Here is a 114,527-nt window from a genome sequence, read left to right on the forward strand (position 1 = left end):
GGTGAATCAAATATTACGGATACGAGATGCTGTAACCGCTTGTCTTCAGCGCTTGACTTTCTAGGCACGACAACGGAAGGGAATAAATCAGGGACATTGATAATCGCACACCAACCCATTGTCGCAGGATTAAGTTTACTATAAAACAATACACTTTATACAGTTTTCGAGTACATTTATTTTATTTGCTTAATTGTTGAGCATCCCAATGCGACATCAATAATGATCATTCATTACTGATGTTGTACACTGAATTATCCACAGAAATAGGGGATAAGTCATCGATGTAGATCCTTGGCCTTTAACTGAACATATCGGAAAAGCTGTTTGGGATCCCGATGTCCAGAAACCAGCATAACCTGTTCTATGGTATAACCTTGTTCGAACAAACGGGATATTCCCTCATGTCGGAGGTCGTGAAAACGGAGATCATCAATCTGAAGAAATTTGCATGCCCTCGTAAACAAGGTGCTGATTGTATGAGGTTGGTGAGAAAAAATACGCTCACTTGTGCGTGGTTGTCTCATGACAATATCAAATGCCTTGCCCAATAATGGGACTTCCTGATCGTTGCCATCTTTTTCCTTGGGATGTTTTCTGTCCCTGATAATAATGGTTTTGTCATGAATATTAAGGTCAGACCAGGTGATGCGTGTTATTTCGGAATCACGCATAGCGGAAATAATAGCAAACTGGATGATATCGGCCATTGGTGTTTTCATGAAAGGGCGGCTTCTGAAGTATTGGTCAAGTAAATTCAGCTCTTCAACAGTTGGGCGCCTTTCTCGTTCTTTTGACCGGGTTTTAATTCCCATGTATTTCAGATTTGCCCGAACGGATAACAGGACATCGATAGATACAGGAATTTTCCAGAGTTGTTTGGCCGCTCTGAAAATAGATGACATATAACTCAGATCGATAGAAATAGTGACGCCACCGGCGCCGTTACCCATTCGAATCTTCACGAAATCCATTATCTGACTTTCGGTCAGTTCATCCATGTAAACATGCCCGAGCATTTTGCGTAATCGACTGATGACATCGACTTTATTCCTTCCGAAAGGCTTGATGCTTCCGATCTCGTTATTGTATCGGTCTATCAGTTCAGCAAATTTATAATCAGACAGGGTTCTGGTATCCTCGTATTTTCTCGCATCAATTTCGGACTCAATATTTCTTGCCCAGATTTGTGCCTGTGTCTTTTTTTTAAAAGAACGTGAGATAGACTTGTGGCCCTTACGTCGTATTTGAACGAACCATGAATCCCCGCGCTTTGTAATCGATGCCATGATGAAATTTGATGTAATTTTGATGCACTGAGAGATCAAAATAGCATAAAACAGCACAAAATAAAACAAAATCTACTATATTTTTATACAGTATATAAAAATAGAATTATTAATTTAATCAATGACTTATAAAAAACGAACAATTTCAATTGCCCCGATGCTCGACTGGACAGACCGGCATTGCCGCTATTTCCACCGGCTGATCAGCCGGAATACCTGGCTTTACACGGAAATGGTCACGACCGGCGCGCTGCTCTACGGCGATGTGGCGCGCCATCTGGACTTCAGCGAAGAAGAACACCCGGTTGCCCTGCAACTGGGCGGCAGCGAACCGGCCGAACTGGCGCAGTGCGCGAAACTGGGCGAGAAGTGGGGCTACGACGAAATCAACCTGAACTGCGGCTGTCCGTCCGAACGGGTGCAAAAAGGCGCGTTCGGCGCCTGCCTGATGAAAGAATCGAAGCTCGTTGCCGATTGCGTCCGCGCCATGAAAGACGCCGTCTCCATTGACGTGACCGTCAAACACCGGATCGGCATCGACGACATGCATACCTACGATTTCGTCCGGGATTTCATCGGCGAAATCGCCGGAGCCGGGTGCCAGACCTTCATCGTCCATGCCCGAAACGCTATCCTGAAGGGCCTGTCTCCCAAAGAGAACCGCGAAATTCCGCCCTTGCGTTACGACGTCGTCTATCAGCTGAAAAAAGACTTTCCCGGACTGGAAATCCTCCTGAACGGCGGCGTCGAAACGGCCGGTCAGGTCGAGGAACACCTGAAACACGTCGATGGCGTCATGATCGGGCGCGCGGCCTACCATTATCCCTGGCGAATGGCCGAATTCGACGCCCGTTTTTACGGGGACGGCACCGTGCCGGAAAACCCGTCCGCCGTCGTGGCCGCCATGATCCCCTATATCGAAAAACAGCTTGCCCTCTACGGCGAAAAAGGGCTCAGGATGCACGGCATCACGCGCCACATGCTGGGCCTTGTGACCGGCATGCCCGGCGCGCGGCGGTTCCGGCAAATCCTGTCCGACCCGGCCAGACTCGCTTCCGGCAATCCGGCGGCAATACTGATGGAAGCGCTGGCCGCCGTCCGGTTTTAAGAGAGACTGGCAAACAGGGGAAACCTGCAAAACCGGCCATTACGGCGACCGTAGCGCTCACGCCTTCAAGTCGTTTTCGCGGGCTCGTCCCGTGAGCCCGCTTCAGGAAACAGTGTATTTGCGGGCAGCCCGGTTCGGGCCTTTCCTCCGGAAAAACAGGGGCGGCCACCGGAAAAACCGGATGGCCCCATTCGCTGCCCGCGTTCCATACAGCCGCCAGCCGTTTCCTGCCCGTTTTTCCGCCGGGAACCAGGCAAATGGCCTTCCGGCCGTCGGCATGGCGGTTTCCCCGTTCCGGTCGCCAGGCCATCAACCCGTTTCCGGCAATCCGGACAAGCATTGCCCCCTGCCTTCCGGTTCGCCTTTATGGCGTGGAAGGAAAGCGGAAAAACCATGTGGCCACCGGCAAAAAACAGCCGAAAGAAAACGGGCAGGGGCAGGCCGGCGTCCGGAAAAACCGCCCCTCCAATACCCGGGCAAGGCGTGCCAAACGACTGGCCGGACGTCCTTTTGCAGAGTCTGTTAAGATAAACGGCAAGGGGATCGCGGCATAAAGCCTCTCCCAAACCTTGACGGACAACCGTCGCTTTCACCGGGTTCATTGTGGCGAATCAACGCCATCGAACCGTTCGGCTTTATGCTGGATATCCAATAAGGGGAACCCCTTGCCGGCTTTCCTTTTCATCCGGCAAACCAGACAGGAGGGAAAACATGAACGACGACAACTCCCGGCGGAACCAGTGGCTGCTCTGGTACATCGCTTTCGCCGTCCTCGGCGTTTTGCTGGCCCGCGGTTTCTGGGCGGGCTACCATCCGGCCGAACCCTTGCCGTACAGTACGTTCCTGCAACAGCTCGATGCCGGAAACGTCAAACAGGTCGATATCGTCGGCGACCAGATCACGGGCGTTCTGAAAGAACCGGTCAACGGAAAAACCGATTTCACCACCACCCGCGTGGACAATACGCTGGCTGAACAACTGGCATCGCATGACGTCGAATTCACCGGCATCATCCAGAGCACCTTCCTTTCCGACATTTTGGGCTGGATCATTCCGACCGCCATCTTTTTCGGGGTCTGGATGTTTCTGATGCGCCGCATGGCAAACCAGTCCGGCATGGGCGGCAGCGGCGGGTTTTTGTCCATCGGCAAAAGCCGCGCCAAAGTCTATGTCGAAAAAGACATCAAGGTCACCTTCGACGACGTGGCCGGCGTGGACGAAGCCAAGGAAGAATTGCAGGAAGTTGTCGGTTTCCTGAAAGACCCGGAAAAATACGGGCGGCTGGGCGGCCGCATCCCGCACGGCATTTTGCTCGTCGGGCCGCCGGGAACCGGCAAGACCCTGCTGGCCCGTGCCGTGGCCGGTGAAGCGGGCGTGCCGTTCTTTTCCATCAACGGGTCCGAATTCGTCGAAATGTTCGTCGGCGTCGGCGCGGCCCGTGTGCGCGACCTGTTCGAACAGGCCCGGAAACAGGCCCCGGCCATCATCTTCATCGACGAAATCGACGCGCTGGGCAAGGCCCGCGGGGCCTACGGCGTCGGCGGCCATGACGAGAAAGAACAGACCCTGAACCAGCTTTTAGCCGAACTCGACGGATTCGATTCCAAATCCGGCCTCGTCCTTTTGGGGGCGACCAACCGGCCTGAAATCCTCGATCCGGCGCTGTTGAGAGCGGGCCGTTTCGACCGGCAAATACTCGTGGATCGGCCCGACAAGGCCGGACGCGTCCAGATATTGCGCGTGCACCTGAAAAAAATCCGGCTGGGCGACGATATCAACGTCGATCAGATCGCGGCTTTGACGCCCGGCTTTTCCGGGGCCGACCTGGCCAATCTGGTCAATGAAGCCGCCATTCTCGCCACCCGGCGCAAACACGAGGCCGTCATGCTGGAAGACTTTACCGGCGCGATCGAGAGGATGATTGCCGGACTGGAAAAGAAAAACCGGCTTATCAATCCGAAAGAACGCGAAATCGTCGCTTACCACGAAATGGGCCACGCGCTGGTATCGCTGGCCCTGCCGGGATCGGAAACCGTCCACAAGGTTTCCATCATCCCGCGCGGCATCGGTTCGCTTGGCTACACCATCAACCGGCCGACCGAAGACCGCTACCTGATGACGAAACAGGAACTCGAAAACAAGATGGCCGTTCTGCTCGGGGGGCGGGCGGCGGAATCGCTCCATTTCAACGAAGTGACGACCGGCGCGGCAGACGATCTGGTGAAAGCGACCGAAATCGCCCGCAGCATGGTCACGCGCTACGGCATGAGCGAAAAACTGGGACAGATCGCCTATGAATCGACCCGGAACGTCTTTCTGGCTCAGGCAGGCGAAATCCAGCAGGAAAACCGGAACTATTCCGACGAGACCGCACGCGATATCGACAATGAAGTCCGGCAACTCCTCCAGCAGGCTTTCGAGCGGGCAAGCGGCATTTTAAAGGAACATGCCGGAGCGCTCCAGACCGGGGCAAAAGCGCTGCTCGAACAGGAAACGCTGACCGAAGAGGAAGTGTTCGCCGTCTTTGAGGGCCGCAGCTGGCGGCTTCTGGCCTACGATCCGGCAGCCGAAAAAAGGCCGGCGGAAACGGACTTTGGAAAAGACCCTGAGGCCGCCGCTGAACTGCCGTCTGAAAAGAAAGAAAACGGTACCGGAAACGAAGAGGACGCCCGCTCCTGAGCCGGATTTCCTCCGGTCTGCGGGCAAAGGGCATAGCGCACACATCCCCGGCATGCCGCTTCGGCAAAAGGCGGCCTTTTTACGGAGACGATTCCGCAAAAGACAGTACATTGAACGAAGAAGCGGAATTGCAAACGCGGCAGGCGCTCTTTCCCCGGCCGTATTGGCAGGAGCCGCTGCGCCGCAGAAAGCGGCTTGCCGGAAAAGAAAACCGGAAACCGGACGAGACCCGATACAAAAACAGGAAGGGCAGGGGATTGCCGAAACGGCGGGACAGGCCGCGCCATGAACCGGACGTAAAGCGCAGGCATGGCCGTCGCCGTTTTAGCCCGCCTCATACCGGCCGTCCTGAGGTCTGCCGGGCTTTTTTGCCGGGGTTTTTCCGGAAAGCATTTGCCAGACCGGAAAACCCCGCTCTTTCATCCGTTTTCACGTTTTTCCGGCCTGTTGGCAAGGGTCGCTCTTTCTTTTGGCCCTTTCCTCTTTTCCCGATAATCCGTTGAAAAATTCCCCCTTCCGCGAGGGCAGGAAACGGAATAGCGGAAAATCCGGCGCTTTTTCGCGGCTTCATCCGCGATTTCTCCAGACCGGCCAGCTTTCTTTTTTCCTTACCGCCTCTGCCGAAGGAAAGACTTTTTCCGCGTTTTAAACGGGAACGGCCGAATGCCGGGCGATCGTTTCCCGCCCCCTAATAACCGGATCCATCGCGCGCCCTTTTGCCGGTCATGGGCGGATAACGGCATTTCCCGCACTCCGGGCTATCGCCCTCCGGAACCGGAAATCGGCCGGTTCGCCCGGGAAAGATACCCGCCGCGTCTCCCGGCCGGGCAAGCGTGCCCGGCAAACCCGGCAGGGCGGCAAACCGGCGCTGTCGTCAAGACGCGCGGCCGGGCTTCCCGTGAATCCGGATGAAAAAGAGGGCAGCGGCAGCCGGAAACATCCAGACCGCTTCCAGAGACAGCCCGGAAAAAAACCGATACGCCGATACCCTGCCGAAAAGTACGGGAAACCGGATAAAAAAGGAGAAAACGGCCCGCAAGCGGCCTGCGTGCCCGGCTTGAGCGTTTTTGAAAAATGCCTGATTTCCGGATGATTCCGGTAAAAAACCGGGGAAATACGGAACAATCCCCTTTGAAAGGGAAAAAACCGCTCTTAAACAACCGGAAAACAGCCTTCAGGGCGTTTTCAAAACCGTCACGTTCTTTCCCAAAACCCTTATCCGGAGCGCGCGATTATCCCATAGCCGCACCGGCCTCACCCTCCGGAAAAACCTGAAACGCCGGGCAGGCAATCCGGTGCGCCGGAGTGTCCCGCTTTTTGCTTGTGATGAGATCGCCTTGCCTTGAAAAGGAAAGGCGGCATGGCTATTTCGGGGCGATTTATGGCGCAGCTTGTCCCGCCTGTCCCCTTTTCAGGCCGTATTTTCCTTCTCTTTTTCCGGAAAGGGCATTGGCCGGCAAGGGATAAAGGGAAGGGCAAACCCTGCGGTTCAGCCCCTTTGCCGCGCCAGTCACGGTTCCGGTTCAACCGCCATTCCCCGCTGCTTCCTGAACCGGCTGCGGCCAGACGGTAACCGCCGGACAGATGAAAAAGCGGGCCAAACCCCGTCGGCCCGAAGCACAAGCCTTGGCAAGAACCCGCCTCATGGCGCCGGGCTTATTCCCGATTTGTCCGGAACGCGTCTTTCTTTCCAGCAAAACGCCGCCCTCAAACGGCCCGTTTTTTCCTGCAAGGCAGACGCCGGATTTCCGGCCCGGTTTATTGAATCCCGATCTTTTCCATCCGTCCGGGAAGCGGGAATCGGCGCGGTGGCTCCTGTCCCTCCCGATAAGCCGCCTTAAAGAACGGCAGGGCCGTATCGGTTTTTATCCGGACACAGCCCTTCCGGCAGGGTTTCCCAAACCGCCTCCATGCCGGGGAGCGTCTCCCGAGACGTATAAACGCCAGCGCCGGAAAACGCTCCGCCTGCCGCCGGCCAAACTGCCGGAAAAGCGGTTCTGTCCGTTTTATGGGGCCTGCAACACCGCTCCGCGTAAAAGCCCGTTTTCCCGCAAAAAGAAGGCCGGAATACCGTCCTCCTTTCCAGAAGGAAACCGGCCTTTATTGCGCCACTTCGATGCTAGAATATAAAAATACCTGTTGACAGCAGACTGTTACGATATGGAAAAGGAGGGCGCGATGCTGATCAATCTGTTGAAAAAACTGGCTGCCTTTATCTCGCTTCTGCTGTTTTCCGCCTTTTCCTGGGCCATGAGTTTTGAATCGGATATCGAGTTTTCCTTCAATGACGAACGGTTTTCCGGACGTTTCCGTTACGATAGAGACAAAGTCCGCATGGATGTGAAAGACCGCCACGGCAACGAAGAAACCATCATCCTGCGCGAGGACACCCACACCTACTGGTTCATCGGCCAAAACAAAACCTACAACGAAATTGCCATGAAACATACGATTGCGGCCAGTACCGGCATCGTCGGCCAGCACATCGACCCCGCAAAAGTCCAGCGTCATTTCATGGGGGTGGCCACACTCGATGGCCGGACCGTGAACAAATACCGTGTCATCATTGATTCTTATGGAACGCCGGTCGAATTCATCGAATGGCAATGGCCGGGACAGCCGGTACCGCTGAAAGTCGCCACGCCGGAAGGCAACAGCGTCATCGAATACAAAAACGTCCTGTTCCGCCCGCAGGAATATTACCGTTTCCAGTTGCCGAAGGGCTTGAAAAAAACGACATTCCGCATGCCGAAAAAAAGAACCGGAAAAGCGTAAGCTGCAAGCCCGGCATGCCCGGCAGTACCGGGCATTTTTTCCGCATTTTCGACCGGACTGGCGCGATTCCGGCTGGCGCTGCCGTTCAGGCCGTTGCCGCTTTCCTGTCATGGCTGTCCGGTGCGGCAGAAAAAACGCACAGCAAGGCCGGGTAGCGGCCTGTCAGGCGGGCAACAAACGCTTCTTGCGCCGTCACGCGAAAAGAGACGACAGGTGGCGCTGCGTTTATGGCACAAGCCCGGTTTGGGATCGCTTTTTCCCCGGGAAGCTTTCCCGGCCTGCCGTGCCGCTTGCCTTCCCGGCCTCCGGCCTGCCTTGACAGGGTAAAAACAGAAACCACACGGCTGCCGAATGAATGGGCCCGGTCGGCAACCGCGCAAGAGGAGAGAAATACCGCTGTTGACCCGGAAAGAATGGCCGCCCTGACAAGCGGGCGGCACACCGGTTGTTGCCGCAGGCGGCATTTCCGTTACCGGCGGGACACCGCCAGAAAACCGGCTGGCCGGAACCGGACTGCCCATCCACGACATCCGGATACCGGCAGTATACGGACCGGAACAGGAAAGCCTGTCCGCCTCTTCCGGCCGGACAGGCCAGTCCGGCGCAAATACCCCGAATCCGGCAAGCGCTGGCCGAAAAGCCGGCAAGCCGGGCTGCCTGACGGATCGGCCCGGCCGCCGGCGCGCGGCCTGAAGGGCAAAGCGTCCCTTTGCCCTTCAGACCGCGTGGGGAATGGTTTTTTGTTTGCCGTTTTCCAGTCCTTGCCGGTATGCCCGGATATCGGCAATCGTAACGACCGGAAAGCCGTGTTTTTCCGAAAAGGCGGCAATTTCCGGCATCCGCGCCATCGTCCCGTCTTCATTCATCAGCTCGCACAATACGGCAAAAGCGGAAAGCTTAGCCAGCTTCATCAGATCGACACTGCCTTCCGTATGGCCCGCCCGGGCAAAAACGCCGTTTTCCCGCGCAACCAGCGGAAAAACATGGCCGGGCCGGGTCAGATCCTCTGGCGCCGCGCCGGGCGAGATGGCGGTTTGGATCGTGGCGATCCTGTCTGCTGCCGAAACCCCGGTCGTTATGCCCCTTGCCGCCTCGATGGAAACCGTAAAAGCCGTCCCGTAGCGACTGGTATTGTGTCGTGTCATGGGAGGCAGGCCGAGCCTTTTAGCCGCCTCTTTTTCCATGCACAGACAGACGATCCCGCTGCATTCCCGTATCATGAGGGCCATTTGGGAAACCGTCATTTTTTCAGCCGCAAAAACCAGATCGCCCTCATTTTCCCGGTTTTCGTCATCGGCCAGCAACACGCCTTTTCCCGCAACAAGCGCCCTGATCGCCCCGGCAATCCGGTATTCCGGAGCGGACACTTCACCGTTCTTCGCCTTTTTTCCCATCGTTTTTCCCCCGCCGAAAAAAACCTTACTATACGGCGTGCCGCGGGAATGAAACGGCAGGAAATTTGCCAAATCCGGTACTGGATTGGCAGCAAACCGGAAAAGGAGAGCCAAGAGCGCGGCTGACCGGCGGATACCGGAAAACGGAGTAACGCGCCGCCGCAAGAAAAAGCCGGCACACCGGTTGCCAAAAACCCTTTAAACAGGGACACGACGGCAAACCGGACTTTTGTCTTCACGGCCACCCCGCTTTCCGCCGCAATGCGGGGCACATGCGGAAAATCCCGGCCGGTCTCATGGCAAAACGCCGCCCACCCCGGGCCGTCTGGGCCGGCCGCGGCGCTTCTTTACCAAGCCGCCTGAAATAAAATGCAATTACACTTCATTTTTTACCGTTTTTTTTCTCTTTTTTCTTCACTGGAAATGTTGTTTTTTTCATGAACAGACAAAGGAGAACCGCAAAGCAGGGTCATCATCATTTCGGAAAACTGATGCGCGGACACCGGAATCCCCACAGACAAGACCATTTGATAAGCCGTTTCCGCAGCAGACCGGATTTTCTCGATCTCCGGCAACTCCGGGGTCTTCCGCATTCCCTTCAGAATATAATCGACATCGAACTGGTGATCGCACAAAGCAGCCAGAAAAACGGCGGTAGGCGACCGTTCTCCCGTTTCATAGCCGAAAAGGGTCTTGCGTGAAATACCCATCAGTTCACACAGCCGTGCCTGCGACAGACCCAGCCGTTTCCTTTCCTCCTTCAGTCGTTCACCGATTGAATGCATAGAAAATTACTCAATTTGTTGACAATGCGTAAATAATTACTCAAAATAAACTCATCCGTAGCATTATTGTTGAAGTTGAATAATACGCAAATTTAACTATGACAGGCGAAGAAGCAAAGCGCAAGTTGAGGGAACAGGGCATCACTTTGAAGGAATGGGCCAGTGCCAGAGGTTATCCGTATTATCTGGTTTCAAGAGTGATCTGCGGCACGATCAAGGGCAATTTCGGCTTGTCCCATCAGGTAGCGGTTGAACTGGGCATGAAACCTTCCCTGAAAAAAAAGGAAGAAGCCAGCCTCGACATGCAGGAATAAGTATAAAAGTGATGATCGTTCGCGTGTTCCTTTGTTCGCGTGTTCCTTCATGTGAAGAGCAGGCGCGTTTTTATGAGATGAACGGAACCGGGCCCCTGCCGCGGATGCCGGCTCCCAAAAAGAGATTCCATGAAGAAAGAAAAAACCGCTCGGATCGCCGGCCTGCGTCCGGAAACCCGACAGAAAAATCCCCACCGCTTTGCTTTGGCCGTTTTCCGTTTTTGCGCCATGCTGTCAGCCAGTCCTTTTCAGGTAAGCGTCAATGAATAAGGCTTACTGGGGAAGTGTCCGTTTTTTCAGGCATCTTTATACGGCGGGATTTATTGTCCTGCTCAGTCTTCCTGTTTGCGCCGCGTTTTATTTCTGGCAGGTCGGTTTCGCCGCTACCCGGGACATGAACCGGATCCCGACCGAATCGCTGGCCCGCGATAGCCTGGAATTCATGGGCCGGGATGTTTTTTCCTACCAGAAAAAGTATCCGGACATGATGGTCGCGCCCGCCGGAAACCGGATCGTATCCGCCAATACCGTTTACCTGACCTTCGACGACGGCCCGTCTCCGGTGACGGAAAAAGTGCTTGACGTCCTGAAACACTACCGCATCCAGGGCACTTTCTTTGTCATCGGGGAACACCTTGACTCTCCGGCGGCCCGCGAAACCGTCAGACGCATTCTTCGTGAAGGCCACAGTCTCGGCATCCACAGCGAAACCCACCGTTACCGGAAAATCTATGCGTCCGTGGAAGCCTGGCTGGACGATTTCGCCGCCGTCGAGAAAAGACTCACCGACATAACCGGCGTCAGGCCGACCCTGTTCCGTTTCCCCGGAGGCAGCATCAACGTCTATAACAGCGCCATCTATCAGGAACTGATCGCCGAAATGACGCGGCGGGGATACGTCTATTTCGACTGGAACGTATCGGCCGGCGACATTTCGAATGTGCCAGTCAGACCGGAAACCCTCTTTGCCAACGTCGTCTCACGCACGCCTGTCGAGAAGTGCGCTGTCGTGCTGATGCACGACAGCGCCGGCAAAACCGGAACGCTCAAAGCCCTGCCCAAAATCATCGAACACTACCGGGCGAAAGGCCTCCGGTTCGACCGGCTGCAACACGACACCTGGCCAGTCGCCTTTGGTTATCGGAACTAAAAAATGGAGAACAACATGCAAGGTAAAAAATCGAATGCCCGGGTCGCGTGGGATGAATTCATCAGCAAGTTCAATCTGGGCAATGAAAGTCCCGGAGTCGCTCCCGCATTGTCTCCCTTGCCGGCGAACCAGATCGCATGCTGTCCTGCCGAACCTGAAGAACCCGTATGGGAAACCGCGGGAAACGACCGGGAAGGGCCGCCTGACGAAGTGGCCGTTGTCCCGTCCAGAACGACGGTCATCGGGGAAAACGTCAAAATCGACGGCAACTGCACCCTCCAGGGCGATATCGAGGTATATGGCGTCATCAATGGCGATATCAGCGCCGGCGGGAAAATCAGCGTATTCGGAAAAATCACCGGCAACCTGACCGGCGCGAACATCTACCTGAATGCGGCGGAAGTAACGGGAAACCTCACAAGCGAGGGAACCGTCGAACTGGACAGTCTTTCGGTACTGGCCGATGGGAAAGTCCTCGCAAAAAACATCGTATCCAACGGCAATACCCATTGCGACATGGAAATATCGGGCATTGCCCGTTTCCAGTCCGCCGCCAGAGTCACCGGCCATATCCGGACGGCCCGCATCAGTATCGACGAAGGGGCCATCATCAAAGGAACCATCATCAGCGAATAAGCGTTCCCGGCCGTTTCACTCCGCGGTGTCGTCATGACCGGCAATACCGTGTATGCCCGAAACGGCCGCCATCTTCCAAACAGCCTTTTTCCCTCCAGCCCGGAAAGCGCCTGCCGCTTTGGAAAAAAGGACGGGTTTTCACATCCGCTCCTTTCGTCTTCGCTTTTGCCGCCTGAACGCGGCCCCGGAAAACCCGTCCTTTGCCGGAAAGCGTGAACGGGCAGGACGCGTCGGGACAGGAGCGTGCCTGCCGGACAGGGAATTCCCGCATAAGCCGGAAGCGGCATTTTCCGGCAAACTGATGTATCATCGGTGAGCTGTTTTGCCCAATAAGACAAGCGAATCGCCCATGAAAGTCGTCCAGCGAAAAATCATCCACGATGCCGGCCAGTCGCTGTCGCTCGCCCATTTCCCCCACCTTTCTTATCCCTTGCACTGCCATGAGGAATACGAACTCGTCATCGTGACGGCGGGAACCGGCAGGGAATACATCGGACATGCCGTCGAAAACTACCGGGCCGGGGACATGACCCTGATCGGCCCGGACATTCCGCACCTGCACCTGTGCGATTCCCTGACCGGAAAAAACGGCAGCGAAGAAAGCGCCTGCGAAATCCTCTACTTTTCCCCCAGCCTCTTTCCGGACAACATGGACGGCATAGCCGAATACCGCGCCATTGCCGCCGTCCTTGAAAAAAGCAGGCGGGGCGTCCGGTACAGCGACCCGGCCCTGACCCGCCAGATACGGAAACAGGTGCAGAGACTGGACAAAGGGCAGGGAATCGGCCGCATCCGGTGGCTGCTGGCGCTCCTCGATACGCTCGCCCGTTCGCAGGAAACGTCCCTGATCGCCTCCGGCCCCGTCAGAAACGGAACCGCTCTCAGACGGCAGGAAACCGTCGATACCGTCTGCCGCTATCTCCGGGAACACTTCCGCGAAAACCTCTGCCTGCAAGCCATCGCCCGCGAAGCGTGCATGAACCCCAGCGCCCTGTGCCGCCATTTCAGGCAGAGAACGGGCAAAACCCTGTTTGCCTTCCTTGCCGGAATCCGCATCGAAAACGCCTGCCGCCTCCTTCTTGAAACGCGGCTTTCTATTTCCGCCATCGCCTGGGAAACCGGCTTTGCCAACCTTTCCCATTTCAACCGGCAATTCAAGTCGCTGACCGGCCAGACGCCGGGGGAATACCGGAAAAACATCCGGAGCGGGGTGGGGTAGAACAGACTAAACAGAAAAAGAATTCCTGTTACTTTAGAGAAAACAAAAATTATAGTGCATGTTTAGTCTGCTATAAAGGATGAGTTTTAACATTTACCGATAAACAACGGCACAGTTATGAAGGAGGGAAAATCGTTTTAGATGCCGGAAGTTGCTGATACACTTGTTCAGGCATAGCCGGGTCTGCTTCAGGCTATTTGCCTGCCCAGCTTTTCAGCAGGTAAAAGAGAGCGTTCAAAACCGACAATCGCTGTATGAAAGCCCTCAGGAGAAAAACGTTTGAACGAGAAGGCATTGGCTCATATCCGTCGGCATGACGGGAAAAAACAGACACTGAAAGACCATTTGCTGTCCGTTTGCAGGTTGACCGGGGCATTTGCGAGAAAAATAGGACTACCCCTAAGCGGGGAACTGGCGGGCATAAGTCACGATTTCGGAAAATATGCGGAAACTTTCCAGCTGTATCTTCTTTCCGCAAACGGGGTCATCGATCCGGATAGCGATGAATACATTGATCCGGTTTCCCAAAAAGGAAAAATAGATCATTCCACAGCCGGCGCCAAATATGTCTGGAAACGACTCGAACGGGAAAAATACCCGCTTTATGCTCAGCTGATGTTTTTGAGCGTGTGTTCGCACCATAGCGGATTGATTGATTGTCTTTTGCCAGATGGCAGAAACGGTTTCGGCAACCGGCTCAACAAAAAAGAAGAAAACACCCATCTTGCCGAATGTGAATCGAAAGTCGATTTCGCCATAAAAGACTGGCTCGACAGTATATCGGAAGAAAACATCCTGAAAGAATGGTATCGAAAATGCCAGAACATACGCAGAACGGAAAAAAAGTTCCTTGCACAGGAAGAAAATCCGGCAACTGTTTTCGCCCAATATGAAAACACCGTTTTTTTCAAAAAAGGCTTGCTGTTGCGCTGTTTTTTCAGCTGCCTTCTGGACGCCGACCGTATCGACAGCGCCTGTTTCGAGGATGAACAGTACGCGGCCTTGCGCAAGCGGCTGGGCAATCCCGACTGGCCCAAACTGGCGGGCCGCCTCGAAACGGCACTGTCCGCCTTTTCAAAGGAAAACATGATCGGCCGCCTCCGGCGCGATATCGCCGACGCCTGTTATGCCCGGTCCCGTTCCCCTCGCGGCATCTATACCCTGACCGTTCCGACCGGTGGCGGCAAAACGCTCTCAAGCCTTCGTTTCGCGATACATCACGTCATGGAGCACCAGCTGGAACGTATCGTTTACATCATTCCCTATACCTCGATCATCGAACAGAATGCCAAAGTCGTCCGCGACATTCTGGAAAAGGACGAAGAACCCGGAACCATCGTACTGGAACACCATTCGAATATCGAACCCGTGCGGGAAACATGGCAGGGAAAACTCTTGTCGTCCAACTGGGAAACGCCAGTGGTATTTACTACCATGGTACAGTTTCTGGAAACCCTGTTCGGCTCCGGGACGGCTTCCGCAAGGCGTATGCACAATCTGGCCAATGCCGTTCTCGTTTTCGACGAAATCCAGACGCTGCCGATCCGCTGTGTCCATTTGTTTTGCCATGCCCTGAATTTTCTGGTCGAAGAATGCGGCAGCAGCGCTGTTTTGTGCACGGCAACGCAACCTTTGCTGGGAAATGTGCCGAATCCGGCAAAAGGCCAGTTGCGTCTGGCCGACGATCCCGAACTGATGCCCGATCTGGCAGAACTGTTCCGCCAATTGCAGCGTGTCCGTTTCGTGGATCACACGCCGTCTCCGATGAACCTTGAGCAAGTGGGCGATCTTGCCCTGTCGGAACAGCGTGAAAAAGGCAATTGCCTGGTCATTGTCAACACCAAAAGCTGGGCAACCGGACTGTACCGGTATTGCAGCGGGAAAAACGCGCAGAACGTATTTCACCTCAGCACGTCAATGTGCGCAGCCCACCGGACGGCCATTCTTGAAAAAGTCCGTTCACTGCTGGCGAAAAAGGAACCTGTTTTGCTGGTCAGCACGCAACTGATCGAATGCGGCGTCGATATCAGTTTCCAAAGCGTAATCCGGCTGGCTGCGGGACTCGATTCCATCTTGCAGGCGGCCGGCCGCTGCAACCGCAACATGGAAAGCGGCTACGGTACCGTCCACATCGTGCGCGTCGTCGATGGCCTTGAAAATATCCGGCGGCTGGACGATATCCGCGAAGGGCGGAATGTCTTTCTGAGGGTGATGGACGAATACCGGGAACGTCTCCAGAACGGAATGGGCGACCTCTCCGATCCCGACATCATCGAACGGTATTTTTCCTACTATTTTCATCAGAGGCAGGACAGGATGGCCTATCCCTGCGATCTGTCGGGCAAAAAAGACAGCTTGCTGAACCTTTTGGGAAGCAATCGCAACAACGTCGGCAGTCAGGAAAACGGCATGCTTTGCCAGTCTTTTGCCACAGCGGCAAAACAGTTTGCCGCCATCGAGGCCGAAACACAGGGCATTCTGGTTCCGTATGGTGAAGGCAAGGACATCATTGCGCAACTGTGTTCGTTGCCCTCCAGCGATATGGCGGCCCAATCCCGGAAAAGACAATTGTTGAAAAAAGCCCAGCGTTATTCCGTCAACCTTTATCCGGACGCCCTGCAAAAACTGGGCAATGCCGTCAGGCGCATGGAAGAAACCGGCATCCTGTACCTGCTCGAATCGCATTACGACAGCGAAACGGGCGTTACAGCTGAAGCGACCGGGAAAATGGATTTCCTGCATTATTGAAAGGTCATTATGGCAAAAAACAGCATTACCTTTCTGGTTTACGGGCGTTATGCCCTTTTTACCGACCCCATCACCCATCTGGGCGGGGAAAAATGTTCCTATCACATACCGACTTATGAAGCGCTGAAAGGAATCGCCAAATCGATATACTGGAAGCCCACGATAGTCTGGCATATCAAAAGGGTGCGGGTCATGCAACCGTTTAAGACGCAGACCAAGGGCATGAAACCCATCGCCTATGACAAAGCGGGCAATACCCTGTCCATCTACACCTATATGGCCAATGTCGCCTATCAGGTCGAAGCCTGTTTCGACTGGAACCTTCACCGGCCGGAACTCGCGCACGATCGCATTGACGGGAAACATTACGAGATTGCCAAAAGGATGCTTGCCAGAGGCGGCCGCCAGGACATATTTCTGGGAACGCGCGACTGTCAGGGCTATGTCGAGCCATGCCGGTTCGGTGAAGGTGAGGGGGCTTACGACGATCTGGACGAACTGGGATTCGGATTGATGTTTCACGGTTTCGACTATCCCGATGAAACCGGGGAAAACAGGCTGAAAGCGCGTTTCTGGCGCCCCGTCATGAAAAACGGCATTATCGAATTCATTCCGCCTGAAGAATGCGCAATCGTCAAACCGATCCGTCCGATGAAACCGAAAACATTCGTACAGGATGTCAATTTCAGCGGACTGAAAGAGGAGGGACTCTTATGACATGGTTCCAGCGACTCTATGAAACCTACGGAAATGTGCTCGACAATCCCCTTTTTGCCGATGAGGAAAATACGCTGACGCCAATCGGACACACCAGCCAGCAAGTCCACATTATTGTCCGGATAGACGGAAAAGGTCATTTTCGGGGAGCTGAATTCATCGGCAAACAGTCGGTTATCCTGCCGGCGACAGAAGATTCGGCAGGCCGTACCAGCGGACGGGTAGCCCATCCATTGATCGACCAGATCAAGTATTGCGCAAAGGACTATCCGGCTTATTCTGAAGAAGAAGGGTACTTCGGCTTATATGAGAAAACCTTGTCCGGGTGGGTTCAGTCTCCGCACAGCCATCCGATGGCCGAAGCCGTATATGCCTATATCAGCAAAGGCACACTGGTCGGCGATCTGGTCAGGGAAAAGCTTCTTTATCTGAACCAGGAAGGCAAGCTGGCAACCGTGACAGAAGAAGGGCAGGACATTCCGGTATTCAGGGTATTGACGCCCAAAAAAGTCAACGGAATCAGCCAGCGTGACCAGGGCAATCTGATGATTGCCTGGCAGGTCGAAATGCCCGGTGAAAACGAATCCAGAACCTGGACAAGCGAAGATCTCCAGAAAAGCTGGACAGCATACGATGCCAGCCAGATGAGCAAGAAGGGACTTTGCATGGTTTCCGGTTCAGACATGTTTCTGGCAAACCAGCATCCGCGCAATATACGGCGGCCGGGGGACGGCGCCAAACTGATATCGGCCAACGACAAAAGCGGATTCACATTCCGGGGGCGTTTCGTTGAACAGGACGAAGCCTGTTCAGTGGGATACGCTACCAGCCATATGGCGCATAACGCCTTGCGATGGCTGATAGCACGGCAGGGATACAAAAATGGCGATCAGGTGATTCTGGCATGGACGCCGAAAGGCAGGCCGGTGCCCCAGCCTCTAAATGACCTTCTTTCTGACGACGACGAAGAGATGCCGGACTTTTCGCGGGACAGTACAGATGATTCAAACGAGAGTGAAAAAACAGTCAGCCAGCCGGCCATCGACCACACGCGCGATCTGGGACAGACCTTTGCGCAAAAACTGAAAAGACGCCTGCAAGGCTTTGACGCCGACATCGATGAAAACGATACCGTCGCCATATTGGGCCTTGATTCCGCAACGCCGGGACGGCTGTCCGTCATTTTTTACATGGAACAGCTCTGGCCGGAATACCGTTTCGCGCTGGAGAGCTGGCAAAACGACATGGTCTGGTGGATACGGCGTACCCGGGAAGCTGATGCGCCACCGGGTAAAAAAAGGAAAACGGAAGTCTTCTGGAAAGAAACCGCGCCCACACCCCTTGAAATCGCCCTGGCTGCCTATGGAAAACGAATCGACGACCAGCTGAAAAAGAACACAGTCGAACGTCTGCTTCCCTGTATTGCAGGCAAAAGGCCGGTTCCTTTCGATCTGGTTACCTGCTGTGTCAGTCGCGCCTGCAATCGGGCGGGTCTTGACAATTGGGAATGGGAAATGACGCTGGGGGTTGCCTGTGCCATGTACAAGGGATATTGCGCACGCCATCCACTGGAAAAACAAAGGAGGAAACACAAAATGGGTCTGGATGAGACAAACACGTCACGGGATTATCTCTATGGACGATTGCTTGCTGTAGCCGAACGGATTGAAAGCATGGCGCTCTTTCTGGCCGGAGAAAACCGGCCGACCAATGCGGAAAGGCTGATGCAGCGTTTTGCCGATTTGCCTTACGCTACATGGCCCCAGCTCTACAAGGCGATACGGCCCTACCGGCAACGCCTGCAACAAAGCCGGGGAGGCTTCATACGCAATATGGACAAACTGATGGACGAAATAACGAACGCTTTCAATCCGGAAGAATTCATGAAACCGGACAGATTAAGCGGCGAGTTTCTGCTGGGCTACCACTGCCAGCGACAGGCCTTCCGCAACGCCAAAGAATCCGAAACCACTGAAAAAACGCAAGGAGAAAACGAATGAGCCCATTGCAGCACAAAATCGATTTTGCCGTCATTCTGACAGTTGACCATGCCAATCCGAACGGCGATCCTTTAAACGGCAATCGTCCGCGTGTGGATTACGATGGCTTTGGTGAAATTACCGACGTCTGTCTCAAACGCAAGTTGCGCGACCGTCTTCAGGAAGCCGGTCAATCCATCTTCGTGCAGTCCGATGAAAAAAAACAGGATGGCATGACGTCACTCAGAAACCGCGCCGAATCGGCAGAATACGGCTTGGGAAAAGACACATTCAACGAGAAGAAAACGCCCAAAGACCTGGCTGCCAAAAAAGCCTGCGAAAAATGGTTCGACGTACGGACATTCGGCCAGTTGTTTGCTTTCGGCGGCGATTCTTCGGGTGTTTCCATTCCGATCCGGGGACCGGTCACCCTGCAATCGGCTTTCAGCGTTGAACCCGTCAGTGTAAGCAGTACGCAAATCACAAAAAGCGTGAGCGGCGAAGGCGACGGAAGCAAACGCGGTTCGGATACCATGGGCATGAAACACCGTGTCGATAAAGGCGTATATGTCTTTTACGGCAGCATGAACCCGCAACTGGCCGAGAGAACCGGATTCAGCGATGAAGATGCGGAAATCGTCAAATCGCTTTTGCCCAGGCTGTTTGAAAACGATGCCTCGTCGGCACGTCCCGAAGGCAGCATGGCAGTGAACAAAGTGTTCTGGTGGAAACACAATTGCAAAGCCGGACAGTATTCCTCGGCGAAAGTTCACAAGAGCCTTAGAGTGAATCCGGATGGTTCGTATTCGATTGATGAATCGGCGACAGAAGGGCTTGTTCCGGAAGTGATCGACGGATTTTGAACATGTCCTTTCCGGAATCCGATTTCATCCCCCTGTCCGCGTTGCAGCATATCCTGTACTGCCCGCGCCAGTGCGCCCTGATCCATCTGGATCGGGCCTGGGAAGAAAACGTCTTCACGGCCGAAGGGCGCATCCTGCACGAAAAAGCCCATTCCGGCGAAACCGAAAGCCGGAAAACCGTCCGAACCGTCACCTCGCTCCCGTTGTCCTCGAAACGGCTCGGCATAAGCGGTGTAGCCGATGTGGTCGAATTTCATGCGGACGGGGAAAAATGGCGGCCATATCCCGTCGAATACAAGCGGGGCAGGCCGAAAAAATCGGATGCCGACCGGGTACAGCTCTGCGCGCAAGCCCTGTGTCTGGAAGAAATGCTGGGGATACCCATTGCCGAAGGCGCCCTGTATTACGGCCAGACGCGCCGGCGCGAAACCGTCGTCTTCGATGAAACTTTGCGCCGCCTGACGGAAAAAACCGTGACAGATGTCCATGCGCTCTTCAATCAGACGAAACGGCCGCAGCCTGTTGGCGACAAACGCTGCAAGGCCTGTTCGCTGAAAGACGAATGCCTTCCCGGCCTGTCGGCCGACCTATCCGGGCGCTACCTGAAAACCTTGCTGGAAGAAGCATGAAACAGTACCTGAACACCCTTTACGTCACCACACCGGAGAGTTACCTCTTCAAGGACGGCGAATGCGTCGCCATCAGACAGGAAGGGCAGGTCAAGGGAAAAATTCCCGTTCATACGCTGGGCAGCCTCGTTCTTTTCGGACAGGTATCATGCAGCCCGTTTTTGCTGGGACACTGCGCCGAAAACGGCGTCACCGTTTCATGGCTGACGGAAAACGGCCGCTTCCTCGCCGCCATGAACGGCCCCGTTTCGGGAAACGTCCTCCTGCGCCGCGAACAGTACCGTCAGGCCGACGACGCCACAGCCAGTGCCCGGCTGGCGCGCGCTTTCTGCATCGGAAAAATCGTCAACTGCCGCACCGTCCTCCGACGAACCGCCCGCGAACGCCCGCATCCGGAACTGAGTGAAGCCGGCAACCGGCTTTCGCAGTCCCTGATGCGCCTCAAGCAGGACTTGCCGCTGGACGTTGTCCGCGGAATCGAGGGGGAAGCCGCCAATACCTATTTCGGCGTATTCCGCCATCTGCTTACAGAAAAGAGCGGCGCCTTTACCTTCAATGGCCGGAGCCGGCGGCCGCCGCGGGACGCAATCAACTGCCTGCTGTCTTTCTGCTATACCCTGCTGGCGCACGACATCCGCAGCGCACTGGAAAGTGCCGGCCTCGATCCGGCCGTCGGATTCCTGCATCGTGACCGGCCGGGAAGGCCGGGACTGGCGCTTGATATAATGGAAGAATTCCGCCCCTATCTTGTGGACAGGCTGGTCTGCACCCTCATCAACCGGGGCCAGATCAGACCGGAACAGTTCAAAAAAACCGAATCCGGGGCGGTACGGATGAAAGACGAATTGCGCCGGGAAATCCTCCTGGCCTGGCAAAACCGCAAACAGGAAACCGTCCTGCATCCTTTTCTGAAAGAAAAAATGCCCATCGGCCTGCTGTGGCACATGCAAGCCAGACTGCTTGCCCGGACACTTCGCGGCGATCAGGCCGACTATCCCCCCTTTGTCACGAGGTGAATCATGATGGTACTGGTCAGCTACGACGTCAACACGGAAGACCGGCAGGGACAGAAACGGCTCCGGAAAATAGCGAAGCTCTGCGAAAACTGGGGACAGCGCGTCCAGTATTCGGTTTTCGAATGTCTTGTCGAACCGGCGCAATGGACAGCCCTGCGTGCCGCTTTAATCAATTGCATGGATGAGGAAAAGGACAGCCTGCGCTTTTATTTTCTGGGCGCCAACTGGAAAAACCGGCTGGAACATGTGGGGGCGAAAGCCGCCATTGATCCCGAAGGGCCGCTCGTTTTCTGAAAACCGCGGCATTGAAAACCCGCTTGAGACAAAGGAGACCGCTTACGAAAAAACAAACGCGAGAACCAGAGGTTCACAGACTCTTCCCGGAGAGATGCTCGCACGCCCAAGTCTTTGAAAATAGGGCGAAAACGGTTTCCCTCATAAAAAAAGGCCGTAACGGGCCAGAAAAAAGGGGAGGTTCTCGCATTTTGCCTTGCAAAAGCCCTGTTCATCAGGTTTTCAAAAGGCACAGTCGCACCCCTCGCGGGTGCGTGGATTGAAACCAAAATAGGCGGTAGGTTATGAAACAGACAACTAGTCGCACCCCTCGCGGGTGCGTGGATTGAAACGTATCGGCTCCATCGTCACCAGTACCGGCACCGGGTCGCACCCCTCGCGGGTGCGTGGATTGAAACTTTGCCAATTATGCCCGCCTGTTCCAGTCTGTCCGGTCGCACCCCTCGCGGGTGCGTGGATTGAAACTCGCGCTGAATATACAGGCTCCGGCGCTCTTGTCTCGTCGCACCCCTCGCGGGTGCGTGGATTGAAACGCGGACTGTATCGCCATTTACGAACAGTCGTACCGCGTCGCACCCCTCGCGGGTGCGTGGATTGAAACAATTTCCGAGCAAAGGCATTGATGCTCAATCCCGTCGCACCCCTCGCGGGTGCGTGGATTGAAACTCTGACGATGACCAGGAGGCCGTACTGGACGCCGGTCGCACCCCTCGCGGGTGCGTGGATTGAAACACCGATTAGAAGCCCGACTATGCAATAAATCAACTGGTCGCACCCCTCGCGGGTGCGTGGATTGAAACTCCGGCCAAAGACCTTGAGCGGACGCTAAACCGGGTCGCACCCCTCGCGGGTGCGTGGATTGAAACGTCCCCGCACCGGATGCTGGAGACGAGGAGAAAGGTCGCACCCCTCGCGGGTGCGCGGGGTAACCTCCATTTTCCGTCCTGTCGTCAATACCCGTTTATGAACTGCCCCGATTGCCCATGAGCCAATCGGAAGCGCCATTTCTCCGGACAGACCGTACAGGAAGCCACGCTGTTCTTTTTTGCACGCGAATGGAATCGCCTTTTTTCCGGAAAGCGCCTGCCGTTTCCGATTGCCACCTTGCCCGGGCAGGGACGGCTTTGCCGGCAAGGGTGGCCAGCGGCGAAAGCGGCGGCAGCGGTTTTTTCCCTGCTGACAGCCTGTTTTCGCCTTGCCATTTCTTTGAAAAAGGACTTGAAAAATATCAACGGGAACCCATTTTACAAACAGGGACGGGATTTTCCATCAGGTGAAAATCCCGGTTTCGGAACCTCTTTCCAATACAAAAAGGAAGGGGAGACGATATGACAGACACCTGAAAGGCCAATCCGTTTGGATGGCTTGACATAATGGAGGAATAGACTATGTTACCCAGCGTTTTTGGTGAAAAACTGTTCGACGACATGTTTGGCGACGCCTTCACTCTGGTGCCCGCTTTCGCGAAAAATGCCTCTGTATTCGGTTCGAATGTCAAAAACCTGATGAAGACCGATGTCCGGGAACTGGACAATACCTACGAACTGGACATTGATTTGCCGGGCTTCAAAAAGGAAGACGTCAAGATCGAACTGGACAACGGTTGCCTGACGATCAGCGCCGCCAGAACGGCGGACAGTGAGGAAAAAGACAAAAAAGGCCAGTTTATCCGCCGGGAACGGTATTCCGGCGAATGCAGCCGCAGTTTTTACATCGGCGAGAATATCGAACCGAAGGATGTCACCGCGAAATTCGAGAACGGCATCCTGCAAATCGCTTTCCCGAAAGCACCGGTTCCCAAACAGCCTGAAAACAAACTCATCCCGATTGCTTGAGAAGAACCGTTGCCTCAAAAAAGCCGGAGCAATCCGGCTTTTTTACGGGCATGCCCCGGTTCTGTCCGGAAAGCGAAAACCCGTTTCACCCGGTACGGCCCTGGAAAAACCGGTCGCAAGGGGAGGCTGCCTGCGGCATGACGGAACGGAGCGAAGGCGGCGCATAACCCGGCACATCAGGCAAAAAAGGAAGAAAATCGTTGAAAACGTCCGGCTGGCCCGACCGGAAAGAATGGCCAAAGGAGGGAAAGAGGGGCAAACAGGCTGCCCGCAAATGACGGGTTTTATTGACGGCTCCGCAAAAGCCGTGACAGGTCTCCTCTTTTCTTCAAAACGCCTGCCATGACGCCTGCGAGCCCATGTGCCGGAAAACCGGCAAAAAGGCGTGTTTTCCCGCTTTTGACCGGCGTTGGCTTTCCGCTTTTCGGGGACAGAAGGAAAAGCGGTTTACCGCTTCTTCCGGGTTCCGGACAGGATCCGTGCAAAAAGCCCTTCATCCATACCGTGCTTCTGCCCGGCAGTCCGGTCATTGGCCTTTTTTTCCGGCAGGCATGCCAAAAAATGTGCGGGCCTTGTCTCTTTCCGGCCTGAGCGGTTTTCCGCTTGCCGGGAAATCAGACCTTTATCGAAAAAAAGGCCGACCGCAGGACAGGATCGGCCAGATTGATCATGGCCATATGATGCTCGATCAGGGCGGAGCTGGCGGAATACAGCCTGAAACGGCCGCGGATCGTCGAGATTTCCACGACCAGTCCCGCGATATCCAGCGAGTCGCAAGCCTCGAAAACGGCCTGACCGGCTTCAGGCATCATTTTCCCGCCCGCCTCCTGCCAGGCAGGCTGGAAATAGCTGATCAGTCCGGCTTCGGCCAGACAGATTTTCTGATGCTCCGTTAAGGGATGGTCCCGAACCGAAACGAACCGGTTCCCGCCCGGCGCTTCCTTCCCGTTTTCATGCTGCAAGCGGCCGGATAAGGCAATCAGTTCGTAAGGCAGGTACTGGAACGCGTAAATGATGATTTCGTCGTCCGGCAAGGCCTGTTGCATGGCTCCCAGAAGCTCTTGCAGCGGCCCGTTCCGGACAATCCGCTCGAAAACCGGGGTGTCTCCTTCAGCGAAAACATTGCCGATATATAAAACTTCCATATCGTTGGGAAAGCGGTCTTGCTTCAGGACGTCGGGATGCTGGCTGAGTCCCATCGCGGTCAGCAGGCGAACGCATTCGCCTTTTTCATCCAGTATGCGTATCTCCCGGTGCGGAAAAGGCGAGAGCGCGATTGCCGTCTCCTTTTCTTTCAGCGGCAGTGCCAGTTCAAAAGGGATGGATTTCGGCACCCCGCCGGCCTTGCACACCAGATCGCCGCCAATCCGGTTCCGGGACCCGGAAAAAGTCGCGGGATCGAATGAAAACGCCGGTCTTTTGCACACCAGATAAATATGGGAATCGGACAGGACAGGCCTCATTTTGTCGCCGAAATCCATGTCCGGCCGGAGCTGGCTGGCCGGCAGCGCCATCGCTCCCCAGGAACGCAAATGAACCGAGAGTCCGGACAAGGCTTTTCCAGTTGACGCATTCATATCGAAATCCTCCCCGTTTATCGCATACACAGCATAAACCATACCATACCGCCCTGTACCATAGCCGACATTCCCCGGCGCTGGCAAGCTGCAAAACCGCCCTATGTTGACAAAACCGGTGAAACCCGGCGGAACCGGCTGCGGCGCTGCGAAAGATGGCCAACCTGTTTTCCCGCTTTCCGGGCGTCTCCGGACAAATGGCTTTCGCTCCTCGCCGCGCCTGAGAGGATCGCCGGTTTTCCCGGCCGGAAAGGAAAACCCGTTTTTCCCGGAGTGCCCGGTTTCCAGTCCGAATGAACAGGCAGGAAGGCCTGCAAATGGCTACGACGCGTCCCCGGAAAAAAAGAACCGGCATCAGGAGGAAAGCGGTTCAGGCCGGACGCTCTGTCCGATTCATCGGGAAGCCAAACGAAAAAGGGCAATGAAGGGAAAAAGGCCGCCCGTGCGCCCGTCTGTCCCGTTTTGGAAACAGGCCGGAGGCGGCCAAACCGCCGGAAAAAGAGTCCCGCTTGCCGCATGGAACAGACTTCAGGCGGCCAAAGGAAGCGAAAACGGATGAAATCCTGAACCCCGGCGGAAAACATGGGATAACGGCAACCGTCTTCCGACAGGGACACAGGCTGCCGCCTTTTCCGCCTCCCAAAAGCGCTCTTTTTTCTTGCCATCCCGTCTTTGCGCCGCACCTTGTCCTTGCCGGCCTTTGTTTATCCGGTCGCTTTAGTCCTGAGACCGGAAAAAAAGGCCATAAAGGCCCGCAAAAGAAAGCGCATCCCGGGCGGCAGGACAAACGGTGACCCGGCAAACGGCAGCATGAAACCGCCCCGATTGCTTGCCTGAAAATTTCCCCGCGCCCTGGCGCAAGCCATTACCGGCATTCCCGGCACTTTCCGGAAAAAAGAAAAAGGCAACACCCATCCACCTGCGCCCGGTTTTTGCAAAGCTCCGGCAACAGGAGACGGAAGCCGGCAGATTGACGTCCGTCGTCCCGGCAAGCCACAGGGAGCAGAGGCCTGGACAGCCGGCAATAAAGCGCCCGGCATCAGACCGCAGCCGCTTTCCAGACCCATTTGCCCAGAACGGCCAGCAGATCGGCCATTTCCACCGGTTTGACGAGATAGTCGTTAATGCCGGCGTCAAGGGCCATTTTCCGGTCTTCATCAAAGGCATTCGCCGACATGGCAATGACAGGGACCGTTGCCGCGTCCCGGCGGGGCAGGGCGCGGATAACCCGTGTGGCGTCCATGCCGTCCAGCACGGGCATGCGGATATCCATCAGAATGGCGCTGTAATGCCCTTCAGGCGACGCCTGGAATTTCTCGACCGCGACCTGTCCGTTTTCGGCCGGATCGACCTGCATGCCGTGCAATTCCATCAGTGACCGGGCGATTTCCATGTTCAGTTCATTGTCTTCCACGAGCAAAAACCGGCGACCGGCGAACTGGATGTCCGAAACCGTTTTCCGGGCTGTCCGTTTGCCCGGCTTCATGAACACGTCGCAAAGGGACGACAGGGAAAGCGGTTTCGTGATGACGTGATCCGCGCCAGCCTCGCGCGCCTCATCCCCGATTGCCGTCCAGTTGCCGGCCGTCATGACCGCAAGCGTGGTGTCAGGGCCGACCAGTTTGCGGATCGCGCGCGCCGTTTCGATCCCGTCCATATCCGGCATGTCATGCCCGATCAGGGCCACATCGTAACGGCCGCCTTTTTCTGCCGCCATTTTCACCGCCTCGATGGCCTTGAACCCGGAATCGACCCGGAACGCCTTTGCGCCGATGTCGGCCAGAAGACGGGAAGTCTGCTCCGCGGCAAGCCGGTCGCCGTCCGCCACGAGCACCTGTCTGCCCCCAAGCAGTTCGCGGGATTCGCCGCGGTTTTCCGCTTCCTGATCGCCTGTAACGAGTTTAAGGGGAAGCGTGACGGTAAAGACGGTTCCGCGGTTCTTTTCGCTTTGCACCTCGATCGTCCCGCCCATCAACTGGACCATGCTGTGCACAATCGACAGACCCAGCCCGCTGCCGATCTTGTTTCGGGCGATATCGGTCGTTTCCTGCTCGAAAGGAACGTAAAGCCGTTTCATGAATTCAGGCGACATGCCGATGCCGGTATCGCTGATCCTGAACTGGACATAGGCAAAACCGTTCGCTCGCCGGGATTCCCCGATATCAAGGTCGATTTTGCCGCCGGCCGGCGTGAACTTCAGGGCGTTGGACAGCAGATTCATCAGAATCTGGTTGATCCGCAGGGCGTCGCCGATATAGAAACGTTCCAGCACCCCCACATGGTGAATCCGGCAAGAGAGCCTGTTCTCCAGCGCCTGGGGATAAATGATCGTGTTGATCTGGCTGATTAAGCCGGAAAAATCGAAGCGGGCATTTGTCAGGATCATTTTGCCGCTTTCGATTTTCGACATGTCGAGAATGTCGTTGATCAGCGACAGCAGATAACGTGAGGAAACGTCGATTTTGGAAAAACACTCCCTGACACGTTCCGGCTCGTTCATCTTCAGTTGCCCGATCGCGCTCATGCCGATAATCGCGTTCATCGGCGTCCGGATATCGTGGCTCATGCGGGAGAAAAAATCGGATTTGGCCTGATTGGCCGCTTTCGCCGAAGCGAGCGCGTTCCGCAAAACCTGCTCCTGGAGCATTTTCTCGGTACGCTGGTCGTCCAGCACCTTCAGGAGCAAAATGCAAAGCACCTCGTCGCTATAAGGATTCTCCACCTGAATACAGGTGACCGAAAGCCAGTGATACACGCGATCGCGCCCCATTCTCTGGCATTCCATATAGACTTCCTGCTCACCCGAAGCGAAACGTCGCTCTAGCGAATCCGCCGAAAAAGTGTGGATGAAATCGTCCCGATAGGAAGGATGCAGGCCTTCGGCCGTCTTCCTTAGCTGGTCGCTGTAATGGCCGTAAGGGTCGATCTCGTCGATATAGTCCCGTTCATTCAGGGCTTCATACGTATCCTGCGTCAGGTTGGCCCGGACAATCAGCTGATAAGCCGTATAAATGGCCGTGCGCAGCGAACGGTTCTCGATCAGCCGTTCCTGTTCCTGCTCTTTCTGAAGCCGCTTGATCTCGCTGATGTCTGAAAAAACCACCTGGATCACTTCGATGCCGTCGTGATTGATGAGCCGTTCCATCATCACGCTGACCCAGCAGGAAGCCCCGTCTTTTTTTAACGCCTCGCGTTCGTAGAAAACGGAACCGCCATGCCGGCCCAGTTCATCGACTGTCCGGTGGATCCATTCCGAATCGCCGTCGCTGACTGTCACGAACGGATCGTTCAGCTGGCGGCAATATTCCTCTTCGGTATAGCCGTAAATTTCCCAGGCGCTGCGGTTGGCGTTGATGACCCGGTGGGCGGAATCCGTCGAAATCTGGACGATTCCGCACGGGACGGTGTTATACAACTGGGACAGGAAAGCCGCCTGCCGCGAAATATTCCGGTTGGCTTTTTCCAGCGCCACTTCCCGTTCGACCCGTTCAGTGATATCCGTGATGAAACAGCTGACCACCGTTTCGTTGTCCACGTCGGTAAACCGCTTGCCCAGATCGAGCACCCAGCGGACGCCGCCATCCGGCCTGACGATCCGGTATTCCCCGCTGTAGGAATCACCTGAGGCCAGACTGGCGGAAACCCGGTCGCGCATCTCGACGAAATCGTCCGGATGAATGAATCCGGCACAACTGTTGACCGCTGCGCGGTAAGCCGCGGCGCTTTCATACCCGAGCATCCGGCACAACCCGTCGCTGATCCACTTCGTCGTGAATTTTTCATCCGGATAACACACCATCATGCCGCCCGGCAACTGATGCAGCATCAGTTCGATCTGCTGTTCCTTTTCCGACAGAAGACGCTGGAGCTGGTAATAATTTTCCCGGGCGACCTCATAGGGAAACGCCTCGCCCGGCCTGAGCGCCTCAAAAGGAACGGAATGGTGAATATGGGCCGTTTTCAAAAGCCCGTCGATCCGTTTGAAAACGAAAGTGACCCGCTGCCGTACCCGGAGCAGCGCGCCGGGTTCGACTGATTCCAGTTCGCTTACGCCCTCGCACAGCCAGCAATCGTCCCCCAGACGGGTCACCACGTATTCCTCGTCCCACATCCGGCAGGGCATCAGCTCGTTCCGGACATTTCCGAACCACCGGCTGACCGCTTCGCGACCCTCGGCTTTCTGGTCTTTTCCCGCTCCCAGCCAGACGATATCGTCCGTAAACGTCGAAATGAGAAAATCGACATCGCTCTCGCAAAAGTAATGGCGAAGAATCGTCGCCGCCAGATTTTCGACTTCCCTGATATCGTCCACTGTCCTGTCCCGTCCACGGATCACATCCCGCGAAACAGTCTGTTTCGGGTTGAAAATGAAGCCTTATTGTAACCCGAGTCAGGCGCTTCCCGGCGAATATCCCGCCGGATTCGGGAACAAGAAGGACAAAAAGGGCCAATCAAGGGAAAAACGCCTGTGCGCGGCATGAAAAGCCGGTTTTTGAAAAGCCGTCATGAACACCCTGGCGCAAACGGCTTGATTAATGAGCCGTCCGGAATAAAATACTTTTCGGAAAGCGCCAAAGGAACGAACATGAAAGCAAAAATCGCCAAAACCAATGCCGCGCGCATGCTGGACAAATCGAAAATTCCCTACCGTCTCGTGCCCTACGAAGTCGATGAAAACGATCTCTCGGCAAAACACGTCGCCGAAGGATTGGGCGAAAACATCGAACAGGTTTTCAAAACCCTCGTTTTGCACGGCGACAGGACAGGCTATCTCGTCTGCGTCGTGCCGGGCGACCATGAAGTCGATCTGAAAAAAGTCGCCAGAGTCTCCGGCAACAAGAAATGCGAAATGATCGCCGTGAAAGAACTGCTGCCCCTGACCGGCTATATCCGCGGCGGCTGTTCCCCGGTCGGCATGAAAAAACATTTCCCCACTTTCCTCCACCAGACCATGACGCAATTCGACAGAATCTGGGTCAGCGCCGGCATCCGTGGCCTGCAAATCGAAATCGCGCCGGCCGATCTGCTAAGGGAAGTGCGGGGAACGCTGGCCGATATCGTTGCGGAAACAGACAACCCGGCGGAATAAAGGGGCGCCCCGCGTGTATTATGGCGTCGAGGCGTTTGCCGACTGCCTTTTTTCGGGCGACCCGACAGGTCTTGGACTGCCGGAAAAACCGCCGCCCGATTCCCCATGCACCAAATCGCCGCCGGCAAGCGCTTTCCGAAACCGCGTTTCCCATGAAAGCGGGCGGCAGACACCGCCTGGGACGGTGCATTCCGGAAACGGAACCGGCCGGTGCGGCCCGTTGGCTGGCGACAAGGCCCATCCTTCAGCAAGCCGGAAACGGCTGCCCGAACAATCGGATCCGGCACCGCTTCCGGCCTTCCGACCGTCACCCCGCAAGACGGGCTTGACTGGACGGATTGCCTGTTGTGGCCTTCTGCCCTGTCCGGCGCCTGACAGGCTGAAAGACGCGCCGGGCGTAAAAGTGAGGGAAACGCGCCGCTTGCGCGGCCTCATCGTTCCGCTTTGAAACGAAGCGGCCGTTGCCGCCCTGAAACCGGACATCGCCAGACCAAAACGCCTGACGGAAACCCCGGATTTCGCGCTCACGGCCGCCCAAAAACCGACTGACTTCGTTTTCCGCTTTTTCGCCCCGAACGACCGCGTCGATGAAAATTCCGAAAGCGGTTCGTCCCGCGCCAGCCTGATCCCGTTCCGGGAAAACCCTCGTGGCGGCCCGACCGCTTTCCCCGCGCGGGGGCTGGCCCTGTTGATGCGACAGGGAAGACCGGTGAAACCGGGGAGGGCGCTCTGCTGCCCCGGGGGCGAAACCGGTTTGCACGCGCTCTTCATCGCCCTGGAAAAGACACTGCAACGGTTTGCCGGACACCGGTTATAATATCGCCTCGCAACACGGGAAAAACAGGTAACAGACAAGCATGACGGCACTGGAATTATGGGTACTGGCCATTGGACTGGCTATGGACTGTTTTGCCGTTTCAGTCACAGGCGGCCTCCTCATGAAACAGCCGAAATGGCCCGTCATCTTCAAAACGGCCTTCCTGTTCGGCCTTTTTCAGGCCCTGATGCCCGCCCTTGGATGGCTGGGCGGCCATTCGCTCAGCCATCCTATCCGGAGCGTCGATCACTGGGTCGCTTTCGGCCTTCTGGCCTTTCTCGGCATACGCATGTTTCGCAGCGGATTCAAAACGCCGGAATCGGCGTCGGCCGGCCCCGATTTTTCCAGCAACCGGGTCGTATTCGCGCTGGCGGTGGCGACCAGCCTCGACGCACTGGCGGTCGGCGTTTCCCTGGCCTTTCTGGGCGAGAGCTCGCCTGCCGGCATACTGGCCCCCGTCGGCCTTATCGGCGGCATGGCCGCTCTCCTGTCGTTTGCCGGTTTCACCGGAGGCCTTTTCTTTAACGGGCTGAAAAAATTCAACCCCGAACTGCTGGGCGGCCTGATCCTTTTTGCCATCGGCCTGAAAATATTCATACAGCATCTTGTGGAAGGCCTGTAGAGGGAAACCTGTCCCGCAAGATTCCCCAAACGGTTTCTTTTGCGCCGTCCGGACACGTCCCTTGCCGGTGAAGGGACGATTGCCGGCTTCGCCAGCGCCATTCCGCGCTGCCGCAGGGGCACCAAAAAGAACGGGGAAGCCCGGTTTTCCGCTTTTCATTTCCCGTCTGCCCAGGCCTTTTGCGGCTCCGGTGTTTCGGGGCCGGACGGATTGACATCAGGCGAGGCGGTTCCGGCAAAAAATCCGGCTCCTTCCGTTTCGTTTTAGGCAAACCGGAATCCGGTTTGCCGCCGGAAGAAAACAGCCGTTTGCCTGTCTTCCGGAGCCGGCGCGCCCCATTCCCCGACACGCGGCTTTTCGCGCTCAAAAAACACTTTCCGATGAGACAACGCAAAGCAGGAAACCCATTTTCCGGTAAATTCGGATATGCCACTCCAGAAGGCCATTTCCCACCAACCCGACGGATAAAAACATGCGAATCAATACAGGGCAGGGCACCATTCCCTTCATCACACTGATCGGTATCTGGTCGATCTCCGCGTTAAACGCCTTGCCGGGGCTGGCTGTCTCCCCGATTCTCGGCCAGTTGTCGGAAACCTTTCCGCACGCCAGCGAACTGGACTTGCAGATGCTGACCTCCCTGCCATCTTTGATGATCATTCCCTTCGTCATCCTCTCCGGGAAACTGACCGAAAAAATCAACAATATCCTGCTGCTGCAAATCGGGCTTGGCATCTTCACGCTGTCCGGCATCCTTTACCTAATCTCCGGCAAGATGTGGCAGCTCATCGCCGTTTCGGCCCTGCTGGGAGTCGGCTCGGGCCTGATCGTTCCGCTTTCCACCGGACTCATTTCCCACTTCTTCGTCGGCGACGAACGGGTCAAACAGTTCGGTTACAGTTCGGCCATCACAAACCTGACGCTCGTTATCGCCACCGTCGTGACCGGCTACCTTGCCGAAGTGAACTGGCGCTGGCCTTTCCTCGTTTACCTGCTTCCGGCCGTTTCCATCGTCTTGTCCTTCTATCTGAAACGCAGCATGGAAAAAGAGGCGGGAACAACCGGCCAAACCACCCTCGTTTCAGCCGACAAAAACACCGAAAACACGGTAAAAAGCAAGACCGGCTTCATGGTCGGCAATCTGGTCGAAACCATGCTCCTTTACGGACTGGCCACCTATCTCGTCATCATCATCAGTTTCAACCTGCCGTTTCTGATGCGGGCCTACCACTTTTCCAGCGGAAACGCCGGCGTCATGATATCCCTGTTCTTTCTGGCGATCATGCTGCCGGGACTGGCGATGAAACCGATCATCAAACGCCTGAAAGACATTACCCTCTTCACGAGTTTCGTTTTCATCGCCGCCGGGCTGGCCCTGATCCTGATCGCGCCGACGGAATGGTTCATCGCGCCGGGCTGCATCCTTGCCGGACTGGGCTATGGCGTCATCCAGCCCTGGGTCTATGAAAAGGCGACGCACATGGCCGTGCCGGAAAAAGTCACGCTGGCGCTGGCTTTCATCATGGCCATGAACTACATCGCCATCCTGATCTGTCCTTTCGTCATCGACTTTTTCGGATGGATACTGCACCTTCACACGCAACAGTTCCCCTTCGCCTTCAATCTGGCCATCACCGTGGCGATTGCCATCTATGCCTGGATACGCCAGAAATCCTTCGTTTTCAGTTCATGGTGAAAGCGGTTGACGGAAAAAACGCACAGGCGGCAAACGGGCCCCGCAACCTGAAACGGTCACGTGAAAACAGTATGCCGGCAGACAGGCCTGCCATACCGCGAAACGGGAACGACGGAAGGCAAAACCGTTGTTTTTGCCCTGCGGGAAACCGTTTTTTTTACACGACGATAAACCGCAAAAGGAGCAAAAGTGCTATGTTTGAAAAGCGAATCATTTTTCAGCTCTCGTTAAAAAGGAACCGGATACTATGAAACGTATGGGATTTGCGCTGACGCTTGCCGCCGTCCTGCTTCCGCTGGCTTATAAGGCCATCCGGAAGCACCGTTCGACCCGCAAACCGGTCGTCGTTCTCGACATGGATGTGGTCGCCGAACGGTCCCTGCCGGGACGGGCAGCCGCGCAATACATCAAAACCGTCAGGAACATTCTCCAGCGCAACGTCGAAGAAGTCAGGCTGGCCTATCAGGGACGCGAACAGACCCCTGAGGCCATACGCGCCATCACGCAGGCCCAGTCCGGCTATCAGCAACAGCTGGCGCTGTACCAGAAAAAACTGGATAACGAAATCGGCGACATCGTCGGCGCTGCCGTCCGTTCCTGGCTGGCCAAAAACCGGCAGGTGGCCGCCGTCGTCCCCGCCGACGAAACGCTCGGCTACAACAAGAACGCCGACATCACCCGGCAAATCATGGCCGAAGTGGACTGGTACAAACCCTCGTTCCCGCCATTGCCGCGCTCCCGGGCAAACCGGAATAGCCTGTAAAAGGAAAAACAGGCGGAAAACGGAAGAAAAGCCCGGCCTGTCTGAACCGGAATCCTTCCGGTTCATCCTTTTCCGGGCTCTTAAGGGATGCCTCTCCGTCATGGCGGCCATTTGACCTTCCACCTTTCCGTTCTTTTCGGGAGGATAAATCCGGCCGGTAAAAAATCCCCGCAAAAACATTCCCGAAACATTCATCCGCCCGTCTCTTTGCCCAAAAAGAGGCGACAGGCAGCCAGCGGAACACCCTGCCAGCCACGGAAAACCGGCAAGCGGCCAGGCCACGGCAAACCTTTTCCCGCCGTCACCGGCCGATTTGGCCTTGCCTCCATCGCGGCGGCGACCCGACCGCTTGTTTCAAAAACGTCTGAAAAAGCGGCGGAAACAGAAGCGAAAAGGCAGGCGGGGACACCCTTTCCGCTGGCCGTGCCGTTTCACCGCAGCTTCCTCATTCCCGGCTGACACTTCTTTCATCGGATACTTCTTTCCATTCCCTAAACGGACAGGCCGGGCCATCCGGCCTCCTTGTTCCGCCCTTTACAGGAACTTTCGCCAAAGAGCGCCCGTTTTTGTGCCCGCAGGGAACAAACCGGACATCCGGCAACCGGGAGCAAAAAACCACACAAAGGTTTTTAGCCTTTCCCGGACTTTTTGCGGGGATTCGTCCCCGCATTCTCCGCTTCCGGGCGTCTCCCTCTCCACTGGCTGCTTTCCAGGGCAGGGCGCCGCCTTTCCCTTCGGGTTGGCGCCGTTACCATGACAGGCCATTACGCGGCGGCGACATCGGTATCTTTCATATCCAAAACCGCCAGTCCGCCATGCCGTTTGCGACAGTTGCCGGCCGCCATAAAATGCGACAGGCCGGAACAGTCGATTTTTTTCCCGCGAAAACCGCAAATCTGTTTGAAAAAAGCCGGGCAACTGTTAGAATCTCCCGTTTTCGGACGGACAGGGCCGCCAGCCGGGTCTGCCGCATGGTGAAACACGCAGGCGTTCCGGTTTTCCGCCGGAACACCGCCCAAAGGACACGGCCGGTATGACCGGCCGTGTCCGCAAATGACAGGGACGGCAGGACCAGGTCCGCACAGCGAAACGGCGTGCATGCCCGTCCCTTAACGTTTCTTTCAAAAGAAGAACCCGACAAAGGAGTGAGAACATGAATATCTGGCACGACATCGCCCCCGAACGTGTCAATCCCCAGGATTTCTACGCCGTTATCGAAATCCCGAAAGGTTGCAAGGTCAAATACGAGCTCGACAAGGACACCGGCATGCTGCTGATGGATCGCGTCCTCTATACCTCGACCCATTACCCGGCCAATTACGGTTTCATCCCGAAAACCTATGCCGACGATCACGATCCGCTGGACGTGCTGCTTTTGTGTTCCGAAACGCTTGTGCCGCTTTCCATGGCCCGCTGCTTTCCCATCGGCGTCATCATGATGGAAGACGGCGGCGAAAAAGACGAAAAAATCATCGCGCTGCCCTACGGCGATCCGACCTACAACAGCTACGAAGACATCAGCGAACTGCCGGAACACATCCTGAAAGAAATGTCCCACTTCTTTTCCGTTTACAAGGCGCTGGAAGGCAAGAAAACCTTCATCGAATCCATCAAGGATCATCACTACGCCGAAGAAATCATCGCCAACTGTATCGAAAAATACAAACAGAAATTTCCCCAGTATTCGAAATAATACAGGAGCCGGGAGCCGGAAAGTTTTCCGGCCGGTTCTGCCGGTTCCTTCCGCTCCTTGCCGCCCTGCCGGTCGCCGTTCTCCCGCCCGATCCGCTGTAAACCGTTTTCCGCTTCTGCCGTTGAATTAAAAAACAAACTCTCGACATGGAACAAAAAGCGGAAATGAAAAAAGCCTAGACTTCATCAGGAAAGAAAAGGCGTTTACACACGACTTCTTCAGGATTGCTTTAAAAAAACAGTCCAATCCGTTGAAAACAGGAACCTTTTTTCAATACAACATTACTGAAGGGCAGGGCGGCGCAACATTTTTCCCGGACAAGACCGGCGTTTATCGCAGAGGAAAACCCATGGCAGACAATCCGACACTCGATCCCAAAACGGCCAAAATCCTGCCCTGGGTCGTCGCTGTCGCCTTTTTCATGCAAATGCTTGACGGCACGATTCTGAATACCGCGCTGCCGACCATGGCCAAAGACCTGCACACCAATCCGCTCCAGATGCAGAGCGTGGTTATCGCCTACATGCTGACTGTCGCCCTCATCATCCCCGCGTCCGGCTGGCTGGCGGACAAATTCGGCATCAAGCGGATTTTCCTGTTCGCCATCGCGCTTTTCACCCTCGGGTCGCTCGCCTGCGGCCTGTCGCCCACACTGGATATCATCGTCGCGTGCCGGGTAGTCCAGGGCATCGGTGGCGCGCTGATGGTGCCGGTCGGCCGTCTGGTCGTCTTGCGGGCCTATCCGCGCGAACAGCTTGTCACCGTTTTGAGCTTCATTACCATACCCGGCCTCATCGGGCCGCTGATCGGGCCGACACTGGGCGGCTTTCTGGTCGAATACGCCTCATGGCACTGGATTTTCTTCATCAACATCCCTGTGGGCATCATCGGCATCCTCTCCACCCTGAAATACATGCCGCAGCTGACGCGGGGAGGGGATCTTTTCCCGTTCGACAAAATCGGCTTCATCCTTTTCAGCACCTTCATGCTGACCCTCACCCTCGGGCTGGAAGGCATCGGCGAACTGCATCTGGCCTATGCCCCGATGGTGCTCCTGATGGTATTCGGGCTGGTCTGTCTGGTCGGCTACGTGCTGTATTCCCGCTATACCTCAAGACCCCTGTTTTCCCCCGACCTCTTTAAAATCAGGAACTTTTCGGTCGGCATACTCGGCAACCTCTTCGCCCGGCTGGGCAATGGCGCCATGCCGTTTCTGACGCCGCTCCTTTTGCAAATCGGTCTGGGCTATTCCCCGATGAAAGCGGGGCTTTCCATGATCCCCATGACCGTGGGAGCGCTCATTTCCAAAAGTGCCGCCACCCGTCTGGTCAACCGCTTCGGCTACCGCCTGATCCTGACCGTCAACACGCTGCTTTTAGGCCTCATGATCGGCCTTTTTTCAACCATCGACAAAACCATGAACTACTGGCTCATGATGGCGATCTTCACCGTTTTCGGCATCATCAATTCCCTGCAATTCACCGCGATGAACACCGTCACGCTGGTCGATCTGTCCGACCGGCAGGCCAGCAGCGGCAACAGCCTGCTCTCCGTCATCATGCAGCTTTCCATGAGCATGGGCGTGGCGATCGCCGCCGCCATCCTGTCCGAATTCACCGGCGTGGCTTCCCTGACGGCGGCCCGTGACGTCATTGCCGCGTTCGCGAAAACCTTTTTGTGTCTGGGTTTTCTCGCCGCCATTTCCACCGTGATTTTCATCCATATCAAACCCGACAGCGGCAAGGTTCCCCCCAAAAACAAACAGCCTCCCGTTCCGGCCGATCATTAAACGCACGGGCCTGGCGCATTCTGGCTACCGTTTTTGAAGGACAATTCCCCGTCACTGTTGCCAGACGGGAAAATATTGCCACACATCAACCTGAAAACGTATCCATATATTCCAAAATAGGATATAAATACAGTTTCACCGCAAACCTGTGTTCGGGAATGGCAGAAACCGGAAAAACACGGCAGCCTGTCCGGAAATGTCTGGAAATACCTCGTTTCCCTCTATGGAAAATGTTCTTGAAACACTGGTGCTGGCCGATTACGAGATCGTATTCCGGATGGATGGCCGCACCGGAGAATACCGCAAAATACTGGCAAAACCGGCAGTCGGGTCCCTGTATCCCGACAGCGGCATACTGGGCGATGAAGCCTGCCTGAAATACATGGCGAGCGTTTACCCGAAAGACCGTATCCTGTTACGGACGGAAATGTCACCGGAACGCCTCGCCGAAACCGCGAAAACCGGGCACCGGAAAATCGTTTCTTACCGGCGTCGCGATCCCGGCGGCCGGCTGCTTTACCGGAAAGCCGTCATCGTTCCCGTGCCGGACAGAACCGGGTTTGTCTGCGCCATCCACGACACGACGGAAGAAATGCGGCTGCGCCGTGAAAACGACCGCAACCTGCGGATGAAAGACGAAGGCATCCGTTTCATCGTGGAAAACATGTGCGAAAACTTCATTATCGCCGATACCGAAACACACGAATGCACCACCTACACGAACCGCGAGGGAAACATCAGCTGCAAAAGCCGTTTTGACGAACAAATCGACTGGTTTGCCGAAAACATGGTTGTCCCTGAAGAACGGGCATACTACCGGCGCTATTTCGACATCGACACCCTTACCGGACGGATTGCGGAAGAGGGCATATGCCGCATGACCTGTTCCGTTATCTACAAAAACGACCGGCGCACCTTCGCCATTACCGCCACCCTGATCGACGACCCCGGGAAAAATGAAAAACCGCCTTTCCTCTTTTTGTGTGCGCAGGACATCACCTCGATCAAACGGATGAAAGAAACGAACCAGTTGTTGCTTTTCCACAACCAGCACGACAAGCTGACGGGACTTCTGAACCGGGCCGCGGCAGAAAAGCGGATTCGCGAACAGTTGTATGCCGGTTCCGGGAAGGCAGGGAACACCTTCATACTGATCGACATCGACCGCTTCAAACACATCAACGACCGCTACGGTCACCTGACCGGAGACGAGGTTCTCCGGCTCATGGGGGAAAGCATGCGGAAAGTATTCCGCGACAAAGACATCCTGTGCCGCTGGGGAGGGGATGAATTCGTCGTTTTCGTCAGTGGATTCGCCGACGAAAAAGTCATGAAAAGCCGCCTGAACATCCTGCGGGAAAAAACAGGAACTTTCCCCGATCAGGCGAACTTTCCCGGCATCACCCTGAGTATCGGCTGCGTTTGCGTCCATCGCGAAATCACGTTGAACCGGCTTTTCCTGCTGGCCGACGAAGCCTTGTATGAAGTCAAAAACCACGGCAGGGACGGCATTTCGTTCAAAAGCCTGCCATGAGTTTGTTACAATACATAAACAGGATGTTTAATCCGGACGAAAAATTCGCCTGTTTTTTGCGGCATCCCCTTTGCCGGGGCTTTTTCGACTGTTTCCTCCTTCTCCGAACAGGATTGGGGGATTCAATCGGGACAAGCCTCTTTACCGCAAACTCGTACACCTATGCAAAACATACTGGAAACCCTCGTCCTGAACGATTACGAAACGATTTTCTCCATCGATATCCGGACGCAGCATTACAGCAAAAGCCTGTCGAAACCGGGCGCCGTCCTGAACGTTCCGGAAATCGGCACCTTTTCCGAAGCCAGACGCATGCTGCTTGACCGGATCGTTTCCGAAGACAGGGAACGCTTCCTGCGGGAATCGGATGTGGAGCGGGTGGTGGAGAAAGTCGCCGGGCGCGGCCAGCACATCGTCCGGTACAAAATGCTGGACAACCGCCACACCTTGCGCTATCGCCGCCTGAGCTTCATCTTCACCGAAGACAGGCAGGGCCTGATCGGGGCCGTTTACGACGAAACAGAGGAAATGCTCGAAAAACGCAACGCGGAACGCGACTTGCGGCTGAAAAACGAAGGAATCCGTTTCATCGTCCGCCACATGTGCGAAAACTTCCTTGTCATCGATCCGGAAACCGACGACATGACCATCTATGTGAACGATCTCGAAACCATGCATCCGCAGAAAACCTATGCTGAACAGCTCAGGTGGTTTGCCGAAAACATCGTCGTGCCCGAAGAACGCGAAAGTTACCTGCGCTATTTCGAACTCGATTCCCTGATGCAGAAAATCCGGGATCACGGCGGCATTTGCCGCACGCCCTGCACAGTCGAACTCCCTGACGGACGGCACGATTACATCATCACCTGCACGCTGATCAGGGATCCGGTCGATCCGGACAAGCATTCCTATCTGTTTTCCAGCGCGCAGGACATTACCGAACTGAAAAAAGCGGTTGAGGCCAACCAGAAACTGCTGCAAAGCAGCCTGTACGACGATCTGACGAAACTGCTGAACCGCGCGGCGACCGAGCGGAAAATCCGTGAACATCTCCACGGCGGCCAGGCCACGATGCCCAATACGTTTTTACTGATGGACATCGACTATTTCAAAACCTTCAACGACCGGTATGGCCACATCACCGGCGATGCTGTGCTGAAACACATGGGTGACGCCATGCGCGGGGCATTCCGAACGACCGACATCCTCTGCCGCTGGGGAGGGGATGAATTCGTCGTTTTCCTTCCCGGATTCAGCGACCTGGAAACCATCCGGACAAGGCTTGCCACACTTCAGGAAAAGATGAAAGCGTTTAAAAACGGCAATGTTCCCCTGCCGATCACGCTTAGCATCGGCGGTGTCGTCGCGCCGGGCAACGTCACCTTAAACACCCTGTTTACGCAGGCGGACGAAGCGCTTTACACCGTCAAGAACCGGGGCAGAAACGGCATTGCCCTCACAAAGTATCAACCCGAAACCGAAGCGTTTCCCTGATTCCGCAAGCACTTCTCACGGAGAAGGAAATCGTCCAGATCGTTCTCCGGCAGTGGTCTGGAAAAATAGTAACCCTGCATGGCGGCGAAACCGAGCTGCCGCAAGGCATTCATCTGCGCCGCCGTTTCCACTCCCTCCGCGATCAGTTCATAACGAAGACCGCGGGCGATATTGGCCACGTTTTTCACCAGCAGAGCATGCACGTCCGATTCCTGCATACTGTCGGTAAACGACTTGTCCAGCTTGATGCTGGAAATGGGAAGCGCGGCAACATAGTTCAGGCTGGAATACCCTGTCCCGAAATCGTCGAGTGAAAAACGGACGCCCCTGTCGATAAAGCGGTTCATGACCGACATCATGTATTCAAACGACTGGATCATGATGCTTTCCGTCACTTCAATGACGATCTGCGAAGGATCGATTCCATAGCGATCGACAATGCCCATGAAACGGTTGAAAAAGCCGTCTCCGGAAAACTGGACAGTCGAGACATTGATGTGAACGGCAAGCGGCCTGAAACCCTTGTCGCGCCATCCGGCCAGTTTGGCGCAAACCCGTTTTAACACATAAAGCCCCAGTTCGTGAATCAGCCCCTGTTCCTCGGCAATCGGAATGAATTCGTCCGGCGCTATCCAGCCGAGCCGTCTGTCGTGCAGGCGCAAAAGCGCTTCCGCCTTGGCGTAATCGTCGTCGCTTACGGTATAAATCGGCTGATAAAAGACCTGGAAGGCCCCGTTCTCAAGAGCTTGCCGGATAACGCTCGTCAAAAGAGAACGCCTTTCCATCATTTTCCGGTCTTCTTCGCCGAAAAGCAGGCGTTTGCCCTGTTTTCCGTCCCGGCTGTTCTTCAGGCGGTATTCCGCGTTGATCAGCAACGCTTCCGGACTGGCGGCAAAATCGGGAAACCCGACAAAAACGGCATCAACGGGAAAATGAAAATTTTTCTCCCCCGACGAAAGGCGGCGATAAACACGGTTCCAGACCGCATCCAGCATGGCGCAGCCGGCTTCATAGGTGGCGGCAATCAGGGCGAACTTGCACCCGCCCACGCGATAGACCTTTTCACCCGGAACGATGGCCAGAAAACTCTCGGCGAACGCTTTCAGAATCCGGTCGCCGCGCTCCCGTCCGAAAAGCATGTTGATGTTATTGAAATTGCCGAGGCTGACCAGACCGACCTGACAGCTTTGCCCTGTTTCAGCCATACCGTCCATGTCGCGGTGAAAAGCCGCCCGATTGCCGATATCCAGTTGCCGGTCCCGGTAAGCCAGCGTCTTCAGTTTCCGCTCATACTCGATACGGTGCGTGATATCGTACCCGGTAAAAATGGCGAGATCTTCTTCCCCCGGCGTTTTCAGAAGCATCGCGCCGACATGCAGAAGACGGCCCAGTTTGCCGTTATAGATTTCCGCTTCATGGCTTCTTGCCGTCCCCAGATCGGAAAGAGGGCAATCATGGCAGGGACAATCGCTGTCCCAGAGCACTTCGTGGCACTTTGCGCCGTCGCCCGTTTCGGGAAGCATATTCCGCAAGGTGCGGTTCATGAAACGGATATCGTGGGTTTTGCGATCGACGATGTAGGCCAGCGTGTGAAAGCTGTCCAGCATTTCCTGGGCTATCTGGAGACTGGATTTCAATCCGGTGACATCCGTGCCGATGCAGACACAGCACTCGCGGCCATCCATCACTGCATACTGATAGTGAATCTTGAACCAGCGGCGCAGGCTGTCGAACCGGACCGGAAGACTGGCGGAGGCACGGGACGATTTCACCTCGCCAAGCGGACAGGCCGCGCAGGGCGCCTCATAACCGAAAAAGGCGCGGTAGCAATAATCGCCTTTTTCCGTACCCGGAAACATCTTCGACGTGCCCCTGTTTAGCCACTCTACCCGACGCGTTTCGAAATCAATCACGCATGAAAAGGCGGTGCTGTTTTCGATAATGAATTCTTCAACGGAGGACATGTTCATCGGTCGGCATCGGATCGGCAGGACAGGAAAACCTGTATTTCCTGTAGGAAACACCATTCACTTTACCATAAAAACACGCCGGTTTTTTCCCGTTTTCCCTCTTGTTGCCCGTTTTTCTTCCCGCTTTTCTGCCAGGTGACGCGATAACAACGCAAAAACACCCTGTCAGGCAAACGCGTTACAATGCGCTTTTCTTTTACCGTTTTTCCCGCCTGATTTGCACCGGCACACGCCGTCAACGCAGGACGCCTGCCTGTGCGGGAAAGGCACAAAACACGCTATGCTCGTTTTTCTGACCATGCTGGCGATGGGCGCGCTGATCGGTTTCGTCGGCGCAGGCGGAGCGGGAGTCGTCATCGCCGTCCTGACACTGGTTTTCAACGTCCCGATCCACACGGCCGTCGGCACCTCGCTGGCCGCCATGATCTTCACGACCGTTTCCGGCGCCTTCAGCCATTTCCGGGAAGGCAACCTGAACGTGAAAGTCGGCGCGGCCGTCGGAATCGCCGGCGCGGCAGGCGCCTTTCTCGGTTCGAAAATCTCGACGCTTTTTCCGGCCGCTGAACTGAAATACTGCACCGCCTCCATGCTGATCGCCTCCGCCGTGCTCGTCTATACCCGGCTTAGCTATCCGAACCTGCCGCTTTTCCACACGAAAGAAGGACAGAAACCCGTCACCGAAGGCGCCCGGTTCTGGATACTGGCCGTACTGGCCGGAATCGGCAACGGGCTTTTGTCGGGAACCTTCGGTTTCGGGGCCGCGCAATTCATCCAGCTGTCCCTGCTGATTTTCTTTGCCATGCCGCTTTTCCAGTCTGTTGGCACCACCATGCTCATCATCCTGCCGATCGCGGCATTCGGCGGGTTCGGGTATCTCCTCTCAGGTTATCTGGACTTCATGCTGTTCATCCAGGTCTTGCTGGGCCTGATGATCGGCGCCTACACCGGCGCGAAATTCACGCGGCTCGCCCCGCGCTGGTTCCTCAAATGGATGATGGTTCTGTTGCCGGGCGTGGCAGGCGTCCTGATGATCGTGGTCAAACGCTGAACTTCCTTTTCCCCGCGGCAGGCGACCTGTTTCCGGCGCGCCTGTCCGGTTCTGCCGCCAAATGCCTTAAAACCGGCTTTCCCGCCGTTTCCCCGGCGTCCCGGCAAACGGCCGCGCCAATCGCGCGACCTTGTGAGCAATCACAAAAAGCCGCGTCGCGATTGCGTTAAAAAGATAAGCATCGTTTTCCCGGAAAATGGCGGGAACGGGGCAAACCCTGCCAGCACGGCAGCCCGTCCGTTTCAGGCCAGGCAACTCTTGCGGGAAACCCATCGATCACGACCGGACGACTATCATGACTTTTTCCACACAGTTTTCCCATGCGAAACCGGGCATCCTGAACTTCCTGCACATCGTCATTCTGGCACTGTCCCTGTTCCTGCTGATCAGCATCTCTTACGACACATTCAACAACCTCTCTTTCCTGAACCAGCGGCTGTACCTGGACATCCAGTTGTGGATATGCCTGTTTTTCCTGTTTGTTTTCTTTTTCGAACTTTTCCTGTCGAAACACCGGAAACACTATCTGGCCACCCATTTCCTCTTCCTGCTCGTTTCCATTCCCTACCTGAACATCATTGATTACTTCGGCATCACTTTTTCGCCCGAAACCACCTACATGATCCGTTTCATCCCGATGATCCGGGGAGGGTATGCGCTGGCGATCGTCGTGGGCTGGCTGACCTACAGCCGGGCGTCGAGCCTGTTCATTTCCTACGTCACCATGCTGGCTGCCACCGTCTATTTCGCCAGCATGATCTTTTTCGTCCTCGAACACAAAGTCAACCCGATGGTCACCGGTTATCCCGCCGCGCTCTGGTGGGCCACCATGGACGTGACCACCGTCGGCTCCAATATCTATGCCGCGACCCCGGTCGGCAAAATCATGTCCGTCCTTCTGGCGGCGCTGGGCATGATGCTCTTTCCGATTTTCACGGTCTATATCACCAATCTTGTCCAGAACGCCAACCGGGAACGCCAGAAATACTATAGCCAGCTGGACGGAACGGCGCAGCCCGTCGGAAAAACCGTCACAACCGGCGTCACGCCCGCTGAAAAGCCGGAGAATGCCGGTTCGCGCTCCTAGCGGCAACAGGCGGGAAAACCGGGGCAAACCGCGCTCGCGCCGCCCTGAAAAACCTTCTGGAAAAAGCCGGCTCAAAGGCCTCTTCCGGACATGGCCCGAAGCGGCGACCTGGCCACATGTTCATCTGGCAGACCGTCCGGCAAGCCTGCCATGCCGTCCGGTCCGCCCGGACGGGAAAACGGCAAGCCATGCGGCAGGGAAAACACGGTTTCCGCCACGCTTAAAGAGTAGGCTGAAAAACGGATCATGCAAGGACCGTCAGGCATACCGCAAGGGGAAAAAGCGGTTTCCTTCTCCCTGCAAACCCGTCAAGCTGAAAGCGTCCCTTCCTTCCCGGCCGGAAAAAACGTCCGGAACGTCCCGGCCGGATACCGGACAGAACCTCCAGGGCAACCCCTGCCTGTCATGGAGGAGCGGGCAAGCGCACCGTTTTGGCGAACACCCCCGGAAACGCCGGAAACAAGCGGACAAGGCCTGCGGGAACACGCCTTTTCCATTCAGGACAGTAGCCGGAAAACCCGGCCGGCCTCACTCTTTTTTCGCCTGTCCGTCTTTCAGGATGTCGCGGATTTCGGTCAGCAACTGGACATTGGCCGGCGGAGGGGGTGGAGGAGCCGCTTTCTCTTCTTCGGCTTTTTTGAACGAGAGCTTGCTGATGACTTTGACGAGTACGAAAATCGAAAACGCGATAATGACGAAATCGACCGTTACCTGAATGAAATTGCCGTAATTGACCGACACTTCCGGTGAAACCACCTTACCGCCTTCCACCACAGCCGATTTGATGACGAACTTCAATTCGTTGAAATGAATGCCGCCGATCAAAAGCCCCAGCACCGGCATCAGGATATCGGAAACCAGAGACGAGACGATCTTGCCGAATGCGCCGCCGATAATGATACCGACAGCCATATCGACCACATTCCCCCGCAGGGCAAACGCCTTGAATTCTTCCAGAGTTTTTTTCATGAAAGCGACCTGTTGACAAGATTGATCCGAAAGCGACTCTCCGCGCCCATGCGGGGCAGGGGGCGAGCCGCTCGTTCAGCGACAAACGGCCACTTTGCCGCCACCCCTCCCGAAACGGGAAAAGCCGTGACGGCCCATGCCCTTGTCAAACCCTTATTTTAGCGGCAGAACAGCCTGCAAGCCGAACAATCGTCAAATCCTGGCGCGGATAAACAACAGAAAACCGGCAAACCCCTTGAAAAAGGGCATGGACAACATTATATTTTTATATATAATATAAAAATATATAATTTAAACCGGCGATACAGGAGAAAATGCATGTCCGTCAACGCTTCACAATGGGATCAACTCAATGCCTCTGCTGCAAAAGCGGTCGATCTCATCAAGAAACTGGGCAATCCGGACCGGCTCAAGCTCTTGTGCCGGCTTTCGCAGGGCGAATGCCACGTCGGCCAGCTCGAAACAGAATGCGGCATCCGGCAACCGACCCTGTCGCAACAACTGGGCATCTTGAGAAGAGGAGGGCTGATTGCGGGGAGAAAAGAGGGAAAACAGATTTTCTACCGTTTAAACGACGGGCCGGTCATGGAAATCATGACCATCCTGCACCGCCACTTCTGCAAGGTAGAGGAGGAGAACCAATGACGATCGACTGGAGCCAGTTCACCCCCTGGGGATCCCTTGCCGGCGGTATCATGATCGGTCTGGCCGCCTGCCTGCTGATTTTGGCCGATGGCCGCATCGCCGGCATCAGCGGCATCGTCGCCGGTCTCATGAATCCCCAAAGGAAGGAAAAATTCTGGCGTGCCGCTTTCATCGCCGGCCTGCTGCTTTCTCCCTGGCTTTACCGCCTTTTCGCGCCGCTGCCCGAAATCAGTTATGGCGGTCATTCATGGGTCTGGCTGCTTCCCGCAGGCCTTCTCGTCGGGTTCGGCAGCCGCCTCGGTTCGGGGTGCACCAGCGGGCACAGCGTCTGCGGCCTCTCGCGCCTGTCGAAACGTTCGATAGCGGCAACCCTGCTTTTCATCATTTTCGGCGCGCTGACGGTTCTGATCGTGCGCCAGGTGACAGGAGCCTGACATGTTCCATCTCGTTTCCCTCATTTCCGGACTGCTTTTCGGACTGGGCCTTATCGTTTCCGGCATGGCCAACCCGCAGAAAGTCATTGCCTTTCTGGACTTGACAGGCAACTGGGATCCCTCGCTTGCCTTCGTCATGATCGGCGCGATCGGCGTGGGGCTGATCGGCTTTACCTGTGCCAGAAAAAAGGGAAAAACCTGGCTGGGCGTTCCGATGCAATGGCCTGGGGCCACCAAAATCGACTGGCGGCTCGTGACCGGCAGTTCGCTTTTCGGCATCGGCTGGGGACTGGCGGGCGTCTGCCCGGGGCCGGCACTCGTTGCCCTGTCCGCCGGCATAACACCCGTCGTGATCTTCATCCTTTCCATGCTGGCCGGCATGGGGCTCTACGCCCTGATGAACCGGATCGCCGGAAAAGGATCGTAAAAAGGCCTTCCCGGGCCGAATGGACATAAAGCGCCAGTTTTCCGTTTTCACAGTCGTACCCGAAATTCATGGGCACGATATCAAGGCCTTCCTCATCCTGCGTCGCGATCCTGACGACCTGGCAGGCGTCGGGAATGGCGCGCCAGGCTTTTCCGCCGTTTGCCCGCCGGTCTTTCCTTTTCATTTCCATGCCTTTTCTCCGGTTTCATCCGGCATACCGTGTGCATGAGCCGGCCCGGAAAGGCAAATGCCGGAAAAAACCGCATGGAAACGGACAGCGGCCAAAAGGGCGGCAAGCGGAGAAGGGAACTCACATCGAAATCAGCAAAACCGCCGCATGCAACAGGACGCCGATAAACCCGCCGACCAGCGTGCCGTTGATGCGGATGAACTGCAAATCCTTGCCGATGGACAGTTCCAGTTCCCTGACCATCGAACGGCTGTCCCAGTTTTTCACGGTATAAACAATATGCTGGCTGACGGTTGCCCGGATTTCACCGGACATGGCCCGGGTCATCTGAATCATCTGCTCATTGATGGATTCGGTCATGGCCGGGTTTTCCAGCACCCAGCGCCCGAAACGGCGGAATGTGCGCGAGAGCCGGTGTTTCATCTGCGATTCACCAGACAAAGCGTCTTTCTGCATCCACTGGCGGAAGTGAACCCAGAGCGTCTCGAAATAGTCGGCAACCACCGGCGTGCCCAGAAACTGCCGCTTCCAGCTTTCGATTCGGGCATGATATTCCGGATCGCTTTTCAAGCGTTCGATGAACCGGGCCGCCAGTTCGTCGAACTGTTTTCGGCGCGGATGGGATGGATCGCGGCCGATATCGTGCAGCCAGCCCTGCAGGCTTTCGACAAGCGTGCCCGAAACCCGCATGCCGAACTCCCGGGTATCCATCACCAGTCCCAGCATTTTGATCAGTTTGGGATACTCCCGTTTCGAGACTTCGATAATCACCGTCGCCAGCTGTTTTTGCGTGCCGGGTTCGTCCAGCACGGACGAAATCCGGCGCAGCCCGACATCCAGCAGGGCCTGATGCTGGTTGTTGTGCGTCAAAACGTCCATCAGCTGGCCGATCAGATTGCCCAGATCCAGTTCTTCCAGCCGTTTGTAAATAGCGTTGCGCAAGAGTTTTCCGACCCGTCCGTCATCGACGAATTCCAGCGCGCCCATCAGCACGCGAACCGTCTTGTCGGCCAGAAAATCCGCCTTTTCCCGCGAGGAAAGCCAGACAGCTATCCGCTGCGCCGGTTCCCAGTCGCGCATTTTGGACGCCATCGTTTCGCGTGAAAGAAAATTGTCCCGGATGAAAACGGCCAGATTTTCAGCCAGCTTGTCCTTGTTTTCCGGAATGATCGCGGTACGGGGAATCGGAAGTTTCAGGGGGTGCCGGAAAATCGCCACAACAGCGAACCAGTCGGCCAGCGCGCCGATCATGGCCGCTTCCGAAAAGGCGCTGACCCATTCCCACAGGCCCATGCGGCCGTAAAGACGGGAAATGATGAAAAGCGCGGTCATGGCAACCAGCAAGGCGGTTGCAAACAGCTTCATCTTCAAAAGCTGGCGCTTGCGGATATCGTTTGTCATGAAAAAGGGACGCTCTGTTCAGGAAGCCGCTGCCGCCCCGTTTTCCGGGCAGATCAGCTGCCGGCCGATTTTATCCAGTCCTTCGGAAATCAGATTGAAGGATTCGCGGAAAGCGTCGATGTTTTTCGAATAGGGATCGGGCACGTCAACATCGTCGTATTCGCCGATCCGCATGATTTTGCCCCGGTAATTGGGAAAACTGTATTTCACGATATCGCTTTGTTCTTTTTCCATCGTCAACACCAGATCGGCTTTTTTCAGCAGGTCGGCCGTCAACAGCCGGGCGCGATGGCCTCTGATATCGATCCCGTTTTCTTTCATGACCCGGATGGCAAACGGATCGGCCGACCAGCCCACCGTAATTTCCCTGAGGCCCGCCGAAGCGATATTCTTGTCGGGATAACGCTTTTTCAACAGGCCTTCCGCCATGGGGCTGCGGCAGATATTGCCCAGACAAATCACAAGAATGTTTTTTATCACCGCTTATCCTCTCCCTTTCCAAACGTTCCCGCTTTCCCTCTCCGGACAGTCCTTGAAAACCTGTCCGGATATCTTTTTATTTTAAGGTATAGTTCGCTTCAAATGGGGATAAAATACGGGTTTGTCTTGATCTTTCAGGCAGCTCGTCTGGATAAAGATCAAACCGGGACGGAATGAGAGTCTTTATGCTGGCAAGGCATGGGAAACATTCACTTTCGACACGTCTGCCGGCCGGACTGCCAAAACCGGCCGAGCCGTAAAGGAGCGCCAGTTGGACAAGGAAATTACCGTAAAAAACGAGCGGTTCGCGATGACGTTGCCCTGGTACGCCATGTCGGCCGATCAGGTCATGTCGCGCCTTGAAACCGGAAAAGAAGGACTTTCCGGAAACGAGATCGAAAAAAGGCTTCGTGAATTCGGCCTGAACCTGCTGTCGGCCACCAAACCGCGCAGTCCTTTCGTGCGCTTCTTCCTCCAGTTCAACAACGTCCTGATCTATGTGCTGCTTGTTTCGGCCGTCATAACCGGCATACTCGGCCACTGGGTCGATACGGGCGTCATTGCCGGGGTGGTTGTGATCAACGCCATTATCGGATTCATCCAGGAAGGCAAAGCCGAAAGCGCGCTGGAAGCCATCCGGAAAATGCTCTCGCTGGAAGCGACCGTTATCCGTAACGGCCAGCGCATGTCCATTCCGGGCGAAGAAATCGTGCCCGGCGACATCGTCTCGCTCGTGTCCGGAGACCGCGTTCCCGCCGACATCCGCCTGATCGACGAAAACAACCTTTCTGTCGATGAATCCGCGCTGACCGGCGAATCGCAGCCGGTTGCCAAACATATCGACACCATTCCCATCGACACCCCTTTGGGTGACCGTTTCGACATGGTTTATTCCGGTACGCTGGTCACGCAAGGCAACGCGCTGGGTGTGGCCGTCGCGACCGGCGACAAAACCGAATTCGGCCGCATCGGCCAGATGATCAGCGACGTCAGGGAAATCACGACGCCCCTGCTGCAAAGAATCGCCGTCTTCGGACGCTGGCTGACCGTCGGCATTCTGGCGGTTACCGTTTTCACTTTCTTAGTCGGCACCGTCATGCAGGGCTACAGCATGGCCGACATGTTCCTGATATGCGTGGCGCTGGCCGTCTCCGCCATTCCCGAAGGGTTGCCGGCCGTCATGACCATTACCCTGGCGCTGGGCGTCCAGCGCATGGCACGGTTAAACGCCATCGTAAGAAAGTTGCCGGCCGTCGAAACCCTGGGTTCGGTCACCGTCATCTGTTCCGACAAGACCGGGACACTCACCAAAAACGAAATGACCGTCCAGACCGTCGTCACGCCGGACAGGACTTTTGAAGTGACCGGAACGGGTTATTTTCCGGCCGGCGAATTTTATCTGAACCATCACATGGTCGAGCCGTACCGTTATCCCGAACTGGAAGACGCGATCCATGCCGCCGTCCTTTGCAACGACGCCGTCCTCCAGGAAAAGGACGGCAGCTGGACGGTGGTGGGCGACCCGACGGAAGGCTCGCTTTTGACACTGGGCATGAAAGCCGGCGTCGAACCCAATGTCCAGCGCAATCTGGAATACCGGCTCTCGTCCATTCCCTTCGAATCCGGACACCGGTTCATGGCCACCCTGAATCAGGACAGCCAGGGCAACCGTTACATCTTCATCAAGGGCGCGCCCGAAACCGTCATCGACCGCTGTTCCGATGAACGCACCGAAGACGGCAAACGGCCGATCGACCGGGATTACTGGCATCACCACATCCGCGAGATCGCCTCAAACGGCCAGCGGACACTGGCTGTCGCCGCCAGAAAAGTCTCGCCCGATACGACGGAAATCGGTTTTGCCGACGTCGAACACGACCTCGTCATGCTCGGCATGTTCGGCATCATCGACCCCCCGCGTGAAGAATCGCTTTTGGCGGTCAACCAGTGCCACCATGCCGGAATCGTCGTCAAAATGATCACGGGCGACCATGTCGAAACCGCCCGCGTCATCGGGGAACGCCTGAATATCGGGGTGGGCAAACCGGCTGTTACCGGCGCCGAACTCGAGAAAATGGACGACGAAACCCTGCGGCGCACCGTGGAAGAAGTGGACGTGTTCGCCCGCACGAGTCCGGAACACAAGCTGCGTCTTGTCGAAGCCTTGCAGGCCAACGGCGAAATCACCGCCATGACCGGCGACGGCGTCAACGACGCCCCCGCCCTGAAGCGCGCCAACGTCGGGCTGGCTATGGGGGAGAAAGGCACCGAAGCCGCCAAGGAAGCGGCCAGCATCGTGCTGGCGGACGACAACTTCAGCACCATTGCCGGGGCCGTCAGGGAAGGGCGCCGCATTTACGACAATCTGCAAAAAGGCATTCTTTTCCTTTTGCCGACCAATGGCGGCATGTCGCTGGTCGTGATCGCCGCCGTACTGCTGGACTTCGCCTTGCCGCTGACCTCCAAGCAGATTCTCTGGATCAACATGATCACGGCCACCACCCTGTGTCTGGCGCTGACTTTCGAACGGCCCGAAGCCAATGTCATGGACCGTCCCCCGCGCGATCCGAAAGCGCCGCCTTTGACCCTTTACATGGTCTGGCGCATCATTTTCACCTCTTTTATCCTCATGCTGGCCGCCTTGCTGCTCTTCGACTGGGAACTGCGGAACGGACAGAGCCTCCAGGCCGCGCAAACAGTCGTTGCCGCCACGATCGTCGTCGGCCAAATGGCGTATTTGCTGAACTGCCGTTTCCTCAGAGCCTCGTCTCTCACCTTCAGGATCTTCCGGGGCAACACAACCATGTATGTCGCCATCGGCATCCTCGTCGTGTTGCAGCTGATGTACACCTACGTCCCCTGGTTCCAGGAGATATTCGATACCGCGCCGCTCAGTCCAAAAGACTGGATTCTCGTTTTCGCCATGGGAGTCGCCACCTTCCTCATCATCGAAATGGACAAGGCCATCGAACGCTGGCTTGCCAAGCGCAACGGCGAACCCGACTTCTGAAAACGGTCTTTTGCCCGAGCGTTCCTCCCGTATTGCCCCGACAGCCCGGACAGGCTGCGACACTTCATGCAAAAAACAGGAAACAAACCGGGCCATTTTTCCGAAAACCTGTCCTTCCGGATGAAATACAGCGCGTTAAGGTATAAAGTAACGGATAAACAGGCCGGATTTTCCCTGCCTTCCCGAAGGAGACCCTCATGAAAAAACCAGACAGCATCATGGTGGCAACCGATATGTCCGAATGCGCCACGATGGCGGAAAACCGGGCAGCCATGCTGTGCGCCCAGCTTGGGAAAAACCGGCTCGACATCGTCAACGTTCAGGACCTCTCGGCTGTCGAATTGTTGAAACGGGCCCTGAAAAGCCCTGCCGAAATCGCCGAAAAAGCCGTACGACAAGGCTTGTCCGACGAGTTGTCCGCCGTGATCCGGCGGCTGGAAAAAGATTACGGCATCCAGTGCGAACTGCTGATCCGGTTCGGAAAAGCCGCAACCGAGATCATGCATGAAATTACCGAACGCCAGACCGGCCTGCTGGTCATGGGCGCGCACGGCAACAGCCCGCACAGTCATGCGTTTCTTGGAAACCTGCCCGGCAAACTGCTCCAGATCAGTCCTTCTCCCTTGCTGATCGTCCGCACAGAAGCGAAACAGGCTTACCGCAAGATCCTGATTGCCGTCGATTTTTCGGAAATCTCGCTTTATCAGGCGAGGCAGGCGCTGGCGCTGGCCAGACCGGATACCGAAATCGTCCTTCTGCACGCCTACGAAGTCCCGAATGAAGGCATGATGCGCTATGCCAACATTTCGCAGGGACTTTTGCACGAATTCCGTTCCGACATCCGCCTGAAAGCCGGCGCTGAAATGCAGGCCTTCATCGCCGCTCTCAAGACGCCCCATCATGTCACTTCCGTTATCCAGCTCGGCGTTCCCCACACCGTCATCCGGGAACACGCCGCCTCGAAAAAGCCCGATCTGCTCGTCATGGGCAAACAGGGCCGCAGCCGTTTCGAGGAATTCCTGCTGGGCAGCACGTCGCGCAATACGCTCTATGAAACGGACTGCGACATCCTGATCGTTCCGCCGACAGCGGCAGTTCGCCAAATACAGGAAACCGGAAAAGACCGGAAAATGGAAGACGTATCGCCGTCCTGAAAAACGGCAGCGGCGGCTCATTCGCGCTTTGCGCATTCCATGCGGGCGTTAAGAGCCTGCCCCACCGGTTTTTGAACGGCGCGCAGCCGGCAAAAACCGAAGAAAAAGGACAGAAAACACCGGCAGGGAAACGCAAGGGCACTCCGTTTCGGCAGGTTCTTTTCAGGCAAACACGTCGGCTTCGTCCAGCAGTCGGCCTTTCAGATCGCACTCGGAAACGCGCGGCGCGATAATGCCGTGCCAGTCGATCGCGACAGCCGGATCGTCCCAGCGGATGCAGCGCTCGCTTGCCTTGCAATACGGCCGGGTCGTCTGGGCCACGATATCGGCAAAATCACTCAGCGTCACAAGACCGGAAGCGAACCCCTCCGGAATCCAGAAGCGATAACCGTTTTCATCGGACAGGACGGTTCCGACCCACCTTGAAAAGGTCGGCGACGACTTCCTCAGATCGACCGCCACATGGAACACCTGTCCATTGACGACATGAACAAGGCGAGCCTGCACGCAAGGCGGCATCTGGTAACGCAATCCGATCAATTCATGCCGTCCGGTATGCGTCTGGATCTCTTCGGCGAACCCGACCGGCTTGCCAAGCGCTTTCCTGAACGCGTCCAGATCGAAGGTTTCCGGAAAAAATCCCTCCCCGTTTCTGAAAACGGCCGGAACGACAATCCTGACGTCAGGTATGGCTGTGTTCGTAATATTCATGATTGAGCATCAGATGAAGCGGCGTATTGCGCAAGTGATAACGGTCGCGACGTTTGCCGAAGTGGTTCCAGGCGAATGGATCAACCTGTTCCCGGCCGCTGCCGTCCGGCATCCTGTTCGGATCGTATTCGTCCACAAAGCGGCCTGTTGCGGGATCGGCCGCGAACGGACTTCCCAGAAAACTCACGTTTTCGGGCGCGCTATAAAGCGTTTCCCGAAAGGAACTGTCGGCAGAAAGCATCGCTTGAGAGAGTGTGGGCATAAGACATTCCCGGTTTCGTTCAGACGGAAGCTACCCCTGGCATCGGTATGGTTTAAACATAACCCTCTTTTATCGCCACCGGCTTGTGGTACCGCAACCGGAATAAAAGGGAAAGCCCCGAAAACGCGCTGGCCCTGAAAAAGAAAAAGAATCCGTCGCGCAAACCGGATACGGCAGGAAGCGAAACGGGGATATTTGCCTTGCGAGCGGCCGCCGCCTCTGTGCCGGACAGGCTGAACCTGTGTCATGGCCGGAAACCGGACAGAAAACAGGCCAAAGATGGCTCCCCTGTCTGCGCAAACCGGACTGGACACAGTCCTTTCCATGCGCAAGCCGCTGTTGCCGTTTCCGCTCCCTTTGGCATTGTCCGGCTGGCGCAAAATTCCTTCAGGGGAGAAATCGCTTTAAAGCCGGTTTTTCCCGGTTTGCCAGCGCTTTTTCCGGAAACGGGGAGGGCGCTTTACCCAGTTTCCGGCCCCAAAGCGCCCGTCCCGGAAAAAGAACCGGAGAACACATGCGCCGGCACGCCGGCTTGCCAAAGGAAAAACGGCTTTGCCGGAAAGCGGGAAATGGCGATTGCGATTTTCGGAAACGGCTTTACCCTGTGCGGCTGCCCGTCCCCGAAGGTCTTGCACGCCAGGGTTTTCCGGTTTCTGTGGATGGCCGAAAAGCAAGGGGAAAACGGGGCGTACCCTCTTCAGGCAGGCTGCAGGCCGGCCGGAGAAAGCGGTATTCAATCCCACCGGAAACAATCCGTCGAAAAACCGTTTTGCCCGCCTGCAAACAAAATACGGCGACCCTCATCTCGCGCTGTAGCCGGAGACGAGAGGCCATTGCGCCAGTTCCGCTTTCCTTCGGCGGCAAGCTGGCCGCCATCGTTTCAAGCGGCTTTGCCGGACGGGCGCATGGCGCTTTTCATTCCGCGAAAAACCCCGGCCAACCGATACCGGAAGCCGATACCGCGGGCGTCCGGCAAGAAGAACGGCCGGAAACCGGCGAAAACCCCGGAAAACCGCCATGAACCGACTTTTCCGGAAAGGAAGAAAAAGCAAGGTCATCCGAAGTCCGGAGCCGACAGGCAAGCCGGTAATCCGCTATTTCCGAAAAGGAAGCTTTCCAAACAATCCGGAAAGACGGCAGGGCAGCCGTATTGCCGCGGGAGAGAAAACACCCGTTTTCGGGCGGATTGCCAAAACGGCTTCCCAAAGCCCCTTGCCGTTTCATCACGATTAACCGGCTTTCCACCGAAACCGTCATGAAAAACCGCTTGCCGGAACCTTCCGGCAAGCGGTTGCAAGAACCCGAAAGCCTTATTTTTTCCCGGGCCAGGCCACGACCTTCTGGCGCTGTTCACCCAGTTTTTCCACACCGGCAACAACCACATCGCCCGGTTTCAGGAAAACCTGCGGATCGCGGGCCAGTCCGACGCCCGGCGGCGTGCCGGTCGCAATGACATCGCCCGGCAAAAGCGTCATGAAGTGCGAAAGGTAACTGACGATTTTCGCGACCGTGAAAATCATCGTCTTTGTGTTGCCGTGCTGCATCCGTTCGCCATTCACGTCCAGCCAGACTTCCAGATCCTGCGGATCGGGAACTTCGTCGCGGGTAACCAGCCAGGGGCCGATGGGGCCGAAAGTATCGCAGCCCTTGCCCTTGTCCCACTGGGTGCCGCGCTCGATCTGGAATTCGCGTTCGGACAGATCGTTGGCCACGCAATAACCCGCCACATAATCGAGCGCTTCCTCCTCGGAAATGTACTGGGCCTTTTTCCCGATAACGACACCCAGTTCGATTTCCCAGTCCGACTTTTTCGAGTCTTTCGGCAAAATGATATTGTCGTTGGCGCCGCAAAGGCAGGTAACGGCTTTCATGAAAACGATCGGTTCGCGCGGAATGCGCATCTTGGCTTCGGCCGCATGCTCGATGTAATTGATGCCGATGGCGATATACTTGCCCACATGCGCTACCGGAACGCCCAGCCGGGGTTTTCCGGTAACCAGCGGCAGTCTGTCCGTATTGAGTCTGGCCAGTTTCGCCAGCGCCTTGTCGGAGAGTTGATCCGCCGTGAAATCGTCTATTTTCCCGGACAGATCGCGAAGTTTGCCCCCGGCATCAATCAGGCCGGGTTTCTCCTTGCCGGGCCTGCCGTAACGAACCAGTTTCATAATGTTTGTCTCCTGAAAATTAAAGTCGGCATATGTCCATTGCCCTCCTGCAAGATCATACCGCCAAACGGGACATTTCCCAACCGGATAATGGACATTCCCGGGTTTCGCCCCTTTCCGGACACCCCTTTCACCCGCGATTTCCCTCCGACTCCGGAATTTTTCAGGCGGAAAACAGGGAATGCGTCCGGCCGCGTCCAACGGCGTAATAGGTCACGCCGTTTTTTTCCATCAGATCGGGGTCGTACAGATTCCGGCCATCGAACACCAGCGGATTGTTCAGGCGCTTTAGTGTCTCGAAATCCGGAATCCTGAAATTTCGCCATTCCGTAAATATCAAAAGCGCTTCCGCATTGTCCAGCGCCGATTCCTTGTCGCCCGTTAAAATGAAATCCGGACGATTGCCGTAAATTCTCTTCGCCTCGTTCATGGCAACCGGATCATAAGCCTGAACACGCGCTCCCGCCTGCCAGAGCAGTTCGAGAACCGTCCGGGAAGGGGCATCGCGCATATCGTCCGTTTCGGGCTTGAACGCCAGTCCCCAGACAGCGAACGTTTTCCCCGACAGCGCTTCTTTTCCGCCGAAATGCGAACACAACAAGCGGAACAAATGGGCTTTCTGATTCAGATTGACCTGCTCGACGGCATGTAGCAACTGCGGAGCGTATCCGGAACTTTCCGCTGTTTTGGCCAGTGCGCGGACGTCTTTCGGGAAGCAGGAACCGCCGTATCCACATCCGGGATAAATGAAGTGATACCCGATTCTCGAATCGGAACCGATCCCGTGCCTGACCGCCTCGATATCGGCGCCCACCCGTTCGGCGATACGGGCCAGTTCATTCATGAAACTGATTTTCGTCGCCAGCATGGCGTTTGCCGCGTATTTTGTCAGCTCGGCAGAACGGATATCCATCACCATCAGACGATCGCGGTTCCGGTTGAAAGGCGCGTACAATTCCCGCATGACAGCGGCATCCTTTCCCGCCTCGACCCCGACGATAATCCGGTCAGGACGCATGAAATCGGTAATGGCCGCGCCTTCTTTCAGGAACTCCGGATTGGAGATGACCTCGAATCCGGGATTGACCCCCCGTTTTTCAAGCACGCTTTCCACGGTTTTCCTGACTTTTTCCGCCGTTCCGACAGGAACGGTGGATTTATTGACGATATACCGGTATGTCTGCATCGACCCGGCAATGTCAGCCGCGACATTCATCACATACTGCAAATCCGCCGAACCGTCTTCATCCGGCGGCGTCCCCACCGCGATCATCTGGATGAGGCCGAAAGCGACCCCTTCCTTTGCCGATGTCGTAAACGATATTCTCCCGGCAGAAACATTGTGCTTTAACAGATTCTCCAGACCGGGTTCATAGATGGGCACTTCCCCTTTTTTGAGGCGGGCGATTTTCGCCTCATCAATATCGACGCACAAGACCTGATGGCCTGTTTCCGCCAGACATACGCCCGTTACCAGACCGACGTATCCTGTACCAAAAACGGTTACTTTCATCTGAGTTACAGACTGCGATCAAACAGCCTCTTCATAAATTAAACCATGTTGAGAAAAAAATGCAGTCCGTAGCATGGCCCATTTTTCACGGTTCCACACCGTTTGGCCCTGCATTTTTCCGGTACTTTCGCCGCTTCGCCCCACGGATCGCGGTTTAGGCAACCCGGCGGCAAATCCCTGCCTGTTTGCCGGAACCGGCAGAAACGTCCTGAAACCGGTCGGCGTTTGGCACACAAAAGCATTCGTCACGATAATACAAATCCGGCCCGTTTTCCAGTCTGGCGTCACAAACGACTTTTTCCGCCGGAGTGAAAGCCATACCGCGGCCTGCCACAGGCAAATCCCGCCACCTGAAAACGGAAACGGCCCGCTTTAGGCCCTTACTCCAGAATCTTTTCCCACAAAACCCGTTTCTCCTCGAAAGACCGGCTCGCATAAGCCGGCGAGGAAGAAGGAAGCACGATCGTCTTGTAACCGGCCGCGGCCAGTCTTTCGGCGTATGTCCCGGCCACCTTGCCGTTAAAACAGATTTTCTCCAGATTCGGACAGTCTTTTTTCAAGCGCTTAAAGTCATTTGGCACGGCATTTTTGATCCGCGAATCCAGACTGCCGATCCGTTCGCACATCGTGATAACGTCCCATAAACCGATACCGTGCCTCAAAAGGCGCTCCAGCCGGGCCTCGTAAGGCAGCAAAACCAGTTCCTCGCCCAGTACAGCCGAGAGCAGTCTCCAGAACTGATTGCGCGGATGGGCGTAGTACTGTCCGGCCGCCAGCGATTCCCTGCCGGGAAAGCTGCCCAGAATCATCGTGTGGATGTGGGGCGAGAAGAGGGGAGGCAGCCCGTTTAAGGGAGCTAGCGGCACAGCCGGCCGGTTGACATGGTTCATGGTTTCCTTGTTCCTTCAGACAACAGGTTTTTCAGACGCTTCCTCCCGCCATTTTATCGGCAAGACCGGCCATTTCCGGCAGGGAAACGCGGAAAAAAAGCGCACACGGATTTCAGGTTTGAACGAGAACAATAATAAACCTTTCCTTTTTTCCTAGACTGGACGTATTTCCCTTTACCCCAAATGACATCATGAAACAGCCTGAAGAAAAAAAACAGACCGTCCCGCCCGAAGAAAACAAGCGCCGCCGCGACTGGAAAAAGGCCGATGTCGTCGATCGGGGAATCGAAATGGCAACCGATCAGGGACACTCCTCGGCAGCCCGTTTCCTGGAACAGCACGATATCCGCCCCGACATAATCGAAAGAGTCCTTAGACAACGGCTCGACCGCCGCAGCCGTACCAGGGACGCCCTGTAAGGGCGCCGCTTCAGTCCAGACCTGTGAAAGGAGGCACCGGAATGCATAAAGTCCAACGGGAAGTCCAGGCGCTTTTGCTGGATTCGAAAGGCCAGTTGCCGCCCGCCCTGATGAATGAGGAAATCATCGCCGAAGCGCTGGAAATGCGCGACCGCATCGGCACGGATTACGCGCTCATCTATTTGCAATTCAAGGGAATGAGCCTGGAGAAGGCCATCGACGCGCTGAAAACCCCGCCTTCAGTTTAGTAACCCTTCCGGATGTCCTGCCAGACAAGGCGGTTTTCCGCCCTCAGGCTCCGTCCCGGACTTTCCTTCTCCTGTCGTGACGGCTGCTTGCACGGCAAAAAACCGCTTTCCCCGCGTTTCTTCCCGTCCTTCCCCATAACAGGAGTGGCGCAGCCATTAGCATGCGAGACCTGCCGTCCCGGCTTTCCGGCATACGAGCGCTTTCCTGAAAACAGGACAGGCTTCTTTTCATCAAAACCCGCTTTCCCCTGTACGGTTTCCTTCCCGGAAAAACCGGATTCCTCAAAACCCGCCCGCTTCAACAAACGGGGCCGGTATGCCATACTGTGCCCCTGTTGACGGAACATGGGCCCTCTTTTCCGCGAAAAAGAAGGCAGCCATGCTCCGGGAAAAGGCAAACCATGAACATCGAATACAAAGACAACGCTTCTTACACCGTCGGGGAAATGATCGACCTGTACCGCCGTTCGACGCTGGGCGAGAGAAGGCCGCTTGACCGGCCGGACATTTTCGGAAAAATGCGCGACAACGCCAATCTGGTCATCACGGCATGGGAGGGCAAGAAACTGGTCGGCATCGCCCGCAGCTTTACCGATTTCGCCTACGTGACCTATCTGGCCGATCTGGCCGTGGACGCCGCCTGCCAGCGTCTGGGCATCGGCAAGCGGCTTATCGCGGAAACCCGTGCCCGGCTCGAGCCGACCTGCAAAATCGTCCTTCTGGCCGCCCCCAAAGCCAACGGCTACTATCCGGGAATCGGTTTCGACCACAACCCCAGAGCCTGGGTACTGAAAGGCGAGACTTCCTTTACGCCCGACTGAAAAGCGGGAAAGTGATTCCCCGGCAACCCCGAAAGCCAGAAAAAACCGGCCGGTTTTCAGGCCGTTCCCGAGACGCGCCCCTTTTGCAAGCGGACGCAACAGGGTATATTGACGGGAAAACACCCCGTTTACCCGTCGTAATGCATTCTCTTGAAGGAGCAGGACCATGATGAATTTCACCTATTACCTCCCCACACGGATTCTGTTCGGTGCCGGCATGTTAAACGAACTGCACGCCCAGAAACTGCCCGGCAAAAAAGCGCTGATCGTCACGACAATCGGAAAATCCATCAAAAAATACGGCTACCTCGACCGCGTCGAAGAACAACTGGCCAAGGCCGGCGTTTCTACCGTTCTTTTCGACAAAATCCTTCCCAACCCGGTCAAAAAACACGTCATGGAAGGTGCGGCACTGGCGAAAAAAGAAGGGTGCGATTTCATCGTCGGTCTCGGAGGCGGCAGCAGCATCGACTCGGCCAAATCCATTGCCTTAATGGCGACCAACGAAGGCGATTACTGGGATTACATCGCCGGCGGCAGCGGAAAGGCGCGCATTCCGGAAAACCGGCCCTTGCCGGTCGTCGCCATCACCACTACCGCAGGCACCGGCACCGAGGCCGATCCCTGGACCGTCGTGACCAAAGAAGAAACCAGTGAAAAGATCGGCTTCGGCTACGACGGCACTTTCCCGGCGCTCTCCATCGTCGATCCCGAACTGATGGCGACCGTCCCGCCGTTTCTGACCGCCTGCCAGGGATTCGACGCCCTGTTCCACAGCACGGAAGGATACATCGCCCGGTGCGCCAACCCCGTCAGCGAAGCCCTGTCCCTGAAAGCCATCGAACTGATCGGCAAACACCTGCCGACCGCGGTAAACGACGGAAAGAACATGGCGGCCCGGGAAGGCATGGCCGTCGCCAACACGATTTCCGGCATGGTCGAGTCGCTCTCGTCCTGCCTGTCCGAACATTCGCTGGAACATGCCCTGAGCGCCTACCATCCCGACTTGCCGCACGGGGCAGGGCTGATCATGATCAGCCAGGCCTACTATACCCACTTCGCACGGACGCATGCCTGCGACGCCAAACTGATCGACATGGCCAGAGCGCTCGGCAAGGAAAACGCGTCCCATCCAGTCGATTTCGTGGCGGCGCTTGCCGAACTGCAAGCCGCCTGCGGCGTGGACAACCTTAAAATGTCCGATTACGGCATCAGGCGGAAAGACTTGCCGAAAATGGCGAAAAACGCCCGCGACACCATGGGCGATCTTTTCCTTCTCGATCCGGCGCCCCTGACCGAAGCGGACTGTATCGCCATTTACGAACAGTCGTACCGCTAGCGCCTTGCGGTCTCCTGCCCGATTCCCCTGAAACCGGTCTGCATAACCGGTTTCGGGCTTTTCCATTACCCGTACCGGCACTTTCCGGCCCGCACGGCAAGGCGGATGAGCGGAATGAATTCCTGCGTGCCAGACTCAATGAGCGGGGGTGAAGCTCCCCGGTGACTGGGGGATAAATTGCTGATTTTGACACAATGTATCGTATTCTTGAACCGGCGAAGCGGAAACCGGTTTGTTCATTCCGGTTCCGGGGATGTTTCAAACACTAGGGTTTGTTGATCCCAAAAAACGGGTCATCCTTGAATAAGGAAACCAGATATTTAGACCCTTGACCAGTCAGATGATCATTGTCATATGTTATAACTTTATCTGGTATTTCATCTTCCATCGTTAGACACCCTTTGTCGTTGCATAAAAAGTGAGCAGGCGACATATATTTCACATTCCATTGATGCGATAGTTTCGCCATTTCTTTATCAATTTTCTGGTAGGTAGAATAGTCTCTTGGGATAAGTCTTGCTGGGATTTTTTGTGTTTTCTCAAATTCTGAAATTAACAAAGAGGGTAATTTTTTATCCCATGATGGAACTGGGCCAATAACTAGAATGTTATTGATTCCAATTTTGCGCAGTTTGGTAATAGTGTTATCTAGGTTTTTGTATGAATCCCTATAGATTTGTCTGGCGTGCCATGCTGCGTGTAGGACAACAATTTTTGGTTTGTTTATTTCTATTTCATGAATAATAAAATCATTATTATTTTGGCAGGTTAATCTGATTTCCTTGTTTTCTGTACCAAATACAGGTGGACAAGTTGGGGTTTCACGTAACCAGATATTATATTGATTCCGAAAATGTTCCCTGAAACCATATGTAATAGCAGAAGCATGTGAATCCCCCCATATGGCGATTGTTGGTTTTTCAGCATGTTTTCCTTGAAGAGTACAGGTTCGGTAATCTGGTTTTTGGGAACCAGCTTGATTGCATCCATAGAGATATACTTCATTTGTTTTATAGCCTTTTGTCTGTATTTTGAGCAACGTCTGTACAACAGTGGAATAGCGTTTGCACATCCCCTCTTTCTTATAAACGGTGAATCCGATCAGTCCGACACAGGTCATCGCAACGAACAGACCGATCGTTTTGAATGTGCCGTATTTGCCGAATCGAAGAGGGTTTTCGATCAGTTTTGTCGTCAACCACGCGAGAATGATACAGACAGGGAAAGCAACAGCCCGCATCAGATAAGAAGGCTCACGTCCCAGAAAAATACGGGCAAAACAAAGAACCGGCCAGTGCCAGAGATACAAGGGATAACTGATCATGCCGAACCAGACCAGAACCCGGTTCGAAAGAACCTTCCGGTTAAACCAGCCGTTACTGCCGGCAGCAATTAACAGAACCGTAGCGAAGACAGGCAACAAAGCCCACTTGCCGGGAAATCCCTTTTCCTTCGTCACCAAAACGGCAACGACAAGAAACAGCATTCCAAGAAACGATAAAACGTGTGATAAAAGAGCGCTATCCGGTTTTTCAGTGCCGAAAAAGACAATCCGCTGAAAGAAAACATTCAGCCGTTCTTTCAACGGAAGCAAGGTTTCCCGGAAATGCAAATTGGCCCATGCCAGCATGGCGCCGCAAAGCAGCTCCCAGAAGCGGGTTTGTGGTGAAAAGAAATCCACAACCGGTTTTGACTTGTACCAGTGAAGATTCAGAATAAAAGAAACCAGCGCAATCAGAAAAGAAACCGTAAAAAGGTTGAACCGTTTTTTCCAGGCCAGCCAGAGAAGAAAAGGCCAGACAATATAAAACTGTTCCTCGATGCCGAGACTCCAGAGATGCAAAAGAGGCTTGGTATTGGCGGCATTATCGAAATAACCGCTCTCGAACCAGAGAACGAAATTCGAGACAAATCCAGCCCCGGCAGCCACATGCTTGCCCAATTGCATGAACTCATCGGCCAGGAGAAAAAACCATCCGAAAACCAGAGAGGCAATCAGAACCGCAATCAGGACCGGATAAATCCGGCGAATACGACGGCTATAAAAATTCCAGAAAGAGAAAGAACCGTTTTCGAGCTGTGAAAAAATAATGGAAGAAATCAGAAAGCCGGAAATAACGAAAAAAACATCAACCCCGACAAACCCGCCCCTCAGATATTTCGGAAACGCATGAAAAAGAAAAACGGCAAAGACAGCCAATGCACGAAGGCCGTCGATATCAGGGCGATAAACTAATGATTTATTCTGAGTCTTTTCAGATGGCGGGGGGGGGGGGGGTAAAGAGGAGCGTGCTGACGGCATGACAGATTTATACAGATGGTTTCTTGTAAAAAAAATAATTATACGGCATTCCCGAAAACCAGGAAACGCCGGAATGCCGCGTCATGCAAAAAGCCGGCATGAAGCCGGCTTTTTGCAGAAAAGAAAGAATGGTGGAAAGCGCTTACTTGATTTTGGCTTCCTTGTAAGGGACATGCTTTCTTGCCTTGGGATCGAACTTCACAATCTCGATCTTCTCAGGCATTGTCCGCTTGTTCTTCGTTGTCGTATAAAAATGACCGGTACCCGCAGTGGATTCCAGCTTGATCTTTTCCCTACCTGCCTTAGCCATAACAAAAACCTCTCAAAAAACAGCCGACAACCGGCTCAAACCTTCTCACCGCGAGCACGCAAATCCGCCAGAACCGCCTCGATCCCCAACTTGTCGATCACCCGGAGCCCGGCATTGGAGACACGCAGGGAAACCCAGCGGTTTTCCGATTCGACAAAAAAGCGGCGATAGTGCAAATTCGGCATAAAACGGCGTCTCGACTTGTTATTGGCATGAGAAACCGTATTTCCTGACATGGGTTTTTTCCCCGTCACCTGGCAAACACGAGCCATGAAAACCTCCATAAAAAACAGAAGAGGGGATTCTAACTGAAAGACACAAAAAAGACAAGAAAAAACAGGAACTTGTGCGAAACTAGTGTGTCGCATTACATGAATATGCGACACATTTTCACAGCACACCCGGCTTATCCCTTCAATATCAACAGGATAAAACGGCCCGGCGGTTTTAATAAGCCCGGAAACGGGCCAAACGGCAAGGCAGGCCTTCATCTGTCGTGCCGGGTGAGGGCACAAAAAAACGCGACCGGAAACGTTGGCCTGCTTTCGAAACGGGAGAACGGAAGGGGGGACTGAAGGGGAAACCTACCGGCTCCGGCGCTTCAAGCAACGCCAGACAATGCTTAGCCAGTCGCCGCCCCGCAAAACCGGACGCTTTCTGAAAACGTCGAATCCGGCCGATTCAATCCGTTCCAGAATACGCAGTCCCCCCTGAACAACCAGCCGGAGCTCCCAGCCGATACGGCCGGGCAGTTTTTCGGCAAGCGGCGCGCCGGAATGCATCAGTTTCCGTGTCCGTTCCGTTTCGAAAGCCATCAGCGCTTTCCAGTTTTCCGATACGTTGGCGCCGGCGATATCGTCCGGCGTGACACCGAACGCCCGCATATCTTCCTGCGGAATATAAATCCGGTCTTTTTGCCAGTCGAGGGCAACATCCTGCCAGAAATTGATCAGCTGAAGCGCGGTGCAAATCGCATCCGACATCCGGCAATTTTCCTCCGTTGCCGCGTCATAAAGATGCAGCATCAACAGGCCCACCGGATTGGCTGAACAGCGGCAGTAATCCAGCAAATCGGCAAAAGCGTCGTATCGCTTCACCGAAATGTCCTGCCGGAAGGCAAAAAGCAGATTTTTAAATGGTTCCAGTGGCAAATGGAAGTCGCGAACGGTTTTTCCCAGCGCGACAAAAAGTTCCCTTCGGGGCGTTTCGCCGCGTCCGATGCGGTCAAGTTCATCGGCATAAAACGACAGGGCGGCCAGTCTTTCCGATGAACTCAGATCGCCCTCGTCCGCAATGTCGTCGGCAGAACGGGCAAAGTGGTAAATGACTTCCACCGGCTGCCGCAAGCGGGACGGCAACAAAATGGAAGCGACAGGAAAATTTTCGTAATGTTCGACTGCCATTGAATGCGGGAAGAGTGGGAAAGCGTCATGGTAAATCAAAAACGCTTTCCTTTTAAACCCCGGGGACAAGAAAAACAGCGCAGACCGGAAGCCGTAACGGCTTTAAAGAGAAAGCCGGCATGAACAAGACCGGGATTTTCAGAAAAGAAAAAACTGTCTCGCCAAACCCGGCCGGAAAAATTTCGGCCTTTGCCAAACGGCTTGCCCGATTCCCCGGGAGCAGGGCGGCTCTGACACGCCCCCCGGATCGGGCAAGCGGACAAAAACCGGACAAGCAACCTTCAGATCATTTACTGAAGCGTATCGGGAGCGGGCACATTCGGTACCGGGGTCGAGCACAACGCCTTCAGTGCGCGGATATCGCTTGCCGCTTCCCCGGCTTTTTCAGGGCTGACCAGACTGGCTGCCTCAAGGATATCCTCGTCACTGCTTTCAAACGTGATCATGAAAGACTCGCCGTTTTTCGTAATGATGAAAGCACCCAGTATTTTGCCGTCCGACATCTGGAATACCGGAGGCAAATCGTATTTTTTTTCAAAACGGTGAAACGCTTCGTCGATTTCAGTCTTGTTCATGGATACTTTTCCTGTATGAAATAAATAAAGGGCGGAGAGCCGGACAAAACCGGGAAAACCTCCCGCCCGGAGACGGCAAAAAACCGGAACATTCTAAAGAATGAGGAGGGAAGCGGTCAAACCGATCTTTTTCTGTGGCCAACTGGCAAACCGCTTCCCTGAAAACGGCCCGCCTTAAAGAATCAGAAAACCGTCCGGGCTGTAGTAACCGGCGTCTTTGAGCTTTTGAATCTGTGTCTGGCTCAATGGAAATTTTTCCTGCTCCTCATAGACCCTGAAATCGCAACCGACTTCTTCAACGACCTGAAGGTTGAAAATGATATCGGTACCTTCAGTATAAAAACTGAAGACTTCTTCGGGCAGTTCAAAACCCAGTTCTTCCAGAAACGCTCTTGGTACCGGCGTATCGTCTTTTGGTCGGGATTCGTTCATTATCGTCCTTTTCAAAATCCAGCAATCGAATACAGGTCAGCGCTTTTTGACTTTCAGTCAAAGCTCTTCCTGTCATGGAGGCCTATTGTAACCAATCCGGGCCGTTTTATCCCGATTCTGTTGCCGCTGTCGTTCCGGCTGCCAGGTTACAAGATCCGGCATCCCTCTTTGAAGACCGTTTCAAATGAAAAAAATTCCGTTGGCCACCTGCCAAATTGTTTCATGCCGCCCCCGGAAAAACAGAAGGCATGCCAGTTGCGGCCTTTTCCCCAAAGAAAAGATTTTTTCCGCTACCGGCGCAAAAGCCTTTTCTTTGCGACAAATCATCCAAAACAGGCGGAAAAAACGCGACAACTTGCATCTATTCGCCACGAATGTGTTGAGTTACGGTACTATTATACAGAGAGAAATGCTGTGGAATTTCCCGTGCAGCGGAGAGTGAAAATATCCTGATCGACCGCCGGAATTTCCTGATGCAGCAAACAAAGCCAGGAGTCATAATGGGAACAAACGAATCTTCAAAAGAACAGGCAATCCTTGAGCAATACAAGATGGGCGAGCAGGAAGCCCGGTCTGTCAAGGCATGGGCCCGGATCTACAGCACCGACGAAATCATGGGTTCCTATCTGGAAAAATCCGGTTATCCGTTCAAGGAACACATTGATCCGAAAGAAAGCAGCAAGTACTTTGAACAGTACAAAATGAGGGAACAGGAAGCCCGTTCGGTGCAGGCCTGGACGGATTTTTACGAAACGGAGGATCTGCTGGACGCCTATCTGGAAAAATCCGGCTACCCGACCAACCACGACCTGAAAGAGGAAAAACCGGCTGCCTGATTCTTTTCCGCTGTTTTTTCCAAAACACCAAGAGCCGGTCGAACCATTCCCGACAGGTGGAAATCATCAAAAAACCGCTATCCGAACAAAAAGCCCCTGTTTGAAAAAACCTCCCGGCCGGGAGGTTTTTTCATGGAACCGGACTTTTCAAAACCGCGTACGGCACAGGCAGCGAATCGCTTTGGCCATCACCCTCCGCTTAAAACCCGGCAGTGCCGCCAAACCACAGCAAGCGTTTTTTATATGGTGCGTTCAGCCGCATGGGACTATAATGAAAAAATCGCGGGGGTAGCTCAATGGCAGAGCAGAAGCTTCCCAAGCTTACGACGCGGGTTCGATTCCCGTCCTCCGCTCCACCTCCCAAACGGTTCCGGATCAGACTGGCGGCACTTTTTAACAAACCCTGCCTTTCCTGTCTGGCCGGATAAAAGAAGGGGATAAGGTAACGGCGCCGACATTCCCCGAAAAAACTCCCCTGTAGCGGTCGTTGCCGAATTCATACAAAACCGGATCAAAATGCAGTAAAATTCCGAGCTCTGTCGTTAGCGAGGGTGGCGAAATTGGTAGACGCACCAGGTTTAGGTCCTGACGCCATTGCGGTGTAGGGGTTCGAGTCCCCTCCCTCGCACCAGCAAGCTCATGGTTTTTGCCCAACAAAATCCATCAACAGGAAGTCGTCCCGTATTTTCCCGGGCTCGCCGATACCCCTATGCCGGACAGGGAAAAGGCGAAAAACGATTTCACCGGAAAACCGTTAAATCCCCGAACAAAACCCCATCCATTGCCATACACCGGTAAACGGATGACCGCTTTCACTGGCCTATCCGGGTCATGCCGGAAGATGGCCGCTTTCCGGCCCCGTCCACACGGCAAGAACGGCAAACGCCATTCCTCCCGGGAAAAAGCGGACGCCTGTCCAACAGATGGCACGGTTTATGCATAACCGGAAAAAGCCAAACCAGCCATCTTTTCCGGGCACAGTTTTGTTCTTTCCCCCTTTGACAGCCGGGCACTGCCCGGCTTTTTTTGTTCCATCGGAAAAACGGAAAAATCAGTATTCCGACTTCCAGTCGGTTCCCTTGTTCCAGCGGGATTCCCAGTGCTTCAGATAACGGTTCGCGATGTCGGGATCGTTCCAGATAACCAGCACGTTCTCGCTGTTCTGTTTCGCGGCGGATTTGCTGTAATTGAAACTGCCGGTCTCGACGTGTTTGCCGTCCACGACAATGTATTTGTCGTGATGAATCCGGTAGCGGGAAACCGTACGCAACGGAATGTCGGCATTGACCATCAGATTCATGGCCGCCCGGCTGGCTTTGGAACGGTTGCCTTTTTCGTCAACCACGATTTTCACATCCACACCGCGTTTTTTCGCGGCAAGCAGGCTTTTCATGACAGGAGGGGACGTGAACGCATAGGCGGCGAGCCGGAGGCTTTCCTGCGAGGAATCAATGACTTTCAGGATCAGTTCTTCCGCCCTGCCGTCAGGCGAAAAAGCGCTTTCGATAACGGTTTGCGCATGCAGATGGGCCGAAAAAAGCAGCATCAGCCCGAACAGGAAAAAACGGTGGATTCTTTTCATCTTTCAGCAATATCAAGGCAAAAATGGATGGAACCGCTATTATATACCGGCGACAAAAACAGCCGGCAAAACAAGGAGCCGGCACGCTCGCAGGGAACGATCCCGCTCATTTGCAAGGCATGAACCGTCCTGTCCGTAAACGGGACGGCTTCGCAAAGCGGGTTCAGGGGCAAGCTGCCATCTTCCGCAACGGTTTTCCGCTTCAGTCCGGACAGTCCGTTGCCAAACCGCGTGACCGGAACCATACTATGAAAAAAGGCCTGAACCACTTGCATGTCCATGAAAACGTCGATTCGGCATGGAACCGCCTTCTGTCGGTACTGGAAAGCCTGCAAATCCCCGTTTTTTCAAAAATAGACCACAAAGCCAATGCCGCTTCTGCCGGCCTCGACATGAAAGAGGCCCGTGTCGTGTCTTTCGGCAATCCTGCCGTCGGTACACTGCTGATGCAGCAATCGCCCGAAGCCGCGCTGGAATTGCCGCTGAAAATACTGGTATGGGAAAGCCCGGCAGGCGCCATGCTAAGCTGGAACGACCCGGCCTGGATCGCCAACCGTTTCGGAGCCGATCCGGATAGCGAAGTCATCGGAAAAATGCGCAAGCTGTTTGAAACCATTGTCAGGAAAATGGTATAAGCGCGACAAGTGGCGGCTTCTCCTTTCTGCCGGAAAGCCCTCAGGCAACTGGCCGCTTTCCTGCCGGGCCGGTACAGACCGGCGCCCTGAAAAAAGGCTTCCGCAGGATAGACTGAAAACCGTGCCGCAAAAGAATCCGTTTCATCGTGCCCGACAATCGACAAAGCCGTCTTCCACCCGGCAGACACATCCGTTTCCCGCACACGGCCGCCCGCCAGAACTTCCTGCCCGAAAGCGTCTGAACCTGGCCTGCAACAGGAAAGGCACGCTTCCACAGGCGAATCCGGCATTTCCGGAAAATCCTTTTTACAGGCAGGAAAACGAAACGCACGACCTGTCCTTTTTCTGGAAAAATCGCCTTGCGGACGGTTTTGCCGGCCTAAAGGGCGTCCGGCTGCCGCGGCTTGCCGCTACCGCCAGCTGCTTTTGGCCGGAAAGCGGCGCGATCCGGAAACGGGACAGGTAAAAAAACCGCATGCCACTCTGCTGAAACGCCAACCGTGAAAAGAAACTTTCCGGGAAAAACGGAAAACGGAAGCGCAATCGCTTTTTGACTGTCACGTCACCGCTCCCCTGAACCGGACATTTGCCAAATGAAGAAGAAAGACAGCCGGTTCACCCTCTGCCGGAATCCGCATTTTTTTTACGGGAAACCGGCCTTGCCCGCGCTGTCCGGCATCCTTGCCGGTCATGTGGCCTCTTGTCCTGCCGTTGCCATCCCCCTGTCCGCCTCCACCGAATGTTCGATCCCGCCAATCCGTTCCCCGTTCATCCGGAAAAGAAACTCGATTTTGATCTCTTTTGAATCCGGTACGACATTCACCGGAATGACCAGATTTTCCTGCGAGAGGGGAGCGACACGGGCATAACCGGGAACCGATCCGCTGTTTTCTTTTCCAAACGCCAAAACGTCCAGATCCGTTGCCGTCTTGTTGTTGATCTCGTAATTGAGCAAAACGCCTTTTTCCCCGTCAAGCCGGGCCCTGTCGTTTTCAAGCCCGTGCGAAAGAGACGACGTCTCACCATCCGCCTTTCTTTTCATCGCCACGAACCGGACGGGAAACTCGTTGTCACTGTAGCTTTTCCTCAGATCCGACCCCCGGTACGCTTCCAGATGGCTCCATCCCGCGCGGCTTACGGGTTCCAGCTTCTCTTCATCGACTTTTTCCTCGACATAACCGACAAGTTGCCAGGCGTAGTACGCCATCGGAAAAACACTGATCAAAAGAGCGGCAAACAAGGCCGTCATGCCGTAATTGAAAGGAATGTCCCCGGGTGTCCGGCAAATCTTTCCCTTCGTGCCATCGGACGAAACCGACAGGATTTTCGACGAATCGAAATCCTTGCCATCAATTCGCATTAACAGGGTGACTGCCTGTTTCCGGTGAATCCGCTCGATCCGGATAACCGAACCGTCCAGCGTCACACCCGGCATATTGGTGGCGACGACCTCCGCCTCGACGGCCGGATCGAGCTCCACCTCCACGTTTTCCTCGACCTGATTGCCGCGATTGGAGACGACGAGCTCATAAACCGGCTCCCCTTTGCGAACGGAGGCTTTCTGAAAGAGCGCCGGAGCCGTCGCATACAACTGGCGGATGTGATAAAGCCAGGCGATCAGGGAAGAAACGAGGACAATCGTGACGCCGACCGCAATGTTTTCAAGCATTTCCATAAATGCCTCCCCAAAAGTCCGGACAGGTCGCCCGAAACAGAACCTGTATGCAGGATCATTGTCACGTTGAAGAAAAAAACAGTCTTGAGCGTCCTCAAAAACACGATACCGGGATGTTCAGTAACCGACAAAAGGAGAAAAGGGCCGCCCCCTTGCCGGCCTGTTCGCATCCCCGCCAGTTGCCTGAACAGGGAAGGCGGCATAAACCCGCACGAAACCGAAGGGTTTTTCGGGAAACGTCCTGAAAGATGGGCCATTGTCGAAACAGACTGCTTTCGAACCTGTCTCATGAAACGGAAAAACCGCTCTCCGGTCCTTTTCCCGACCGGCATGCCGACAAAAGAAGCGATGACCGCAACGCTTCCGCCTTTTCGAAAGCCCTGGCTTGCCTCCCGTTTTCATGCAAACCGTTTGGCATGGAAGAAAAAAGCGGGCACGCTCATCCGTAAAACGCAAAAAAAGCTGCATGAATGGCAGCTTTTCAGGAAATGCCACTGACCGAAAAAGAAACCCTGAAGAGAGACGGCCATTTCAAAATCCTGCGGCAATCCGCCAGCGCCTCTTTTGGCCAGTCAGGCGACTTCCGTCCTTTCCTTTTTCTGTTCGTTCAAAAGCAGGATCAGTTCATTGCGGAGCACGTACAGGCGTTCAATCGAAAAGCGCGCCTGCGCCGCCCGTTCCTCGAGTCCATCGCCCTGCAGCCGTTCTTCCTGCTTCATCAGTCCGTTGATCGACTGCACCAGCGCATTGATGCTGATCTCCAGCCCTTCGACAATCATTGCATGCTCAGTCATCGTATCCACTTTTTTCCTCCCTGCCGTCTTCTTCCGATTGCTCCTCGGCCATATACCAGATCGCTTCATTCAGTATTTTTTTCATCAGCGAAAAAACCTCTTCCCTGTCTTCCTTCATCAGTGCAACGGCCACTTCGGCAAATTCGCTATCCGTCGTGTAGCGCAGGATGAAGTCGCCGACACTATCGGCAATTTCACGACTGGTACAAATCGAATTCCGGATGATTTCGAAATGAATATTGGTCAGCCTTTCCTTCATTTTTGGTTTGTCCCATTCTGATTCAGTCAATAAATGGAGGTTCTTCCACAAAAGATGAACCGCCCGATCAAACTCAAAGTTACAAGCTCTACATCCGAATGTTACAACAAATAATAGCGAACTACAACTTGCGGTTGTAGAAAAATGGAAATATTCCGGCTTTTCTGTACAAACCGCTCCCGATTAGACGGCAGTTATCCCAAAAGTGCCGGGAAATCAGGCGGAAGATGAACGGAATTTGTGAAAAAACGGATCGCTCCGGGATTTCCCGATAGCTGGATATAAAAAGATTTTATAATTTTCAGGTATATAAATACAAAATGTTTATTTTTTCAACTTTTAACAATAATTTTGGGAAACCGATAAAAACATCCGGCGCAAAATGGCCAAAAATCAATAAAATCGCTTTAAAACACGATAATTCGGATTAACCGCGCGCTATTGTCCGAAACGGGAGGCCTGGCACGCGAAGGGAAGGCGGGGGAAACCCGCCGTTTTTGGGGAAACGCCATTTCACACCATGTTGCTTATCAGCATCAAAAGCGTTTCAGGTGTCATCAGGAAAATCCGGTTCAATTTTTCCGGACGGGAAAGCGGGCCATCCCGCAAGGGATGCACGTATTCAAACGCCTTTCTTTTCCAGGGAATGCCAGATAATCTCGATATAGCGGTTGATAAGCGAGACCTGTTCGTCGCTGAACTGGCTGAACTGTTCTTTTGTAATGGTAAAAGGCCAGTCGTTTTGCCCGGGACGTTTATTCACAATGTATTCCGCCTTTTCCTGTTCGACAGCGGGATAATCGGGTACCGGATCGCTTATCCCGAACTGGATATAGGCCGGTGAAACGCCCAGCGCATCGGCCAGTTTCCGCAAAGTCGCTCCCCGCGGCACGGTTTTCGCCTTTTCCCATTTCTGCACAGCCTGTGGCGTCACACCGATTTTCCGGGCCAGCTCGGACTGGCTGATATTCAAACCGTGACGGCAGTCTTCAATTCTTTTGGCAATTTTATCCATGGAAAACGGAACGGCTTTCGGGCGAAAGAGGGTTTATGAACATTTCCGTATATTGTATTACCAAACCGGACTCATCCATCAAAATAAAATGTAACCGTATTTTACAGAGGCCGCTTCCCTGTCGTCCTGGAAAATCATGCCGAATGCAGGAATGCCGGTTTTCCCTTACGGATTGCCTCGCGCAATCTTTCCGGCAGGCCGGAGTGCCGGACTGCGTTGTTTTTCAGGCTCTCCGCCAGAACGGTTTTCGGCGCCATCACCGCTATTTTTTCGCGTGCGCGGGTAATGCCGGTATAAACCAGTTCCCGGCAAAGCACACGGGAAAACTGTGCGGGCAGCAAAAGGGCGACCGAATCGAATTCCGACCCCTGCGACTGATGAACGGTCATGGCAAAAGACGTTTCATGTTCACCCAGACGGGAAGGGGACAACGCCCTGAACGTCCCGTCTTCTTTCGGGAAAAAAACCGCCAGACGGCCCGATGCATCGGGAAGCGCGATTCCGACATCGCCATTGAAAAGCCTTAGCGCATAGTCGTTTCGCCGGATCATGACCGGTCTTCCGGCAAACCAGTCGGCACTGGCGGACTGGCCGGCACGCCCCGTTTTCGACAGATGCGCGGCGATCAGGCGATTGACCGCCTTAACGCCGCAAGGCCCTTCCCGGACGGCGCACAGAATGCGGAAACGGCTGAACGCCCGGAAAACCCGGACGGGATCATGCGGATGGTTTTCCAGGCAATCGAAATAATCCCGGTAAGCCGTCACAAGCGTCGTTTCCAGACGCGATGCAACTTCCGTATCGGCCGTATCGAACCAGACAACCGAAGCATCCTTTCCGGAACAGAGAAAATCCAGCGCTTCCTCACTCCGGCGCATCCGGATATCGGCCGCCAGTTTGCCGATACCCGAATCCTCACTGAACCGGTAATTGCGCGTCAGCCAGACGACCCGGTTTTCCAGCGGCGTCGCCTGTCCGGACGGGGACGAAAGCGACGGGGGAGGGCGCAAACCCGTCAGTTTTTCCAGATCGGCAAGGCAGGCTTCGGAAAACACCCGCTTTCCGCTCAGTTCCGAAAAAACCGACCCCGCTTCCACGGCAGCCAGCTGATCCTTGTCGCCCAGCAAAATCACTCTGGCATGGGCAGGCAGGGCAGCGAAAAGCCGGGACGCCATTGCCAGATCGAGCATTGACGCTTCATCGACAATCAGGGTATCCAGCGGAAGCGGATTTGTCGCATGGAACCGCACGCTTCCCCTGTCGCCCGTCATGCCCAAAAGCCGGTGGACTGTCCGCGCTTCTTTCGGGATCAGCGGCTGCATGTGAAGCGGGAAAAGAGAAGAGCGCTGCGAAATGGCCTCCAGCATGCGCATGGCGGCTTTCCCGGTCGGCGCGGCCAGCACGATCCGGTTTTCCGGATCGGTTTCCAAAAGACAGGCCAGAAGCGAAGCGACTGTGGTGGTTTTGCCGGTTCCCGGGCCGCCCGACACGATCAGGAACGGTTCCCGCAAGGCCAGCGCGACAGCGGCCTTTTGCCAGTCGAACGGTTTTCCTTTTCCGGAGGGAAACAGGATATCCAGCAGGGGACGGATGAGCGCGGCATCGACTTTGCCCGGAACGTTCCGGGCCGCGATGCATTCCGCCAGAGCGCGTTCATAATCGAAATAACGGTGCAGATACAGGCGCTCGTCGCCGTCCAGAATCAGGGGAGCGTTTCCGGGATCGGCGGCTTCAGCGACGACGCCGGACGCCAGCAATGTTTCCCGGATGCTTTCGGGTGATACCCCTTCCCCGGAACCGGCCAGTTCTGCCAGCGCCAGACAGGCGTTTCCGGAAGAAACGGCCAGACTGACGCGATACGCCGCCTCCTTGAGCAGCGCTTCGCCCGGCCTGTCCAGAGGAGAAGCGGCCTTTTTTCCGCGGCTTTCCCGCGCCCAGGCCAGCACGTATTCGGAAAAGGCGCGGGCAAGCGTCTGTTCGGGCGTTTCGGAAAAAACCGCTTGCTTCATGCGTGTTTCCCTCCATCGGCAAAACCGGGCTGTTTCAACAGCCTGTCGATCGCTTCGACGGTTTCCTGTCCGGGTTTGTGAAAGAAGACGCCGGAAGGCGTGCCGTCCCCGTTTTTCCAGTCCGGACGGACGCCGCGCACGAAGAGATAGAACACGCCGCCGAAATGCCGTCCGTAATCGTAATCCGGCAGGCGACCCGACAAATACCGGTGGAGCGCTACCGTGTAAAGCAGATATTGCCAGTGATAACCGTGTTCCGCCATTTCCGTTTCGATACGGGCAATTCCGTAGTCTTCCGGACGGTATCCCAGATGGTTCGACTTCCAGTCCAGAAGGTAAAAGCGGCCATCCATTTCGAAAACCAGATCGACAAACCCGTTCAGATAAGCTGTCATGTCGTCGAAAGCCAGTTCTGGAACGGCATAGCCGGACTTTTTGACCAGCCGGTTCAGCCGTTTTGCCGAAAGCCTCGCCGCCGCCAGACAGAAGGGCCATTCGGTCAGCCGGCGTCCGTTCCCCACGTTTCCCAGACAGATGCCGTCCGGAAGCGGTGTCGCCATGACGTCACCCAGCATCTTTAAGGCCCTGCCTTTCAGCACAGCCTGTCCTTCTTCCGCACCGGACAAAAGCTTCCCGCCGACACGCTGCGGAAACTGCTTCAGCGCGCTTTCGACCGCCTTTTCCCAGGTCGATTCATCGGTAAAATCGGCGTTTTCGAATACCGCATGCAGACAGCTTCCTGCATACGTCCCCTTCGGAAAAAGCAGGATATCGTTTGCCGGAAGCGCCTCAGGCCGGTTTTCGGACAGGCCGGACAATCCGGCAAAAAGCGCACGCTCGTCGTGGTCGCCAGTTTCCGTGTCATCGACCGCATTGCGCATCAGGCCGCTGAAACTGTTCATGCGCCAGCCGGTTCCGACCGTTTTGTCAAACCTCGCCGCCGTCAGGAGAGTGGCTGTTTCATCGCTTGCATCCACCGTAGCGCCCACGCTATCCGGCAAGGCGGTGACGGCAATATGGGGGCATCGGGATGCCAGCGATTCCCAGGCGCTTCCGATCTGTTCCGGTTCCGGGAGCAAAACCGTTTCCTCTTTTTTCCCGTCTTTTGCCGCCAGCCAGTCGGGAGGGGCGAACCCGTCGCCCGCCACCAGCCAGTTCAACAGGCTTTTGCGCGATTCGGTCGTCGTTTTCGTTTCGCTTTCGCCCCGGCGCGTCACCCGGACGTAACAGCCCGCCACCAGATAACAGCGGTACACCGCACGCGTCAACGCCACGTAAATCAGCCGCATGTCTTCCGCAGCCCGTTCCAGCGCGGCATTTTTCCGGACGGTTTCCTGTTCGTCATCCGCCAGTTTGCGGTAATCGACAACCGTTGCATGGCCTTCATGGTATTCCAGGCCTTCGCCCGTCTCATTGCCGCGCCTCGGAAAATTGTCCCAGAGCAGCGGGCAGAAAACGAAGGGGAATTCCAGCCCCTTGGAACGGTGCAGCGTCATGACCTGAACGAGATGGCGGTCTGTCTCCAGTCGCAATTCTTCCTCTTCGGCCTTCTTTTTGCCTTCGCGCCTCTCGGCATACCAGCGCATCAGGGAATCCGGCGCGTTTTCCGTCCCGGATTCGCGGCCGACGAGTTCGAGAAGATGCATCAGATTCGTCAGGCGGCGCTCGCCGTCGGCAAACGCCAGAAGGCGGGAAACGACGCCTTCGCGATGGATCAGCCACCGCAAGGCACAAGCGGCCCCATTTTCCCGCCATGCCCGGCGGTACTGGCCGAACCGCCCGATCCAGCCGGACAGGGCCGCCTCGTCGCCGGCCAGCGCTTCGATCGCGCCGGCATCCAGTCCGATCATTTCAGTGGACACCGCCGCCATCAGGAGCGACTCGTCGTCCGGCGTCAGCATGGCAAAAAGAAGGCATTCCAGTTCCCGCGCTTCGCGCGACTGGAAAACACTTTCCTGCGAAAGCGACACGCTGCCGATGCCACGCCGCGCCAGCGCCTGCCTGACCATCGCCGCTTCGCGATGGCTGCGCACCAATACGGCGACATCCCCGGCCCCGGCAGGCCGTCCGCCAATCGCCAGTTTGCCGGCCTTGCCCGCGTTGATCAGCCGGGCGACTTCATCGGCCATCGCTTCCAGCGCCTGTTTCCGGGCGGCAGACCGTTTTAGCCATTCGCCGTTTTCCTGCCCCAGCATCCAGACACACAAGGCAGGGAAAGGGCCCGGACCGTCGCCGGATTCATCCGTCAGAACAGGCAATTCCCGTTTGCCGGGCCGGACCGGCACAAAATCGAGCCCATCCTGCAAGAAAGCCCGTTTATTGACGGAAAAGAGCGTATTGCAGGCTGCAATCAGTTCCGGAACCGAACGATGGTTTTCCGCCAGCGAATAGCGGGCGAGGGCATCCAGATTTTCCCGCGCGGCAAAATAGGTATGGAGATCGGCATTCCGAAAACTGTAGATCGCCTGTTTCGGATCGCCCACCAGAAAAACAGGCGACTCCGGTTCGCGGTAAACTGCTGAAAAAATCGCATACTGGAGCGGATCGGTATCCTGGAATTCGTCGATCAGGGCAGCGGGAAACTGCATCCGCACCGCTTCGGCCAGCCAGGGCATACCGGGATCGTTCAGGGCCTCGTATAGATTCGCCAGCATATCGTCGAAAGCGATCGTGCGCCGCTCGCGTTTTTTTTCTTTCAGCGAGACCGTCGCTTCCGCGAGAAAGCGCTTTAACAAACCGTAACGCGCCGCTTCCAGCGCGTTTTCCCGTTTCCGGCAGGTTTCGATCAGCCGGTCGGCCATGCCGAAAAACGGATGCCGGGGCACGGTCTGGCCTTTTTTCGTGCTGCCGGATAACCGGGTGTCCGCCATCAGTTCCGTTTTGGCCGTATTGCCGATCATCGCGAACGCGTTGCCTGCCGCGAAAAAACGGTCGAAAGCGCGGGCGGCGCTTTCGATTGCCGGAGCCTTGTACCGGTTGCGGTAGAGGACATTGCGCTCTGCCGCGTCCTTCAAAAGGGCCTTGACCGTTTCCTTTTCGGACGTCCAGCAACTTGCCGCCATATGGAAAGTGGCTTCCAGCTTCCCGCTGCCGTCTTCGGCCGCTTCCGGCGCTTCCGGCGCCGTCTCCGGCCATTTCACCGTCGCCAGCGGCCTGGCCAGATGGCGTCTTAACAGGGCTTCCAGCCTGTCGGGCGTGAAACGCTTTTTTTCCAGCCACGCCGACAAGGCGGGAGAAAGACGGCCCCCGGCAACATGCCTGCGCCAGAAATCGTTGACGGCTTCCCGCACCAGTTCCGAATCGTCCGCTTCCGCCTTCACCGAAAAAGCCTGCCCGGAAGAAAAGGCCGACAGGGCCAGCGCGCGCTGGCAGAAACTGTGGATCGTAAAGATCGCCGCCTGATCGAAAGACTGGAAAGCCAGCCGGAGCAGGGCGGTCATCTCCTGCGGATCGTCCCCCGCGGCCATCCTTTTTTCCAGCAGCTTTTCAACAAAGCCGTCATCCGTATCCGCGGCACGGCCTTCGAGATACGCCAGCGCCCGGCCGATCCGGCTCCGGATGCGGTCGCGCAATTCATCTGTTGCCGCCCGCGTGAAGGTGACCACCAGAATTTCCCTAACTTCCCGCTTTTTTTCCAGCAACAGCCTCAGATAAAGGCCGCCGATATTCCAGGTTTTTCCCGTTCCGGCCGAGGCCTCGATCAGCCTCCACCCGTAAAGCGGGCAGGAAAACACGTCGAATTCATTCACCGGTTTCACGGACGCCTCCTTTCATATGCGCAAGGAGCGGGCCGAATACCCGGTTCGCCAGAGCGGCGAAATCCGCGTCCAGCGGTTCTCTTACGCCGCGCATCGCCAGCCAGTTGAATGCGTCGGCGCTTTCCCCGCGGCGGCTGCCGTCTGCCGGCCGCCATATGCCGTTCGCCTTTCCGGCGTGCCCGCCGCTCTGGACGAATTCCCAGGCCGAACGCGGGAAAAAATGCAGCGGCCGGTTCAGCCCCGTCCGGTAAATATCCATCAGATCCCGCAAAACCGCTCTGGCCCGGCCATACGGTTCCAGTACCGTTTTGCCGTCCCGGAAATGCCAGACCGAAGACAGCGCCACTCCCTCCGGCGCGCAAGCGTTCAAAAACAGGTGTTCGATCCAGGCGGCCAGATAATCCCGGGGCGCGCCCTCGTCATACCGGTAGCGGATCAGGCCGGTTTTCCGCACGTCGCTCAAGGAACCGGAAAGCCGCCAGATTTCCCCGCCGAGATCGAACTCCAGCGTACGGCTGACCGGCGCGACGAATCCGGTTTTCAGGTCGGCCGACAGCGCTTGCGCAAAAGCCGACAACTCCATCAGCTCGCTCTGGCGCTGTTGGGCGCCCATGGCCCCGGCGGGAAATTCATTGCCGGCGGCGGCCGACCGCGCGATATCTTCCGGCGCCATCCCGTCCAGATAAAGCGGCAAAAGCCGGTCGGCCAGCCTCCGCCTTGCCGTTCTGTCCACCGTAAAAGGTTCATCAGAAGCCAGTTCTTTTTCCTTGCGCGGGAAGTCGAGACCGAGCCGCGAACGCATCAGATAACGGTTCGGATGGCAGAAAAACCGGATCAGATCATCGAGAAGAACGTCTCGCCATGACGCGTCCGGGAAAGCCAGCGGCGCCCTGAAAAAAGGCGTTCCCGCAGCCAGTTCATCCCCGATGTCATTATCCAATCCATCTTCTGAAGTATCGTATTCAAGTTCTTCTTTTATATTGATTTTTTCTTTTTTCAAATTCAGCGCATCGCACAGGTCGGAACGGAAACTGACCATTCTTTCATCCGCGCGGCCATTGAAATAGTCGGGTGAAAAAGGCTGGAGCGGGTGTTCGACAAGCAGCTTTTCCCGTGCCGCAAGGCGGGCTTCCCCGTCCGTTTTTTCCGCCAGCGCCGGTTCCAGCACCTCCAGCAGTTCGGCAATCAGGATGGAAGGCGGTTTCGGGGAATTGTCGCGGATATTTCTGCCCGTACAACTCAGATAAAGGCTTTTTCCGGCGGACAGGACGAGATCGAGAAAAACGTTCTTGTCGGTCTCGTGCGGCAAGCAGTCGCCTTTTCGGGGAGCGAGCCGGATCAGGTCGAATTCCTGCTGCCGTACCTCGGCCGGGTACACGCCATCGTCCAGTCCGATGACATACACATGCCCGAAAGGCAAATTGCGCAAACTGTCCATCGGCGCAAACGTCACGACGCCGGCCGGCACGCTGCCCTGTCCGGCGCCTTCCAGCGCCCGTTCCAGCGCATGGCGGGCGATGATGAAGCCGGTCTCGAACGCTTCTCCGGCCTGTGTCATGGCGTCACGCAGGCCGGCAATCCGCATCCGGACTTCCCGGTCGGCCTCCAGCGTTTCAGGCGTCACCGTGACGAACGCATCGAGTATGCCATGCCAGGTCTGCCACCAGCCGGCGGCCGTTTTCGGATGCGACAGATCGCGTTTCAGCTGCCGCACGGCTTCGACAAAGCGCCACAATTGCCCCAGCCCGGCCGCCTGCGTGCCGGCAGCATGGCCGGCCGGCAGCCGGTCGGCAAAAGGCACGCGCCTGCCGTCGGGCAAGGCGTAAGCGAGAAACAGCCTGTGCAGGCCGTCATGGAAACTGTGGCCGTCTTCTTCCGGCAAACCGAACTCGCGCTTGTGCGCGCCATCGATTGCCCAGCAAATGCCGGCGTCGCCCAGCCAGCCGCGAATTTTGTCCAGATCGCCCCCGAAGCCGAAAGTGGCCCCGATTTCAGGCAACATCAGCACATCGATCACTCCGGCGGCGGTAAAACGCGACGACGCCAGCGCCAGCAAATCGAGCAGGGCGCGCGACACCGGGTTGATGCGGCTGTCTTTCCGGCCGGTAATGACATAGGGAATTTGGGGAGCGGAACGGTTGTGACTGAAAACCGCCTCGATCATCGGCGCTATCTCGTCGAGATCGGGCGACACGACCAGAATATCGCCGGGGCCGGGCGGATCGCCGGAAGCAAACCGCCTCAAAAGCTGGTCGTGCAGGATTTCGATTTCCCGCGTCCGCGAATGCGCCAGATGAATTTCCAGACTGCCATCCCTCCCCAGATGCGAAAGGGAACCCGCTTCCAGCTCCGTCAGATCCAGTATCGCATCCTGCAAACGCGACAGAAGCGTTTCGGGCCTTGCCCGTTCCGCACAGGAAATGAACCCGTCGTTTTCACGGCCGACCGGTTCCAGCCGCGCCAGCAGCGATTCGAGCGAAGCCCGGCTCTCTTTTCCCCAGGAAGCGAGCAAACGGTTCCCGGTTTCGTGATACAGGTCTTTCTGGCGCTTCGAGAGCCAGGCCAGCCGCCGGGAATCGACGATTTCGAACCAGTATTCACGGCAGGGATTGACGACATACAACTCGATATCCATCCACCGGCCAAGGCGATTCAATATCCCGACATGGTACGGCGCAACCGACGGTTCAAGGAAAAGATGGACACGCTCCGGCAAACGGGCAGCCATCTCTTCACCCCCGGTTTCCAGCATTTTCAGGAACCGTTCCGCCGGCTCTTCTTCAAGCGTCCCCGTCTCTTCAGCGATCTTCCGCCACAATGCCGCCTGCCATGCCTGATCCTCCCCGGCAACCGCCTGTTTCGGATGGCCTTTGCGGACGATTTCCACCGTTTCGCCTTTCGACCAGGCGGCAAGCCATTCCGGGCGGGAGAGAACGTACTGTTCGAAAAGCGAGGCGATCCGGCAAGCCAGATCGAAACGCATGATCTCGTCGCACCGCGACAGGTAGCCTGCAATCCGGGGATAGGGGGCGGCAAAACCCGGTTCTTCCAGAAGCCGCAAAATCCGCCATGACAGCACGCTGGACGAAAAAGGCGAGGTTTCCGGCACCTCGACGAATTTCCCGATTTGCCGCCAGAGCCACTGGGCCAGAAAGGAAAATTCCACCCCGGCGCAAACGCCAGCCGTATCGGCTATCGCCAGCATCAGTTTCCGTTTGATGGCCGCACTTGGCACGATCACCTGTTCCGCTGTGAAAACCGTTGCCGGACGTTTTGCCAGATTCTCGCAAAACGTCTGCAACAGGACATCGAAACGGTTGGACAGGTTCAGGTTCAGCATGCCATGAAATGAAAACCGGACAGTCACCGGCAAAAAGCGTATCTTAAGCCATAATGGAATGCTGTAGCGTATGGTTCGGGGACAAATCGTGCCGGATTGTACCATCGCAAGCGAACATGGCATGAAATCGGGGCAAAAGAGGGCCTTGGCCCTCCCGGAAAAAGACCGTTTTACCCGGCGCCCGGCTGCCTCCGCCAAACGGCACAGGTATTGCAAAGCCACCAACCGTTCCGCAAAATCCCTGAAAACCGCCACGCTTTTTCCGGGAGGCAAGCGGAACAAGGCCAGCTTTCTGGCGTCGCCAATCCATGCTCCGGACGCGAAAACGGAAACAGACGCCGGAAAAAGAAAAGGCGATTTTTAACGTCAGGAGCCGTACCGCCCGTCCTTACCGGAGAACCGGCCGCAGGGAGAAGAGGGAACCGGCAAGCCGGCCAAATCGTATCGCAGAAAAGGACGTTTGCGATTCACCGCTTTCCGGAAAGTGAATCGCCAAAGCGGAAATCGCTTTCCTGTCCGGCTGTACCGTTCCCATGACATCGCTTTTGGCCGTTCCTTTTGCCGGGATGGCCGGACAGCTTCAGGCGCGTCATTTCGCCGGGGTATGCGCAGCAGAGCGGAAGCGTTCCGGCCCGGACTTCAGCGGGCAATCCGGCAAGGGCGGCCAAACCGCCGGAAAAAACGGCCCCTTGCAAGCTGAACGAAAACCGTCCCTCCAAAAAGGGAAAAAACGGGAAAAAGCCTGCCGAAAAGGGCATTCCGGAAGCGGGAATGCTCCAAAATCCTGAAAACAGGCGGAAAAACGGAAAAAACGGCCATAAAAACACCCGATCGCCTTACCCCGATCGTTTGCGAAGTGGTAAGGTAACGTTCTTTCGTTTTTGTAGCGATCCCTGACCGGTTTTTCCCGTGAACAAAACCGTCCGGATTTGCCGTATCTGACCCACCATGCTCGCCATCGCCAACATCGTCCTGCCGGTTTTCGCGCTCATCGTCGCGGGTTACGTCCTGCGCAAGCGAAACATCCTGAGCGGCCATGCCTGCACCGAACTGAACCGCTTTGTCGTGTATCTGGCGCTTCCCGCCCTCATGATCGACGTCATGGTCAACAGTTCCTGGGCCGAACTGTACCAGCCCGAATTTTTCTATGCGTTTGAGATCGGCGTTTTTCTCATCTTTTTCGGCGTGCTGGCCGTTCACTGGATCCGAACGAAAAATCCGGCCTCCGCCACGATCGACGCGACTTCCGCATCCTACGCCAATACCGGCTATATCGGCTTGCCGCTTTGCGCGCTGACCTTCGGAGCCGACAAGCTCGGGCCCGCGATGGTGGCGGCCATCCTGACCGTCTCCGCCAATTTCGCCGTTTCCATCGTCCTGCTTGAAGCCAGTTCCCAATCGGGGAAAAGCGTCTTTGCCACCCTGAAAAACGTCGGCGTCTCGCTGTGCAAAAACCCCCTGATCGCCGCGCCTGTCCTTGCCGGCCTTTTCTGCGCCACCGGACTGCACCTGCCGTATGGCGTCGCCCAGTCCGTCAAACTGCTGGGAGGCGCAGCCAGCCCCTGTGCGCTGGTGGCGACCGGCCTTTTTCTGGCACAGCGTCAGGAAAGCGCCAGCCCGGCAATCGCCATCGAGCTGGTGATCCTGAAACTGGTCGCCCAGCCGCTGATCGTCTGGTATTTCGCCTTTCACGTCTTTGCCATGCCGCTACTCTGGGCCAAATCGGCCGTCATCCTGTCGGCTCTCCCCACCGGCACCGGCCCGTTCATGCTGGCCGAGCTTTACGGCAAGGGGGGAGGCATCGCCTCGCGCACCATTTTCCTCTCGACCGTTTTCGGCATCGCGACCCTGTCGGTCTGGCTGACGATCCTGTAAACGGGACAGCCTCTCTTTTCCGACTGAAGCGGCGCTGTGCCGGGATACCGCAGAAACGCGTTCCCCGGATGGCCGGTGTCGGGAAAACCGGAAGTCAGGCCATTTCCCCGATCGCAAAACCGTATTGGCCAGCCTGTTTTCAGCCGCCCTCACGCGACAGCGCGACCGCAAATACCGGGATTTTTCCTGAAATGCCCCGGCAAAAGCGGCGGTGGGCATGCCGGGAAAAACCGTTCATGCCGCGATGAATTCAGTTATCATAAGCGTGCACCGGACAGGTCACCCCCGTTCTTCCGTCCGTCTTTTCCCGCAAGGAGACAAGCGCATGCTTTATTGCCAGACCATTCCTTCTCCCGTCGGTCTCCTCACGGTTGCCGAAGAAAACGGCCGTATTGTCTTCATCAAATTCGGGAAAAAGCCGTCCGGTACCCCGGTTGACAGGGAAACGCCGCTTATCGCCGAAGCGGTGCGCCAGCTGGCCGCCTATTTCGACGGCCGCCTGAAAACCTTCGATCTGCCGCTGGAAATGTCCGGCACGCCTTTCCGGATGAAAACCTGGGAAGCGCTGAAAACGATTCCCTATGGCGAAACGCGCAGTTACGGCGATATCGCCCGCCAGATCGGTTGCCCGAAAGCGTTCCGCGCCGTCGGGATGGCCAACCACCATAACCCCATCTCCATCGTCGTTCCCTGCCATCGCGTCATCGGATCGGACGGCTCGCTGACCGGTTACGGGGGCGGTTTGCCGGTCAAGGTGCGGCTGCTGGAACTGGAAAAACGCTATCGGTAAAAAAGAAAATCCGGCAATCCCGCAAACCGGGGCCGGAGAAGAAGTCCGGCACGCCGCAAGCGATCCGGAAGTGGAAACGGCCATTCTGAAAACCCTTATCGAATCGGGTGGAGGAAACCGGCAACGGTTTTCTTCCCGGCTGACAGCCGAAAACCCGCCTTTAGGGCCACATTTTTTCCCGGAAGCGGAAAAAGGCGGAGCGGATTTGTCCGGCATGGCAACGGCATCGGTCACGCGGCAAACCCGTACGACAGAAAACCGGGAAAGGACGGAAAACATACCCGGCCATGAAGCGCATCGGCCAGAAGCGCGCCGTCCGGTTCGACAGCCGGAGAGCCACTTCAGGCAAGCGGAAAAAACCGTACGAACACACATATCGCCGAAATGTTTTTCCGGCGTCTCCCGCAAAACGATCCCGCATGGGACTGGCTGTTCGCATAAAAAACAGACAACCATTTTTCTTTTAATACAACCTGTTGAATGGTATATTTTATGTATCACTTTATAAAATGTTTTCTTTCCTGACGACAGGGCATTTTCCGTTTCATCCCGTCAATCGTTACGGTAAAGTTAACAAACAAGCTGCCGGCCTAATTGATTGAACCGCCTGTCCGGCCTATGCTCTCAGCATCGAATCGTCAAACGAAAGGAGACATTCCATGTTGCAGCAAACCGCATCGCCGAAAAGATGGGACACCCGGCGGCAGGAAAAACGGGAACGGATGGCGCGTCTGGGCCTGACAGGCAAAGTCCTTCCCTCCGGCGAAGTCCCGGCCATGCTGGAAAAACTGATCGCGCCGGGCGACAGGGTCGTTCTGGAAGGGAACAACCAGAAGCAGGCGGATTTTCTGGCCCGCATGCTGGCGCAGACCGATCCCGGCAAACTGCATGACTTGCATATGATCATGCCCAGCGTCAGCCTGCCGGAACACCTCGACCTTTTTGAAAAGGGCATCGCCCGCAAAATCGACTTTTCCTATTCCGGCGCGCAGAGCCTGCGCATGTCGCAGTTGCTGGAAGACGGCTTGCTGGAAGTCGGCGCCATCCATACCTATATCGAACTCTATTCACGACTCTTCGTCGATCTGATCCCGAACGTCGCGCTGGTCGCCGCCTACAAGGCCGACAGAAACGGCAATCTCTATACCGGCCCCAGTACGGAAGATACACCGGCCATTGCCGAAGCGACGGCTTTCAAGAACGGCATCGTCATCGCGCAGGTCAACGAACTGGTCGAAAACGAGGCCGATTTGCCCCGCGTCGATATTCCCGGCTCATGGGTCGATTTCGTCGTGGTGGCCGACAAGCCGTTTTTCATCGAACCGCTGTTCACCCGCGATCCGCGCCTGATAAAACCTGTCCATATCCTGATGGCGATGATGGCGATCAAGGGCATTTACGCGAAACATCAGGTGCAATCCCTGAACCACGGTATCGGTTTCAATACCGCCGCCATCGAATTGCTGCTGCCCACGTATGGCGAAAGACTGGGCCTCAAGGGAAAAATCTGCAAAAACTGGACGCTGAATCCGCATCCGACGCTGATTCCGGCCATCGAAACCGGCTGGGTCGAAACGGTTCACTGTTTCGGCGGGGAACTGGGCATGGAAGACTACATCGCCGCCCGGCCTGACGTCTTCTTCACCGGCATGGACGGTTCCATGCGCTCGAACCGGGCCTTTTGCCAGATGGCCGGACAATACGCCGTGGACATGTTCATCGGCTCGACCCTGCAAGTCGATGGCGCGGCCAATTCCTCGACCGTGACAAAAGGCCGCGTGTCCGGCTTCGGCGGCGCGCCGAACATGGGCCACGACCCGCACGGCCGCCGTCATGCCACTCCGGCATGGCTTGACATGATGGAAGGAAACGATCCGCTGGAACGCGGAAAGAAACTCGTCGTGCAAATGGTCGAAACGTATCAGTCCGGCTCCAGCCCGACCTTTGTCGAAAATCTGGACGCCGTCGAGGTCGCGAAAGAATCCGGCATGCCGCTGGCTCCGGTCATGATTTACGGCGACGATGTGACGCACGTCCTGACGGAAGAGGGCATTGCCTATCTCTACCGCGCCAAATCGCTTAAAGAACGGAAGGACATGGTCGCGGCCGTCGCCGGCATTACCGAAGTCGGCATGGCGGCAAAACCCGACACCGTCAAACGCCTGCGTCAGGAAAACAAGATCGCCTTTCCGGAAGATCTGGGCATTGCCCGTACCGAAGCAAAACGCTCGCTGCTTGCGGCGGGCAGTATTGCCGAACTGGTCGAATGGTCGGGCGGTCTCTATAACCCGCCGTCCCGTTTCAGGAGCTGGTAATGAATACACTGACTGAATGGAATCACATCCGGGCGGAAACCGTTGCGCAAAAACTGGCCGGCAGGGCGGTACAGGCGCTGCTGGACGAAGCGCGGCTTTCCCCCAAGCCCGGACTGGTCGATGCACGCGGTTCCGGAGCCCATGACGACATGGACCTTCCCATGCTCGAAGCGTCCGCCGAAAGCCTCCGGCCGTTTTTTGCCGCGATGGCGCTGGCCGGATGGGCCAGAACGCCGGACACGGCCCTGCGGCGGCAGATCGGCGCGATCGGCCGGGAAGGGGAAAAAACGATGCTGGAAACGACTGGCGGCGTCAACACGCACCGCGGCGCCATCTGGGCGCTGGGCCTTTTGGTGACGGCTTCCGCCATGCATGAAGGAAGCGCAGAAATCCCGGCCATAACCGGCGCGGCGTCACGGCTTGCCCGGCTGGAAGACACGGCCTGTCCGGCGGTTTTTTCCAAAGGCCGTTATGTGACGCATCGCTACCGGGTGCCCGGCGCGCGCGGGGAAGCGCAACGCGGTTTCCCGCACGTCACCCGGCTGGCGCTGCCGCAACTGGCGAAAAGCCGGGAGCAGGGGATGAGCGAGGAAGCGGCGCGTGTGGATGCGCTTTTGGCCATCATGACTTCGCTTGCCGACACCTGCGTACTTGCCAGAGGCGGCCTGACAGCGCTGGACGCCATGCATGCCGGGGCCCGCTCCGTGCTTGAATGCGGCGGCATCGGCAGCGCCGCTGGAAAAAAAGCATTCGGATTACTGGAAAACGCCATGCTGTCGGCTGGAGTCTCGCCGGGCGGAGCGGCCGATCTGCTGGCCGCGGCCCTGTTTCTCGACAGTATCGCCACCGGGTTGTCCCACAAGGAGGAAAGCATATGGAACGCATAGAACTGGAATACACCGGCAGCAAAGTCGCCGGAAAGAAAGCGCTGGCCGGCGTCGTCGGTTCCGGCGACATGGAAGCCCTGTTTGAACCGGACAAAAGCGGCAAACTGGCCGTTTCCATCAAGACATCCGTCGACGGCAGCACACTCCGCTGGCAGCGGCTTTTCGACCGGATTGCCGGCAGCGGCGCGCTGCCTGCCGGCAGGCTTTCCATCCACGATTTCGGCGCGACGCCCGGTGTCGCCCGTCTGAGAATCGAACAGGTTTTCGAGGAGGCAAGCCATGAATGACACACGCTTTATCGAATTGTCCGCCCGCGACCGTGCCAAAGGAGTGCTGGACGCCGGCACATACCGCGAACTGCTCGGCCCGTTCGACTACATCATGTCGCCCTGGCTCGAACCGCAGGGCATCATTCCGCAGGCCGACGACGGCATGGTCGTCGCCAAGGGCACAATCGCCGGAAAACCGGCTGTCGTCGTCGCCATCGAAGGCACCTTCCAGGGTGGCAGCATGGGTGAGGTATCCGGCGCGAAAATGGCGGCCGCACTGGAAATGGCGGCCGAAGACAACAAAAACGGCATCCCGACACAAGCCGTTCTCTGTCTGGAAACCGGCGGTGTGCGCCTTCAGGAAGCCAACCTCGGCCTGGCGGCGATTGCCGACATTCATGCCGCCATCGTCGATCTGAGGCGTTATGTCCCTGTGATCGGCATCATTGCCGGAACGGTCGGCTGCTTCGGCGGCATGTCGATTGCCGCCGCCCTGTGCAGCTACCTGATCGTCACGCGGGAAGCGCGTCTCGGCCTGAACGGCCCGCAGGTGATCGAACAGGAAGCGGGCATCGACGAATACGATTCGCGCAACCGTCCGCTCATCTGGAGCCTGACCGGCGGCGAAGCGCGCTTTCAAAACGGATTTGTCGACGCGCTGGTGGACGACTCGCTTTCTGCCGTGAAAGCGGCCGCCACAAAATTCATCGAAAAGGGCAAGCCTGACAGCCTGCGCAATGAACGATACGATGCATTCCTGTCGAAACTGAACGCTTTCGATACCCGCCAGCAGGCCGATGCGAAACGGACGGCTGAATTATTCGGAAAAGGAGACCGGTCATGAAGGCAAACGACAAAACGAACAAGGCCAGCCGCGGCGCAATCTGGTTCGATATTTTTGCCGCGCCACTGACGGAACGGACAGGGCAATGTCCCTCCGTCAGGGTAGCCGACGGGGAACTGGACGGACAGACGGTACGGGTCATTGCCGTCGTTCCCGATCCCGCCAACCATTATCCGCGGGCGGCAAAAGGCGAAGTGGGCCTTTTGGAAGGCTGGACACTCGGCAAAATGGTCGCCGAAGCGGTCGAAGAAGACCGTGACAAGCCGGCCAAACGCGCCATTATCGCGATAATCGACGTGCCCAGCCAGGCTTACGGCAGAAGAGAGGAAGCCTTCGGCATCCATCTCGCGCTGGCTTCCGCGGCCGGAGCGTATGCCTCGGCGCGGCTGGCCGGGCATCCCGTTATCGGGCTGATCGTCGGCAAAGCCATGTCCGGCGCGTTTCTCGCCCACGGCTATCAGGCCAACCGGCTGATCGCCCTAAACGACAGGGACGTGATGATTCATGCGATGGGCAAGGCTTCCGCCGCCCGTATCACGCTCCGGACTGTCGAGGCGCTGGAAAAACTGGCGTCAACGATTCCGCCGATGGCTTACGACATCGCCAATTACGAAACACTCGGATTGCTGGAAGACCTGATCGACGTGGCCGACCCCGGCCATCCCGCTGACGACGAAGTCGCCACTGTCCGGTCGGCGGTCGCCCGCGCCATCGAAACCGCCCGGGCAAACGGCCCGGCCTTAACAAACCGGCTCGGTTCGCCCAACCGCGCCAGCACGTCGCTTGTCCGCGAACGCATGCGCGAACAATGGCAGGGATGAACCGGCGATGAAAGCGGCCAGTACTTCTCCCTTCACAGCAGCCGTACCGTCTTGCCGCCCGCACGATCTGCTGTGGCTCGACAGCCCTGCCGCGCTTTTTTCGGGCAACCCGTTGCCGGCATGGGTCGGTAAACAGTGGCATGCCGGATTGCCCGTCGTCGTCCGGCGCGACAAGCGCTCAAAAGGCCCGATTCCGGTCGGCATCCGGGGAAAGAGGCGCTCCGAACGGGCCGCGGCATGGGTGTCGCCAGACAGCGTCCGGCACGTCGTCACACCCGAATCGCTGGCAACCGACCGGCAAAAGCTGGCCGCCTCGCCTTTCGCGCGGACAAAACCGGTCAGAGCCATTTTCGAACTGGCAAGGCTGGAACTTCCCTGGACATGGGGCGTTACCGGCAGTTGCGCCTATGCGCTGGCTACCGGCCAGCCCGTCATGCATGAAGAGAGCGACCTCGACATCCTGATACGCTGTCCCGACCGGCAGGAACGGAACGCCTTTGCCCGGCTTGCCAAAGTGCTGGACACGCTTCCCTGCCGGACGGACATCCAGATCGAAACGCCAGCCGGTGCGTTCGCCCTGAAAGAATGGCTCCGCATCAAGCCCGGAACCGGCGAAAACGGGGGAGGGAACAGCAGCCTGGGCCAAGTTCTCCTGAAAACGGATTCCGGCCCGGTACTGTGCGCCGACCCCTGGCAAATTCCCCCTTTGAAAGAAAGAGACACGCCATGAACAAAACGCTTTTCATGTTTCCGGGGCAGGGCGCCCAGATTCCCGGCATGCTCCACGATCTGGCCCGGTCAATTCCCTGCCAGCGCTGGCTCGACCGGGCAAGCGAAGCGCTCGGCGAAGACGTGACGGCACTGGATACGCCCGACGCCCTCAAAAGAACCCGGGCCGTCCAGTTGTGCATCCTGATCGCCGGAGTCGCCTGCGCCGACTGGCTGATCGGCCAAAAAGCGGTTCCGGACTTCGTGTCGGGCCTCTCGATCGGCGCGTTTCCGGCAGCGGTCACGTCCGGCGCGCTCGGTTTTGATGAAGCCGTCCGGCTGGTCTCGCTGCGGGGCGAACTCATGGAAAACGCCTGTCCTGAAGGATACGGCCTGGCTGCCATCGGCGGGCTGCCGGAACGGGACATAAGACCGCTTGTCGAAGCCGTCAATTCACCGGATGATCCCGTTTTTCTCGCCAATTTCAACGCGGCCGACCAGTTCGTCATCGCCGGGTCCAACGACGCGATGGAAGAGGTCATGGCAGAAGCCCGGCAAAAAGGCGCGACCAAAACCGACCGGCTCTCTGTTGCCGTGCCCTCGCATTGCCCCTTGCTGGATGAAGCGGCCCGAAAACTCGCCGACGCCATCGGAAAAACCGCGTTCAGACGGCCGTCGATCGCCTACCTGAGCGGCAGCACCGGCCGTGTGCTCTGGCAACCCGACCGGATTGCCGACGATCTGGCTTTCAATATGGCGCGCCCCGTCCGCTGGGCCGACGCCATGCGCTCCGCCTATGAAAGAGGCGTGCGGCTGGCGGTGGAAATGCCGCCCGGCTCGGTGCTGACCGGACTCGCGAAACGGGTCATGGAAGAGGGCGAAGCCGTTTCCTGCCAGCAGCAGGGACTGGACACTGTTTTGACGCTTGCGAAACGGCTGAAAACCTTCTGAAACGAAAAACGCGCCCGTCAGTCAGTTTGCCGCCTGCCGCACCCTCATCCGCGCCTCCGCCACCAGCGCCAGCATGTCGGGATCGCGCTCGCGGTTTCGGGGAAAAACCAGCGCAACTGTCTGGCGCTTCCGGTACTTTTCAGCCAGTTCGACCAGTTTCACCGTGTTTCCGAACACCTTGCCGATGCGGGACGGCACCAGCGAACAGCCGACTCCGGCCTGCACCAGATTCATCAGCGAAAAAATATCGTTCAGCCGCGTGACGACTTCCGGTTCATATCCCGCTTCCGCAAAGGCGTCCGCAAACCCCTGCGCCGTGGCGAAGCCGTCATTCAAGGCCACGAATTTTTCATGACGCAAGCCGGCCAGATCGGCCGGATCGGATACCCGATCCGCCAGCGACAGGGGAATTGCCAGACAAAGCGTGTCTTCAAACAGCGGCAGCACTTCCAGAGCCGCCATCTCGTCCATTTCCCGGGAAACCGACACCAGAACGGCATCGAGCCGGCCGTCGGCAAGGCGATCCAGCAGATTCCGGTTGGAATCCATCGTCAGGTCGATTTCCATTTCCGGACGCCGGCGTTTCAGCCCCATGATCAGCTGCGGCACCATTTCAGTCGTCAGCGAATAAAGGCATCCGAGTTTCATCCGGCCGCTGCCATAACCGGCCGCCTCGCGCGTCGCCTCAACCGCTCGCCGGATCACCATCAGCGCTTCTTCGGCATAATGCCCGAGCGTCTGTGCCGCGGGAAGGGGCCGCAGATTCCGGCCCTCCTGCACGAAAAGTGGGCATCTCAGCACGTCTTCCAGCGAATGCAGGGCACGATGGACGCTCACGCCACTGATCCCCAGCGCTTCGGCAACCCGCGCAATCGTCTTTTTTTCCATGAACGCCAGAAAAATCTCCAGCTTCCGGATCGTCAGTTCACTGTCAATCATGTTCGGTCGGGAAAACACTGGCCGCTATTCTCACCGTGAGAACGCCTGCCAGTCGCTATCTGTCATTCTGGCGATCTTTTCCTCTCCTGTCCATGCTCTTTTGCCTGTTTCGGTGTGGCACAATTGCTGATTGTCCCATTACAATAAGCCAAACAGCGAACAGGACAGAAACATGGCGATTCTGATTGTCGAGACAGGGGAGACCCCCGGAAAAATGCCTGAAAAATGCGGCACCATAGCGCAATGGTTTGAAAACGCGCTGGATGAAATCGGGAAAAAGGCGGAAACCGTCCGGCCTTATCGGGGCGAAGCGCTGCCGGTAGCGACTTCCGTGGCAGGCGCGATCATCACCGGCTCCTGGAGCATGGTTACCGACCGGGAAGACTGGAGCGAGAAAACCGCCGAATGGATCCGGGAGCTGCTGTTCTTCGATATCCCGGTTTTCGGCGTCTGTTACGGCCACCAGTTGATGGCCCATGCGCTGGGCGGTCTGGTCGGCGACAACCCTGAAGGAGGGGAAAAGGGCGCCTTTACCGTCTCCCTGACCGGCAAGGCCGCAAAAAACCCGCTTTTCGACGGCTTCCCCGACCGGTTTCCGGCTTATCTCTTCCATCAACAAAGCGTTCTCGAACCGCCGAAAAATTGCGACATTCTGGGTACATCGGAAAAGGACGCCTGCCAGATCCTCCGTTACGGTCCCAGCGCCTTTTCGGTGCAGTTTCATCCGGAATTCACCGCCGACATCCTGAAAGCGGCGTGTCTGGAAAACCCGGGAGAAAACGGGTTTGAAAACTATCCGATTGCCGAGAACACCCCCTGGCCCCGACGGCTCCTGCATAATTTCTGCCGTATCGTCGAGGATATCGGCTAGGGAAAAACCGGAAAACCGCACGCTGTCACTGAAGCGGCCCCATCCTGTATCCATTCGCCGCAAGGCTCTTCACTCCTGCCGTTCCCGCCGGGAAAACGGCCATGGCCCGGAGCGCGTCCCGGCCTGTTCCGGCAAAAAGCCTCAAACACGCTGTATCCCTCATCCGGACAGCTCGCGAAAAACGCGGAACCCGTCCCGTTTTTTGTAAATGCCCCGTTTCCTGTAAAAACGGCTTTTCGCCAGACCTGCGTTTCGCCTTCCCGGTAAACGCATAAAAAAACGGCGCTCTTAAAGAGCGCCGTCGATTCGCGTCTGAAACCGTGCGATTATTTGGCCTTCACATAATCGCCAGCCAGCGTTTTGCCGTTGGAACAGAAAAGCGCCATATCGTTCTGGTCGTCGGCCTTGGACGTGAAAACGTTCATTGTGTCCGGCCCGGTCGAACGGATAACGAGCGTGCTCTTCAGGTCAGGATTGACGGTCTGCAACGGGATTTCGATCTGGTCGTTGACGATCTTGCCCTGGCCGTTGAACGTGCAGCCTTCTTCAACACCGTCTGCCGCAAACGAAACGGTCACGCCGTTTTGCGCATTGCCCAAAATGGTCAACGTTTCGCCGCTGCCGGCCAGCATCTGGTCGCCTGCCAGTCTGTAACGGCCCGAAAAATCGGAAGCGACTTTCGGTTTGACTTTTTTCAGGATGTACTGATCGGCCATCGTTTCGGAACGCTTGCCTTCCTTGTTCGTCATTTCGATGGAGTCCGCCGACTTGACGATGAAATATTGCGTATCAAACGGGAAAGTGACGGTAACGATGCCTTTGTCCATTTTCCAGGTGCCGACCTGGGAAAGGGAAGCGCCATCGGTATTTTCATAAAGCTGGGTTTCCACCACCGAACCGTCCTGATTGAAGGTAACGGCTGTTTTGATTCCCGGACAGTCCGCGCAGGGAATGGTGCCGGCATACATGCCTTGCGGCGGGGTATTGTCCCTCGACGAATCGCTGCAAGCCGCCAGAATGCCGACCATAAACAGGCCCATCAGAAAAAGTGAAAATCGTTTCATATGCATCTCCAGGTGTTTTGAAAAAAAATCCTGCCATTCACAAGGTTTCAAAAAACACGCCAAGGCTAACGCAGTCGCTACCCGATGAAGTGACCCATATCAGAAAGCGTATAAAAAACCGGGAAAAACCCATGAAAACGCCCCAACACGCCGATATTCGACAAAAAAGCCGGGCGTGGCCCGGCTTTGCGGCACAAAACAGGATCAGGCGATCTTCGGCTGCCCATCCGACGCCGTCACGCCGCCATCGACCGGAATGCAGGCCCCGTTGATGAAACTGGCGTCGTCGCTCGCCAGAAACGCCATGACCGACGCCACTTCCTCCGGCTGCGCCGGACGGCCAAGCGGAATCCGCTCGTTGAATTTTTCCTGGACGGCGGCATCGAAGTCTTTTGTCATATTCGTCTTCACCAGACTGGGGCAAACCGCATTGATGCGGACGCCCGACAGGCCGTGATCCATCGCCATCGCACGGGTCAGGTTGGATACGGCTCCCTTGGAAGCGCAATAAAAAGCCGCGCCCCAGTCGCCGCCCAGCCCGGATACCGAAGAGGTATTGATCATGCATCCTTTCGATTTGATCAGGTGGGGAAGGGAATATTTCGCGCCGAAAACAACCCCGTCGATATTGACGGAAGCGATGCGCCGCCAGTCTTCCAGCGACGTTTCCAGCACGGAACCGACCACATGGACGCCGGCATTGTTGATCATGACATCGAGCCTTCCATACCGGGCGACCGTATCGGCAATCATTTTTTCAACCGCTTTCGGGTCGGACACATCGACAAACAGGGCCATTGTTCTTTCCGGAGGAAGGGAAGCCGCCATTTTCTCAACATCCTCTTTTACGTAATCCGCCAGAACAACAGTGGCCCCTTCCGAGGAAAACCGCCGTGCTGCCGCTGCGCCGATACCGTTGCCGGCGCCTGTAATCAAAACCACTTTACCTGCAAAACGATTCATTTCCGTCTCCTTTAAAGGGTTTGTATCTGATTTTGAAACCATAACCCCTCAAGACGGGAAGGACAAGAATTAAAGGGAATTTTTCCGGTTTTCTTGGCCTAAGCCAAAAACTGGCCACATGAAACAGTCAGACACGTCCGGAGAGCTGTTTTTTTCGGAACTTCCGGTGCTCTACCATCGTACCGATGATTTCCACGGCATCCAGGTGGGAACGGATGCGAGGATAATCGTCGTTTAAGGCAATCAGCTCGAACAGCATAGTGTGAGACAAATCAAGTCCTTTCGGCCGGTATTTCCGGAGAATAACGTTCATCTTGTCCCCGTATTTCGCCACGACGAAATCGCCCGGTTCCGGAGCGATTGCCGGATCCACAATCACCCAGTCGCCTTTTTCGAATTCCGGCATCATTGCCAGACCTGTAATCTCGAGCGCAAAAGAATGGGCCGACAAGGGAGCATGCGTAAACAACCATTTCAGGGGCTTGTGGTAAATGGATAAATTCCGGGACGCGCAATTGACCCTGGCTGCCTGTTCGGCAGTAATCAGGGGAATCTGGTTGACGTCTCCCCAAAATGTCGATACCGACTGAAAATTTCCCAGCGACATGGGGCCTGCGCCCGTTTCCAGCCATAAAGCCGAACACCCCACCATTTCCTGCGCTTTCAGCATGCCCTGTTTGGAAATGCCTCTGACCTGCCAGTTATGGATGGTTTGCGGCGATACATTAAACAGACGGGCCAGTTCCGACTGGCCGCTGACGCGTTTTAGCATCCTTGCCGCTTCGTATAAACGTTTCATTTGTTCATGCATACACGCATTTTCTGAAATTTGACTGTCCTGTGTTACACGGCATGTTTGACAGAAACATCAACAATACGTTTAATAAATAAAGAACAAACCTTAAAAAAAGGGCAAATCTTTTGTTTTTCCTTGTCAAAAATCACATTCCGCCTTTCACAGAAACCGGCAAATTACTTTTCAGCCAGTATGGCAAAACTGAAAATACGCTTGAAAAACAATCCTTAAACTGCCTTCAGACATTTAATGACAATATAGCTGGCGTACAAACAAAACTTGTCATATTGTTACCAAACGCCCCTCTGTTTTTCTTACGACAAATCCGGATTTCCTGTTTTGACCTGTTACATTTTTAAACAAATTTCTTGTAAGAAATACAAAAAAAACAGACGGATTGTTCCGGCTTCCCCCAGCCGGACACGGTAAAAATCCGTTGGTTTCGCCATGCCGATCTGTTACAATGCCAGTCCATCGCCCGGGTGGTGAAATTGGTAGACACAAGAGACTTAAAATCTCTCGCCAGAAATGGCGTACCGGTTCGATTCCGGTCTCGGGCACCAGCGATCTCCCGATTCATGCGGATATCCGGGCATTTCGCGGCAAGCGCCGGAGAACTTTACGGATTCCCCTTGCCGGGCCGTTTTCCGGGCATTTACCAGCCTGTTCCCCTCTTTTTCCATCTCTCCCGCAAGAACGCCGGGGGCTGCCATTCTATATGGGAACCGCCTCGCTTCCGCAAAACCCGGTTGTGGCACAGCAGAGAGCAATCTGCCATTTCGTGACGTTTAAAAAATTCCGGGCTTTTTCGCATCGAACGGATCCATTTCAACGGGTACAGGCGTCCTCTTTTCCGCAAACCGTTCCCGGACCCGTTTTCTCCTTGGCGATTCTTCCTTTTTTCCGTGTAAGCCGGAAATCCTGCCAGAAACAGAAAGGCTCTTTGTGGCCACCGTTTTCAGCCTTTCCTTTTTCCGGCCTCCGGAAAACACGCCTTCCAGGCCGGCCGACCGGCCCGGTGTGGAAAAGAAAGCCGCACAGGCTGCCGGGGCGTTCCCGCACGTTTTTCAAAGGAAGAAAGTGTCAAAAGATTGCCCGAACGCAATATTTTTTCCTTTTATCCTATATAATAAAAAATGTCTTTCATTGCGGCCAAAATTCACTTGTTCCCGTTCCGAATGTCGTCTTCCTCTCCAGCCGGTTCTTCCGGAATTTCCATAACCGAAACCGTTTACCGGCAGTCGGAAAACATGCCGTTGAAAGCGCTGATTTACCGGCCGGCGGGAGAAGGGCCTTTTCCCGCCGTCGTCTGCGTTCATGGAGGAGCCTGGGTGGCGGGCGACCGTTTCGCCACACAAGGTTTTGCCGAACGGGTCGCGCAAACCGGTATTGTCGTGATGGCGATCGATACCCGGCTGGCTCCGCAACATCCGTATCCGGCCGCCGTTGCCGACGTCAATTGCGCGACCCGCTGGCTGAAACACCATGCGGCAGAATACGGAGCGGATCCCCTAAGAACAGGGGGACTGGGCATTTCAAGCGGCGGGTATCTCGTTCTCCTCTCCGCCATGCGTTTCGACGATCCACGCTACTGTCAGGAGAAACCCGCAAACCTTCCCTTAACTGCCTTAACCGATGCCAGAATGGCGTTTGTCGTCACCTGCTCGGGCGTTCTCGATCCGCTGGCCCGTTTTGCCCTGGCGGAAAAAAACGGCAATCTCGCCATCACGCTGTGCCATCGCGCTTTTTTCCGGAACCCGCAAACGATGGAAGAAGCAAACCCTCCGCTGATACTGTCCCGTCACGAAAAGGCGGATCTCCCGCCGGCGCTCTTTTTTCAGGGCAGCGACGACCCGCGCCTGCCGCCCGATACCGCCGCAAAAACGGCAGCGGCCTGGCGAAAAGCCGGGGGAAGGGGAAAAGCCATCCTGTATCCTGAAACGGGGCACGCCGTCGGGACATGGCGAAGAAAAGAACTGGCGGACATGCTTTCCCGGCTTCACGAGCTTGCATCGGGATCCTTATCATCGTAATCTGTCGCCTTGAATCGGAAACATGGCCATTTACCCATCCAGCGGGACCGTTATGCCTGTCATGGCCTCATCCGCAATGCACCCCGTCAGCTTTTCAAAAAAACGGAAAAAACCACGAAACCGGACAGAACCCTGCTTTCCCGTCCCCCTTCAGGGATTGTCCGAAAACATCGACCACATCAATGCTCAATCTGAACCCGGCGGACTTCAAGCCGCTTGTATGGAAAAAGGAATATGAATCCGGCCATCCGCTTATGGACGAACAGCATCGCCGGCTTTTTGCAGAAGTCAACGAATTGCTGGCGGCCCTGCGGGAAAACAGGCCGAAAGCGGAAATCGGCGCCTTAATCGAAAAACTGTTCGCTGATACCCGCGAACACTTCGGCACGGAAGAAGCCCTCCTGTCTGAAGCGGGTTACGATGAAACGCCTGTTCACGCGCTGATCCACAAACAGCTCCTGCAAAAGGGCGCACGGCTTGTCGCCCGGTTCGAGGAGAACCGGCTCGATTTCAGCGAGATTTTCCTTTATCTGGCCAAGGATATCGTCATGGATCATATCCTGAAAATCGACATAAAATATTTCGGGCAGCTGGATTGGGCAACTGTCCCGGCAACCTGGCAAACCCGTCATTAGCCCGTTTTTCCCTCCGTGCTGGCGTCACCTGAGCTGCCGAAGCGGCCATCTCCCCGAAACGGACGAATTCCGGCCCGAAAAAAGGGGTTTTCCGGTTTTCGTGTCCCGTTCTGTTCCATCAGGACAACGATATGCCCCCAGCCTGCGGCAAGTTCGCTATGATGAGGCCATGCCGTTTCCGTTTTCATGGCGAACCCGTTGTTTATGGAAAAGCCGGCCGGTTCCTGCCAGAAGATTCCGGGCCGATTGGCCGCTACAGAAAACGGAAACGCCTGTTCCCCACCCTTTCCCACAGGAGGAAACATGATGCTCCCGGCCGAAACCGGAAAACTGAACATAACGGTTCTTGTCGACGATACCGTCGCATCCGAAGAACTGGCTGCCGAACACGGCGTATCTATCCTTGTCGAACTTCCAAACGGCCGCCGCTGGCTTGTCGATACGGGCACAACCGACATATTCATGGAAAACGCCCGCAGGATGGGCATCAGTCTGGACGATCTGGCCGGAATCGCCATTACCCACGGGCACGACGACCATACGGGCGGCCTGACTTTCTACTCCCGGCTCAAGGGAAAACCGCCGGTTTACGGCCATCCCTATATCTGGCACAAATCCTACCAGATCAAACCGGGCCAGCCCGTGCGCGTCACCGGCATGCCCTATCTGGCGAGAAAGGACGCCGCCCCGTCGTTTCAGGCCGTCAACCATGTCACCCGGCTTGACGACGATCTGTACTTCTTTACCGACATTCCCCGCGCGCCCGGCAGTTTCGCCCCGATTGCCGGAAATTTCTTCAACGAAGACGGGACCGGGCCGGTTCCCCTGATCGACGACGCGTCCATCGTCATCAAAACCCCGAAGGGTCTGGTCGTCATTATCGGATGCGGCCATGCCGGCTATACCAACATCCTAAACGCCATCCATGCGGCGTTTCCGGGAGAAAAACTGCTGGCGGTCATCGGCGGCCTGCATCTGATGAATGCCGGAGAAAACGTGCTAGCTGAAGCCGTCGATTGCACCCGCCGCATCAAGGCCGACGATTTCGTTTTTTACTGCGGACACTGTACGGGCGAGAACACGCTCCGGTATTTCAGCCAGGCTTTCGGTGAAAAGGCCGTCAGGCCAATGGGAGCGGGAAGGGTGCTTCACTTCTGAGAGGCGCCGTTCACTTCCGGAATGGGGGTGCGGATACCTGACACAGGACGCCAAAAGAAGCGTCCTGTTTCGGCATGGCTTGATGCCGTTTTTGCAGGTAAATGCCATAAAGTCCGAGAAAGTTTTCCGGCGCTTGCCGCGAAATACCCGGGCATCCGCATGAATCGGAAGATCGCTGGCAAGACCGGCATCGAACCGGTACGCCACTCTGACGGGAGATTTCAGGCCGCTTGCGCCAAAGCGTGCCCTTTTGCGCGGCGACCCGGGAAGCGCGGCTCGCTTTACGTCCCTTATACGGCCGCCTGTCCTTTCCGCATTCCGCACGATCCTTTTGAAAGGAAAGGACTGTCTCACCGCTCCCGGTTTGGACAGCCGGCGAAAATATGCCCGTTTTCTGTCGCCAAACAACATCCGGCAGCGCTTTCGCTCTGGACAGCCTGTTCCCCGAGGGGGTAACCTATCGGCATAAAGGGCCGGTTCTGCCGTTGCTTTTCCTGCCTGAACCGTCAGGGCCGAACGAATTGCCCGGCTGCCGTCCCCAGTCGTTTCCCGTATTGCCCGCCGGATGGAAAACAGCTGTTTTCCATCCTGTCCCAACCACTCTATGGAAGGATCAGTCTATGCGTACCATGAAAGCGGCCGTTTTCGTCAAACCCGGCAAAATCGTTCTCGATGAAAAACCCGTCCCCAAAGTCGGCCCCGGCGACGCACTGGTCAAGATCACGACGACTACCATCTGCGGAACCGACGTCCATATCCTGAAAGGGGAATATCCTGTCAAACCCGGGCTGATCATCGGCCACGAACCCGTCGGGGTTATCGAGGAACTCGGCGTGGGCGTCACCGGCTACCGTGTCGGCCAGCGCGTGGTCGTCGGAGCCATCACCCCCTGCGGCCAGTGTTATGCCTGTCTGGACAACCATTCTTCCCAGTGCGGGGGACATGGCGCCTACGGCTGGAAAGCGCTCGGCGGCTGGAAATTCGGCAACACCATCGACGGCTGCCAGGCCGAATACGTACTGGTGCCGGACGCCATGGCCAATCTGGAACCCATTCCGGACGACCTGACCGATGAACAGGTCCTGATGTGTCCTGACATCATGAGCACCGGTTTTTCGGGCGCCGAAAGCGGAAGAGTCAAAATCGGCGATACCGTCGTCATTTTCGCGCAGGGACCGATCGGGCTCTGCGCCACTGCCGGCGCGAAGCTCCGGGGCGCAACGCGGATTATCACGGTGGACGGGATTCCCGAACGGCTGGCCATTTCGAAACGGATGGGCGCGGACATCACCATCAATTTCCGCGAAAAAGACCCGATCGACGAAATCATGAAAATCACCGACGGAAAAGGAGTGGATGTCGCCATCGAGGCGCTGGGCACGCAGCAGACGTTCGAGAGCTGCCTGCGCGTTCTGAAACCGGGCGGCGTGCTGTCCAGTCTGGGCGTCTATTCCGGCAAGCTGACCTTGCCGGGCGACGCTTTCGCCGCAGGACTGGCTGACCAGACGATTGTCACCACGCTTTGCCCCGGCGGCAAGGAACGCATGCGCCGGTTGCTGAACGTCGTCGAAAGCGGGCGCGTCGATCTGAAACAGCTGGTCACGCACCGTTTTCCGCTCGACAGAATCGAGGAAGCCTACGATCTCTTCGCGAACGCACGCGACGGCGTGCTGAAAATCGCCATCACTCCCTGACATATCTCAACGGGCATCATCCGGCCGGATTGTATCCTGCAATTCGGCCGGATTGCATTGGGCATCCTTCTTCATCTCCGTTTTTGAACCGGCAAGAGCGCAAACGGGACAAACCGTCCCGCGGGGGATTTTTTGCACGGCCAGTCCGGCATCCGGATACCGGCCGTTTGATTATCCGAAACGAAAAAGGAAACGACATGAACGAAAGACCCCCCATCACCGTAACGACCCACGACTACGAACGGCTTGAACAAATGCTCAGAAACGCCAAATACCGGAACATTCCGGGCATGGCCGATTTGCAGCGTGAACTGGACAGGGCCAATGTCGTCGAACCTGAAGAATTGCCGGAAGACGTCATTACCATTAATTCCACAGCCCGTTTCATCGACGATTGCACAAACGACCAGTATGAAATTACCCTGGTCTATCCGGACAAGGCCGACGGCGTCTCGAAAATTTCCGTTCTCGCCCCTGTCGGAAGCGCACTGCTTGGCTTGTCGGCCGGACAGTCGATACCCTGGCAAGTCCCCGGCCGGCAAAAGCTGCAACTGAGAGTGCTCGACGTCAAAGCGCCGAAACTGATATGACATTCAACATCATGCCCGGATTTTTTGCCGGCAATCCGCTTTAAGTTAAGAAAAGCCTTTTTCCTTACCGTTACGGCAAGGCCGAAAGCGGAAAAACCTCATCGGGAAAACGCTTTTATTCGCTGAATGAATAGCGAAAAACCCGACATTAAACGACCTGACAGAAAGGGATGGATCATGAACGAAGCGACAATCGCTCTGGTGACAGGGGGCAACAAAGGCATCGGTTACGAAATTTGCCGGTTACTGCTGCGCAAAGGCTGCCATGTGCTTCTGGGCGCACGTAACCGTTCGGAAGGGGAAGCCGCCGTGGCCGCCCTGGCAAGGGAAGAGGGCGGCGCCATCGAATTCATCGCCATCGATCTGAACGATCCGAAAACTTTCCATGCCGCACAGGCGGGCATTTCGGAAAAATTCGGCAGGCTCGATATCCTGATCAATAACGCCGGCGTCGCGCCGGACGGCGATTACAAGGTATTCGACGTTCCCTCAAGGATTCTGAAAGAAACCTTCGACACCAACTTTTTTGCGCTGGTGGAACTGACGCAATCCCTGCTGCCCCTGATCCGGAAAAGCCCGGCCGGACGCATCGTCAACCAGTCCAGCATTCTGGCTTCCCTGACCGCGCAAAGCCTTCCGGATTCACCGATTAAACAGGGAAAAGCATTTGCCTATAATGCCAGCAAAACCGCCGTCAACGCGTTTACCGTTCATCTGGCCGATTTCCTTCAGGGAACGCCCGTCAAGGTCAACTCGGCCCATCCCGGAAGCGTCAGGACTGCAATGAACCCGACTGGCAGTCTGGAAGATTTCGAGGGCGCCAAAACAGCCGTTGCGCTGGCCCTTTTGCCGGAAGACGGCCCGAGCGGCGGTTTCTTTTACATGGGAACGCCATTGCCCTGGTAAGCCCCTTCCTTATGGCGAAACAAAAAAAGAAGCATCCCGAAAGATTCTTCCCTGCATGCTGCAACAACCCGTTCCGGTTCAGCGGCCTTTTTCCGGGAACCGGTAAGGGCGCGAAAAGGGCCGCCTTCATCAGTAGTGGTGTCTTCCGCCCCTCATGTAACGGTGAGAACGGTTGAATTCCCGGTAAGAACGTTCCTGCTCGCGCTGCAGCCTTTGCTGCTCGTTATACAACCGGTCCTGTTCACGCTGGATCCGGTAATAATCCTGATAACCGTCCTGATAGCGGGGAGCGGCATTGTCCTGATAACGGGGAGCGGCATTGTAATGATAATACTGCGGGCTTTCTTCAATGCTATCGTTGAAATAGCCGAACCGGCCAGCCTCAACCGGCGCCGAAAAAACCAGCGCGCACAACAGGGCCGCGCCCATGAAAATACCAGGTTTAAAACGGATCATCGCCTGCTCCTTTTCAGTTCGGTTAGGGTAACCCCTTCAGGGTAACAAATATTTCCCAGTCTAATCAAACCCTTGCCGCTTTCATTGAGCGAACCGGAGACAAAACCGTTTTTTTCTGCCGGAAATGTCTCTGAAAAGTCACGAACTGGCGTCCTGAAAACCCCGAAGGGCACAAAACAAATGGCGTTTTCCCAAACAAAAACAAACCGGAAAGAGGGGGAAAAAGGTAAGATATCCCGGTTGCAACGCCTGTCTATCCATACTGTTTCGGAGTGCGAAGTGTCTTATCGTCATATTGTCTTCGATCTGGAAGGAACCCTTGTCGCGCCGGATTGGTATGACACCGGTGAGCGGGACAATTCTGCCGGACAATTCCATCCCTGTACCGGTGTCCGGCCGCTCGTTCAGGGATTGAAGGCCATGTCCTACATTCTGGGAGCGATAACGTTCCAGCCCGAAAAAAAGGGAATGGACATGCTTGAAAAGACCGGGCTGGCCGCCTACTTTTCCTGCTCTGTCCAAAGCGGCGCTCCCTCCGGATCCCTCGGCAATCCGCTGGAACGCTATCTGCAAAAAACGGAAGCTGCCCGACCGGACGTGCTATTCGTCACGGCCGGCAAAACCGGGCTGGAAATGGCCCGCGAGGCGAACGTGGATTGTGTCCTTGCCCGGTGGTGTCCGGAAAACGTTCCGGACGATATGCCGGTGTTTTGCCTGAACCGTCCCGACGATCTGGCCGTTTTTCTGGGGAAACCCGGCCGGAACCTCCCCGATCCCTGGCTTTCCTGGGCGATCGAACTCCAGTTCATCGCGCAGGCGGGGCAAACCTATTCAAGGGATCCTTTCGATCTGGAACGCTTCGACCGTATCCGCGAAATAGCGGCTGAAATCATGAGCGCCAAATCCGGGCTGGGCCTGGAAACGGTCAAAGACCTTTTCTGCAATGAAACCGGATTCCAGACTCCGAAACTGGACACCCGCGCCGCGATATTTTCGGACGGCAAAATTCTCATGGTCAGGGAATCGCAGGGCAAATGGTCGCTCCCCGGCGGCTGGATCGATATCGACCAGTCAGTCGCGTCCAACACCATCAAGGAAGTGAAAGAAGAAGCGGGACTGGACGTTGAACCCGTGCGACTGATCGCTGTTTTGGACGGCAACCGGAAACAGCCCCGACACTACGCTTACGGCATTTGCAAACTGTTCGTTTTGTGCCGTGCGAAAGGCGGACAGTTCCGCCCCAATCACGAGACCTCGGCCAGCGCGTTCTTTTCACCGGACGCTCTTCCGCCGCTTTTCACCGAAAAGAACACCGAAGAACAGATCAGGATGTGTTTTCTGGCTGCGGCCGACGAAAACTGGCAGGTTTTGTTCGACTGAGCGGTTTTCCTTCCCGGCCTGCCCCGATACCGGCGCTCGACACGGCTCAGCCTGTCCACCGATGTGCCGGCACCGGCGAAAACGGGCCTTCGTTGCGCCGCCTGCAAAAAATTTCCTGCCCGGCTTTTTTCCTGTTTTTCCCGCCAGCCCGCCTCCGGCGAACACCACGATCCGAAAGCGACAGTCTGCATTGCTATACAGCAAACTTATTGATACACTCTATTCACTCAAAACACTTCTGACAGTCCAGTCAGGAAATCCCGGTAAACGGACGTTCTGCCGTAGCGGGAATTTCCGTGTTTTTTACAAACAGGCCGTCCGGCAAACCCGTAGCCGCACATGCGCGCTGCCGGCAAGCCGATGCCCGCCGTGAAAGCGGTTTTTCTGATGGATAAAGGCATGGGAATCATCGACACGTATATCGGAAGCTTCAGAAACTTCGACGATTTCGAGGGGCGGTCAAGCCGGGCGGAATTCTGGATTTTTCACCTCCTTTCCCTGCTTGTCCAGTTTGTCTTTGCCATCATTGGCGAATTCTGGATGATCGGGGCAGTTTTGCAAGTCGTTTTCTTTGTCGTGCTTATCGTTCCCTCCATCAGTCTCGTCATCCGGCGGCTTCACGATACCGGCACGAGCGGATGGTTCCTGCTGATGCTTTTCCTCCCGCTTTTCAATTTTCTGGTGCTTTGCCTGCTCCTCTTTTACCGGAGCGACCCTTACGATAACGGTTACGGGCCGCCGGGAAACAGCCCGCAGAAAACCGTTCCCGACCCTTCGTGACGCAGGCGCATCGCAAAACCCTTTTTCTCCGGCCAGGCCATGCCAGAATCCAAAAAAGAAGACAAACCCGGCATGAAAACCGGCAGGATGAAGGGGAGGGGAACTGTCCGGATGGAAAATTTGCTGATACACTTTCCCGGTTGAAAAGACGTGACCGACCGATGCCGCCATGAAAAAATGGTTTTCCGCCTACGCCCTGACTTTCTCGCGATACCTGGACTATCGTGGCCGCTCATCGCGGCAGGAAATCTGGAACTTCGCCATAAACACCCTGATCATTGATTTTTTCATCTTGCTGCTGGCCGGCGATATGCCGATGGCCGTTTTCCATATCGTCGCCATGATCGTTCTGGCGGCGCTGGCCGTGCGCCGGTTTCACGATATCGGCCTGTCCGGCTGGTATGCGATCGCATTGATCATTCCGGTTGTCAACCTGTGCGCTTTTTTCGTGCTCCTGTTTTTCAAAAGCGTCCCCGGCGAAAACCGGTACGGCCCGCGGCCGGCACAGGCCGACTGAGCGTCAGTGATGGTCTGTCCACCGCTTCAAAGTAGGAAAAAAGGCTTTCATCAACTGGCGCGCCTCGTCTCTCGACATGCCTTCCTGTGAAGCCAGATGCGGGGCGCAATGCTCGATCATCTGATCCATCGTCATGTCCGACGTGAATTTTCCGTGGTTGTAGCAGTAGCTGCAATAATCCGGGTTGGCCGTTCCGTTGGCGTTCTTGCCGTACACGATATCACGGTCCGACATCGGCATGCCGCACGACTGGCAGCGTTTTTCGTTTTCCATGAGCGGTGATCCTTTCGTCAGTCAGTCGCAAATGTCCATCGCGAAAATTTTCCGGGTTCAGGAAAAGAACACTTATATATAAAAAATGCGGTATTGAAAAGCATTATTTCAGCCATCCATTCCTTTTATATCATATTTCCCGGAAAATGCACGGCAATGGACATTTCCGTGAATACCGGAAGCGCATTCGCTATAATGACCCTTTACTCATACGAACGTTTGCCATGCCTGATTCACCCGAACTTCTTTTGCCTGCCGGTTCCCTCGAAAAAATGCGGGCCGCCTACGATTTCGGCGCCGATGCCGTGTATGCGGGGCAGCCTCGTTACAGCCTGCGTGCCAGAAACAACGCGTTTTCCACGCTTGACGCCCTGAAAGAGGGTATCGACGAAGCGCACCGGCGCGGCAAAAAGTTCTACGTCGCCAGCAACATCTACGCCCACAACGCCAAGCTGAAAACCTATCTGGCCGACATGGCCCCCGTTATCGACATGAAACCGGACGCGCTGATTATGGCCGATCCCGGCCTGATCATGCTGGTTCGCGACCGCTGGCCCGAGGTTCCCGTCCATCTGTCGGTACAGGCCAACGCCATCAACTGGGCTGACGTCAAATTCTGGCAGCGGATGGGGCTCATGCGCGTCATCCTTTCGCGCGAACTGTCGCTGGACGAAATCGCGGAAATCCGCCAGCGCTGTCCGGACATGGAACTGGAAGTCTTCGTGCACGGGGCGCTTTGCGTCGCCTATTCGGGCCGGTGCCTGCTGTCGGGTTACTTCAACCACCGCGACTCCAATCAGGGCACCTGCACCAATTCCTGCCGCTGGAACTACAAAATCGCCAATGCCGCGGAAGACGCCACCGGCGACATTCTCCCGCTCGACATGGCGCAAATCATGGCAGCCCCAGAAATACCGCCTTCCGCACTGGGCGAGATGCCGCGGCATCCGGCCGCCGAGAGAGTCTATCTGATCGAGGAGGGCAAGCGGCCGGGCCAGCTCTTGCCGATTATGGAAGACGAACACGGCACCTACATCATGAATTCGAAAGATTTGCGCGCGATCGAGCACATCGGACGGCTGGTCGAAATCGGCGTCGATTCTCTCAAAATCGAGGGGCGTACCAAATCCGTTTATTATGTCGTCCGTACCGCACAGGCTTACCGTCAGGCCATCGACGACGCCGTGGCCGGCCGGCCGTTCGACACCCGTCTTTTAGGGGCGCTTCAGGGGCTTGCCAACCGGGGCTATACCGACGGTTTCTACAAACGCCACCACACGCAGGAATACCAGAATTACCTTTCCGGCGCTTCCGAACTGCACAACAGCCATTACGTCGGCGACGTGGTTTCCGCGGAAAACGGCTGGGCAACCGTTCTCGTCAAAAACCGTTTTTCGGTCGGCGATACACTGGAAATTTTCCATCCGGCAGGCAACACGGTCGTTTCGCTGGAAAAAATGACAAACGAGGAAGGGGAAACCGTGACCGTCGCCCCGGGAAGCGGGCATCGCGTCCGTATTCCGCTCAAAGCGCGTTACAATGGCGCCTTCATCGCCCGCCGCCTGTCCGGTGGCACATCGGGAGAAAACGGAAAAGATTCACCATGAGACAAATCGTACTCGATACCGAAACAACCGGCCTGTACGCCAACGATGGCGACCGGATCATTGAAATCGGTTGCGTGGAAGTGTTGAACCGCCGCGTGACCGACCACCATTTCCATCAATACATCAACCCGGAACGCGACTCGCACCCGGACGCGCTGGCTGTTCACGGCCTGACGACGGAATTTCTGTCTGACAAACCGAAATTCGCCGAAATCGCGCAGGCTTTCTGCGATTTCATCAAGGGTGCCGAACTCGTCATCCACAACGCCCCGTTCGACGTGGGTTTCCTGAATGCCGAACTGGCACGGCTTAATCTGCCGCCTGTCGAGGAACTGGCTTCCTGCATTACGGACAGCCTCCTTAAAGCCCGGGACATGTTTCCGGGCCGGCGCAATTCACTGGATGCGCTCTGCGAACGCTTTGAAATCGACAATACGCACCGGACACTGCACGGGGCCTTGCTTGACGCCGAACTGCTGGCCGAAGTGTATCTGGCCATGACGCGCGGGCAGGAAACGCTGGAAATCGAAAAACTGACCCTGTCGGCCGCCGAAGAAGAAGCCCGGAAAAACCATCCGCTGTCGTCCTTGCGCATACTGGTTCTCGCGCCGACCGAGGAAGAACTGCAAAAGCACGAAGAAGTGCTGGACGACATTGAAAAGGGAAACAAGGGCGCTCCCTGCGTCTGGCGCATGGAAGCCGTTGCCGGAACCGGGGCGTCGGAAATGAAAGAAGCGTCGTAAACGCGGAAAAAATCAGGCGTCCGCTTTAACGGCCCGGCGCAAAAGCGCTCTCAGGTTGACGTCCTTTTGCCAGCAGACATGTTCTTCGTTTAGAAAAGCCAGCCGCTTCATTTCGCTGACTTCGGTATCGAGCTGGCTTTTCAAAAGCCGCTCGGCCACGCCCGCATCCGGATGGATGCAGCCGAAAAAATTGACGATATCGCCATACTGGATCAGGAGACTGGGAAAGTTCTCGACATCCAGATCGCCGAGCAGATCGGCATGATCTTCAATATCGATCCATAAAAACACAATGTCGGCATATTTTTCCGCCAGCGCCTCGAACGTCGGCCGCCACCCGCGACAGGCCCCGCACCAGTGCGCGCAAAAACACGCGACGATCCATGAATTTTCCGACAGGGTCGCATCCAGAAGGGGATAGTCCGGTTCTTTTAGCTGGATAAAAGGCATAGTGGCAATCGAAACGATAAGGCGATAAACTCGGGGAAGCTATTTTAACGCAAGCCTGACGGCAAATATACTGTTTCGGCATGCCGCAAGCTTGTCCTGCCGCAAACAGGGACACCCGTACAGGACGCGCCCGACAGACATTCAAGGCGGAGAACAAACATCGTGAACAGGACTTCCTATCGCGGGCGATTCGCGCCTTCGCCGACAGGCGAACTGCATTTCGGCTCGTTAATCGCCGCGGTCGGCAGCTATCTGGACGCCAAAGCGAACGGCGGCGAATGGATCGTCCGTATCGAAGACGTCGATATCACCCGGTGCCGTCCCGAATATGAAACGTCCATTCTGCAAACGCTGGAGGCTTTCGGTTTCGAGTGGGACGGCCCCGTCTTCCGCCAGTCCGGACGGAGAGAATATTACCGGGACGTGTTCGAATCGCTCAAAAAGAAAGGATTCGTCTATGGATGCGCATGCACCCGGAAAGAAATCGCCGACTTCGCCTCCGGCATCGACGGCGCGCCCGTTTATCCGGGTACCTGCCGCAACGGCCTGCCGCCGGGGAAAACGGCCCGGGCCTGGCGGCTCAGGGTTCCCGACCGGGTCATTGCGTTTGACGACGCCATCCAGGGCCATCAGTCCCAGAACCTTGAAAAAGATGTGGGCGACTTCATCCTGCTGCGCACCGACGGTCTTTTCGCCTATCAGCTGGCCGTGGCGGCAGACGACATCGCGCAGGAAATCAGCCATGTCGTGCGCGGCGCCGACCTGCTGGCGTCCACGCCCCGCCAGATCTGGCTTTACGAATGTCTCGGCGAAAAAGCCCCGGCTTACGCCCATCTGCCGCTGGCGGTCAATGAGGCAGGCGAAAAACTGTCGAAACAGACCCGCGCAAAACCGATCCGGACAAATGATCCGGCCGTTCCTCTCAGAGCAGCCCTGCGTTTTCTCAATCTTCATCCTGATAAAACGGGGAGTTCCCTGCACGATTTGTGGAACTGGGCGATAATGAACTGGTCAGTTGAAAACGTCCCCCGAAAACAGACAATAAAAAGTCCGATTTAAACAAACAGGAGAACAGACATGATAGTGAAAGATGAAAAAGGCATCCGGGAAATTCTGCAAAACAACCACGTTGTCGCCATTGTCGGCTATTCCGCCAACGAAGAAAAAGGCGCGCACTACGTCCCCAAATTCCTGAAAGAACACGGTTACCAGATCGTTCCGGTCAATCCGACGGTCACCGAAGGGCTTGGCGAAAAAGCTTACCCTTCCTTAAAGGATATCCCTTTTCCCGTCGATATCGTCGATTGCTTCCGCCGGCCGGACGCCATGCCGGAAATCGCCCGTGAAGCGGTCGAAATCGGTGCCAAAGTCCTCTGGATGCAAAAAGGCATCGAAAGCGCGGAAGCCGCGAAAATCGCCTCCGACGCCGGTCTGAAAGTCGTCTCGGATCGTTGCATGCTGGAACAGTACACCGAACTGTTCCTGAAATAAGGCCTTTTCCAAAGCCGCTGTCCCTTTCCGCAAGGCAGGGGACGGCTTTTTTTGCATGACGCCTTTTCCCCGCCAGACCTTGCCGGTTTCAGCGGCCTTTCTAGACAAATATCATCTGCCATGCCGGCAATCCGGCCCAGAATGGAACGTCACCCTTTTCCTTTCAAAACCGCACAGAAGGAGACCGCCATGCTCGTAAACGATCCCGAAGGCATCAAAAAAATACTGGAAGAAACCAAAACCATCGCTGTTGTCGGCTTTTCCGACGACCCGGGAAAAGCCGGCTATTTTGTACCCGAACATCTGCAAGGGGTAGGGTACCGCATCATTCCGGTCAATCCGAACCTGACCGAAGGGCTGGGAGAAAAATGCTATCCGTCGCTTCTGGATATCCCGAAAGACATACAGGTCGATATGGTGGACTGTTTCCGCCGCGCGGAATTCATCCCCGAAATCGCCCGGCAGGCTGTTGCCATCGGCGCCAAAGTGCTGTGGATGCAAAAAGGCATCACCAGTGAAGAAGGCGCGAAAATCGCCTCCGACGCGGGTCTGAAAGTCGTCCAGAGCCTGTGCGCCATGAAAGAGCACAATCTGCTTTTTTAAGCGGAAAATCCGGCTTTTTGAAAAAAAGCCGGCATTCCATACGCTCTTGAGAAAGACCGTTTTGCCAGGAAACATCGCCGAAAATCAGCCGGAATTCCGATCGCGTTGCCAAGCCCGATAGTGATAAAAAGGATTATAAAAACCTTTTATTTAATTGAAAATCAAATAAAAATTTACAAAATCCTCTTTTTTGCCATTCAGGCAGCCATCTGAAAGCTGGCGTTTTTTCCGCTTCCTGACAAATCAGGTTTTCCGGAAAACCGCTTGCCGTTTAATCTGATTTCGGATAATCTCGTTTCGTACTTCTTAAATAAAGGTCCATCGACAAACGACAGGATGATTACCGACGAAATCTTCTATCGCCATTTCACGCTGGCACAGCAGGAAAACCGCATTTACGGCGAATGGTGCAAAAAACGCGGCATTCCCTATCCCTGGCTTTTGATACTGGACATGCTGCTGCGCCCGGAAAATGGAGTCGAACCCGCCATGCTTTCCGACGCGCTTTCCATTCCCCGCCAGACGGTGACCAGTCTTTTGGACCAGCTCGAGAAAAACGGCCTGATCCGCCGGGAGCCCCATCCGGCCGACCGCCGCCGGATCAGGCTGTTTCTGACGGAAAAAGGGCAGGGCACGATCACCGCCATCCTGAAAGAACTGTCCGTTCATGAAAACGCGGTGATCGACGAAATCTCCCGCGAGGAAATGGCGACTTTCAACCGCATTTATTCGACAATGGTCGAAAAACTGCAAAAGAGGCTGATTGATGGCAACTGAACGCGTGACGCCGGAAACGGGTATAGACGTACCGCAAGCGACCGGCACGACAACCGGTCACGGACACGCCACCCGGTTCATCTTTCTGGCGCTGGGACTGGCGATTTCCGCCTGGGCCGTCCTCGTCCCCTACGCCAAGGCGCGCCTTGCCGTCGATGAAGCCATACTGGGCCTGCTGTTGCTCCTGATCGGCTCGGGAGCGCTCCTCTCCATGCCTTTCGCCGGATGGCTGACCGGCAAATTCGGCTGCCGCAAGACGCTGGTCGTTTCCACTACCGTTTTCATGCTCTCCCTGATCGCGCTGGCTTTCGTTTCCACACCCGCCTCATTCGGTATCGCGCTGTTCCTCTTCGGCGCGTCGTCCGGCGTGGTGGACGTGGCGATGAACATTCAGGCCATTCTGGTTGAAAAAGAACGCAACCGCAGCATGATGTCCGGCTTTCACGGCATGTACAGCGTCGGCGGTTTTTTCGGGGCCGTCATTCTTTCCGGACTCCTGAAAGCCGGGCTGTCGCCGCTGGCCGCCACCGCCTGTCTCGGCGTCACGCTGATCGTTTTGCTTGTCGCTTTTTTCGCCCGCTACCTGTTTCCCTACGGAAATCAGGGCAAGAGCCGCTCCTTTTTCGTGCTGCCCAAAGGCGGCATTCTTCTGCTGGGTATCTTGTGCTTTATCCTCTACATGGGTGACGGCGTCGTGCTCGACTGGGGCGCACTCTTCATGACGACGACCAAATCCGTCCCGCCCGATACGGCAGGCCTTGCCTTTGCCGTGTTTTCGGTCGCCATTTCCACCGGCCGCCTTTTCGGAGACCGGCTCGCCGAATGGCTGGGTGTTACAAAACTCATGACGGGAAGCGGCCTCATTGCCGCGGCAGGGTTCGTTCTCGTCATGGCGGCATCCTCGACCGTCACGGCTTTCGCCGGGTTCATTATCGTCGGACTGGGCGCCTCCAACCTCATCCCGATGCTGTTTTCCATCGCCTCGCGCCAGAAAATCATGCCCGTCAATCTGGCGATTTCATCCGTCACGACACTGGGCTATCTGGGCCTTCTGATCGGGCCGGCCATGATGGGCTTTATCGCCCACGCCACCAGCCTTTATGTCGTCTTCGGTATCGTGGCTGCCCTGATGATTTTCGTCAGCCTCGCCTCGCGCAAACTGCACGGCCTGTAAAACGGGGAAGGGACAGTCCTGTCCGGAAAAACAGGAAAACCTGTCTTTCCGGACGGCTTCTTCCTGTTTTTGGCTCCTGAAAAGCCTGTTCAGGGAGCCTCCGCCATCCGGAAAGCGGCCCGGACAGCCTGTGGCCTTGCGCTGTCATGTTCTTCTCCGACCCGTATAAAAACGGCGCTTTTCCACCCCTTCCTTTTCCGGTTTTCCGGTTTTTTCCGGCAAAGCTCCCCTTGCCGGTCAGACCGCCATCCGTACCGGCGAAACGGCAATGGAGGAGAGCGGGTAAAACCGGAACAGGCCGTAAAGAAGCAAGACCGGGATATTCGCCAGGCGGCTGCCCCGCGGTACAATATAGCCATGTCTACGATAATTGCCATTGATACCTCATCCGATATCGCGTCCGTCGCGCTGATGCGCGGTGAAACGATCCATTCCGCTTCAAGCGAGGGTTTTTCCACCCATTCGCTTACCGCGCTGCCCATGTTGCAGGAATTGCTGAAAAAGGAAGGGCTGGCCATTTCCGATTGCGACGCGGTCGCTTTCGGCTGCGGCCCC

At 56.0% G+C, this 114,527-nt stretch carries 107 protein-coding genes, 3 tRNA genes and 1 CRISPR repeat array (2 of these 111 running past the window's edge); of the genes, 71 read left to right on the forward strand and 39 right to left on the reverse strand.

The window, feature by feature from the left end; genetic code table 11:
* Window positions 1–5, forward strand: partial view of a DNA adenine methylase gene (locus tag OFAG_RS08190; protein WP_005876748.1) — the final stretch only. Its footprint begins 802 nt before the window's first position; 5 of the gene's 807 nt are visible here — the last part of the coding sequence; the start codon falls outside the window, past its left edge; it ends in the stop codon at window positions 3–5.
* A gap of 273 nt (window positions 6–278) precedes the next feature.
* Here the strand turns inward: OFAG_RS08190 and OFAG_RS08195 are convergent, their stop codons facing one another.
* Window positions 279–1,289, reverse strand: coding sequence for a tyrosine-type recombinase/integrase (locus tag OFAG_RS08195; RefSeq protein WP_020995128.1), 1,011 nt, complete (start codon window positions 1,287–1,289; stop codon window positions 279–281).
* Window positions 1,290–1,410: 121 nt separating this feature from the next.
* On the opposite strand from OFAG_RS08195, the gene dusA reads away from it, so the two are divergent.
* The 5 genes from dusA (at window position 1,411) to OFAG_RS13910 (ending at window position 8,006) form a co-directional block, all read left to right on the forward strand.
* Complete coding sequence (dusA, locus tag OFAG_RS08200) at window positions 1,411–2,397, forward strand: tRNA dihydrouridine(20/20a) synthase DusA (protein WP_005876745.1); 987 nt, start codon at window positions 1,411–1,413, stop codon at window positions 2,395–2,397.
* Window positions 2,398–2,654: 257 nt separating this feature from the next.
* Entirely contained in the window at window positions 2,655–2,951 is a 297-nt protein-coding gene (locus tag OFAG_RS13905) for a hypothetical protein (RefSeq protein ID WP_147617649.1), read from the forward strand.
* Window positions 2,952–3,108: 157 nt separating this feature from the next.
* On the forward strand, window positions 3,109–5,076 hold the full coding sequence (ftsH, locus tag OFAG_RS08210; RefSeq protein ID WP_005876742.1) for an ATP-dependent zinc metalloprotease FtsH: 1,968 nt from the start codon (window positions 3,109–3,111) through the stop codon (window positions 5,074–5,076).
* A 2,139-nt stretch (window positions 5,077–7,215) separates the two neighbouring features.
* Window positions 7,216–7,851 carry a hypothetical protein gene (locus tag OFAG_RS08245; RefSeq protein WP_005876740.1) on the forward strand — a complete coding sequence of 212 codons (636 nt, stop codon included), beginning with the start codon at window positions 7,216–7,218 and terminating at the stop codon, window positions 7,849–7,851.
* Between the two features lie 14 nt (window positions 7,852–7,865).
* Window positions 7,866–8,006, forward strand: a complete 141-nt coding sequence (locus OFAG_RS13910; protein WP_155979197.1) for a hypothetical protein — start codon at window positions 7,866–7,868, stop codon at window positions 8,004–8,006.
* 561 nt (window positions 8,007–8,567) lie between these two features.
* On the opposite strand, the gene ribB is transcribed toward OFAG_RS13910, so the two are convergent.
* Both ribB and OFAG_RS12965 read right to left on the reverse strand, forming a co-directional pair.
* Complete coding sequence (gene ribB / locus OFAG_RS08260) at window positions 8,568–9,245, reverse strand: 3,4-dihydroxy-2-butanone-4-phosphate synthase (protein ID WP_020995133.1); 678 nt, start codon at window positions 9,243–9,245, stop codon at window positions 8,568–8,570.
* Between the two features lie 389 nt (window positions 9,246–9,634).
* A complete protein-coding gene (locus tag OFAG_RS12965) occupies window positions 9,635–10,030 on the reverse strand; it encodes a helix-turn-helix domain-containing protein (protein WP_005876735.1) in 396 nt (131 codons plus the stop codon).
* 98 nt (window positions 10,031–10,128) lie between these two features.
* Here OFAG_RS12965 and OFAG_RS08270 point away from each other — a divergent pair, with 98 nt between their 5' ends.
* From OFAG_RS08270 to OFAG_RS08335, 12 genes are all read left to right on the forward strand, one after another.
* Window positions 10,129–10,344, forward strand: a complete 216-nt coding sequence (locus tag OFAG_RS08270) for a DNA-binding protein (protein WP_005876734.1) — start codon at window positions 10,129–10,131, stop codon at window positions 10,342–10,344.
* Window positions 10,345–10,606: 262 nt separating this feature from the next.
* Window positions 10,607–11,494 carry a polysaccharide deacetylase family protein gene (locus OFAG_RS08275; protein ID WP_005876733.1) on the forward strand — a complete coding sequence of 296 codons (888 nt, stop codon included), beginning with the start codon at window positions 10,607–10,609 and terminating at the stop codon, window positions 11,492–11,494.
* 15 nt (window positions 11,495–11,509) lie between these two features.
* Window positions 11,510–12,130, forward strand: a complete 621-nt coding sequence (locus OFAG_RS08280) for a bactofilin family protein (RefSeq protein WP_020995134.1) — start codon at window positions 11,510–11,512, stop codon at window positions 12,128–12,130.
* Between the two features lie 322 nt (window positions 12,131–12,452).
* The gene (locus tag OFAG_RS08290; protein WP_231371686.1) at window positions 12,453–13,349 is read left to right on the forward strand and encodes an AraC family transcriptional regulator; all 897 of its coding nucleotides are present in this window, start codon (window positions 12,453–12,455) and stop codon (window positions 13,347–13,349) included.
* Between the two features lie 279 nt (window positions 13,350–13,628).
* Window positions 13,629–16,097 (forward strand): CRISPR-associated helicase/endonuclease Cas3, encoded by a 2,469-nt coding sequence (locus OFAG_RS08295; protein WP_005876730.1) that lies wholly within the window; start codon window positions 13,629–13,631, stop codon window positions 16,095–16,097.
* A 9-nt stretch (window positions 16,098–16,106) separates the two neighbouring features.
* Complete coding sequence (cas5c, locus tag OFAG_RS08300) at window positions 16,107–16,814, forward strand: type I-C CRISPR-associated protein Cas5c (protein WP_005876729.1); 708 nt, start codon at window positions 16,107–16,109, stop codon at window positions 16,812–16,814.
* On the forward strand, window positions 16,811–18,814 hold the full coding sequence (gene cas8c, locus OFAG_RS08305) for a type I-C CRISPR-associated protein Cas8c/Csd1 (protein ID WP_005876728.1): 2,004 nt from the start codon (window positions 16,811–16,813) through the stop codon (window positions 18,812–18,814). Before cas5c ends, cas8c begins: the two co-directional genes overlap by 4 nt.
* Window positions 18,811–19,656, forward strand: a complete 846-nt coding sequence (gene cas7c, locus OFAG_RS08310; protein ID WP_005876727.1) for a type I-C CRISPR-associated protein Cas7/Csd2 — start codon at window positions 18,811–18,813, stop codon at window positions 19,654–19,656. Before cas8c ends, cas7c begins: the two co-directional genes overlap by 4 nt.
* Before the next feature lie 2 nt (window positions 19,657–19,658).
* Complete coding sequence (gene cas4 / locus OFAG_RS08315) at window positions 19,659–20,285, forward strand: CRISPR-associated protein Cas4 (RefSeq protein ID WP_005876726.1); 627 nt, start codon at window positions 19,659–19,661, stop codon at window positions 20,283–20,285.
* Window positions 20,282–21,301 (forward strand): type I-C CRISPR-associated endonuclease Cas1c, encoded by a 1,020-nt coding sequence (gene cas1c, locus OFAG_RS08320; protein ID WP_005876725.1) that lies wholly within the window; start codon window positions 20,282–20,284, stop codon window positions 21,299–21,301. Before cas4 ends, cas1c begins: the two co-directional genes overlap by 4 nt.
* 3 nt (window positions 21,302–21,304) lie before the next feature.
* A complete protein-coding gene (gene cas2 / locus OFAG_RS08325) occupies window positions 21,305–21,595 on the forward strand; it encodes a CRISPR-associated endonuclease Cas2 (protein WP_005876723.1) in 291 nt (96 codons plus the stop codon).
* A gap of 234 nt (window positions 21,596–21,829) precedes the next feature.
* Window positions 21,830–22,461: direct repeats of the CRISPR family, unit length 32 nt; unit sequence GTCGCACCCCTCGCGGGTGCGTGGATTGAAAC.
* A 522-nt stretch (window positions 22,462–22,983) separates the two neighbouring features.
* Entirely contained in the window at window positions 22,984–23,430 is a 447-nt protein-coding gene (locus tag OFAG_RS08335) for an Hsp20/alpha crystallin family protein (RefSeq protein ID WP_005876719.1), read from the forward strand.
* 614 nt (window positions 23,431–24,044) lie between these two features.
* Here OFAG_RS08335 and OFAG_RS08350 read toward each other — a convergent pair.
* A complete protein-coding gene (locus tag OFAG_RS08350; protein WP_020995135.1) occupies window positions 24,045–25,007 on the reverse strand; it encodes a hypothetical protein in 963 nt (320 codons plus the stop codon).
* Window positions 25,008–26,046: 1,039 nt separating this feature from the next.
* Entirely contained in the window at window positions 26,047–29,319 is a 3,273-nt protein-coding gene (locus tag OFAG_RS08365; RefSeq protein ID WP_005876713.1) for a response regulator, read from the reverse strand.
* A 273-nt stretch (window positions 29,320–29,592) separates the two neighbouring features.
* On the opposite strand from OFAG_RS08365, the gene ybaK reads away from it, so the two are divergent.
* Window positions 29,593–30,096, forward strand: coding sequence for a Cys-tRNA(Pro) deacylase (gene ybaK / locus OFAG_RS08370; protein ID WP_005876711.1), 504 nt, complete (start codon window positions 29,593–29,595; stop codon window positions 30,094–30,096).
* 307 nt (window positions 30,097–30,403) lie between these two features.
* Here ybaK and OFAG_RS08380 read toward each other — a convergent pair whose 3' ends face one another.
* Window positions 30,404–30,904 (reverse strand): hypothetical protein, encoded by a 501-nt coding sequence (locus OFAG_RS08380; protein ID WP_040720047.1) that lies wholly within the window; start codon window positions 30,902–30,904, stop codon window positions 30,404–30,406.
* Window positions 30,905–30,953: 49 nt separating this feature from the next.
* Between OFAG_RS08380 and OFAG_RS08385 the strand changes: the two genes are divergently transcribed.
* From OFAG_RS08385 to OFAG_RS08445, 7 genes are all read left to right on the forward strand, one after another.
* Window positions 30,954–31,535 (forward strand): manganese efflux pump MntP, encoded by a 582-nt coding sequence (locus tag OFAG_RS08385; RefSeq protein WP_005876707.1) that lies wholly within the window; start codon window positions 30,954–30,956, stop codon window positions 31,533–31,535.
* A gap of 472 nt (window positions 31,536–32,007) precedes the next feature.
* Window positions 32,008–33,231, forward strand: a complete 1,224-nt coding sequence (locus OFAG_RS08400) for an MFS transporter (protein ID WP_005876705.1) — start codon at window positions 32,008–32,010, stop codon at window positions 33,229–33,231.
* A gap of 247 nt (window positions 33,232–33,478) precedes the next feature.
* Entirely contained in the window at window positions 33,479–33,994 is a 516-nt protein-coding gene (locus OFAG_RS08410) for an OmpH/Skp family outer membrane protein (RefSeq protein WP_005876703.1), read from the forward strand.
* A 1,153-nt stretch (window positions 33,995–35,147) separates the two neighbouring features.
* On the forward strand, window positions 35,148–35,687 hold the full coding sequence (locus OFAG_RS08430) for an inorganic diphosphatase (RefSeq protein ID WP_005876701.1): 540 nt from the start codon (window positions 35,148–35,150) through the stop codon (window positions 35,685–35,687).
* 349 nt (window positions 35,688–36,036) lie between these two features.
* Window positions 36,037–37,476: a multidrug transporter subunit MdtD gene (mdtD, locus tag OFAG_RS08435; protein WP_005876699.1), complete on the forward strand. Its 1,440-nt coding sequence runs from the start codon at window positions 36,037–36,039 to the stop codon at window positions 37,474–37,476.
* 196 nt (window positions 37,477–37,672) lie between these two features.
* The gene (locus OFAG_RS08440) at window positions 37,673–39,010 is read left to right on the forward strand and encodes a sensor domain-containing diguanylate cyclase (RefSeq protein ID WP_147617648.1); all 1,338 of its coding nucleotides are present in this window, start codon (window positions 37,673–37,675) and stop codon (window positions 39,008–39,010) included.
* Between the two features lie 162 nt (window positions 39,011–39,172).
* The gene (locus tag OFAG_RS08445; RefSeq protein ID WP_005876694.1) at window positions 39,173–40,504 is read left to right on the forward strand and encodes a sensor domain-containing diguanylate cyclase; all 1,332 of its coding nucleotides are present in this window, start codon (window positions 39,173–39,175) and stop codon (window positions 40,502–40,504) included.
* Here the strand turns inward: OFAG_RS08445 and OFAG_RS08450 are convergent.
* Window positions 40,477–42,468, reverse strand: a complete 1,992-nt coding sequence (locus OFAG_RS08450; protein WP_020995140.1) for a sensor domain-containing protein — start codon at window positions 42,466–42,468, stop codon at window positions 40,477–40,479. The genes OFAG_RS08445 and OFAG_RS08450 overlap by 28 nt on opposite strands.
* 286 nt (window positions 42,469–42,754) lie before the next feature.
* Here OFAG_RS08450 and OFAG_RS08455 point away from each other — a divergent pair, with 286 nt between their 5' ends.
* A complete protein-coding gene (locus OFAG_RS08455) occupies window positions 42,755–43,522 on the forward strand; it encodes a sulfite exporter TauE/SafE family protein (RefSeq protein WP_020995141.1) in 768 nt (255 codons plus the stop codon).
* 295 nt (window positions 43,523–43,817) lie between these two features.
* Window positions 43,818–44,609: a potassium channel family protein gene (locus OFAG_RS08460; protein ID WP_020995142.1), complete on the forward strand. Its 792-nt coding sequence runs from the start codon at window positions 43,818–43,820 to the stop codon at window positions 44,607–44,609.
* 528 nt (window positions 44,610–45,137) lie between these two features.
* Here the strand turns inward: OFAG_RS08460 and mscL are convergent.
* Window positions 45,138–45,578 (reverse strand): large-conductance mechanosensitive channel protein MscL, encoded by a 441-nt coding sequence (mscL, locus tag OFAG_RS08470; RefSeq protein WP_005876686.1) that lies wholly within the window; start codon window positions 45,576–45,578, stop codon window positions 45,138–45,140.
* A gap of 318 nt (window positions 45,579–45,896) precedes the next feature.
* Between mscL and OFAG_RS08475 the strand changes: the two genes are divergently transcribed.
* Genes OFAG_RS08475 through OFAG_RS08485 form a run of 3 tightly spaced genes read left to right on the forward strand, consistent with a single transcriptional unit; the run spans window position 45,897 to window position 47,084 of the window.
* Window positions 45,897–46,223: an ArsR/SmtB family transcription factor gene (locus tag OFAG_RS08475; RefSeq protein WP_040720062.1), complete on the forward strand. Its 327-nt coding sequence runs from the start codon at window positions 45,897–45,899 to the stop codon at window positions 46,221–46,223.
* Window positions 46,220–46,657, forward strand: coding sequence for a YeeE/YedE family protein (locus OFAG_RS08480; protein ID WP_040720064.1), 438 nt, complete (start codon window positions 46,220–46,222; stop codon window positions 46,655–46,657). The genes OFAG_RS08475 and OFAG_RS08480 overlap by 4 nt, the downstream gene beginning before the upstream one ends.
* Window position 46,658: 1 nt before the next feature.
* Window positions 46,659–47,084 (forward strand): DUF6691 family protein, encoded by a 426-nt coding sequence (locus OFAG_RS08485; RefSeq protein WP_040720066.1) that lies wholly within the window; start codon window positions 46,659–46,661, stop codon window positions 47,082–47,084.
* 310 nt (window positions 47,085–47,394) lie between these two features.
* Here OFAG_RS08485 and OFAG_RS08495 read toward each other — a convergent pair whose 3' ends face one another.
* Complete coding sequence (locus OFAG_RS08495; protein WP_005876679.1) at window positions 47,395–48,675, reverse strand: DUF445 domain-containing protein; 1,281 nt, start codon at window positions 48,673–48,675, stop codon at window positions 47,395–47,397.
* A gap of 18 nt (window positions 48,676–48,693) precedes the next feature.
* On the reverse strand, window positions 48,694–49,155 hold the full coding sequence (locus tag OFAG_RS08500) for a low molecular weight protein-tyrosine-phosphatase (RefSeq protein WP_020995145.1): 462 nt from the start codon (window positions 49,153–49,155) through the stop codon (window positions 48,694–48,696).
* Window positions 49,156–49,426: 271 nt separating this feature from the next.
* Here OFAG_RS08500 and OFAG_RS08505 point away from each other — a divergent pair, with 271 nt between their 5' ends.
* Both OFAG_RS08505 and OFAG_RS08510 read left to right on the forward strand, forming a co-directional pair.
* A complete protein-coding gene (locus OFAG_RS08505) occupies window positions 49,427–52,165 on the forward strand; it encodes a cation-translocating P-type ATPase (RefSeq protein ID WP_020995146.1) in 2,739 nt (912 codons plus the stop codon).
* 197 nt (window positions 52,166–52,362) lie between these two features.
* Window positions 52,363–53,319 (forward strand): universal stress protein, encoded by a 957-nt coding sequence (locus OFAG_RS08510; protein WP_005876671.1) that lies wholly within the window; start codon window positions 52,363–52,365, stop codon window positions 53,317–53,319.
* 162 nt (window positions 53,320–53,481) lie between these two features.
* On the opposite strand, the gene rfbC is transcribed toward OFAG_RS08510, so the two are convergent.
* On the reverse strand, window positions 53,482–54,030 hold the full coding sequence (gene rfbC / locus OFAG_RS08515) for a dTDP-4-dehydrorhamnose 3,5-epimerase (protein ID WP_005876670.1): 549 nt from the start codon (window positions 54,028–54,030) through the stop codon (window positions 53,482–53,484).
* A complete protein-coding gene (locus OFAG_RS08520) occupies window positions 54,002–54,292 on the reverse strand; it encodes a hypothetical protein (RefSeq protein ID WP_005876668.1) in 291 nt (96 codons plus the stop codon). The genes rfbC and OFAG_RS08520 overlap by 29 nt, the downstream gene beginning before the upstream one ends.
* Window positions 54,293–55,309: 1,017 nt before the next feature.
* Between OFAG_RS08520 and OFAG_RS13915 the strand changes: the two genes are divergently transcribed.
* The gene (locus OFAG_RS13915; protein ID WP_147617647.1) at window positions 55,310–55,525 is read left to right on the forward strand and encodes a hypothetical protein; all 216 of its coding nucleotides are present in this window, start codon (window positions 55,310–55,312) and stop codon (window positions 55,523–55,525) included.
* Window positions 55,526–55,602: 77 nt separating this feature from the next.
* Here the strand turns inward: OFAG_RS13915 and OFAG_RS08530 are convergent, their stop codons facing one another.
* The 4 genes from OFAG_RS08530 to OFAG_RS08540 all read right to left on the reverse strand — a co-directional run bounded on the left by OFAG_RS08530 (window position 55,603) and on the right by OFAG_RS08540 (window position 58,860).
* Window positions 55,603–56,457 carry a fumarylacetoacetate hydrolase family protein gene (locus tag OFAG_RS08530; protein ID WP_005876666.1) on the reverse strand — a complete coding sequence of 285 codons (855 nt, stop codon included), beginning with the start codon at window positions 56,455–56,457 and terminating at the stop codon, window positions 55,603–55,605.
* 163 nt (window positions 56,458–56,620) lie between these two features.
* Complete coding sequence (locus OFAG_RS08535; RefSeq protein ID WP_005876665.1) at window positions 56,621–57,970, reverse strand: UDP-glucose dehydrogenase family protein; 1,350 nt, start codon at window positions 57,968–57,970, stop codon at window positions 56,621–56,623.
* A 154-nt stretch (window positions 57,971–58,124) separates the two neighbouring features.
* Window positions 58,125–58,289 carry a hypothetical protein gene (locus OFAG_RS13920; RefSeq protein ID WP_155979199.1) on the reverse strand — a complete coding sequence of 55 codons (165 nt, stop codon included), beginning with the start codon at window positions 58,287–58,289 and terminating at the stop codon, window positions 58,125–58,127.
* 61 nt (window positions 58,290–58,350) lie between these two features.
* Window positions 58,351–58,860, reverse strand: a complete 510-nt coding sequence (locus tag OFAG_RS08540) for a DNA-deoxyinosine glycosylase (protein WP_020995148.1) — start codon at window positions 58,858–58,860, stop codon at window positions 58,351–58,353.
* A gap of 191 nt (window positions 58,861–59,051) precedes the next feature.
* Between OFAG_RS08540 and OFAG_RS08545 the strand changes: the two genes are divergently transcribed.
* Both OFAG_RS08545 and OFAG_RS08550 read left to right on the forward strand, forming a co-directional pair.
* Window positions 59,052–59,279: a hypothetical protein gene (locus OFAG_RS08545; protein WP_005876659.1), complete on the forward strand. Its 228-nt coding sequence runs from the start codon at window positions 59,052–59,054 to the stop codon at window positions 59,277–59,279.
* A 41-nt stretch (window positions 59,280–59,320) separates the two neighbouring features.
* Window positions 59,321–59,527, forward strand: coding sequence for a hypothetical protein (locus OFAG_RS08550; RefSeq protein WP_005876657.1), 207 nt, complete (start codon window positions 59,321–59,323; stop codon window positions 59,525–59,527).
* On the opposite strand, the gene OFAG_RS08555 is transcribed toward OFAG_RS08550, so the two are convergent.
* Entirely contained in the window at window positions 59,524–59,874 is a 351-nt protein-coding gene (locus OFAG_RS08555) for a hypothetical protein (protein WP_040720073.1), read from the reverse strand. The two genes, OFAG_RS08550 and OFAG_RS08555, sit on opposite strands and share 4 nt — an antisense overlap.
* Window positions 59,875–59,928: 54 nt before the next feature.
* Between OFAG_RS08555 and OFAG_RS08560 the strand changes: the two genes are divergently transcribed.
* On the forward strand, window positions 59,929–60,348 hold the full coding sequence (locus tag OFAG_RS08560; protein ID WP_005876655.1) for a GNAT family N-acetyltransferase: 420 nt from the start codon (window positions 59,929–59,931) through the stop codon (window positions 60,346–60,348).
* Window positions 60,349–60,514: 166 nt separating this feature from the next.
* Window positions 60,515–61,687, forward strand: a complete 1,173-nt coding sequence (locus OFAG_RS08565; protein ID WP_005876653.1) for an iron-containing alcohol dehydrogenase — start codon at window positions 60,515–60,517, stop codon at window positions 61,685–61,687.
* A gap of 265 nt (window positions 61,688–61,952) precedes the next feature.
* Here OFAG_RS08565 and OFAG_RS08570 read toward each other — a convergent pair whose 3' ends face one another.
* The 6 genes from OFAG_RS08570 to OFAG_RS08605 all read right to left on the reverse strand — a co-directional run bounded on the left by OFAG_RS08570 (window position 61,953) and on the right by OFAG_RS08605 (window position 66,709).
* Complete coding sequence (locus tag OFAG_RS08570; protein WP_020995149.1) at window positions 61,953–63,989, reverse strand: acyltransferase family protein; 2,037 nt, start codon at window positions 63,987–63,989, stop codon at window positions 61,953–61,955.
* A gap of 142 nt (window positions 63,990–64,131) precedes the next feature.
* Window positions 64,132–64,299, reverse strand: a complete 168-nt coding sequence (rpmG, locus tag OFAG_RS08575; protein ID WP_020995150.1) for a 50S ribosomal protein L33 — start codon at window positions 64,297–64,299, stop codon at window positions 64,132–64,134.
* Window positions 64,300–64,334: 35 nt separating this feature from the next.
* Complete coding sequence (rpmB, locus tag OFAG_RS08580; protein ID WP_020995151.1) at window positions 64,335–64,571, reverse strand: 50S ribosomal protein L28; 237 nt, start codon at window positions 64,569–64,571, stop codon at window positions 64,335–64,337.
* Between the two features lie 312 nt (window positions 64,572–64,883).
* The gene (hpnC, locus tag OFAG_RS08590) at window positions 64,884–65,702 is read right to left on the reverse strand and encodes a squalene synthase HpnC (protein WP_020995152.1); all 819 of its coding nucleotides are present in this window, start codon (window positions 65,700–65,702) and stop codon (window positions 64,884–64,886) included.
* Window positions 65,703–65,992: 290 nt separating this feature from the next.
* Window positions 65,993–66,277: a hypothetical protein gene (locus OFAG_RS08600; protein ID WP_005876646.1), complete on the reverse strand. Its 285-nt coding sequence runs from the start codon at window positions 66,275–66,277 to the stop codon at window positions 65,993–65,995.
* Between the two features lie 174 nt (window positions 66,278–66,451).
* The gene (locus tag OFAG_RS08605; RefSeq protein ID WP_005876644.1) at window positions 66,452–66,709 is read right to left on the reverse strand and encodes a hypothetical protein; all 258 of its coding nucleotides are present in this window, start codon (window positions 66,707–66,709) and stop codon (window positions 66,452–66,454) included.
* Window positions 66,710–67,209: 500 nt separating this feature from the next.
* On the opposite strand from OFAG_RS08605, the gene OFAG_RS08610 reads away from it, so the two are divergent.
* From OFAG_RS08610 to OFAG_RS08620, 3 genes are all read left to right on the forward strand, one after another.
* The gene (locus tag OFAG_RS08610) at window positions 67,210–67,545 is read left to right on the forward strand and encodes a hypothetical protein (RefSeq protein ID WP_005876642.1); all 336 of its coding nucleotides are present in this window, start codon (window positions 67,210–67,212) and stop codon (window positions 67,543–67,545) included.
* Between the two features lie 282 nt (window positions 67,546–67,827).
* Window positions 67,828–67,901, forward strand: a tRNA-Gly gene (locus tag OFAG_RS08615).
* 189 nt (window positions 67,902–68,090) lie between these two features.
* Window positions 68,091–68,176: transfer RNA gene (locus OFAG_RS08620), tRNA-Leu, on the forward strand.
* A 420-nt stretch (window positions 68,177–68,596) separates the two neighbouring features.
* Here the strand turns inward: OFAG_RS08620 and OFAG_RS08630 are convergent.
* A complete protein-coding gene (locus OFAG_RS08630) occupies window positions 68,597–69,091 on the reverse strand; it encodes a phospholipase D family nuclease (protein ID WP_315970637.1) in 495 nt (164 codons plus the stop codon).
* Window positions 69,092–69,150: 59 nt separating this feature from the next.
* On the opposite strand from OFAG_RS08630, the gene OFAG_RS14185 reads away from it, so the two are divergent.
* Window positions 69,151–69,762, forward strand: a complete 612-nt coding sequence (locus OFAG_RS14185; RefSeq protein ID WP_020995153.1) for a DUF302 domain-containing protein — start codon at window positions 69,151–69,153, stop codon at window positions 69,760–69,762.
* Between the two features lie 688 nt (window positions 69,763–70,450).
* Here the strand turns inward: OFAG_RS14185 and OFAG_RS08645 are convergent.
* The 7 genes from OFAG_RS08645 to recC form a co-directional block, all read right to left on the reverse strand.
* Entirely contained in the window at window positions 70,451–71,437 is a 987-nt protein-coding gene (locus OFAG_RS08645; protein ID WP_005876635.1) for a hypothetical protein, read from the reverse strand.
* Window positions 71,438–72,009: 572 nt separating this feature from the next.
* Window positions 72,010–72,231 carry a hypothetical protein gene (locus OFAG_RS08660; protein ID WP_005876633.1) on the reverse strand — a complete coding sequence of 74 codons (222 nt, stop codon included), beginning with the start codon at window positions 72,229–72,231 and terminating at the stop codon, window positions 72,010–72,012.
* On the reverse strand, window positions 72,224–72,490 hold the full coding sequence (locus tag OFAG_RS08665; protein WP_020995155.1) for a hypothetical protein: 267 nt from the start codon (window positions 72,488–72,490) through the stop codon (window positions 72,224–72,226). Before OFAG_RS08665 ends, OFAG_RS08660 begins: the two co-directional genes overlap by 8 nt.
* Window positions 72,491–73,112: 622 nt before the next feature.
* Window positions 73,113–73,505, reverse strand: a complete 393-nt coding sequence (locus OFAG_RS08675; protein ID WP_005876628.1) for a helix-turn-helix domain-containing protein — start codon at window positions 73,503–73,505, stop codon at window positions 73,113–73,115.
* A 134-nt stretch (window positions 73,506–73,639) separates the two neighbouring features.
* Window positions 73,640–75,514, reverse strand: coding sequence for an exodeoxyribonuclease V subunit alpha (gene recD, locus OFAG_RS08680; RefSeq protein ID WP_005876626.1), 1,875 nt, complete (start codon window positions 75,512–75,514; stop codon window positions 73,640–73,642).
* Complete coding sequence (gene recB / locus OFAG_RS08685) at window positions 75,511–79,272, reverse strand: exodeoxyribonuclease V subunit beta (protein ID WP_005876624.1); 3,762 nt, start codon at window positions 79,270–79,272, stop codon at window positions 75,511–75,513. Before recB ends, recD begins: the two co-directional genes overlap by 4 nt.
* Complete coding sequence (gene recC, locus OFAG_RS08690) at window positions 79,256–82,612, reverse strand: exodeoxyribonuclease V subunit gamma (protein WP_020995156.1); 3,357 nt, start codon at window positions 82,610–82,612, stop codon at window positions 79,256–79,258. The genes recB and recC overlap by 17 nt, the downstream gene beginning before the upstream one ends.
* Before the next feature lie 70 nt (window positions 82,613–82,682).
* Here recC and OFAG_RS08695 point away from each other — a divergent pair, with 70 nt between their 5' ends.
* The 10 genes from OFAG_RS08695 (at window position 82,683) to mdcH (ending at window position 92,072) form a co-directional block, all read left to right on the forward strand.
* Window positions 82,683–82,976: a hypothetical protein gene (locus OFAG_RS08695; RefSeq protein ID WP_020995157.1), complete on the forward strand. Its 294-nt coding sequence runs from the start codon at window positions 82,683–82,685 to the stop codon at window positions 82,974–82,976.
* A 584-nt stretch (window positions 82,977–83,560) separates the two neighbouring features.
* Complete coding sequence (locus tag OFAG_RS08705; RefSeq protein WP_005876621.1) at window positions 83,561–84,487, forward strand: AEC family transporter; 927 nt, start codon at window positions 83,561–83,563, stop codon at window positions 84,485–84,487.
* Window positions 84,488–84,812: 325 nt separating this feature from the next.
* Window positions 84,813–85,277 (forward strand): methylated-DNA--[protein]-cysteine S-methyltransferase, encoded by a 465-nt coding sequence (locus OFAG_RS08715; RefSeq protein ID WP_005876620.1) that lies wholly within the window; start codon window positions 84,813–84,815, stop codon window positions 85,275–85,277.
* A 659-nt stretch (window positions 85,278–85,936) separates the two neighbouring features.
* Window positions 85,937–87,592, forward strand: a complete 1,656-nt coding sequence (mdcA, locus tag OFAG_RS08725; protein ID WP_005876619.1) for a malonate decarboxylase subunit alpha — start codon at window positions 85,937–85,939, stop codon at window positions 87,590–87,592.
* The gene (locus OFAG_RS08730; protein ID WP_005876618.1) at window positions 87,592–88,479 is read left to right on the forward strand and encodes a triphosphoribosyl-dephospho-CoA synthase; all 888 of its coding nucleotides are present in this window, start codon (window positions 87,592–87,594) and stop codon (window positions 88,477–88,479) included. Before mdcA ends, OFAG_RS08730 begins: the two co-directional genes overlap by 1 nt.
* Window positions 88,467–88,766, forward strand: a complete 300-nt coding sequence (mdcC, locus tag OFAG_RS08735; RefSeq protein ID WP_005876617.1) for a malonate decarboxylase acyl carrier protein — start codon at window positions 88,467–88,469, stop codon at window positions 88,764–88,766. Before OFAG_RS08730 ends, mdcC begins: the two co-directional genes overlap by 13 nt.
* Complete coding sequence (locus OFAG_RS08740) at window positions 88,759–89,592, forward strand: biotin-independent malonate decarboxylase subunit beta (RefSeq protein ID WP_040720092.1); 834 nt, start codon at window positions 88,759–88,761, stop codon at window positions 89,590–89,592. Before mdcC ends, OFAG_RS08740 begins: the two co-directional genes overlap by 8 nt.
* Window positions 89,589–90,413 (forward strand): biotin-independent malonate decarboxylase subunit gamma, encoded by an 825-nt coding sequence (gene mdcE, locus OFAG_RS08745; RefSeq protein ID WP_040720094.1) that lies wholly within the window; start codon window positions 89,589–89,591, stop codon window positions 90,411–90,413. Before OFAG_RS08740 ends, mdcE begins: the two co-directional genes overlap by 4 nt.
* The gene (locus tag OFAG_RS08750) at window positions 90,376–91,143 is read left to right on the forward strand and encodes a malonate decarboxylase holo-ACP synthase (RefSeq protein WP_196806232.1); all 768 of its coding nucleotides are present in this window, start codon (window positions 90,376–90,378) and stop codon (window positions 91,141–91,143) included. Before mdcE ends, OFAG_RS08750 begins: the two co-directional genes overlap by 38 nt.
* Window positions 91,140–92,072: a malonate decarboxylase subunit epsilon gene (mdcH, locus tag OFAG_RS08755; protein ID WP_005876613.1), complete on the forward strand. Its 933-nt coding sequence runs from the start codon at window positions 91,140–91,142 to the stop codon at window positions 92,070–92,072. The genes OFAG_RS08750 and mdcH overlap by 4 nt, the downstream gene beginning before the upstream one ends.
* Window positions 92,073–92,093: 21 nt before the next feature.
* On the opposite strand, the gene OFAG_RS08760 is transcribed toward mdcH, so the two are convergent.
* Entirely contained in the window at window positions 92,094–93,011 is a 918-nt protein-coding gene (locus OFAG_RS08760; protein WP_020995158.1) for a LysR family transcriptional regulator, read from the reverse strand.
* A 172-nt stretch (window positions 93,012–93,183) separates the two neighbouring features.
* On the opposite strand from OFAG_RS08760, the gene OFAG_RS08765 reads away from it, so the two are divergent.
* Entirely contained in the window at window positions 93,184–93,882 is a 699-nt protein-coding gene (locus OFAG_RS08765; protein ID WP_020995159.1) for a glutamine amidotransferase, read from the forward strand.
* Between the two features lie 326 nt (window positions 93,883–94,208).
* Here the strand turns inward: OFAG_RS08765 and OFAG_RS08770 are convergent, their stop codons facing one another.
* From OFAG_RS08770 to OFAG_RS08780, 3 genes are all read right to left on the reverse strand, one after another.
* The gene (locus OFAG_RS08770; RefSeq protein ID WP_020995160.1) at window positions 94,209–94,946 is read right to left on the reverse strand and encodes a copper resistance protein NlpE; all 738 of its coding nucleotides are present in this window, start codon (window positions 94,944–94,946) and stop codon (window positions 94,209–94,211) included.
* Between the two features lie 204 nt (window positions 94,947–95,150).
* Window positions 95,151–95,909 (reverse strand): meso-2,3-butanediol dehydrogenase, encoded by a 759-nt coding sequence (gene budC / locus OFAG_RS08775; protein WP_005876609.1) that lies wholly within the window; start codon window positions 95,907–95,909, stop codon window positions 95,151–95,153.
* 127 nt (window positions 95,910–96,036) lie between these two features.
* Window positions 96,037–96,720 (reverse strand): LexA family protein, encoded by a 684-nt coding sequence (locus OFAG_RS08780; RefSeq protein WP_005876607.1) that lies wholly within the window; start codon window positions 96,718–96,720, stop codon window positions 96,037–96,039.
* A 461-nt stretch (window positions 96,721–97,181) separates the two neighbouring features.
* Here OFAG_RS08780 and OFAG_RS08790 point away from each other — a divergent pair.
* The 3 genes from OFAG_RS08790 (at window position 97,182) to OFAG_RS14190 (ending at window position 99,373) form a co-directional block, all read left to right on the forward strand.
* Window positions 97,182–97,268 (forward strand) — tRNA-Leu (locus tag OFAG_RS08790).
* 687 nt (window positions 97,269–97,955) lie between these two features.
* Window positions 97,956–98,738 carry an alpha/beta hydrolase gene (locus tag OFAG_RS08805; protein WP_147617744.1) on the forward strand — a complete coding sequence of 261 codons (783 nt, stop codon included), beginning with the start codon at window positions 97,956–97,958 and terminating at the stop codon, window positions 98,736–98,738.
* 182 nt (window positions 98,739–98,920) lie between these two features.
* A complete protein-coding gene (locus OFAG_RS14190) occupies window positions 98,921–99,373 on the forward strand; it encodes a bacteriohemerythrin (RefSeq protein WP_005876604.1) in 453 nt (150 codons plus the stop codon).
* Here OFAG_RS14190 and OFAG_RS08815 read toward each other — a convergent pair.
* Complete coding sequence (locus OFAG_RS08815; protein ID WP_020995161.1) at window positions 99,370–99,678, reverse strand: hypothetical protein; 309 nt, start codon at window positions 99,676–99,678, stop codon at window positions 99,370–99,372. The two genes, OFAG_RS14190 and OFAG_RS08815, sit on opposite strands and share 4 nt — an antisense overlap.
* On the opposite strand from OFAG_RS08815, the gene OFAG_RS08820 reads away from it, so the two are divergent.
* From OFAG_RS08820 to OFAG_RS08840, 4 genes are all read left to right on the forward strand, one after another.
* Entirely contained in the window at window positions 99,677–100,531 is an 855-nt protein-coding gene (locus OFAG_RS08820) for an MBL fold metallo-hydrolase (protein WP_231371687.1), read from the forward strand. The genes OFAG_RS08815 and OFAG_RS08820 overlap by 2 nt on opposite strands.
* 620 nt (window positions 100,532–101,151) lie before the next feature.
* Window positions 101,152–102,225 (forward strand): NAD(P)-dependent alcohol dehydrogenase, encoded by a 1,074-nt coding sequence (locus OFAG_RS08830; RefSeq protein WP_005876602.1) that lies wholly within the window; start codon window positions 101,152–101,154, stop codon window positions 102,223–102,225.
* Window positions 102,226–102,422: 197 nt separating this feature from the next.
* On the forward strand, window positions 102,423–102,815 hold the full coding sequence (gene rnk, locus OFAG_RS08835; protein ID WP_020995163.1) for a nucleoside diphosphate kinase regulator: 393 nt from the start codon (window positions 102,423–102,425) through the stop codon (window positions 102,813–102,815).
* Between the two features lie 177 nt (window positions 102,816–102,992).
* Entirely contained in the window at window positions 102,993–103,721 is a 729-nt protein-coding gene (locus tag OFAG_RS08840; protein WP_020995164.1) for an SDR family oxidoreductase, read from the forward strand.
* Window positions 103,722–103,850: 129 nt separating this feature from the next.
* On the opposite strand, the gene OFAG_RS08845 is transcribed toward OFAG_RS08840, so the two are convergent.
* Window positions 103,851–104,177 carry a hypothetical protein gene (locus OFAG_RS08845; protein ID WP_005876599.1) on the reverse strand — a complete coding sequence of 109 codons (327 nt, stop codon included), beginning with the start codon at window positions 104,175–104,177 and terminating at the stop codon, window positions 103,851–103,853.
* Window positions 104,178–104,456: 279 nt separating this feature from the next.
* Between OFAG_RS08845 and OFAG_RS13925 the strand changes: the two genes are divergently transcribed.
* The 3 genes from OFAG_RS13925 to OFAG_RS08860 all read left to right on the forward strand — a co-directional run bounded on the left by OFAG_RS13925 (window position 104,457) and on the right by OFAG_RS08860 (window position 106,854).
* Complete coding sequence (locus OFAG_RS13925) at window positions 104,457–105,557, forward strand: NUDIX hydrolase (protein ID WP_187138746.1); 1,101 nt, start codon at window positions 104,457–104,459, stop codon at window positions 105,555–105,557.
* A 360-nt stretch (window positions 105,558–105,917) separates the two neighbouring features.
* Window positions 105,918–106,337, forward strand: a complete 420-nt coding sequence (locus tag OFAG_RS08855) for a DUF805 domain-containing protein (protein ID WP_187138745.1) — start codon at window positions 105,918–105,920, stop codon at window positions 106,335–106,337.
* Window positions 106,338–106,506: 169 nt separating this feature from the next.
* Window positions 106,507–106,854, forward strand: a complete 348-nt coding sequence (locus tag OFAG_RS08860) for a DUF805 domain-containing protein (RefSeq protein WP_005876596.1) — start codon at window positions 106,507–106,509, stop codon at window positions 106,852–106,854.
* 3 nt (window positions 106,855–106,857) lie between these two features.
* Here OFAG_RS08860 and OFAG_RS08865 read toward each other — a convergent pair whose 3' ends face one another.
* Complete coding sequence (locus tag OFAG_RS08865) at window positions 106,858–107,127, reverse strand: zinc ribbon domain-containing protein (protein ID WP_005876595.1); 270 nt, start codon at window positions 107,125–107,127, stop codon at window positions 106,858–106,860.
* 224 nt (window positions 107,128–107,351) lie between these two features.
* Between OFAG_RS08865 and trhP the strand changes: the two genes are divergently transcribed.
* Window positions 107,352–108,734, forward strand: coding sequence for a prephenate-dependent tRNA uridine(34) hydroxylase TrhP (trhP, locus tag OFAG_RS08870; protein WP_051347047.1), 1,383 nt, complete (start codon window positions 107,352–107,354; stop codon window positions 108,732–108,734).
* Window positions 108,731–109,477, forward strand: a complete 747-nt coding sequence (gene dnaQ / locus OFAG_RS08875) for a DNA polymerase III subunit epsilon (RefSeq protein WP_005876593.1) — start codon at window positions 108,731–108,733, stop codon at window positions 109,475–109,477. The genes trhP and dnaQ overlap by 4 nt, the downstream gene beginning before the upstream one ends.
* 12 nt (window positions 109,478–109,489) lie before the next feature.
* Here the strand turns inward: dnaQ and OFAG_RS08880 are convergent, their stop codons facing one another.
* Window positions 109,490–109,927: a thioredoxin family protein gene (locus tag OFAG_RS08880; protein ID WP_005876592.1), complete on the reverse strand. Its 438-nt coding sequence runs from the start codon at window positions 109,925–109,927 to the stop codon at window positions 109,490–109,492.
* A gap of 162 nt (window positions 109,928–110,089) precedes the next feature.
* Between OFAG_RS08880 and gluQRS the strand changes: the two genes are divergently transcribed.
* The 6 genes from gluQRS to tsaB all read left to right on the forward strand — a co-directional run.
* The gene (gluQRS, locus tag OFAG_RS08885) at window positions 110,090–110,986 is read left to right on the forward strand and encodes a tRNA glutamyl-Q(34) synthetase GluQRS (RefSeq protein ID WP_005876591.1); all 897 of its coding nucleotides are present in this window, start codon (window positions 110,090–110,092) and stop codon (window positions 110,984–110,986) included.
* An 18-nt stretch (window positions 110,987–111,004) separates the two neighbouring features.
* Complete coding sequence (locus OFAG_RS08890; RefSeq protein WP_005876590.1) at window positions 111,005–111,418, forward strand: CoA-binding protein; 414 nt, start codon at window positions 111,005–111,007, stop codon at window positions 111,416–111,418.
* Window positions 111,419–111,607: 189 nt separating this feature from the next.
* Window positions 111,608–112,021: a CoA-binding protein gene (locus OFAG_RS08895; RefSeq protein ID WP_005876589.1), complete on the forward strand. Its 414-nt coding sequence runs from the start codon at window positions 111,608–111,610 to the stop codon at window positions 112,019–112,021.
* A 264-nt stretch (window positions 112,022–112,285) separates the two neighbouring features.
* Window positions 112,286–112,798 (forward strand): MarR family winged helix-turn-helix transcriptional regulator, encoded by a 513-nt coding sequence (locus tag OFAG_RS08900; protein ID WP_005876588.1) that lies wholly within the window; start codon window positions 112,286–112,288, stop codon window positions 112,796–112,798.
* Entirely contained in the window at window positions 112,788–113,972 is a 1,185-nt protein-coding gene (locus tag OFAG_RS08905; protein WP_005876587.1) for an MFS transporter, read from the forward strand. The genes OFAG_RS08900 and OFAG_RS08905 overlap by 11 nt, the downstream gene beginning before the upstream one ends.
* A gap of 357 nt (window positions 113,973–114,329) precedes the next feature.
* Window positions 114,330–114,527: the beginning of a tRNA (adenosine(37)-N6)-threonylcarbamoyltransferase complex dimerization subunit type 1 TsaB gene (gene tsaB / locus OFAG_RS08910; RefSeq protein WP_005876586.1), read on the forward strand. It continues 501 nt past the right edge of the window; 198 of the gene's 699 nt are visible here — the first part of the coding sequence; its start codon is at window positions 114,330–114,332; its stop codon lies off the right edge, out of view.

Source organism: Oxalobacter paraformigenes, assembly GCF_000158475.2.
Taxonomy (GTDB): Bacteria; Pseudomonadota; Gammaproteobacteria; order Burkholderiales; family Burkholderiaceae_D; genus Oxalobacter; species Oxalobacter paraformigenes.

Excerpts from the sequence above, each read along its gene's own strand:
- OFAG_RS08860 (WP_005876596.1), top strand. The coding sequence starts at position 106,507 with ATGAAAAAATGGTTTTCCGCCTACGCCCTGACTTTCTCGCGATACCTG.
- OFAG_RS13910 (WP_155979197.1), top strand. The coding sequence starts at position 7,866 with ATGCCCGGCAGTACCGGGCATTTTTTCCGCATTTTCGACCGGACTGGC.
- OFAG_RS08455 (WP_020995141.1), top strand. The coding sequence starts at position 42,755 with ATGCTCGTTTTTCTGACCATGCTGGCGATGGGCGCGCTGATCGGTTTC.
- OFAG_RS08445 (WP_005876694.1), top strand. The coding sequence starts at position 39,173 with ATGCAAAACATACTGGAAACCCTCGTCCTGAACGATTACGAAACGATT.
- OFAG_RS08550 (WP_005876657.1), top strand. The coding sequence starts at position 59,321 with ATGCATAAAGTCCAACGGGAAGTCCAGGCGCTTTTGCTGGATTCGAAA.
- OFAG_RS08730 (WP_005876618.1), top strand. The coding sequence starts at position 87,592 with ATGAATACACTGACTGAATGGAATCACATCCGGGCGGAAACCGTTGCG.
- mdcC (WP_005876617.1), top strand. The coding sequence starts at position 88,467 with ATGGAACGCATAGAACTGGAATACACCGGCAGCAAAGTCGCCGGAAAG.
- dnaQ (WP_005876593.1), top strand. The coding sequence starts at position 108,731 with ATGAGACAAATCGTACTCGATACCGAAACAACCGGCCTGTACGCCAAC.
- OFAG_RS14185 (WP_020995153.1), top strand. The coding sequence starts at position 69,151 with ATGGATGGAACCGCTATTATATACCGGCGACAAAAACAGCCGGCAAAA.
- cas1c (WP_005876725.1), top strand. The coding sequence starts at position 20,282 with ATGAAACAGTACCTGAACACCCTTTACGTCACCACACCGGAGAGTTAC.
- ftsH (WP_005876742.1), top strand. The coding sequence starts at position 3,109 with ATGAACGACGACAACTCCCGGCGGAACCAGTGGCTGCTCTGGTACATC.
- rpmG (WP_020995150.1), bottom strand. The coding sequence starts at position 64,299 with ATGGCTAAGGCAGGTAGGGAAAAGATCAAGCTGGAATCCACTGCGGGT.
- budC (WP_005876609.1), bottom strand. The coding sequence starts at position 95,909 with ATGAATCGTTTTGCAGGTAAAGTGGTTTTGATTACAGGCGCCGGCAAC.
- OFAG_RS08280 (WP_020995134.1), top strand. The coding sequence starts at position 11,510 with ATGCAAGGTAAAAAATCGAATGCCCGGGTCGCGTGGGATGAATTCATC.
- OFAG_RS08660 (WP_005876633.1), bottom strand. The coding sequence starts at position 72,231 with ATGACTGAGCATGCAATGATTGTCGAAGGGCTGGAGATCAGCATCAAT.
- OFAG_RS08770 (WP_020995160.1), bottom strand. The coding sequence starts at position 94,946 with ATGAAACGATTTTCACTTTTTCTGATGGGCCTGTTTATGGTCGGCATT.
- OFAG_RS08275 (WP_005876733.1), top strand. The coding sequence starts at position 10,607 with ATGAATAAGGCTTACTGGGGAAGTGTCCGTTTTTTCAGGCATCTTTAT.
- OFAG_RS08400 (WP_005876705.1), top strand. The coding sequence starts at position 32,008 with ATGCGAATCAATACAGGGCAGGGCACCATTCCCTTCATCACACTGATC.
- OFAG_RS08605 (WP_005876644.1), bottom strand. The coding sequence starts at position 66,709 with ATGAACGAATCCCGACCAAAAGACGATACGCCGGTACCAAGAGCGTTT.
- ribB (WP_020995133.1), bottom strand. The coding sequence starts at position 9,245 with ATGGGAAAAAAGGCGAAGAACGGTGAAGTGTCCGCTCCGGAATACCGG.
- rfbC (WP_005876670.1), bottom strand. The coding sequence starts at position 54,030 with ATGAATATTACGAACACAGCCATACCTGACGTCAGGATTGTCGTTCCG.
- OFAG_RS08510 (WP_005876671.1), top strand. The coding sequence starts at position 52,363 with ATGAAAAAACCAGACAGCATCATGGTGGCAACCGATATGTCCGAATGC.
- ybaK (WP_005876711.1), top strand. The coding sequence starts at position 29,593 with ATGAAAGCAAAAATCGCCAAAACCAATGCCGCGCGCATGCTGGACAAA.
- recC (WP_020995156.1), bottom strand. The coding sequence starts at position 82,612 with ATGCTGAACCTGAACCTGTCCAACCGTTTCGATGTCCTGTTGCAGACG.
- rpmB (WP_020995151.1), bottom strand. The coding sequence starts at position 64,571 with ATGGCTCGTGTTTGCCAGGTGACGGGGAAAAAACCCATGTCAGGAAAT.
- hpnC (WP_020995152.1), bottom strand. The coding sequence starts at position 65,702 with ATGGCAGTCGAACATTACGAAAATTTTCCTGTCGCTTCCATTTTGTTG.
- OFAG_RS08350 (WP_020995135.1), bottom strand. The coding sequence starts at position 25,007 with ATGAATGCGTCAACTGGAAAAGCCTTGTCCGGACTCTCGGTTCATTTG.
- OFAG_RS08450 (WP_020995140.1), bottom strand. The coding sequence starts at position 42,468 with ATGTCCTCCGTTGAAGAATTCATTATCGAAAACAGCACCGCCTTTTCA.
- OFAG_RS08485 (WP_040720066.1), top strand. The coding sequence starts at position 46,659 with ATGTTCCATCTCGTTTCCCTCATTTCCGGACTGCTTTTCGGACTGGGC.
- OFAG_RS08520 (WP_005876668.1), bottom strand. The coding sequence starts at position 54,292 with ATGCCCACACTCTCTCAAGCGATGCTTTCTGCCGACAGTTCCTTTCGG.
- cas8c (WP_005876728.1), top strand. The coding sequence starts at position 16,811 with ATGACATGGTTCCAGCGACTCTATGAAACCTACGGAAATGTGCTCGAC.
- cas7c (WP_005876727.1), top strand. The coding sequence starts at position 18,811 with ATGAGCCCATTGCAGCACAAAATCGATTTTGCCGTCATTCTGACAGTT.
- OFAG_RS08530 (WP_005876666.1), bottom strand. The coding sequence starts at position 56,457 with ATGAAACTGGTTCGTTACGGCAGGCCCGGCAAGGAGAAACCCGGCCTG.
- OFAG_RS14190 (WP_005876604.1), top strand. The coding sequence starts at position 98,921 with ATGCTCAATCTGAACCCGGCGGACTTCAAGCCGCTTGTATGGAAAAAG.
- OFAG_RS08540 (WP_020995148.1), bottom strand. The coding sequence starts at position 58,860 with ATGAACCATGTCAACCGGCCGGCTGTGCCGCTAGCTCCCTTAAACGGG.
- OFAG_RS08840 (WP_020995164.1), top strand. The coding sequence starts at position 102,993 with ATGAACGAAGCGACAATCGCTCTGGTGACAGGGGGCAACAAAGGCATC.
- trhP (WP_051347047.1), top strand. The coding sequence starts at position 107,352 with ATGCCTGATTCACCCGAACTTCTTTTGCCTGCCGGTTCCCTCGAAAAA.
- OFAG_RS08740 (WP_040720092.1), top strand. The coding sequence starts at position 88,759 with ATGAATGACACACGCTTTATCGAATTGTCCGCCCGCGACCGTGCCAAA.
- recD (WP_005876626.1), bottom strand. The coding sequence starts at position 75,514 with ATGAAGCAAGCGGTTTTTTCCGAAACGCCCGAACAGACGCTTGCCCGC.
- OFAG_RS13920 (WP_155979199.1), bottom strand. The coding sequence starts at position 58,289 with ATGGCTTTCACTCCGGCGGAAAAAGTCGTTTGTGACGCCAGACTGGAA.
- cas5c (WP_005876729.1), top strand. The coding sequence starts at position 16,107 with ATGGCAAAAAACAGCATTACCTTTCTGGTTTACGGGCGTTATGCCCTT.
- OFAG_RS08195 (WP_020995128.1), bottom strand. The coding sequence starts at position 1,289 with ATGGCATCGATTACAAAGCGCGGGGATTCATGGTTCGTTCAAATACGA.
- OFAG_RS08385 (WP_005876707.1), top strand. The coding sequence starts at position 30,954 with ATGACGGCACTGGAATTATGGGTACTGGCCATTGGACTGGCTATGGAC.
- OFAG_RS08610 (WP_005876642.1), top strand. The coding sequence starts at position 67,210 with ATGGGAACAAACGAATCTTCAAAAGAACAGGCAATCCTTGAGCAATAC.
- OFAG_RS08460 (WP_020995142.1), top strand. The coding sequence starts at position 43,818 with ATGACTTTTTCCACACAGTTTTCCCATGCGAAACCGGGCATCCTGAAC.
- rnk (WP_020995163.1), top strand. The coding sequence starts at position 102,423 with ATGAACGAAAGACCCCCCATCACCGTAACGACCCACGACTACGAACGG.
- OFAG_RS08760 (WP_020995158.1), bottom strand. The coding sequence starts at position 93,011 with ATGATTGACAGTGAACTGACGATCCGGAAGCTGGAGATTTTTCTGGCG.
- OFAG_RS08565 (WP_005876653.1), top strand. The coding sequence starts at position 60,515 with ATGATGAATTTCACCTATTACCTCCCCACACGGATTCTGTTCGGTGCC.
- OFAG_RS08815 (WP_020995161.1), bottom strand. The coding sequence starts at position 99,678 with ATGTTTCCTCCTGTGGGAAAGGGTGGGGAACAGGCGTTTCCGTTTTCT.
- OFAG_RS08715 (WP_005876620.1), top strand. The coding sequence starts at position 84,813 with ATGCTTTATTGCCAGACCATTCCTTCTCCCGTCGGTCTCCTCACGGTT.
- OFAG_RS08335 (WP_005876719.1), top strand. The coding sequence starts at position 22,984 with ATGTTACCCAGCGTTTTTGGTGAAAAACTGTTCGACGACATGTTTGGC.
- OFAG_RS08765 (WP_020995159.1), top strand. The coding sequence starts at position 93,184 with ATGGCGATTCTGATTGTCGAGACAGGGGAGACCCCCGGAAAAATGCCT.
- OFAG_RS08475 (WP_040720062.1), top strand. The coding sequence starts at position 45,897 with ATGTCCGTCAACGCTTCACAATGGGATCAACTCAATGCCTCTGCTGCA.
- OFAG_RS08495 (WP_005876679.1), bottom strand. The coding sequence starts at position 48,675 with ATGACAAACGATATCCGCAAGCGCCAGCTTTTGAAGATGAAGCTGTTT.
- OFAG_RS08665 (WP_020995155.1), bottom strand. The coding sequence starts at position 72,490 with ATGAAGGAAAGGCTGACCAATATTCATTTCGAAATCATCCGGAATTCG.
- OFAG_RS08865 (WP_005876595.1), bottom strand. The coding sequence starts at position 107,127 with ATGGAAAACGAAAAACGCTGCCAGTCGTGCGGCATGCCGATGTCGGAC.
- OFAG_RS08645 (WP_005876635.1), bottom strand. The coding sequence starts at position 71,437 with ATGGAAATGCTTGAAAACATTGCGGTCGGCGTCACGATTGTCCTCGTT.
- OFAG_RS08560 (WP_005876655.1), top strand. The coding sequence starts at position 59,929 with ATGAACATCGAATACAAAGACAACGCTTCTTACACCGTCGGGGAAATG.
- cas2 (WP_005876723.1), top strand. The coding sequence starts at position 21,305 with ATGATGGTACTGGTCAGCTACGACGTCAACACGGAAGACCGGCAGGGA.
- OFAG_RS08570 (WP_020995149.1), bottom strand. The coding sequence starts at position 63,989 with ATGCCGTCAGCACGCTCCTCTTTACCCCCCCCCCCCCCGCCATCTGAA.
- OFAG_RS13905 (WP_147617649.1), top strand. The coding sequence starts at position 2,655 with ATGGCCTTCCGGCCGTCGGCATGGCGGTTTCCCCGTTCCGGTCGCCAG.
- OFAG_RS08440 (WP_147617648.1), top strand. The coding sequence starts at position 37,673 with ATGTCTGGAAATACCTCGTTTCCCTCTATGGAAAATGTTCTTGAAACA.
- dusA (WP_005876745.1), top strand. The coding sequence starts at position 1,411 with ATGACTTATAAAAAACGAACAATTTCAATTGCCCCGATGCTCGACTGG.
- OFAG_RS08410 (WP_005876703.1), top strand. The coding sequence starts at position 33,479 with ATGAAACGTATGGGATTTGCGCTGACGCTTGCCGCCGTCCTGCTTCCG.
- OFAG_RS08830 (WP_005876602.1), top strand. The coding sequence starts at position 101,152 with ATGCGTACCATGAAAGCGGCCGTTTTCGTCAAACCCGGCAAAATCGTT.
- OFAG_RS08895 (WP_005876589.1), top strand. The coding sequence starts at position 111,608 with ATGCTCGTAAACGATCCCGAAGGCATCAAAAAAATACTGGAAGAAACC.
- OFAG_RS08880 (WP_005876592.1), bottom strand. The coding sequence starts at position 109,927 with ATGCCTTTTATCCAGCTAAAAGAACCGGACTATCCCCTTCTGGATGCG.
- mdcH (WP_005876613.1), top strand. The coding sequence starts at position 91,140 with ATGAACAAAACGCTTTTCATGTTTCCGGGGCAGGGCGCCCAGATTCCC.
- OFAG_RS08545 (WP_005876659.1), top strand. The coding sequence starts at position 59,052 with ATGAAACAGCCTGAAGAAAAAAAACAGACCGTCCCGCCCGAAGAAAAC.
- OFAG_RS08780 (WP_005876607.1), bottom strand. The coding sequence starts at position 96,720 with ATGCATGAACAAATGAAACGTTTATACGAAGCGGCAAGGATGCTAAAA.
- mdcA (WP_005876619.1), top strand. The coding sequence starts at position 85,937 with ATGTTGCAGCAAACCGCATCGCCGAAAAGATGGGACACCCGGCGGCAG.
- OFAG_RS08695 (WP_020995157.1), top strand. The coding sequence starts at position 82,683 with ATGGTTCGGGGACAAATCGTGCCGGATTGTACCATCGCAAGCGAACAT.
- OFAG_RS08480 (WP_040720064.1), top strand. The coding sequence starts at position 46,220 with ATGACGATCGACTGGAGCCAGTTCACCCCCTGGGGATCCCTTGCCGGC.
- OFAG_RS08805 (WP_147617744.1), top strand. The coding sequence starts at position 97,956 with ATGCCGTTGAAAGCGCTGATTTACCGGCCGGCGGGAGAAGGGCCTTTT.
- OFAG_RS08820 (WP_231371687.1), top strand. The coding sequence starts at position 99,677 with ATGATGCTCCCGGCCGAAACCGGAAAACTGAACATAACGGTTCTTGTC.
- OFAG_RS08855 (WP_187138745.1), top strand. The coding sequence starts at position 105,918 with ATGCCCGCCGTGAAAGCGGTTTTTCTGATGGATAAAGGCATGGGAATC.
- OFAG_RS08535 (WP_005876665.1), bottom strand. The coding sequence starts at position 57,970 with ATGAAAGTAACCGTTTTTGGTACAGGATACGTCGGTCTGGTAACGGGC.
- mscL (WP_005876686.1), bottom strand. The coding sequence starts at position 45,578 with ATGAAAAAAACTCTGGAAGAATTCAAGGCGTTTGCCCTGCGGGGGAAT.
- mdtD (WP_005876699.1), top strand. The coding sequence starts at position 36,037 with ATGGCAGACAATCCGACACTCGATCCCAAAACGGCCAAAATCCTGCCC.
- OFAG_RS08430 (WP_005876701.1), top strand. The coding sequence starts at position 35,148 with ATGAATATCTGGCACGACATCGCCCCCGAACGTGTCAATCCCCAGGAT.
- cas4 (WP_005876726.1), top strand. The coding sequence starts at position 19,659 with ATGTCCTTTCCGGAATCCGATTTCATCCCCCTGTCCGCGTTGCAGCAT.
- OFAG_RS08555 (WP_040720073.1), bottom strand. The coding sequence starts at position 59,874 with ATGTTCCGTCAACAGGGGCACAGTATGGCATACCGGCCCCGTTTGTTG.
- OFAG_RS08270 (WP_005876734.1), top strand. The coding sequence starts at position 10,129 with ATGACAGGCGAAGAAGCAAAGCGCAAGTTGAGGGAACAGGGCATCACT.
- OFAG_RS08905 (WP_005876587.1), top strand. The coding sequence starts at position 112,788 with ATGGCAACTGAACGCGTGACGCCGGAAACGGGTATAGACGTACCGCAA.
- OFAG_RS13915 (WP_147617647.1), top strand. The coding sequence starts at position 55,310 with ATGAACCGACTTTTCCGGAAAGGAAGAAAAAGCAAGGTCATCCGAAGT.
- OFAG_RS08705 (WP_005876621.1), top strand. The coding sequence starts at position 83,561 with ATGCTCGCCATCGCCAACATCGTCCTGCCGGTTTTCGCGCTCATCGTC.
- mdcE (WP_040720094.1), top strand. The coding sequence starts at position 89,589 with ATGAAGGCAAACGACAAAACGAACAAGGCCAGCCGCGGCGCAATCTGG.
- OFAG_RS08845 (WP_005876599.1), bottom strand. The coding sequence starts at position 104,177 with ATGATCCGTTTTAAACCTGGTATTTTCATGGGCGCGGCCCTGTTGTGC.
- OFAG_RS08600 (WP_005876646.1), bottom strand. The coding sequence starts at position 66,277 with ATGAACAAGACTGAAATCGACGAAGCGTTTCACCGTTTTGAAAAAAAA.
- OFAG_RS08675 (WP_005876628.1), bottom strand. The coding sequence starts at position 73,505 with ATGGATAAAATTGCCAAAAGAATTGAAGACTGCCGTCACGGTTTGAAT.
- OFAG_RS12965 (WP_005876735.1), bottom strand. The coding sequence starts at position 10,030 with ATGCATTCAATCGGTGAACGACTGAAGGAGGAAAGGAAACGGCTGGGT.
- OFAG_RS08630 (WP_315970637.1), bottom strand. The coding sequence starts at position 69,091 with ATGCTGCTTTTTTCGGCCCATCTGCATGCGCAAACCGTTATCGAAAGC.
- OFAG_RS08890 (WP_005876590.1), top strand. The coding sequence starts at position 111,005 with ATGATAGTGAAAGATGAAAAAGGCATCCGGGAAATTCTGCAAAACAAC.